The organism is Chitinimonas sp. JJ19 (assembly GCF_036961565.1).
Lineage (GTDB): Bacteria > Pseudomonadota > Gammaproteobacteria > Burkholderiales > Chitinimonadaceae > Chitinimonas.
Map to the genome: position 1 here is coordinate 57,496 of NZ_JBAMDD010000008.1, position 115,343 is coordinate 172,838.

The following is a 115,343-nucleotide window of genomic DNA, read 5'->3' on the forward strand; positions in this document are numbered from 1 at the left end:
GCAGCAATGCCCTCCACCTCGCGGAACTCCTCCACAAAGGCGGTCAGCCATTCATGCAGGCGTATATCCACCGGCTCAGCCCGGTCGCGCCGGTTCAGGTCCAGCACGGCGCGCACGATACCATCCAGCCGCCGGCTGTTTTCCACCATGATACGCGTCAGCCGCAAGCTGGCCGGGTCTTGCGCCTCCTCCGCCATCAATTGGGCAGCATGGCCTATGGCCGACAAGGGATTGCGTATCTCATGGGCAATATTCGCCGTCAGGCGGCCCAGCGCGGCCAGCTTCATCTGCTGCGCCTCGCGCCGCAGCCGCTCTATGTCTTCCAGAAACACCACCGTGCCGCCTTCGGCATTGCCCACCTTGATGGGCATGAAGCGGGGGCGTACCACCTGGCGGGTAATCTCCAGGTCTACCGGCAGCAAGCTGTGGCCGGCCTGCCAACTGGCCAGCGCGCCAGTCAGCAAGGGATTGAATTCGCTCAGCCGGGTCTTGCCGGCTGCCATGCCCGGCCCCAGCAGGCGCTCGGCCTGCTGGTTGAACTGCCGTATCACACCGGCCTCGTCCAGCACCAGCACCCCATCCGATACATCCTGCAAGATCAGGCGGTTGATCTGCGCCATATTGGCCAGTTCACTGCCGCGCCGTGCCGCCAGGCGCTCCGACTCGGTGGCATAGCTGGCCAGCCGGTGCGCCAGCCAGGCCGTGGCAAAGCAGGCAATGCTGAGCATGGCCGCCTGGAAGAAATCCGCGGTGCCCCCCTCGGTGGCGACATACTGCAAGGCCTGCTGCAGCAGCAGGGCGATACTGGCAAGCGCCGCATGGAACAAGGTGGTGCGGCCGCGGCTGATCAGCCCAGCACCGGCCAGATAGGGCAGCAGCATCAGTCCCATACCGGTCCGCAAGCCGCCGACGATATCCATGACCGCCACGATAAAGCCGATGTCACAGGCCACCTGCAGCGTCAGCAGCAGGCGGAAATTGGGCCAGCGCCGTTGCAGGCAGATGCCGAATACCACGGCCAGCAGCAGATAGACCAGCGACAGCCAGACCAGCGACACCCTGTCGCCCAGAGTCGGGAAGAAGGCATCGCTCAGGCGCCAGCTGACAAAAGCCAGGGCAATGGCAATCAGGGCGCGAAACCAGTTGAATATCCTGGCGGAACGCCAGAGGTCGCTCGAAATCAGGGTGCGTGTCTGTAGCATGGCGGAAGTTTATAAAGGTCTGGCGCCAAAAGCACCAGTGCGGCTGATGATAAGCTATGCCGCCGTGCCAACCGCAGCCTAGCCACCTGCCCTTCCCATGCTATCCACCTCCCGCCTGCTCCTGCCGTTCTGCCTTGCCGCCACCTGGGTTGTGTGGGGTTCCACCTACCTGGCCATCAAGTACGCGCTGCTGAGTTTTCCACCCTATGTCCTGTCTGGCACCCGCTATCTGTTTGCCGGCGGCCTGCTGCTGGCCTGGCTGAAATGGCGCGGCACGCCCTGGCCCACGCTACGCCAGCTAGGCAATACCAGCCTGATTGGCCTGCTGATGCTGACCCTGGGCAACGGCCTCACCTGCGTGGCCGAGCTGACCCTGCCCTCGGGCGCCACCGCCCTGATCGTGGCCGGCACCCCCTTGCTGACAGTCGGGCTGAGCCAGTTACTGGGTAGTCGCATACGTGGCCTGGAGTGGTGCGGTATCGGGCTAGGCCTGGCCGGCATGGTGGTCATGCACAATGATGCCAGCCTGGCTGGCGACCCCAGGGGCGTCGCCCTGATGGGCGCCGCGTGCCTGGCCTGGGCAGTAGCCTCGGTACTGATGCCCAGGCTGGATCTGCCGGCAGGGCCGATGTCGGCCGCCATGCAGATGCTGGCAGGCGGGCTGATCTCGCTGCCGGTGGCCCTGATCGCTGGCGAGCGCTTTCCCGTTGCCCCCAAGCTGGAGGCTATCGCCGCCCTGGCCTATCTGGTGGTGTTCGGCTCCATCATTGCCTACTCAGCCTTTGTCTGGCTGTTACGGCACGCCAGGCCAGCGTTGGCCACCAGTTCCAGCTACGTCAACCCCCTGGTGGCCTTGTCGCTGGGCTGGCTGTTTGCCGATGAGCAGGTCAGCCTCTCGCTGCTGCTGGGCATGGTCATCATCCTGGCCGGGGTGGGCCTGATAGGCTGGGCCACAGCCCGCAAGTAGCCTGCGGCAAGCGTGCATTGACGTCTGCGGCAACTCGCCCGGCAGGCCGAATCCTGTTAGCTTTCCAGGTTCCCTGCACCCGACACCCGCGCCGCCATGCCCGCTCAGGACTACCTAGAACGCATCCTCACCGCCCGCGTCTACGACGTGGCCATAGAAACCCCGCTGGATCCCATGCCCAACCTGGCAGAACGCCTGGGCAACCGGGTACTGATCAAGCGCGAGGACATGCAGCCTGTCTTTACCTACAAGCTGCGCGGTGCCTACAACAAGATGTCCAGGCTGAGCCCGGCAGCCCTGGCCTGCGGCGTGATCACCGCCTCGGCCGGCAACCATGCCCAAGGCGTCGCCATGTCGGCCCAGAAGCTCGGTTGCAAGGTCACCATCGTGATGCCGGCAACCACCCCCTCGATCAAGATCAACGGCGTCACCCGGCGCGGTGCCAAGGTGGTGCTGCATGGCGATTCCTACAGCGACGCCTACGCCCACGCCATGGAACTGGTCGCACAGACTGGCGCCACCTATGTCTCGCCCTTTGACGATCCAGATGTGATTGCCGGCCAGGGTACGGTGGGCATGGAAATCCTGCGCCAGCATCCCGATCCCATCCGCGCCATCTTCGTACCCATAGGCGGCGGCGGCCTGGCTGCCGGCCTGGGTGCCTATGTCAAACGCCTGCGGCCGGAGATACGCCTCATCGGTGTCGAACCAATAGACAGCGATGCCATGCGCCGCTCGATTGCAGCAGGCGAGCGCATTACCCTGGAACATGTGGGGCTGTTTGCCGATGGAGTGGCCGTCAAGCAAGTGGGCGAGGAAACCTTCCGCCTCTGCCGCGAGGTGCTCGACGAAATCATCCTGGTGGATACCGATGCCATGTGCGCGGCCATCAAGGATGTCTTCGAAGATACCCGTTCCATTCTGGAGCCCTCAGGCGCGCTGGCGCTGGCGGGGCTCAAGGCCTGGGCAGAGCGCGAAGGCGTGCAGGGCGAAACCCTGGTCGCTGTCGCCAGCGGCGCCAACATGAACTTCGACCGTCTGCGCCATGTCAGCGAGCGGGCCGAAATCGGCGAGGCGCGCGAAGCCATCCTGGCCGTCACCATACCCGAGCAACCAGGCAGCTTCCGGCATTTTTGCGAACTGCTGGGCAACCGCGCCATCACCGAATTCAACTACCGCGCGGCCGACCCTGCCGAGGCCCATATCTTTGTTGGCGTCAAGATCAATGCCCGCCAGGAAGCCGCCGAACTGGTCGCCAAGCTCAATGCCGCCGGGCTCAAGGCGCTGGATCTCACTGACAACGAAATGGCCAAGCTGCATATCCGCCACCTGGTTGGCGGTCGCGCGCCACAGGTCAGCCATGAGCTGGTCTATCGCTTCGAGTTCCCCGAGCGACCCGGCGCCCTGCTCAACTTCCTTACCCATATGGGCCGTGGCTGGAACATCAGCCTGTTCCACTATCGCAATCATGGTGCCGACTACGGCCGGGTGCTGGTAGGCATGCAGGTGCCGCCCGAGGATGAAGCCGCCCTGCAGTCCTTCCTGGCCGAGCTGGGCTACGACTACAGCGACGAGCGCAACAACCCGGCCTATCGCCTGTTCCTGGCCTGAACCTTAGAGCCTGTTCAAATTCTTTTCGCCGCGTCGTTCGCAACCTTGCCGGATGAAGGGCAAGGCGCAAGCCGCGCAGCGGTACCGGTACCGTCAGCGGCTTGCAACGCCGCCATTCGCCGGCAAGGCTGCGAACCCGGAGGGCTGAGCTGGAAAACGGCCATTCACTGCGTTGTGGCGCTTGGCAATAACTGGTTATTGCCTGCGCACCACGCCTTGTGCCTGGCCATTTTCCAGATCAGCGACGCGGCGAAAAGACTTTGAACAGGCTCTTAGCGACAAACGCGCGTCCAAACCGGACGAGGGGAGCCTTGCTTGCTTGGCAAGCAAGTACCCGCGTCCTATAGTGCCGCAACCACAGTTACCGATTGCTGCCATGACGTACCTGCGCCTACCGTGCTGCTGCCTGTTGGCCCTGCTGGGTTATGGCACAGCACATTCCGGCCCCGTCGATAGCCTGCGCGCCGGCAGCATTGCCGTGCTCCCGCTGAACCTGGAGCCACCCGCCGCGCATGAGCGCACACCGGCCTATGTGGTGTCGCCCATCTTCCGCACCTATGTCGAGCCCATGGCGCAAGGCCGGCCACTGCAGGACATCAACAGCAACGACCCCAACCTGGCCAATGAGCAACTGGTACGGTCGCTGGAGATACGGGCACTGGCCGCTGCCAGCAATAGCGAAGTCTGTCTCAACCGGCAAGGCGGCGATGCCACCGGTGGGGGCATACGCTGGTCACTCAACGACGGCTTCGGCTTCTACCTGCAGGGCAAGGGCTTCAAGCAACTGCAGCGCCTGCTCAAGCACAACAAGATCACCGGCATCTGCCCTCCGGGCGATCCCAGCCCGATGTGTAAGACTTTGCCCAAACAGGTGTGCGACTGACGTTGACGTAAACGTCACTGTTGCAAAACCCTGTTTTTACTGCGGTTTTCCTGTCTCAGCCAGGCAATACCGGGTCGCTTAAGCGTTCGATGCAATGCAACATTTCAGCTAGAATCGATCCTCCCGATCCCCGCCGAAATGGTTAGCCTCCCGATGGTCGCCGACGCCCCCCGCTTGCGCGAAATACCTTACAACTACACCTCATTCTCGGATCGCGAAATCGTGATCCGGCTACTGGGTGAAGATGCCTGGTCCGTGCTCGACATCCTGCGCAGCGAGCGCCGCACAGGCCGCTCCGCCCGCATGCTGTTCGAGGTACTGGGCGATATCTGGGTGGTGCAGCGCAACCCCTACCTGCAGGACGACCTGCTCGACAATCCCAAGCGCCTGACCGCCCTGACCGATGCCATGCGCCACCGCCTGCGCGAGATCGAAGCACGGCGCGGCGACAACCCCGGCGTGGGCGACCTACTGACCCGCGCCCAGGCCGCCGTACAGGCTTTCGAGGCCTCCTTCCCCGCCACGGCCGAACTGCGCCGCAAGGTGATGAAGCGCATGGCCGGGCTGACCCGCAAGGACAATATCTGCTTTGATGGCCTGGCCCGCGTCAGCCATGTGACCGACGCCACCGACTGGCGGGTGGAATACCCCTTCGTGGTGCTCAATCCCGACCACGAGGATGAAATGGCCGGCCTGGTCAAGGCCTGCATAGAGCTGGGCCTCACCATCATCCCGCGCGGGGGTGGCACCGGCTACACCGGCGGTGCCGTACCGCTGACGCCCATGTCGGCCGTGATCAACACCGAGAAGCTCGATCGCCACAATGGCGTGGAGTACCTGGACCTACCCGGCGTGGAAGGCAAGGTCGCCACCATCAACTGCGGCGCCGGCGTCGTCACCAAGCGGGTGATGGAAGCCGCCGAAGCCGAAGGCCTGGTGTTCGCCGTCGACCCCACCTCGGCCGAGGCCAGTTGCATAGGTGGCAACGTGGCCATGAATGCCGGCGGCAAGAAGGCCGTGCTCTGGGGTACGGCACTCGATAACCTGGCCTCCTGGAAGATGGTGGACCCCGACGGCAACTGGCTGTTAGTGGAGCGCATCAACCACAACCGGGGCAAGATCCATGACGCCGAGATGGTGCGTTTCAAGGTGCGCCGGCTGCAACCCGATGGCAAGACCCTGATCAGCGAAACCCTGCTCGATGTGCCCGGCCCGCAGTTCCGCAAGGTTGGCCTGGGCAAGGACGTCACCGACAAGTTCCTGGCCGGCCTGCCCGGCGTGCAGAAGGAAGGCACCGACGGCATCATCACCTCGGCCCGCTTCATCCTGCACAAGATGCCCGCGCACAGCCGCACCGTCTGCCTGGAGTTCTTCGGCACCGTAGCGCAGGCCACGCCGGCCATCGTCGAGATCAAGGATTACCTGGACGCCCATCCCAAGGCCATCCTGGCCGGCCTCGAGCATCTGGACTGGCGCTATGTGCGCGCCGTGGGCTACGCCACCAAGGCCAAGAGCCGAGGCCGGCCCAAGATGGTGCTGCTGGCCGATATCGTCTCGGACGACGAAAACGCCGTGGGCGAAGCCTCCAGCCATGTCGTACGACTGGCCAATGCCCGCCATGGCGAAGGGTTTGTGGCAGTCACCGCCGAGGCGCGCAAGAAGTTCTGGCTGGATCGCAGCCGCACCGCCGCCATCGCCCGCCATACCAATGCCTTCAAGATCAACGAGGATGTGGTCATCCCCCTGCCACGCCTGGGCGACTACTCTGACGGCATTGAGCGCATCAATATCGAGCTCAGCACCCAGAACAAGCTGCAGCTGTTATCGCGGCTCGATGATTTCTTCAGCCATGGCAAGCTTATCGTGGATGCCGGCGACACCGCCGTCAGCCATGAGGAATTGATAGCCGACCGGCGCGAAGCAGCGCTGAGCCTGATACGGGCCGTCCATGGCCGCTGGAACTGGCTGCTGCAACACCTGGACGACGCCTACGAGCAGTACACCAGCAACTATCCCGACGCACCGCTGGAGCCGGCCAGCGATATCGAGCCGCCGCAGTCGGTGTTCCACGCCCTGCGCGACTTTGCCTTGCGCATCTCCTGGAAGCGCGAACTGCTGGCCGACCTGGATGCCCTGTTCTCGGGTGCGGCCGACGCGCCCATCCGCGAAGCCATCCGCGCCATCCACAAGAAGACCCTGCACGGCCGCGTCTTCGTGGCCCTGCACATGCACGCCGGTGACGGCAATGTGCACACCAACCTGCCGGTGAACTCCGACGACTACGACATGCTGCAGACCGCCCACAAGGCCGTGGCCCGCATCATGGTGCTGGCCCGTCAGCTCAACGGCGTGATCTCAGGCGAACACGGCATAGGCATCACCAAGCTGGAATTCCTGACCGAAGAAGAAATCGGCCCCTTCCGCGCCTACAAGCAGCGGATAGATCCGCACGGCCGTTTCAACAAGGGCAAGCTGCTGGCTGGCGCCGACCTGCGCAACGCCTATACGCCCTCGTTCGGCCTGCTGGGCGCGGAGTCGCTGATACTGGAGCAATCCGACCTGGGCCATATCTCCGACATGGTCAAGGACTGCCTGCGCTGCGGCAAATGCAAGCCGGTCTGCGCCACCCATGTGCCGCGCGCCAACCTGCTGTATTCGCCCCGTAACAAGATACTGGGCGTAGGCCTGCTGACCGAAGCCTTCCTGTACGAAGAGCAGACCCGCCGTGGCGTCAGCTTCAAGCACTTCGAGGAATTGGGCGACGTGGCCGACCATTGCACGGTCTGCCACAAATGCGTCAACCCCTGCCCGGTCAAGATCGACTTCGGCGATGTCACCATCGCCATGCGCAACTTCCTGCGCAAGACCGGCAACCGCAAGTTCAACCCCGGCACGGCAGCGGCCATGGCCTTCCTCACGGCCAAGGACCCCACCACCATCAAGACCCTGCGCACCGGCATGATGGGCATGGGCTTCAAGCTGCAGCGCCTGGGCCATGATGTGCTCAAGGTGGCCGCCAAGGCACAGACGGCGGCACCGCCCGCCAGCGTAGGCAAGCCTTCGGTCAAGACCCAGATCATCCACTTCATCAACAAGAAGATGCCGGGCAACCTGCCCAAGAAAACCGCCCGCGCCCTGCTGGATGTGGAAGACAGCGATATCGTGCCGGTGATACGCAACCCCAAGCTAGCCGCCGAGGACAGCGAAGCGGTGTTCTACTTCCCTGGCTGCGGCTCGGAGCGGCTGTTCTCCCAGGTCGGCCTCGCCACCCAGGCCATGCTCTGGCACGTGGGCACCACCACGGTGCTGCCACCCGGCTACCTGTGCTGCGGCTATCCGCAGACCTCCTCCGGCTTTGCCGACAAGGGCGAGCAGATCACCACCGAGAACCGGGTGCTGTTCCACCGCCTGGCCAATACCCTCAACTATCTCGACATCAAGACCGTGATCGTCAGCTGCGGCACCTGCATGGACCAGCTGCAGAAGTACCAGTTCGAGCAGATATTCCCCGGCTGCCGCCTGCTGGATATCCACGAGTACCTGCTGGAGAAAGGCATCAAGCTGAGCGGCCTGACCGGTACCCGCTACATGTACCACGACCCCTGCCACACCCCCATCAAGACCATGAGCCCAATCAAACTGGCCAACGAACTGATGGGCACCGAAGTGGCATTGAACGAGCGCTGCTGCGGCGAGTCGGGCACCTTCGGCGCCTCCACCCCGCATATCGCCACCCAGGTGCGCTTCCGCAAGGAAGAAGAAATGCGCAAGGGCGCCGACAAGGCGCGGGCCGGTAGCGACGACAAGGTCAAGATACTGACCTCCTGCCCCAGCTGCCTGCAAGGCCTGTCCCGCTACAACGACGACGCCGGCACCGAGGCGGACTACATTGTGGTGGAGATGGCCAAGCATGTGCTGGGCGAGAACTGGATGCCAACCTATGTGGAAACCGCCCGCAACGGCGGTATCGAGCGGGTATTGCTCTAAACAACTGGATAATGAGGCGCATGGGAGCCACATGAGGGCCACCCATGCGGCCCTCATCGCATTGCATTCAGCCTAACGCCGGCTATGCTGATGACTGCTGAACTGGGCCCGACCGCACGCCGCCCGGAACCTGCCGCCGCAGCCACCGTGCTAGCCCCGGCACCATCAGGGCCCGCGTACCAGCCACCGACCTACGTCATATCCGTCAGCAGCACAAGCCGCTGGCCGTATTACCAGAACAGCCAAACGGTAGCCACCACACTTGAGTTCGTTGGCTTACGGCCGCACAATGCCAACGTAATAGAATTGGCATTTTTTGATATTAGGCAGCCATCATGACCGCATCCCCCTGCCCGCTGTGCGCCACCCCCGGCGGCGAATTGCTCTGGCAATCAGCCCTGTATCGCGTGGTACTGGTGGATGAACCCGGCTACCCTGGTTTTTGCCGTGTCATACTCAACCAGCACCTGGCCGAGATGACCGAACTTGCCAGCGAAGACCGGGTCGCAATCATGAATGCCGTCTGGGCCGTTGAAGAAGTCCTGCGTAGCGAACTGTCACCGGACAAGATCAACCTGGCCAGCCTGGGCAATGTCGTGCCCCATGTGCATTGGCATGTCATCCCGCGCTGGTTGGATGACAGACACTTCCCGGCCCCCATCTGGGCCCAGCCCATGCGCGAGGGCCATGACAAGGTTATCGACACCACCCGCCTCAAGGCCGCGCTGGCGTCCAGGCTGCTGATGCTAGAGTCGTTCAAGGAATAAACATGCACGCACTCGATCTACCGCCCTTCGATGCCTCCCTGCCCATGGAGTTTGCTGACGCGCGCGGCTTCCGGGACTGGTTAAAGCTGGTGCCCATGATCAATGTGCGGCAGGCCCACGGCGAGGTGTTGGACACGCTGGCCCGCCTCAACGTCAGCCCGGTGCTGCCGATAGAGCGGCTGAAGATGCTGGAGATGCTGCGAGAGCCGGTCGCCATGCTGCAGGAGGAAAACGCCAAGCGCTACTTCGGCAAGCCCTTCCCCCTGGCCCTCACCGAAGACAGTATCTGGCTGGCCAACAACCAACTCTGGCTGGCCATGAGTGCCGGCTACCGGCATTGCTGGCAAGCGGCCATCAAGGGCGATGTGATGGTGGCCGATCACAAGGCCCTGGCCGGCCAGCGCGCTCTGCGCTATGCCGCCCTGGCCATACGCGAGCACCACCTGGCCTACCGGGTCGTGCCGCAGGCCCGCTGGGATGATCTGTACGCGCTGTACCAGATCGCAACCGATGCCGATGTCGCCACCAAGATCGTCAAGGACAGCCTCAACAAGCAGACCGAGCTCTCGTCCTGCCATGCGGCCTTCCTGCAGGCCCTGCTGCTGGCAGCTGCCAACCCCAGCTCCATGCCGGTACGGCAGATCATCTGGACAGATCGCTTGCTGGATCGCTGGTCCAATCAGGCCGCCATGGCGAGCGTCTCCCCCGCAGACCAGGATAAAGGGGTACTGGCCTTCAATCTGGCAGCACCGGGGGAGCTCAAGCGGCACGACCCGCCGCCCAGCGGCGAAGGCTGGCGCTTCCTCGATATCGACCCCATAGGCAAGAGCATCAAGAAGCGCATCAAGTACCTGCGTGCCGGCGAATCGCCCGCCCAACTGGGCTTGGGCGAAGAATACGCCGCCACCACGGTAGAGAACCACCTGATCGGCCTCTACCAGGAATGGTGCGACCTGCCGATAGAGCGCGGCATGCCCCGCCGCCCTGCCAGGGATGACGCCCCCGAGGCCCAGGTAGGCCTGGGGCTGGTGGCTACCCACTTTGCCGTCGGCGGCGAGCGCTTTGGCCAGCCGGCCGAGCCCATGGAAGTCCGTGGCCGCGCCATCGCCGACTTCCAGCTGTTCGGTGGCCAGGCCCATCACCTGAGCGCCGCCAAGGTCAATCGCGATGCCGAGCCGGAACCCGAGATGGAGGCCTGGCGGGTACACAATGAGAGCGCGCTGGGCTTCAAGCTGGAGCGCAATGAGCCCGGCGGCCGATTGATGCATGGCCAATTGGTTGCCGTACGCCCCCGCCCAGGACAGGGATTCATGGTCGGCACCGTGCGCTGGCTGCTGGAAGGCAGCAACGGCGAGATCGCCATGGGCGTGCGCGCCCTGCCCGGCATGCCGCAAGCCGTGGCGGTGCGTGCCACCGGCCTCAACACCTTCTCCAATCGCTTCACCCAGGCCCTGCTACTACCAGGCATGCCCACCCTGCAGGCACTGCCCAGCCTGCTGCTGCCACCCACCTGGTTCAAGGCCGGCCGCATCATCGAAGTACATATCGAAGGTCAGATCAAGAAGGTCAGGCTGGATCAGTTGATAGAGCGTGGCCAAGATTTCGAGCGGGTCGCCTTCCAGGGCGAGATAGGCTAGCCCACATCCGCCACCAGGTCGGCGCCGCTACCAGGACAGGGTGCCGTTCCAAGACCTCTCGGCCTGCGGCGCCTCGTCGGCATCGCGCAGCACCTCACGCACCAGGGGCAAGGTCAAAGGGCGGCCACGGGCCAAGGCCGCCCGGTCCAGGCTATCGAGCAAGCGGGTCAGCTCGCCCAGGTCGCGGCTGCGATGCAGCACCAACCAGCGGCAAACCGCCTCATCCACCTCGCACCCCCGGGCACGGGCCCGATGGCGCAGCAGTGCGGCCTTGTCCTCATCGTCGGGCTCGCCTATCTCGAACACCAAGCCCCAGCCCAGGCGGGTCGTCAGGTCCTCGCGCAGCAACTGGCGGGCCGGCGGCTGCAGGCCGGCTGTCAAAATCACCCGTCCCGCTTCGCGCTGGGCGTTGATCAGACCAAACAGCACGATCTGCTCCTCCTCGCCCAAACCATCCACATGGTCCACCGCCAACAATTCGTAGCCATGTGCCGCCTCGGCCAGAGGCTGCCGGGCTGCATCCCAGTAATAGGCAAACAGGCCCTGGGCCATGGCCCGCTGGACGGTAGCGCGCAGTAGATGGCTCTTGCCGGTGCCGTGGGCACCCCACAGGTACACGCACCCCTCGCCCCCCTGGCCATCAGCCAGGTTCTGCAAGGCCATGAAGGCCTCCATATTGGGGCCGATGAGGAAGTCATCGAAACCAAAGGGCTCAGGTAGCTGTAGATCCAGCGGCAGCTGCTTCATCGCAGGTACAGGGGGCTATCCAGATATTGCTGCCTGACATGGCGCAGGCCCACCAGCAGGGCCGCCGCCAGCGGCAGCGCCAGCAACACGCCGACAAAGCCGAACAACTGACCAAATGCCATCAGGGCAAAGATCACGGCCACAGGATGCAGGCCGATGCGCTCGCCCACCAGCTTGGGGGTAATCACAAAGCCTTCCAGCAGTTGTCCCATCAGGAACACCCCCCACACCGGCAGCAAGCCGCCCAGCGACTGGAACTGCAGGCCAGCGGCCAAGGTTGCCAGCAGCACGCCGACTATCACCCCCAGGTAGGGGATGAACACCAGGATGCCGGCGATAATGCCGATGGGCAGGGCCGACTTCACGCCGCAGAGCCACAGGCCCAGGCTGTAGAACACCGCCATCAGCAGCATGACCGAGATCTGGCCACGCAGGAATTCCCCCAGCACATCGTCCACCTCGGCTACCAGGCCGGTGACGGTCGCCTGCAGGCGCACCGGTATCAAGGCCCTGACATGGCCTATCAGCACATGCCAGTCGCGCATGAAATAGAACAGCACCACCGGCAGCAGCACCAGATTGGCCAGCAGCCCCACGACCGCCAAACCGCCCGACGTCAGCGACGGCAGCACAGCCTTGAACGCCTGCCCGGCCTCGGCCCCATGGGCAGTCAGCCAGGTCTTGATGGATTCGGTATCCAGCGACAGCTCCAGGCCCAGCCGCTGCGACAGCAAGGGCGCCACCCGGTCACGCAGCCAGGCCAGCAGCTCCGGCACATAGCCATATAGCGCGCTCAGTTGCTGCACAAACAGCGGCACCACAATCAACACCAGCGCCACCAACGCCAGCAGGAGGCCCGCCAGCACCACACCCACCGCCATGCTGCGGTCCCAGCCCCGTGCAGCCAGCCTGCCCACCAGGGGTTCCAGGATGTAGGCCAGCACGGCAGCCGTGACAAAGGGCGCCAATACCGGTGCCAGCAGGTAGAGGACGACCAGTATGGCCAGCCCCAGGCCAAGCGGCCAGTAGCGGGTCCAGGTAGGTTTGAGCGGGCGGCGACGTTTCATTTCGGGTAAAATGCGCGCGAATTCCGGTGCTTACAGTGATAAGGCCTATAAATCTGGCATGGCTTGTTGCCGCCAGTGCTGCATTGTAACCGCACCACCGTCGCCAACGCGCCGGTTTTCGCGGCCTGATGGCCGCAACACAGACCCGCAACCCCGCCAGCGTGCGCAGCCCGCCTCCAGCTTGATGGAGGGCCAGGGCGCGAATGGCAGGGGCGGCCCAGATTCCAACGTTCACCGAGCCTACCATGAGCCAAGCCCCACAAAGCCTTTCCTATCGCGATGCCGGCGTCGATATCGATGCGGGTGACCAGCTGGTCGAGAACATCAAGCCCTTCGCCAAGCGCACCATGCGGCCGGAAGTCCTGTCCGGCATCGGTGGCTTCGGCGGCCTGGTCGAGATCAGCAAGAAGTTCAAGGAACCGGTGCTGGTATCGGGCACCGATGGCGTGGGCACCAAGCTCAAGCTGGCATTCGAGCTGAACCGCCACGACACCGTAGGCATAGACCTGGTGGCCATGAGCGTCAACGACATCCTGGTGCAAGGCGCCGAACCCCTGTTCTTCCTCGATTACTTCGCCTGCGGCAAGCTGGATGTCACCAGCGCCACCGAAGTCATCAAGGGCATAGCCAGCGGCTGCGAACAATCGGGCTGCGCCCTGATCGGTGGCGAAACCGCCGAGATGCCAGGCATGTACCCCCTGGGCGAGTACGACCTGGCCGGCTTCGCCGTCGGCGTGGTGGAAAAGAGCAAGATCATCACCGGCGAGCACATCGCCCCCGGTGATGTGGTGCTGGGCCTGGCCTCCAATGGCGCCCACTCCAATGGCTATTCGCTGATCCGCAAGATCCTGCATCTGACCGAAGCCGACTACAACGCCTCTTTCGACGGCGGGCGCTCGCTGGCCGATGTGGTGATGGCCCCTACCCGTCTCTACGTGAAGCCCATCCTCAAGCTGATGGAAAGCCTCACCGTGAAGGGCATGGCCCATATCACCGGCGGTGGCATCACCGAAAACGTGCCGCGCGTGCTGCCCGACAATACCGTGGCCCAGATCGACGCCAAGTCCTGGCAGTTGCCCAAGTTGTTCCAATGGCTGCAAGCCCAGGGCAATGTCGAAACGCAGGAAATGTACCGTACCTTCAACTGCGGCATCGGCATGGTGGTGATCGTCTCGGCGGCAGACGCCGAAGCCGCCAGCAAGCTGCTGGCCGCCGAAGGCGAGACCGTCTACCGCCTGGGCGCCATCCGTGCCCGCAACGGTGACGAGCACCAGACCCAGGTCGCCTGAGTCCCATCGGTCTATCCGGGCCTGGCCGGCACTGCCGGCACCGGCCCGGGGCTGACCCGCCCGTCCGATACGCCATCGCGGTGCCTGGCCAAGCAGCCAGGCCCGCAGGATTGCCGCTGCACCTATGAAAAACATCGTCATCCTGATCTCCGGCCGTGGCTCCAATATGCAGGCCATCGTCGAAGCCGCCATCCCCGGCGCGCACATTGCCGCCGTTATTGCCAACCGGCCCGATGCAGCCGGCCTGGCCTGGGCTGCTGAACGCGGCATTGCCACCGTCGCGCTCGATCACAAGCCATACGCCAGCCGCGAAGCCTTCGATACCGAACTGGCCACCCGCATAGACAGCTTCCAGCCCGATCTGGTGGTGCTGGCCGGCTTTATGCGCATACTGACGCCCGCCTTCACCCAGCATTACGCAGGCCGGATGTTCAATATCCACCCCTCCCTGCTACCGGCCTTCCCCGGCCTGCATACCCACCAGCGCGCCATCGATGCCGGCTGCAAACTGGCGGGCTGTACCGTCCACTTCGTCACGGCCGAGCTTGATCATGGCCCCATCGTGTTCCAGGCGGCTGTGCCGGTACTGGACGACGATACCGAGACCAGCCTGGCACAGCGGGTGCTGGCAGAGGAACACCGGCTCTACCCCGCCGCCGTGCAGGCGTTTGTCGAAGGCCGGCTGGCAGTGGACGGGCTGCGTGTCCGTCACCTCGGATAGGTCTATGCGAGCCAGGCTGTCGCCGCTCTTCCTCATCGCCCTGCTCGCCTCCCTGCTGCTGCACCTCACTGCCAGCCTGGGCGATACCCTGTGGCTGTGGTGGCAGCACGACTCACTGACCGATACCCCGCTGATCCAGCCCTCGCAGCGCACGCTGCAGGGCAGGCAGTTGGCAGACCAGGCCAGCCGCCGATTGCTGGCAGGCATCAAGCCGCTCGATGCCCTGCAGGTACAGCTAGGCCTGCCGGCCGAGACTAGCAGCCCGGCTCCGGTCCAGGCAGAGGCCGCAGCACCGGCTGCGCCCGCGGCACCGGAACCACCCGTGTCACCGCCGCAACCCACCGCGCCGCCCCCCAAGCCGGCAGCCCGCCCACCCAAACCCAGCACACCCGCGCCCCAAGCCCCGGTGTCGCCACTCCAGGTGGCCGCCACAGCCGAACCAACCCCAGCCGCCGCCACCGCTGCGCCAGTGACGCCCGCCGAGCCCACCGCCGTCATCGAGTCTGCTGCCGCCACCGCCAGCGCACGCCCGGTGCTGGATGGACCCTTTCCCCGCCAGATCGACGTCAGCTACCTGATCAAAGGCGTGGCACTGGCCAAGCTCAAATGGCGCCAGGATGGCGACGAGTACGAGATAGACCTGCTGGGTAGCTTCCTGGGCCAGACCTACGAATGGAAAAGCGAGGGCGAGGTCGGCCCCCATGGCCTACGGCCCAAACGCTTTACCGAGTGGCGCAACCGCAAGCCCGCCCCCCGCTATCTGGTGGAGTTCGACTGGCCAGCGCAGCAGGTCAGCTTTGGCGAGCCCGCCAAGCGCCAGACTGCGCCACTGCAGGAAGGCGCCCAGGACATGTTCTCCGCCCCCTACCAGTTCGCCTTGCAGGGCAGCAGGCTGCCCGACTTCACCATGCAGGTGGTCAGCGGCCGCAAGACCTATACTGTGCCATTCAAGCTGATAGGCGAAACGACGCTGACCCTGTCCGGCATCAAGGTGCCCACCCTGGTCCTGTCCGGCAGCCATGAGAAGCGCAGATTCGAGTTTTACCTGGCGCCCGACTGGCACAATCTGCCCGTGCGCATACGCAGCGATGATGGCGAAACCGTGCAGGACATGATCGCCGTCGAGGCCGCTTTTGACGGCAATACCGTGCTGGCACGCGCCGCACCCCGCGAGAGAGACCGTTGATTCAGCAGGAGGTCAGCCGCCAGCCACTACGCTGGTCGCCATCCCCAACGCTCAAGGCACGCATCATGATTGCACGTACCCTGCTTTTGACCTTCAGCCTCCTGGCCGCCACCGCGCCCCAGGCCGCCGACCTGCCACGCCAGGCCCGCATCACCTACGAAGCAAGGCTGAGCGGCCTGCCGGTGGGCGAGGCCGTACAACGCTGGCAGCGGGAAGGCGACAAGTACACGCTGGATACCGAGATCACCCCCATACTGGGTTCCCGCATCCGCTATCACAGCGAAGGCGAGCTGACGTCCGCCGGATTGCGCCCCAGCAGCTACGGCGAGTTCCGAGGCAGCAGCAGCACCCCGCGCCAGCAGGCACAGTTTGACTGGCGCACCCGGCAAGTCAGCTATGGCCCGGCAGACGCCTTGCAAAGCGCCCCACTGGACAGCGGTGCACAGGACCTCAACACCCTGCCCTTCCAGCTCGCCTGGCTGGGCAGCAAGGCCACCATCAATCTGCAGATCATCACCGGCCGCAAGCTGCGTGATGACGCCTTTACCGCCAGCACCGGCAGCCCGTTCGCCCTCATGGGCAAGCACACGGCCACCCGTGTCTGGCGCGCCCCGGACGGTGACAAGCGCACCGAGTTCTGGCTAGCCACCGATTACGCCAACCTGCCCGTCAAGATCGTCCGCCACGACGACAAGGGCGAGCTGCAGCTGATCGCCAAACACATCGAATACCAACTGGAATAACCATGCCCCCACTGAATCAAGAACAATTCCACGCCGCCCTGGATGCCTTGCGCAATGCCCTGTCCTTCGCCGCACCGGCCGATGCCGTACTGTCGCGCTACTTCCGCGAGAACCCCAAGCTGGGTAGCCAGAACCGGCACTTCATCGCCGAAGCGGTATTTGGCGTCATGCGGCAGAAGTTCGCACTGGACCGTATCTGCGGCGAAGACAACAGCCCCCGCCGGCTGCTGCTGGCCTGGCTGATACGCGGTGGCCGCAACCTGCGCGAATTCGAGCCCATCGTCTCCCGCGAGGACGAGCGCGCCTTCCTGGCCGGCGTCAAAGCCTTCAAGCTGGAAACCCTGACCCTGGCCGAGCGGGCCGAATTACCCGAGTGGGTAGGCAGCGAGCTGCAGGCCAGCGGCATGAGCGACGACGACATCCTCAGCCTAGGCCGCGCCCTGTCCCAGCCCGCCCCGCTGGATCTGCGCGTCAACACCCTCAAGATGAAGCGCGAGGCTGTCCAGGCCGAGCTGGAAGCCCTGGGCTACGAGCACAGCCCCACGCCCTACTCGCCTTTCGGCCTGCGGCTGGCAGGCAAGCCCGCCATCAACCGCCACACCCTGTTCACCGAAGGCGCCATCGAAGTGCAGGACGAAGGCAGCCAGTTGCTGGGCCTGTTAGTCGGCCCCAAGCGCGGTGAGATGGTGGCCGACTTCTGTGCCGGCGCCGGCGGCAAGACGCTGCTGCTGGGCATGCTGATGGCCTCCAGCGGCCGCCTGTATGCGTTTGATGTCTCCGAAAAGCGGCTGGCCAACCTCAAGCCGCGCTTGGCTCGGTCCGGCCTGTCCAATGTCCAGCCACAACGCATAGAGAGCGAGAACGACAGCCGCATCAAGCGCCTAGCCGGCAAGCTGGACCGCGTGCTGGTCGACGCCCCCTGCTCAGGCATGGGCACCCTGCGCCGCAACCCCGATCTCAAGTTCCGCCAGAGCGCCACCAGCGTGGACGAACTGAACCAGAAGCAGACCGCCATCCTGGCCTCCGCCGCCCGCCTGGTAAAAGTCGGTGGCCGCTTGGTCTACGCCACCTGCAGCATACTGCCGCGCGAGAACCAGGGCATAGTCGAAGCCTTCCTGGCCGCCCACCCCGGTTTCGAGCTGATTCCCGCCAACCAGGTATTGAAGGAACAACGGGTAGACCTCGACACCGGCAACTACCTGCAGCTGCACCCGCAGATACACGGCTGCGACGGCTTCTTCGCCGCCGTGATGACGCGCAAGGCCTGATATTGCGATCATGGGCAGCACGCACGGCAGGCGCGGGCCGTCCTGGTCACCCAGCGCCCGCCGCGCGCCCATCACAGGCTTGCAAGGGGTAAAGCACAGATATCTGCGGCGCCGGGCGGCCTCGCGGCCCTGGGTAGTGGTTTGAGTCGGCTTCGACTTTTCGTGGCTGAAGTTCATAAATCACGCCGAACCGCCAGGAAATGTTGGCTATGCTGCTCATGTAGCCAATATATTCTTGTGTGCCCGGAAGCCCATGCGCCTACTGTCCAGAAGCAGTCTGACCCAGCGCCTGCTGCTGCCCATATTGCTGGTGGGCGCCGCCGTAGCGCTGGCCTGCATCGCCCTCACCATGCAATTGCGCGAACAGATGGTGCGCACCGCCGGCATCAAGGCCGCCCAGACCTTGGCCCAGCAGACCACCGTACTGCGCGCCTTCTATACCAGCGAGATCTCCACCCGGGCGGGTGCCGCAGGCATGCATTTTGGCGCCAACTTCCGCGAGCAGCCCAATACCCTGCCCCTGCCCGCCACCCTGGTCAAAGCCCTGGGCACTGCCCTCAGCAAGGACTACCCCGGCACCGCCATCCGCCTCTACAGCCGCCACCCCTTCCCCAACCGGGTGGCCACTGAAAGCTATGATGCCTTCGAGCTGGCCAGCATCGCCGCGCTGGAACGCAATCCCGACATCCCCCAGCAAACCCTGCAGCGGGTGGGCGACCGCCTGTACGCCCGCTATGCCGTTGCAGACCGCATGCAGCAGGCCTGCGTCAGCTGCCATAACAGCCACCCCGACTCCCCCAAGCGCGACTGGAAGGTGGGCGATGTACGCGGCGTGGTGGCAGTGACGGTGCCGGTAGAGGATGTTGCCGCCCAGGTCAGCCACGGCATGGCCAGCCTGGGCCTGCTGGTGCTGGCCGGCTTCTGCCTGATCACCGGCGTAGCACTGTGGCTGACTCGCCAGGTGCTCAGGCAGGTAGGTGGCGAGCCCGAATACGCGGCCGATATCGCCAGGCGGGTGGCAGAGGGCGATCTGTCGGTTGCCGTGCAAACACACCGCGACGACAGCAACAGCCAGTTGCATGCCATGCAGCATATGGTAGCCAGCCTGCGCCAGGTCGTGACCGAGCTGCATGCCGCCACCGCCGTGACCGTCTCGGCCTCCGGCCACGTGGCCGCAGCGTCGCAGGCGCTCAGCGCCACTACCTCGGAACAAGCCGCCAATGTGGAAGAAGCCAGCGCCGCCCTGACCCAGATGAGCGCCAGTGTCAGCCTCAACGCCAACCATGCCCAGGCCACCGATGCCATTGCCTGGCAGGCGGCAGACGCGGCCAGCCAGGCCAGGGTATCGGCGCAGCAGACCGTACAGGCCATGCGCGAAATCGCCCGCAAGGTGGCCTTGATAGACGATATCGCCTTCCAGACCAATATGCTGGCCCTGAATGCCGCCATAGAGGCCGCCCGCGCCGGGCAAAGCGGCAAGGGCTTTGGCGTGGTCGCCAGCGAGGTACGCAAGCTGGCCGAACGCAGCCGCACCGCCGCCGAGGAGATAGGCCAGCTGTCCCTGAACAGCGTGGACCAGGCCGAACAGGCCGGCCACCTGCTGGACCAGGTCGAACCGTCCATACGCCGAACCGCCGAACTGGTACAACAGATCGCCGCCGCCAGCCGCGAGCAACGCAATGGACTGGAACAGATAGCCCTGTCCGCCAGCCGCCTGTCCGCCACCACTCAGACCAATGCCGCAGCCTCCGAAGAGCTGTCCGCTACGTCCGAGCGCTTGAATGAACAGTCCCAGCAATTGCAGGACATTGCCCATCGCTTCCGGCTACCACCCGACGGGCTGGCATAGCAAGAACGGCCCTACCGTGCTGCTCTCAGCACAATCTGCCTGGCTGAAAAACAAAAAACACGCCATCGGCGTGTTTTTTGCGCAGCAGTACCGGCCTACTTCACCACGCGTAGATGACCACGCCCTGCGGGCGGTGCGGCGGGTGGTGGTTCCTCATCGTCCGCTGGCGGGGCCTCCTTGGCCTCCTCCTTCAGCACCACGGCTTCCGGCACGCTGGGCGACACCGGTCGCAATGCGCTAACGCGCTCCTCGCCTTGCTCCTCCTCGCCCGCTTCGGCGAACTCCGGCTCCCAGGCCATGCCCTCGCCCGTCTCGCGGGCAAACAGGGATACCACGGCGCCTATGGGCACAGCGATATCGCGGGACACGCCATTGAAGCGCGCCGAGAAGTGCACATAGTCGTCACCCAGCTGCATATTGCGGGTGGCGTTATAGCTCACATTGAGGGTGATCTCGCCATTCTTCACGAACTCCATGGGCACCTGCATCTTGCCGCGCACGGCGACCACCAGATAAGGCGTGTAGCCGTGGTCGGAGCACCATTCGTGGATGGCGCGCATCAGGTAAGGCTTGATCGGGACTGGTTTCATGCGCTTCGCGTAGGGGGGAGGAAGGAGTCGGTACAAGGCAACAGGCCCGACACAGCATTGCCGGCCGGGCCCATCACGCCTTACATCATTTGCGCATGGCTTTTTCGTTAGGCGTCATCGAGTCGATAAACGCCTGACGGCCGAACAGGCGCTCGGCGTACTTGAGGATAGGTGCCATCGGCTTGGACACTTCCACGCCGTAGTGCTCAAGGCGCCACAGCAGGGGTGCAATGGCCACGTCCAGCATGGAGAACTCTTCGCCCAGCATGAACTTCTGCTTGGCAAACAGGGGGGCGATCTGGCCCAGGTTGTCACGTATGGTGGTACGGGCCTTTTCCAGGTCCTTCTTGCTGGACGCGCTGTTCTCCAGGGTGCGCACATGGACAAACAGTTCGCGCTCGAAGTTGAACAGCATCAGGCGGGCACGGCCACGCATGATGGGATCGGCCGGCATCAGCTGCGGATGCGGGAAGCGCTCATCAATGTATTCGTTGATGATGTTGGATTCATACAGGCACAGGTCGCGCTCGACCAGCACAGGCACTTCGTTGTACGGGTTCATCACAGCCAGGTCTTCCGGCTTGTTGTGTATGTCCACGTCAACGATCTGGAAGTCCATGCCCTTTTCGAACAGGACAATACGGCAGCGGTGGCTGAAAGGGCAGGAAGTGCCGGAGTACAGGGTCATCATAAGCGGGGGATCTCCATCAACGGCAATAGTCGTAAACGATCGAGTTTAGCATTTTGCCTGGGCAAATAGCCAGAAAAGCAACATAAGCAACTGATTCAAAAAAGAAAACGGGAGGAATCACCTCCCGTTTCCGACTGCAGGACCACACAGCTGCGGAGCAGGCTTAGTGCAGGTCGCTCCAGTACTCGCGCTTCAGGATATAGGTCATGGGCACCAGCAGGAAGATCAGGAACAACAACACGCCGTAGCCTATGCTCTCGCGCTTCACCTGGGCCGGTTCGCTCATCCACACCATGTAGTTGGTCAGGTCGGTCATACGCTCGTCAAAATCGAGCATATTGGCCTTGCCGTCTTCCAGGCGGGTCAGTTCACCCGCCTTGGTCAGCACCAGTTGATGGGTGGTGATCTTGTCCTTGCCGTTCACATGCTCCACCGTCTCCCAGGAGCGCGCCACCGGGCCCTTGGCCTCAGCCTTGCCCTCTACGGTGCGCAGTTCCAGGTCACCCTGCAGCTGCCACAGCACGTGCGGCATGCCGACCTTGTCGAACACCGCGTTGTTCCAGCCGGTGGGACGGCTGCTGTCGCGGTAGAAGCTGCGCAGATAGGTGTAGAGCCAATCGGCACCGCGCGAGCGGGCAATCAGGGTCAGATCGGGCGGGGTGGCGCCAAACCAGGCCTTGCCGTCCTTGGCCTGCATGGCCACGCGCATCGGGTCACCCACCTTGTCGGTGGCGAACATCAGGTTGTCCTTGATCTGCTGCTCGCTCAGCCCCAGGTCGGTCAGGCGGTTATAGCGCATGGAGCTGGCGCCATGGCACGACAGACAGTAGTTCACGAACACCTTGGCACCGCGCTGCACCGACTCGGCATTGGCAACACGCAGCTCAACCTTGTCCAGCGCGACGCCGCCAGAGGCCGCCAGAGCGGTCAGCGGGGCCAGCAAGGCACAGGCGGCGATAATCCGGGCAATCTTGTTTTTCATCTTATTCGTCTCCCTCGATCAAACCAGCTTGGCGAACACAAACGAACCAAGGATGGCGATACCCACATACATCAGGAATGCCAGCTGGCGCGAGGTATTGGTTTCGGTAACGCGTGCCGGCACCGGCTCGGTACCTGGGTCGTTCTTGGTATAGAACGGCATGGCCAGGAAGAAGCCGAAGTAGATGACACTGAAGATCTGCGACAGGATGGTGCGCAGCTCAGTCGGTGCCTTGGCACCCAGGATACCCAGGCCGATAAAGGAGATCAGGAACAGCACCAGGGCCGTCTTGAACTTCTTGCCACGATAGCGGATGGACTTGACCGGGCTGCGATCCAGCCAAGGCAGGAAGGCAATGATCACCACGGCAGCACCCATGCCTATCACACCCCACACCTGGGTACCCAGGAAGGACGGAATGGCGCGCAGGATGGCGTAGTAAGGCGTGAAGTACCAGACCGGCGCAATATGCGGCGGGGTCTTCAAGGGGTCAGCCGGGTCGAAGTTGGGGTGCTCCAGGAAGAAGCCACCCATCTCCGGCGCGAAGAACACCACATAGCTGAAGATCACCAGGAACACCGCCACACCAAAGATATCCTTGATGGTGTAGTAGGGGTGCATGGGGATGCCATCCAGCGGAATGCCAGTCTTGGGATCCTTGTTCTTCTTGATCTCGACGCCATCGGGGTTGTTCGAACCCACTTCGTGCAGCGCCACCAGGTGAGCCACCACCAGGCCCAGCAGGACCAGCGGCACGGCAATCACGTGCAGGGCAAAGAAGCGGTTCAGGGTCGCATCGGACACCACGAAGTCACCGCGTATCCACACCGACAGGTCAGGCCCGATCACCGGGATGGAAGCAAACAGGTTGACGATCACCTGCGCACCCCAGAACGACATCTGGCCCCATGGCAGCAGATAGCCCAGGAAGGCTTCGGCCATCAGGCACAGGAAGATCAGCATGCCGAAGATCCAGATCAGTTCGCGTGGCTGCTTGTAGGAGCCATAGACCAGACCACGGAACATATGCAGATACACCACCACGAAGAACATGGAGGCGCCGGTGGAGTGCATGTAGCGGATGATCCAGCCCCCCGCCACGTCACGCATGATGTATTCGACCGAATTGAAGGCGACCGACACATTGGTGCCGGGGATCAGCGACCCATCCGGCTTGTAGTTCATCGTCAGGAAGATACCGGTGACGATCTGTATCACCAGCACCAACAGGGCCAGCGAACCGAAGTAGTACCAGAAGTTGAAGTTCTTGGGCGCATAGTACTCGGACATATGCGCTTTCCATGATGCCGTCACCGGGAACCGGTCATCTACCCAGTTCACCACGGTATTCGTCAGGGCTTGCAGCTTGCTCATTTCAGGCCTTCCCTCTTATTTGTCTTCGCCGACCAGCAACACCGCATCATTCAGGTACTTGTAGGGCGGTATGTCGAGGTTCTTGGGAGCGGGCACGCCGGAATAGACGCGGCCTGCCAGGTCGAACTTGGAGCCGTGGCAAGGGCAGTAGAAACCACCCATCCAGTCCGCACCGAGATCAGCCGGGGCCAGATCGGGACGGAAAGTCGGCGAGCAGCCCAGGTGGGTACATACCCCCAGGGCCACCAGGATATTGGCCTTGTCGGCACGGGCACGCGTCTTGTTCTTGGCGTACTCCGGCTGATCGCTGCCGTTCGAGTCGGGGTCGGTCAGCTTGCTTTCGATCTTGGCAAGGCTATCCACCATTTCCTTGGTGCGATTCACCACCCACACCGGCTTGCCGCGCCACTCGACGTCTATCTTCTGGCCTGGCTCGAGCTTGCTGATGTCCACCTCTACCGGCGCACCGGCAGCCTTGGCACGCTCAGACGGGAAGAAGCTGGCAATGAAGGGCGTGGCGACCCCGACCACGGCGACGCCACCCACGGCGCCGGTCGCGAGCGTCAGGAAGCGCCGCTTGCTGTTGTCCACTTGATTCGTCATACCCAGTCCCTGACTTTCTGACTTTTTTGAAATGTGTAAACCCAGGATGCCGGCAGCAGGTCTGCTTACCGAGACCGACGGCACTGAGAGCTGCCGACAAGACCCAGCACTGCAACACCGGCCATGCGCGCAAGAGCAGGCTGTACCTGGGGTACGGCAAGCTTGCGCCACAACACCGGAGGGGTTTTGTCAGCGGCTCTTAGGCTCTGTTGTCATCTGCCTCAGGCAGAAGCACATCACAACAGAACCTAAACTAGGTGATTTTAACCGATTCCCCCAGCTTGGATAAGCCTTTGCCGCAAAGGGGTTATTGAAAGCCCCCCTGGCACTGTACTTTCGGCGCCACAGCAACACCCAAACAAGCCCCCACGGCAACCCGCCGTGGCTAGGCCGTATCAGATCGGGTTGGCCAATTCCACATAGTGGGTATCCAGCCCAAACTGGCCGGCCAGATGGGCCGCCAGCGCCTGCACGCCATAGCGCTCTGTGGCATGGTGGCCCGCCGCGACAAAGGCCACACCATGCTCCAGCGCGGCATGGTAGTTATGCTCGGACGCCTCGCCGGTCAGAAAAACATCGCAGCCTGCCGCAATGGCCCCGGCAAAGTAGCCCTGCGCCCCACCGGTACACCAACCCACCCGCCGTACCGGCCGGTCGCCCTCACCTATCACCAGGGGCCGTCGCCCCAGGCTGGCCTCAACCCGCTGGGCAAATCCCGCCAGGTTGCACGCCTGCTGCGGCACGCCCAGCCAGCCCAGCTCCTGCTCGCCAAAGCGGCCATCCGCCACCAGGCCCAACAACACCCCCAGGCTGGCGTTATTACCCAGCTCCGGATGGGCATCCAGCGGCAGATGGTAGGCCAGCAGGCTGATATTATGCTGCAGCAGCTTGCCCAGGCGGCGGCGCTTGCTGCCCACCACCCGGGCATCCTCGCCTTTCCAGAAATAGCCGTGATGCACCAGGATGGCATCCGCTTCCCAGGCGATGGCAGCATCGATCAAGGCTTCGCTGGCCGTCACGCCACACAGCAGACGCTGCACCTGGGCACGCCCCTCGACTTGCACACCATTGGGGGCATAGTCTTTGTAACGGTCTTGCTGGAGCAGTTGTCCGGTATAATTTTCCAACTCACGCAATAACATAGCGGCCGCCGTTCGCAAATCACATGAAAAAACTCTGGCTGATTTTCGCACAAACCACCACCGTGGGTCTGGCGGTCTGGTTTTTGCTCACCCTGCTCAAGCCGGGCTGGATACCCAAGCAGATGGCTGACGTGGTCACACTGCGCGAAGCCCCCGCAGTGGAAGCCCCCGTGCACCTGCCGGGCAATATCAGCTACCGCGAAGCGGTACGCCATGCCATGCCCAGCGTGGTAAACATCTATACCAGCAAGGAAATCAAGAAGCGGCGCCACCCGCTGCTGGACGACCCGCTGTTCCGCCGCTTCTTCGGCGACCGCTTCGAGAACAGCGAAAGCCAGCGCACCTCCAGCCTGGGCTCCGGCGTTATCGTGTCGGAGCAGGGCTATATCGTTACCAACAACCATGTGGTGGCCTCGGCCGACGAAATCCAGGTGGCGCTGTCTGACGGCCGCACCACCACCGCCATCGTGGTGGGCGCTGATCCCGAGACCGACCTGGCTGTCATCAAGATCGACCTGCCCAACCTGCCCGCCATTACCTTCGGCCAGGTCGAAAAGCTCAATGTCGGCGATGTGGTACTGGCCATAGGCAACCCCTTTGGCGTGGGCCAGACCGTCACCATGGGCATCGTCTCGGCCTTGGGCCGCACCAATCTGGGCATCAATCCCTTTGAGAACTTCATCCAGACCGATGCCGCCATCAACCCCGGCAACTCCGGCGGCGCACTGGTCGATAACGCTGGCAACCTAGTGGGCATCAACAGCGCCATTTACTCGCAAACCGGCAGCGCCGTGGGCATAGGCTTCGCCATTCCCGCCAGCACGGTAAAGAGCGTGATGGAACAGATCATCAAGGACGGTGCCGTCACCCGTGGCTGGATAGGGGTGGATACCCAGGACCTGACGCCCGAGCTGGCGGCCAGCTTCAACCTGGCCGAGGGCACCGAAGGCGTACTGATCAATGGCGTGGTCAGAGGCGGCCCGGCCGACCGTGGCGGCGTCAAGCCTGGCGATGTGCTGGTTGCCGTCAACGGCGAAGCCATCCATGACTTCAACGGCATGCTGAACCTGGTGGCCAACCAGAAGCCCGGCCAGGAAGCCAGCATCAAGGTACTGCGCGGCGGCAAGCCACAGGAGTACAAGGTCAAGATAGGCAAGCGCCCACCGCTGGCCAGCGACCCGGGCGAGGAGTAAGAGCCTGTTCAAAGTCTTTTCGCCGCGTCGTTCGCAACCTTGCCGGATGAAGGGCAAGGCGCAAGCCGCGCAGCGGTACCGGTTCCGGTACCGGTACCGTCAGCGGCTTGCAACGCCGCCCTTCGCCGGCAAGGCTGCGAACCCGAAGGGCTGAGCTGGAAAACGGCCATTCACTGCGTTGTGGCGCTTGGCAATAACTGGTTATTGCCTGCGCACCACGCCTTGTGCCTGGCCATTTTCCAGATCAGCGACGCGGCGAAAAGACGTTGAACAGGCTCTAAGCGCCGCCAGCCGGCTTCGCTGTGCGCCAGCGCTCACACGCCCGGCAAGAATCGCAACCCAGGGTTTTGTTGGCGACTCCCACCCCCGCCTGATGAAAAACACCCCAAGGCCTGGACACAGATCCAGGCTGTTGGGGTGTTTTTCATGGTGAACCCAGCGCGGCATATCGACCAGCGCCGCGCCCTGCAAGCCCGCCTAGCCCGAAGCCTCGGTATTCTCCGCCTGCTTGGGTACCATCAGCCAGGCCGCCAGCACCACGCCCAGCTCGAACAGCAACCACAGCGGCACTGCCAGCATGACCTGGGACAACACATCAGGCGGTGTCACCACAGCCGCAATCACAAAGGCGCCCACAATCACATAGGGCCGGGCCTCGCGCAGCTTGGCTACGGTCACGATGCCCATGCGTACCAGCACCATCACGATCACCGGCGTCTCAAATGTGGCGCCGAAAGCCAGGAACATACCCAGCACAAAGCTCAGGTATTTATCGATGTCCGTCATCATGGCCACCCCCTCTGGCGTGACGCCGGTCATAAAACCAAACACCACGGGGAACACCAGGAAATAGGCGAAGGCCATGCCGACCAGGAACAGCACCAGGCTGGAGATGATCAAAGGCAGTATCAGGCGCTTCTCATGCTGGTACAGCCCAGGCGCCACAAAGGCCCAGGCCTGGTACAGGGTATGCGGCAAGGTCAGCAGAAAAGCCACCATGCCCGCCACCTTCATGGGCACGAAGAAACTGGAGGTCACATCGGTGGCTATCATCTGGCTGCCCACCTTCATGGCCTTGAGCATGGGCATGGCCAGCAGGTGATAGAGATCGCCGGCCCAATTGAACAGCAGGCAAAATGCCACCACCATCAGCAGCACGGCGCGCACCAACCGGCTGCGTAGCTCGATCAGGTGCTCGATCAGGGGTTGGAGGTCTTGTTGCATGACTATCCTGTCGCTCAGCGACGGTCACGCACAGCACTGGACTGTGCGGCAGGCTCGGGCAGGGGGCTGATAGGCGCTATCTCAAGCGGCGGCGTGGTAGTAGTCGGTGGGGCAAACAGGTCGAACTGCGGCGCATCGGGTGCACCGGCCGCCAACGCAGCCTGGTCTGCCGCAGAATGCGCTAGTGGATCCGCCGTAGCATCACGCGCCTCGCCCAGCACCCCCTGCAGATCCTGGTTTACCTCTTTCAGCTCGCCATTCAGCTGCTGGTGCATCTTGCGCCCAGCCTCATTCATCTCGGCTTCCATCTGGCGCAGGCTATCGAGGTCTATCTCACGCTGGATATCGGCCTTCACGCCGGCCACATAGCGTTGCAGACGCCCCACCATGCTGCCCAGCGTGCGGGCGACCTTGGGCAAGCGCTCCGGGCCAATGACCACCAGGGCCACTACCCCCACCACCAAGAGCTCGCCAAAACTGATATCAAACACGGCTTAGCGCTTGTCCTTGCTGGCTTCGTTCTCGAACACCCGGGCGCCTTCCACCGGTTTCTCGGCGATCTTGGGCTTGTCATCATCCGACTTCATGCCTTCCTTGAAGCCCTTGATGGCCGAACCCAGATCCTTGCCCACGCCGCCCAGCTTCTTGGTGCCAAATACCAGCACCACGATAACCAGCACGAGCAGCCAATGCCAAATACTGAAGGAACCCATTTTACTACCTCTCCCAACGTTGCCGCCGTGCGCCAGCACGGCGTTGTTTACTGTACCAGTTGCGCCATCATGGTCTCGGCCTTGCCACCACCGCCGAACACATGCAGATGCAGGTGGAAAACCGATTGGCCGCCCTTGGCACCCGTATTGATCATGGTGCGGAAGCCCTCACCCAGACCCTGCTCGCGCGCCAGTTGCGGCGCCAGTGCCAGCACCTTGCCCAGCAAGGCCTGGTCATCCGGCACAAGCGTCAACAGCGATTCGATATGGCGCTTAGGCACGATCAGGAAGTGAACGTTCGCAATCGGGTGTATATCGTGGAAGGCGATCACATCGTCGTCCTCGTACACCTTGTTCGACGGTATCTGCCCCTGCGCTATCTTGCAGAAAATGCAGTTATCACTCATTGCCTACTCCTTGCCCGCCGTGCGCGCATTTTTTTCATCTATGCCCGAAATCCCCTCGCGCCGGGCCAGTTCGGCCAGCACATCATTCGGGCCCAGGCCCTGGTGCGACAACAGCACCAGGGTGTGAAACCACAGGTCGGCCACCTCACACACCAGGTGCAGGCGATCGCCATCCTTGGCCGCCATCACGGTCTCCACCGCCTCCTCGCCCACCTTCTTCAGGATGGCATCCAGGCCCTTGTCCATCAGCTTGGCGGTATAGGAAGACGCCGGATCAGCGCCCTTGCGGTCTTCCAGGGTCTGGGCGATGCGATAGAGTATGTCGGGGTTGATCATATGGGCGGCTCAACAAGACGGGCGATTATAGGCGGGGAAAAAGACAGTTGGGTGACAAGTCTGCGCGTATGCGCATGGCGCGCAACACTGGCGCGGTAAAAAAAGCCGCGGCCGCCAGCAGACCGTTGCAAATGCGCCTATCAGGCGCAAGCCCGGCCCCTTCTGTGGAGCAGCTTTTGGGGAGCGGGGTACGTCAGCTGCTAGTGGCTAGCGTGGCCACCATAGATGGCACCAGGGTCTTTCAGTACCGCATCCGTCACAACCCACTGCTCATCCACCAATTTGCGGTACAGGCAACTCTCGCGGCCAGTATGGCAGGCAATGCCGCCTGCCTGGACAATCTGCATCACGATCACATCGCCATCACAGTCCAGCCGCAACTCACTGACGGTTTGCAGGTGCCCGGATTCCTCGCCTTTTTTCCACAGCCGCTGGCGCGAGCGGGAAAAATAATGGGCGATACCAGTCTGCGCCGTCAGTTGCAGTGACTCCCGGTTCATATAGGCCACCATCAGTATCCGCTGGCTGTGCGCATCCTGCGCAATGGCCGTCACCAGGCCCTGGGCATCCCAGCGCACCTCATCCAGCCAACTGCTCATAGCCTTACCTCTATACCCTGCTGGCGCATCAGCTGCTTGGCCTCGCCCACGGTATGATCACCAAAATGGAAGATGCTGGCAGCCAGCACCGCATCGGCACGCCCCAGCTTGATGCCATCGGCCAGGTCCTGCAGCTTGCCCACACCACCCGAGGCAATCACCGGTATGGTCAGCGCATCGCTGACTGCACGGGTCAGTGCCAGATCAAAACCCGAGCGCGTGCCATCGCGATCCATGCTGGTCAGCAGTATCTCGCCAGCGCCACGGCGCTGCATCTCCAGCGCCCACGCCACCGCATCCAGCCCGGTGGCATTGCGCCCGCCGTGGGTATAGACCTCCCAGCGCGGCGCCGCATCGGGCGCGCTGACCCGCTTGGCGTCGATGGCCACCACAATGGCTTGCGAGCCAAAATAGCCGGCCGCCTCCTCCACCACCTCCGGCCGGGTCACCGCCGTGGTGTTGATACCCACCTTGTCGGCACCGGCATTGAGCAGGCGCCGCACGTCCTCGACCTTGCGCACACCACCACCCACCGTCAGCGGGATAAACACCTGCTCGGCCACAGCCTCGATGATATGCAGTATCAGGTCGCGGTTATCGGAGCTGGCCGTGATATCCAGAAAGGTCAGCTCATCGGCGCCCTGCTGGTCGTAACGGCGGGCAATCTCCACCGGGTCGCCGGCATCGCGCAGGCCCACAAAATTCACGCCCTTGACCACGCGGCCATCGGTAACGTCCAGACAGGGAATGATGCGTTTGGCGAGCATGGCGGGCCTGTGCAGCGAGATCGACAATAAGAAAGAAACAGGGCAGCCGGCTCAGGTCAGGCCACGCCGCCCCGGCAAGCGATTCAGCCACCCAGCTCGTCAGCCAGTTGCTGGGCAGCGGCAAAGTCCAGCGTTCCCTGGTAGATGGAGCGGCCGGCAATCACCCCGCTGACGCCCTCGCCTTCAACCGCGCAGAGCTTTTGCACATCATCCAGATTGGTCAGCCCACCTGAGGCAATGACCGGTATGGTCAGGCTCTGGGCCAGCTTGACCGTCGCCTCGATATTCACGCCACTGAGCATGCCATCGCGGCCTATGTCGGTGTAGATCACCGATTCCACGCCGTAATCCTCGAAACGCTTGGCCAGATCGACCACATCATGGCCGGTGATCTTGCTCCAGCCATCAATGGCCACCTTGCCGTCCTTGGCATCCAGGCCCACGATTACCGAACCGGGAAACGCATCGCAAGCCTCATGCAGAAAGCCCGGCGTTTTGACTGCCGCCGTGCCGATGATGACGTAGCGCAGGCCGGCCTCCAGGTATTTCTCTATGGTCTCCAGGTCGCGTATGCCCCCGCCCAGCTGTACCGGTATCTCGCTACCCACTACTTCCAGGATGGCGCGCACGGCCTCCAGGTTCTTGGGCTTGCCGGCAAAGGCGCCGTTGAGATCCACCAGATGCAGGCGGCGGGCACCCGCATCCAGCCAGCGCTGCGCCATCTCGGCCGGGTCTCCAAAGACGTCGGCGGAGTCCATTTCGCCTTGTTTCAGGCGCACGCACTGACCGTCTTTCAGGTCGATTGCGGGAATAATGAGCATGATGTTCTTTGGCTTATTGAGCAGGTTGAACCGTGCCGTCCCAGGCTACGAAGTTTTTCAGCAATTGCAGGCCGGCAGCATGGCTTTTCTCGGGGTGGAACTGGGTGGCAAAGATATTAGCGCGGGCCACGGCAACGGTGAAGGAAAACGGATAGTCGCTACGCCCCACTGGCAGTGCCGCATCGGGCGTATCCATATAGTAGCTGTGGACAAAATAGAAGCGTGAGCCGTCTGCAATACCCTGCCACAAGGGATGCGGCCGGGTTTGCCATACCTCGTTCCAGCCCATGTGCGGCACCTTCAGCCTGCTGCCATCGGCCGCCACCATGCGCTCGGCCTCAAAGCGCCTGACCTGCCCCGGGAACAAGCCCAGCGCTGGCGTGTTACCGCCTTCCTCGCTCAGCTCGAACAACAGCTGCGCCCCTACGCATATCCCCAGAAAAGGCTTGCTGGCAGCCGCCGCCAGCACGGCCGGGCGCAGATCGCGGGCCAGCAGCTCACGCATGCAGTCGCGCATGGCCCCCTGGCCGGGGAACACGACCTTGTCGGCCGCGGCAATCACCGCCGGATCACTGCTCAGCTGTATTTCCGCCTCTGGCGCCACATGCTCCAGCGCATGGGTCACCGAGCGCAGATTACCCATACCGTAATCAATCACGGCTATCTTCATGGACATGCTCTCACGCAATGCCAACCGCCTCAGGCGGTCAGCGTTCCCTTGGTCGAGGGCATGCTGCCCGCCGCCCGCTCATCCACCTCTACCGCCATGCGCAACGCACGGCCAAAGGCCTTGAAGATGGTCTCGGCCTGGTGATGGGCGTTCTTGCCCTTCAGGTTGTCGATATGCAGGGTCACCATGCCGTGATTGACGAAGCCATGGAAGAACTCGCTGAACAGGTCCACATCGAACTGGCCTATGCTGGCGCGCGTGTACTCCACGCCATAGTCCAGCCCCGGCCTGCCCGACAGGTCTATCACCACCCGGCTCAAGGCCTCGTCCAGCGGCACATAGGCATGGCCGTAGCGGCGTATGCCCTTCTTGTCACCCAAGGCCTTGGCCAAGGCCTGGCCCACGGTGATGCCGATATCCTCGACCGTATGGTGGGCGTCGATATGCAGGTCACCCTGCGCCACAATATCGAGATCCACCAGGCCATGCCGTGCCACCTGGTCCAGCATGTGCTCAAGAAACGGCACGCCGGTATCGAAGCGGCTCTGGCCCGTGCCATCCAGGTTCAGGGTCACGGTAATCTGGGTTTCCAGGGTGTTGCGGCTGACGGTAGCAGTTCTCATGGCTAAGGCTCTGAAGGGTTTCCTGGCAGAAGGGAATGCTGCAGGCTTGCCTGCGCAGATATCGGGCACTCGCTACAGGCACGCCGGCAGGCTGGACAATACCCGGCTGTTCTCGTCCGGGGTACCCACGGTAAAACGCAGGCAGTGTTGCAGCAATGGATGGGCGCCATGCAGGTTCTTGATCAGTATGCCGGCCGCCTTGAGTGCCGCAAAGCAACGCGGCGCATCGGGCACCCGCGCCAACACGAAGTTGGCTTCGGAGGGAAACACCGTCACCCCGGCCATGGCAGCCAGCCCCTCGGCCAGCCTGGCCCGCTCCTGCCGCAGCAACAGCGCCTGCTGGTCGAACACCGCCTTGTGCTTCAGGGCAAATACAGCCGCCACCTGGGTCAGCACATTCACGTTATACGGCGGCCTCACCTTGTCGAGCTGGTCTATCCACTGTGGCTGGGCCGCCGCATAGCCCAACCGTATGCCCGCCAGGCCCAGCTTGGAGAGCGTACGCATCACCAGCAGGCGCGGATGCTCGCCTGCCAGGGCCATCAGGCTGTCATCGGCAAAGGCAGTATAGGCTTCATCGACTACCACCAGCCCTGGCGCCTGCGCCAGGATCGCCTCCACCTCGGCGCGGGCATAGCGCGGCCCGGTCGGGTTGTTGGGGTAGGCCAGGAACACCACGGCAGGCTGGTGCAGGGCGATGGCAGCCAGCATGGCGGGCAGGTCCAGCGCAAAATCCGGCCGCAGGGGTACGCCCACGTAATCCAGCCGGCTGAATACCGCGTTCATGCGATACATCACAAAAGACGGCTCGGCCGCCAACAGCTTGGCGCCCGGCCGAGCCAGCGCCTGGCAGATCAAGGTAATGATTTCGTCCGAACCATTGCCCAGCAGCACACCAGCCGTTGCCGGAATGGCAAACGCCTCGCGCAAGCGTTCTTTCAGCCCACCGCCATGCGGGTCTGGATAACGATTGAGCGCCGCCACGGCCAGGCGCCGGCCCAGCTCGGCCTGCAGATCAGGCGGCAGGCCAAAGGGGTTCTCCATGGCGTCGAGCTTGATCAAGCCGGTAGCATCGGCCACATGGTAGGCCGACAGCGCCGCAATCTCGGGGCGCACATAATCCAGTGCCGATGTCATCAGCAGCCCTCCTGCAGGCGATACTCCGCCGACAGGGCGTGCGCCTGCAGCCCCTCGCCATGGGCCAGGGTGCTGGCAATCCGCCCCAGCGTCTGGGCGCCGGCTTCCGACACATAGATCAGACTGCTGCGCTTCTGGAAGTCGTACACCCCCAGGGGGCTGGCAAACCGCGCCGTGCGCGAGGTCGGCAGTACATGGTTGGGGCCGGCACAATAGTCGCCCAGCGCCTCCGATGCATAGCGTCCCAGAAAGATGGCTCCGGCATGGCGTATCTGCGCCTGCAAAGCCCAGGGGTCGGCTACCGACAGTTCCAGGTGCTCAGGCGCAATCTGGTTGGCGATTTCGGCCGCCTCGGCCAGGTCGCGTACCTGTATCAAGGCGCCCCGGTTGGCCAGGCTGGCGCGGATAATGTCCTGCCTCGGCATGCCAGGCAGCAGGCGCGCCATGCTCTCGGCCACCTGCGTCAGGTAGGTCGCGTCAGGGCACAGCAGTATGCTCTGGGCTATCTCGTCATGCTCGGCCTGGCTGAACAGATCCATGGCCACCCAGTCAGGGTCGGTCTGGCCGTCGCAGATCACCAGTATCTCGGACGGCCCGGCCACCATATCGATGCCCACCACGCCGAACACCGCCCGCTTGGCAGCAGCCACATACTGGTTGCCCGGCCCGGTGATCTTGTCGACCTGCGGTATGGTGGCCGTACCGTAGGCCAATGCCGCCACGGCCTGGGCGCCGCCCAGGGTGTATACCCGGTCCACCCCGGCTATATGCGCGGCAGCCAGCACCAAGTCGTTACGCTCACCCCTGGGGGTGGGTACCACCATGATGATCTCGGCCACCCCGGCCACCTTGGCGGGAATGGCATTCATCAGTACCGACGAGGGATAGCTGGCCTTGCCGCCGGGCACATAGAGCCCGACCCGGTCCAGCGGCGTCACCGCCTGGCCCAGCACCGTACCGTCCTCCTCGGTGTACTGCCAACTGGCCTGCAACTGCCGCTGGTGATAGCGCCGCACCCTGTCGGCAGCCGCCTCCAGCGCCTCGCGCTGGGCGGGTGTCAGGCGCTGGTAGGCGGCCAGCAACTCGGCCGGCTGCAGCGTCAGCGCGGCCATGTCAGCGGCCTCCAGGCCATCAAAGCGACGGGTGTATTCCACCACCGCGTCATCGCCACGCTGGCGGACCGCCTGCAGTATGGCCGCGACATCGGCGTCCACCTGCGGATTTTGGGCCGTCTCAAAGGCCAGCAGGGCAGCAAGCTGGGGCTGGAAATCGATCTGGGTGGTGCTGAGGCGTTTCATCATGGAGAGGCTCTGCTTCACTGTTCGGGCCGCGCCCGACGTTGTTATAGACGTAGCGGGCGGATGCGACAGCGATCCGCTTCAGGCGTGATGATGCGCATTCGCCTGGGCGAATGCGTCGATGATGGGCTGTACACCCATGCGCTTGAGCTTGAGCGAAGCCTGGTTCACCACCAGGCGGGAACTGACATCCTGCACATGCTCCACCGCCACCAACTGGTTGGCGCGCAAGGTGCCACCAGTGCTGACCAGGTCGACGATGGCATCTGCCAGCCCCACCAGGGGCGCCAGCTCCATCGAGCCATACAGCTTGATCAGGTCGACGTGCACGCCCTTGCGGGCAAAGTGCTCGCGGGCCGACTCGACATACTTGGTCGCCACCCGCAGGCGGGCACCCTGCTTGACCGCCCCGAAGTAATCAAAGCCCTCGCGCACGGCCACCATCAGCTTGCACTGGGCTATCTCCAGGTCCAGCGGCTGATACAGCCCCGCACCACCATGCTCCAGCAGCACGTCATAACCGGCTATGCCCAGGTCGGCCGCGCCATATTGCACATAGGTGGGTACATCGGTAGCCCGTACGATCACCAGCCGCACATCCGCGCGGTTGGTACCCAGTATCAGCTTGCGCGACGACTCCGGGTCCTCGCTCGGCACGATGCCCGCGGCGGCAAGCAGCGGTACGGTTTCTTCGAAGATGCGTCCTTTGGACAGGGCGATGGTGATCATGGCAAGGCAAAAAACGGCAGAAGGCGGATTATGCCGGTGCGCGGCAAGACTGGCGAGCAATAGTTGTCTACCATCATCATAATGAAATGTTATTTACACCTCAGTCGCTTAGACAAGCAACAAAACAACTTGTCTAGATGAATTCGCCCGATATCTGCCTCCCGCACCGCCCACCTGCACCCATAAAAAACCCCGCTCACAGCGGGGTTCTCTCAGGCAGCCAGGCCAGCCTCAATGGGCCGCCGTACCGACCCGCTTGATATCGGCACCCACACCACCGAGCTTGGCCTCGATGTGCTCGTAGCCACGGTCCAGATGGTAGATGCGATCCACAATGGTCTCACCCTCGGCCGCCAGTCCCGCAATCACCAGCGAGGCAGACGCACGCAGATCGGTCGCCATCACGGTAGCGCCCGACAGCTTGTCCACGCCCTTCACCACGGCGGTATGGCCATCGATATGGATATCCGCCCCCATCCGCGCCAGCTCGGAGACATGCATGAAGCGGTTCTCGAAGATGGTTTCGGTAATGACGCTGGTACCGGTAGCCAGGGTATTCATGGCCATGAACTGGGCCTGCATATCGGTGGGGAAGGCAGGATACGGCAGGGTGCGGATGCTGACGGCCTTGGCCCGCTCCCGCATTTCGATGGCAATCCAGCCGTCGCCAGCCTCGATATAAGCACCGGCTTCGCGCAGCTTGTCCAACACCGAATCCAGAATATCGGCACGGGTATTGCGCAGCACCACCCGGCCACGGGCCATCATCACGGCGCAGAGGAAAGTACCAGTCTCGATCCGGTCCGGCATCACGGCATGCTCGGCGCCATGCAGCCGCTCCACCCCTTCGATGCGTATGGTATCGGTGCCGTGGCCGGTAATCCTGGCGCCCATCTTGATCAGGCACTCAGCCAGGTCCACCACCTCGGGCTCCCGTGCGGCATTCTCTATGGTGCTCACACCATCGGCCAGCACAGCCGCCATCAGCAGGTTCTCGGTACCGGTCACCGTCACCATGTCGGTGATGATGCGGGCACCCTTGAGCCGCTTGGCGCGGGCATGGATATAGCCATGCTCGATATTGATCTCGGCCCCCATGGCCTGCAGACCCTTGATGTGCTCACCCACTGGCCGGCTACCTATGGCGCAACCACCGGGCAGCGATACACGGGCCTCGCCGAAGCGCGCCAGCGTGGGGCCCAGCACCAGGATGGAAGCCCGCATGGTCTTCACCAGCTCATACGGCGCTTCCAGCTTGTCCACGCTGGCACCGGTCAGCTCGAACTCGTGCACATTGTCGGTCATCACCCGCATGCCCATGCCCTGCAGCAGCTTCTGGGTGGTCATCACATCACGCAGTTGCGGCACATTGGTCAGCCGCAGGGTGTCGGCCGTCAGCAGCGAGGCGCACAGTATGGGCAAGGCCGCGTTCTTGGCGCCCGAGATGGTGATCTCGCCGCTGAGGGGGTTGCCGCCGGTAATACTCAGTTTGTCCATGTCTTGCTCTCAAGGCGGCAACAGGCCGCCAGCTAAGGTTCGCAACCGGGTCAGACTGCCAGCCACCAGATCAGCAGCAACAGCAACCACGGCAGATTGATCAACACCAGTCCCAGCCGGTCGCTTAAGGGCCGACGCTTGGGCTCGGGCTGTTTCAGGGCTGGTTTTTCCATTCGTGCGGACTATAGGTCTTCATCGACAGCGCGTGTATCTCTTCACGCATGCGCTCGCCCAGCGCCTGATAGACCAGCTGATGCTGGCGCACCCGCGGCAGGCCATCGAAGGCGCGTGCCACGATGACGGCCTCGAAGTGATGGCCGTCACCGCTGACCTCTAGCACTTCGCAGGCCAGGCCGGCGGCGATGTATTGTTTGACTTGTTCAGGAGTAACCATGACGTTTCTGTTTTCTGGAATCCCGGCGGACGGTAGCCGCCAGCTTGTCAGTGTTTGAGCTTGTAGCCCGTACGCAGGAGTTGCAAGGTAAATGCAGCCAGCACTACCACCGTGCCCGAGACCACGGCCAGGCTCAACCAGGGCGATACATCAGATGCCCCAAAGAAACCATAGCGGAAGCCATCGATCATGTAGAACACCGGATTGAGGTGCGATACGCCCAGCCAGAAGGCCGGCAGCGAGTGAATGGAATAGAACACACCGCTGAGAAAGGTCAGCGGCACAATGATGAAATTCTGGAAAGCGGCCAGCTGGTCGAACTTCTCCGCCCAGATACCGGCAATCAGGCCCAGGATGGCCATCACCGACGAACCTAGCAAGGCAAAGGCCAGTATCCACAGGGGATACTTGAACTCCGGCCAAGCCAACCACATGGTCACCGCCAGCACCCCCGAGCCCACCACCAGGCCACGGACCACCGCAGCCAGCACATAGGCCAGGAAGAACTCCAGGTGCGACAGCGGCGGCAGCAGGATATAGACGATATTGCCGGTGATCTTGGACTGGATCAGGCTGCTTGAGGTATTGGCGAAGGCATTCTGCAGCATGGACATCATGGCCAGGCCCGGTATCAGGAAGGCGGTATAGCGCACCCCCGGATAGGCCTCCACATGCGACTCCAGCACATGCGAGAAGATCAGCAGATACAGCACCGCCGTCAGGACGGGCGCAGCCACGGTCTGGAAGCTGACCTTCCAGAAGCGCAGGATTTCCTTGTAGAACAGGGTACTGAAGCCTTGCATGCCGTATGGAGCAGAACCAGGGCGCTATGCGCGCACCGGCCTACCCGCGTTTCCTTCCCATCACGTCGAGGAATACCGATTCCAGATCGGGCTTGAGTATTTCCATGTCCTGCACAGCCACCCCCGCTTCACGCAGGGTGGCCAGCATGCCCTCCAGCGTACCGCAGTCATCTAGCTTGAGCTGATAGGCCCCGCCCTCCTGGCTGACCAGCAAAGGCTGCAGGGCTGCCGGCAGCACATCGGGGAACAGGCGCAGCGACAGTACCCGCGCCGAATGGGAGGCCATCAAGGCCGCCTTGTCGTCCAGCGCCACCAACTCGCCCTGCTTGAGCATGGCAATCCGGTTGCACAGCGTCTCGGCCTCCTCCAGATAATGGGTGGTCAGCACGATGGTGTGGCCTTCGCCATTGAGCCGCTGGATAAACGCCCACAGGGTCTGGCGCAAGGCGACATCCACGCCGGCCGTAGGCTCGTCCAGCACAATGACCGGCGGCTTGTGCACCAGCGCCTGGGCCACCATCACCCGCCGCTTCATGCCACCAGAGAGCGCCCGCATATTGGCGTCCGCCTTGCTGGCCAGGCCAAGCTGCTCCAGCAGCTCATCTATCCAGGCCTGGTTGCGGCGCAGGCCAAAATAGCCGGACTGGAACTGCAAGGTCTCGCGCACGGTAAAGAAAGGGTCGAAGGTCAGCTCCTGCGGCACGATGCCGACCTTGCGGCGCGCCGCCCTGTAGTCGCGCTGCACATCGCTGCCCAGCACCTCGGCCGTGCCGCTGTCGGCCTGGGTCAGGCCGCCCAACACCGAAATTAGGGTGGTCTTGCCGGCACCATTGGGGCCCAGCAGGGCAAAGAACTCGCCCTCGCGCACCTCAAGGTCTATCCCCTTGAGGGCTTCAAGCTCCCCAAAGCGCTTCTTGACGGCGGAAAAGCGGATAGCTACGGACATGGCGATAAAAGGCGGAAAACGTGAATTCTACCCGAGCCGGGCGAGGAGCAAACCAAGATTACGCAGGACGGCCCCAGGCCGCCTGCGACAGGCGCACTCAGGGGGTGGGCAGCAAGGGGGCAGCCTCAGGTTCGGTAGCGGCTGGCTCGGTGGCCTGTGGTTCTGCCATGGCCGCAGGCGTCGGCGCAGGCGCCGGCACGGTCTCAGCCGGCTGTTGCTGTGGCGCTGCAGGTGCAGCGGGAGTGGCAGGTGCCGGCTCAGCCGGTTCAGTCTCTTCCGCCTCAACCTCACCCAGGGGCAAGGGCTGGGCCGGTGCACCATCCCAGACCAGGTTGTAGCGGCGCTGCAGATAGCTGTCGCGCACAAAACCGTACTCGTCACCAAACGAGGCCGATTCAATCAGCGCATCAGCCGGCAGCAGGGTGGCGCGGGTATCCACCAGCTTGAGCAGGTTCAGCCCCAGGCTGGTGTCGTCATCATGCAGGGCGCGCATGGGGTTGAGGGCATAGCTGCCCACCCAGTCACTGCTGTCGCGCAAGGTCTTGGGCCCCAGGAACGGCATCACGATATAGGGGCCGGACGGCACGCCCCAGGCACCCAGCACCTGGCCAAAGTCTTCATCATGCTTGGGCAGGCCAGCTGGCGTGGCGATATCAATCAGGCCAAACAGGCCCAGGGTGGAGTTGAACACCACCCGGCCACCGTCACTGACCGCCTCGCGCCATTTGCCCTGCAGCAGGTTGGACGCGCCGATATAGATGTCTTCCAGATTACCGAAGAAATTACTCACCCCCGCCCGCACCGGCTTGGGCGTGATCGCCACATAGCCCTGCGCCACCGGCTTGAGCACCGCCTTGTCTACGGCACTATTGAAGGCATAAACCTTACGGTTCACCGGCTCCAGCGGGTCGTAATGATTGGCGGGCGTAGCACAGGCCACCAGCAGCAGCGGGCTGAGCAGCAAGGTGTAGGGGTGGCGCATAAAAACTCCGTAGCCGTTTAGACTGAAGCATAGAGCCTGTCCCGAACAATTTCGCGGGCGAAACGGTTCACGGACAGGCTCCAGGCAATCAGCAACGGCGCCCGCAGGCGCCGATGCTGTTGGGGTGACACTAGGACATCATCCCTGCACGCTGGGCAGGAACGCCTCAACACCATACAAGGCGGCAAGGCTGGTAAGGTTGGCAGGTGGCTGCGACAAGGCAATCCGCCGCCCCTGCGCCAGCGCATCACGCTGCCAGTGCAGCAGCAGGCTGACAGCGGTGGAATCAATCTCGCTGACCTCAGACAGATCAATCAGCAATTCCGGCGCCGACAAGCTGCCGGCCACCTCCGCCTGCACCCGGCAGATCGAATCCAGCGTCAGCGCACCGCTGAGCTTGACGGTCTCAGCCATGATTACTTGGCCGGTGCCTTGGCCGACTGGGCCGCATTGCGGTCAGCCAGTGCCTTTACCAGGCCATCGATGCCATCCTTCTGGATGGTCTGGGTGAAGCTGGTGCGGTAGTTGGTCACCAGGCTCACGCCTTCAACGGTCACGTCATAGACCTTCCAGTCGCTGCCGGTCTTGCCCAGACGGTAATCGATGGGGAAAGGCTGGCCGCTGGCAGCAGATACTTCAGTACGCACAATCACATCGGTGTCGGTATCGGCCATCTTGACCGGCTTCACTTCAATACCTTGCAGCTTGTTCACACCGATGGCGGTGGAGTAGGTACGCACCAGCAGGGTACGGAACTCGCGCGACAGGGCGGCCTGCTGCTCGGGGGTAGCCTGTTTCCAGTATTTGCCCACGGCCAGCGAGGTCAGCCGGTTAAAGTCGAAGCTGGGCAGCACCTTGGCTTCCACCAGCTCGCGGAAGCGCTTGTCGGCCGGTGTCAGGTTTTCCTTCTTGATCACCTCCAGCACATCCTTGCTGGTGGTGCGCACCAGTTGCTCGGGCGCGGGGACATCGGCGGTAGCGGTCAGGCCGGCCACCAGCATCATGAAAGCAAAAAATTTACGCATTATCGTCGTGTCCTGTTATGGGGCGGGTTGTGCCTGAGAGGGATTCTCCGCAGCCTTGCTGAACATGAACTGACTGATCAGTTTCTCCAGCACGACAGCAGACGAAGTCAGTGTGATTCGATCGCCAGACTTCAACATGGTTTCATCTCCGCCAGCTTCAAGCCCTATGTACTGATCACCCAGTATGCCCGAGGTCAGGATTTCGGCCGAAGTATCGCGGCTGAACTGATAGCCCTGCTCGATATCGAGGTCCACCACGGCACGGTAGGTGGCGGAATCCAGATGGATGCCGGCCACCCGGCCCACCAGCACACCCGCACTCTTGATGGGTGCGCGGGCCTTCAGGCCACCGATATTGTCGAAGGCAGCCGTCACCCGATAGGTAGGCTTGGTGCCCCCGTTGGAAACGTTGCTGACACGCAACGCCAGGAAGGCCAGCGCGGCCACGCCCAGTATTACAAACAGGCCGACCCAGAAATCATAAACGCGGCGATTCATCAAATACCCCTAAACATGAATGCGGTCAGGATGAAATCCAGACCCAGAATAACCAGCGAAGAAGTCACCACCGTGCGAGTGGTCGCACCGGACACCCCTTCCGCAGTGGGCGGGGCATCAAAGCCCTCGAACACCGCAATAATCGAAACAGCCACGCCAAACACCACGCTCTTGACGAGGCCATTGCCCACATCGTTGAACAGATCAACCTGGGCCTGCATCTGCGACCAGAACGTACCGGCATCGACGCCGATCAGCACCACGCCGACCACGTAACCGCCCAGAATGCCCATGGCTGAGAACAACGCCGCCAGGATGGGCATGGACAGCACGCCCGCCCAGAAACGCGGCGCCACCACCCGGGCCACCGGGTTCACGGCCATCATCTCCATGGCAGCCAGTTGCTCGGTTGCCTTCATCATGCCGATTTCGGCCGTAATGGCAGAACCCGCCCGGCTGGCAAACAACAGACCTGCCACCACCGGCCCGAGTTCACGCAACAGGCTCAGCGACACCAGCACGCCCAGCGCCTCCGATGCACCAAAGCGCACCAGGGTGTCGTAGCCCTGCAGGCCCAGCACCATGCCCACAAACAGGCCCGATACCAGAATGATGACCAGCGACAGCACGCCGGTAAAAAACACTTCGCGGATAACCAGCCCAGGTCGGCGGAAGGAGGTGCCGGAATGCCACAGCACCGCCATCAGGAAACGAAAACCGAATCCCAGCTTCTCCATCGTATTGACGACAGGCTCACCCAGGCGGCGCACCCGCTTTTCCAGCCAATCAAGCACGGCGCACTCCCATCAGTTCATCGGTATACGGCTTGGCCGGGTATTGGAAAGGCACAGGGCCATCAGGCAGGCCATCGACAAACTGATGCACATAGGGCTCAGCCGAAGCCGTGATCTCAGCCGGCGTACCCTCGGCCACGATCTTGCCCTCGGACACAAAATAGACATAGTCGACTATGCGCAGCGACTCCTGCACCGAGTGCGTCACCATGATGGAGGTGGCGCCCAGTGCATCATTGAGATCACGTATCAGCTTGCCTATCACCCCCAGCGAAATGGGGTCCAGGCCGGCAAACGGCTCGTCATACAGCATCAGCACCGGGTCCAGCGCAATGGCACGAGCCAGCGCCACCCGGCGGGCCATGCCGCCAGACAGCTCTGACGGCATCAGCTTGGCAGCGCCACGCAGGCCCACCGCATTGAGCTTCATCAGCACCAGGTCGCGTATCATCGACTCGGGCAGCTCGGTATGCTCGCGCATCTGGAAAGCCACATTGTCGAACACCGACATATCGGTGAACAGGGCGCCGAACTGGAACAGCATGCCCATCTTGCGGCGCAAGTGGTACAGCCCATCGCTGTCGAGCTCATGGACCACGCGACCAGCGACACGGACCTCGCCCTTGGAAGGCTTGATCTGGCCGCCGATAAGGCGCAGCAGGGTGGTCTTGCCGCAGCCGGAACCACCCATGATGGCGACCACCTTCCCCTTGGGTATCGTGAGGCTGATACCTTTGAGTATGGTACGGCGGTCGTAGGAAAATGTTACGTTGTCGATGTCGACAAGCGAGTCGGCGGGCACGTCGGGGGAGCTCAAGGGCATTGGGGGATTCGTAATTCTAAAGTAAGCCAGCCTCAGACAACAATTTTCATGCCGGGTTCATGTTGCAATGCAACAACATGGCCTTTCGTGGCAGGCACCAAACAGGTGCGCCCAATCCGCCATGAAATACTTCAACAGCCCCACGGCCGGGTGCTAGGATTGTCGAAACTTCGACGCCCCTGCGCGCATTGGGAACGCTGAATGGATATTGCCAAGCCCGGCCTCCTGCTGGTGGACGATGACCCGCTGATACGCGACACCCTGGGCTTTGTGCTCGGCGAAGCCTTCGAGGTCCGCAGCGCTGCCAGCCGGCCAGAAGCCGTCGCGCTCGCCAGTTCGGTCGAATTCCGTCCTGCCATCGCCCTGGTCGATCTGGGTCTGCCGCCCTCCCCCCACCAGCCCGACGAAGGCTTCCGCCTGATCGTCGAACTGGCCGCCCTGGTGCCGGCCATCAAGATACTGGCACTCAGCGGCCAGACCAGCGAACACAACGCCCGCCATGCCCGCACCCTGGGCGCCATCGATTTCATTGCCAAGCCCGCCAGCCCGGACCATATCCTGGCCGCCCTGACCCGCGCCCTGAACTGGCGTGCCGCCGAAGTCACACTGGCACCACAACTGCAGGTTGCCGGACTGATAGGCCAGAGCCCCTCCATGGAGCGGCTCAAGCGGCAGATACACCAGTTTGCCAACTCGCCCTTCCCGGTACTGGTCACCGGCGAGTCCGGCTCCGGCAAGGAAGGCGTGGCGCGGGCACTGCATGCCGCCTCCCGCCGTAACGAGCAACCCTATTTGGCCCTCAACTGTGCCGCCCTGGCCGAGAATCTGATCGAAGCCACCCTGTTCGGCCATGCCAAGGGCGCTTACACCGGCGCCACCACGGCCCGTGCAGGCTATTTCGAGGAAGTCGGCGAGGGCACCCTGTTCCTGGACGAGATAGGCGAGCTGCCCCTGGGCCTGCAGGCCAAACTGCTGCGCGTATTGGAGAACGGCGAGTTCCAACGCCTGGGCGAAACCCAGACCCGCGTCAGCCAAGCCAGGGTGGTAGCGGCCACCAATCGCGATCTGCGCAAGCAGTCGCGCAGCGGCGAATTCCGCGCCGACCTTTATCACCGGCTGTCGGTGCTGGCCATAGACACACCGCCACTGCGGGAACTGGGCGACGATCGCAGCCTGCTGCTGGAGCACTTCCTGCGCCTCTACGCCCAGCAACTGGCCGTCGCCCCCTTCCAGCTCGACGCCGAGGCCAGACAGGCCTGGCTGCGCTACCGCTTTCCCGGCAATGTACGGGAACTGCGCAACATCACCATCCGGCTGCTGGCCAAGCACCCTGGCGGGCAGATAGACAAGGCCACGCTGGCCGACGAGTTCGACAGCGAACAGATGGACACCGAGGCAGCGACCACGCAACCCGACCTGGACGCCGCCATCCAGCTGCTACGCAGCCAGCCCGACTTCAACCTGGATGACTGGCTGGCCGCCTGGGAGCAAAGCTGCATCGCCGCCGCCCTGCAACTGGCAGACGGCAATATGAGCCAGGCCGCCCGCCTGCTGGGCGTCAACCGAACCACCCTGTATAGCCGGCTCGATAGCCAGCGGAAGGTAAGCTAGCCATGTACCTGGAGCACTACGGCCTGACCGAGCCACCATTCCGCATCACTCCCCACACCGAATTCTTCTACAAGGGCGCCAACCGGGGTGCCACGCTGGAGGCCCTGCAATATGCCATTCTGCATGGCGAGGGCCTGGTCAAGGTCACCGGCGAGGTCGGTGCCGGCAAAACCATGCTATGCCGGGTGCTGATGGAGCGACTGCCGGCCAATATCGACACCGTCTACCTGGCCAACCCCAGCCTGAGCAAGGACGAGATTCTGCTGGCCATCGCCGACGACCTGCACCTGGACCTGGGCACCGCCCGCGCCAAGGTCTTGATACGCGCCCTGCAGGAAGCCCTGATTGCCCGCTATGCCGAAGGCCGCCAGGTGGTGGTGCTGATAGACGAGGCCCACGCCATGCCCGAGGAAAGCCTGGAAGAAGTCAGGTTGCTGTCCAACCTGGAGCACGGCCACCACAAGCTGATGCAGATCGTCCTGTTTGGCCAGCCCGAGCTGAACGACAAACTGGCCGCCCAGCATATGCGCCAGCTGCGCGAGCGCATCACCCACGGCTTCGAGCTGGCCCCCTTGCGCCAGACCGATGTCGGCGATTACCTCATGTTCCGGCTACGCGCCGCCGGCTACAAAGGCCCGGACATCTTCACTGCCAAGGCGGTGCAACTGATCTCGGCCGAATCCGAAGGCCTGACCCGCCGCATCAACATCCTGGCAGACAAGGCCCTGATTGCCTCGTTTGCCGCTGGCCGCCACCAGGTAGACCAGGCCGAAGCCCGCGCCGCCATCAAGGACAGCGGCTTCCGCCACCGCCGACCCCTGCGCCTGGGCTGGCCCCTGGCCAGCACCGGCCTGGTCAGCCTGGGCCTGATCGCCGGCGCTACCGGCGGCCATTGGCTCACCCCCCAGGCTGCGCCTCCCGCCCGCACAGCCGCCCCGGCCGCCCAGATTCACCCCGCGCCAGCCATCACACCGCCCGCAGCAGCCCCTGCCCCCCCACCGGCCAACCCGCCAGCGACAGCGGATGCGCTGTTCGACACCCGCCTGGCACAAAGCCGCAGCGTACTGAACCAGCAAGCAGCAGGCAGCTACACCATCCTGCTGTCGGTCACCCCCCGGCAGCGCCGGGCCGAGCTGGCCGATTTCCTGGGGCAGGCTGCACGCAAGCTGCCGGCAGACAGCCTGTATCTCTACCCCACCACCACCCGCGAAGGCACGCCGCACTATGGCCTGGCCTACGGCCTGTTTACCGACCAGCGCGCAGCCGCCCAGGCGCTGGCGCAGCTACCGCCCAACCTGCAGCGCAACCAACCGATACTGCGCACCGTAGGTGGCATACGCGAAGAAATGTGGAAACAGCAATAAATCTTATAAATCAGCCATTTCCAAGCTAAAGCTAAAGTACAGGTATAGAATCAGAGCAAATGCCCTACCACGCCATGAGCCGCCACCGCCTACTCCTACTCGCCCCGCTGCTTGCTGCTGGCTGCGCCACCCAACCCATGCAGGTGGAACAGGGCCGCCATGTCGCCGCCCCCGCCGCCACACCCGCCGGCCTGCCGCAGCTGGTGGAGCGCCCGGCCTTCCTGCCCAAGCCCAGCGCCCAGAACCGCAGCGACACCTACAGTGTGGTGGTGAACAATGTCCCGGTACGCGACCTGATGTTCGCCCTGGCCCGCGACGCCAAGCTCAATGTGGACGTGCATCCGCTGATCACCGGCACGGTTACCGTCAACGCGCTGAACCAGACCCTGCCGCAGATACTGGACCGCATCTCGCGCCAGATAGACATGCGCTACACCCTGGAAAACGGCGTGCTGTCGGTGGTGCCGGACCGTCCCTACGTCAAGACCTACACGGTGGACTACGTCAACACCGCCCGTACAGCCACCGGCAAGGTCGTCATTGCCACCTCGGTCGCCTCAACCGGCGGAGCATCTGGCGGGGGCGGCAGCAATAGCTCCAGCACCGAAATCACCAATCTGTCCGAGAACAAGTTCTGGGAGCGGCTGGAAGCCAATATCCGCAGCCTGCTGACCTCCACTCGGCGGGTCACCGACGCCGAGAAATCCGAACGCGAGGCCCTGGCCAGCAAAGACGAATCGCTGCGCGAACGCGAGCTGAGCCAGCAGCGCAAGGCCGCCGAGCGGAACGAGAAGCTCGAGGCCGCCAAGATCGCCGTGCAGGCCGGCCCCGGTGCCGGCGAAGTATTGGAAAAGCTGACTGCATCACCCGCCGCCCCCTCGCCCGGTGGCAGCGACGATAGCGCGGACGACGTCTTCATCCACCCCGAAACCGGTGTCATCACCGTCAACGCCAGTAGCCGCGAGCATGCCAAGGTGCAGGAATACCTGGACCGCGTCACCGCCGGTGCCCGCCGGCAGGTGCTGATCGAAGCCACTATCGTCGAGGTGACCCTGGGCGACCAATACCAGGCCGGCATAGACTGGAGTGTGCTGAAGAATCAGGAGAACCGGCTCAACTTCAACCAGAACCTGACCGGCTCCAACCCGCTGACCTCGGCCTACGACAAGGTCAAGTCCATCACCGGCCCGCTGTCCATCCTGTCCTATACCAATACCGCCAGCAGCCTGTTCAAAGGGGCGGACTTCAACGTCACCATCAAGGCGCTGGAGCAGTTCGGCAAGACCAAGGTACTCTCCAGCCCCAAGATCATGGCCCTGAACAACCAGACAGCCGTGCTCAAGGTGGTGGACGAAAAAGTCTACTTCCAGCTGACCTACACCCCGTCCCAGACCAACGAAAACGGCACCACCACCGCCGCCACCTATACCAGCGATGTCAAGACCGTACCGGTGGGCATGGTCATGAGCGTCACGCCGCAGATCTCGGCGCAGGACATGGTCTCGCTCAATGTGCGGCCCACCATCTCCCGCATCACCGGCTACAAACCCGACCCGGCCGTGCGCATACTGGGCTCGCCCATAGACAGCATGATCCCCGAGATACAGGTCAGGGAGCTGGAATCCACCCTGACCCTGGCCGATGGCCAGGTCGCCGTGCTGGGTGGCCTGATCCAGGACAATGTCCAGACCAGCCGCAACGGCCTGCCCGGCCTGTCACGCCTGCCCTGGGGCGTGGGCGACCTGTTCAGCTCGCGCGACGACGTCGCCGGCAAGAGCGAACTGGTCATCTTCATGCGGCCCATCGTGGTACGTGACCCCAGCCTCAATGGCGATCTGTCGGCCTATCGCCAGTACCTGCCGGATGACAAGTTCTTCCAGAACGCCAAGGACGAGATGTCCGTCTTCAACAGTGGCCTGACGGCGCACTGAGGAGGCCGCATGAGTTTATTGCTCGACGCGCTGAAGAAAGCGGAGGCGGCCAAGCGCCGCAAGCAAGAGGGGACAAGCGCCAGCCCCCTGCCTACCACCACATCGCCCGCCAGTACCGAGACCGTGGCCGAGTCCGCCCCAGCGCCTGATCTACCGGCGCCCACCGAGACCGCCACGCCCGACTACCCCAGCCTTAGCCTGGAGGATGTCGTCGACGAAACCGCCACGGCCCAGCCTGAGGCACCGGCCAACCCGGCCCCGGAACCGGAACCGGAACCGGAACCGGAGCCAGAACCGGGACCGGGACCGGAACCCACCGCCCCCCCGGCCAAGGCAGATCTGCCCGAGCTTCGCTTTGAACTCCTGCCACAGCCGTCCGCAGAGCCGGTTGACGCCCCACCAGCCGCACACACTGACAGCCCTCTGCTGACGCTGGATGCCGAATACGCAAGCAGCCACGATAGCGCAGCGGCTACCCCGACAAGCGATGATCCCGCCACGGCCATCACGCAAGCCATCGCAGAGCCCATGGTGGTCGCCCCCACCGCCGCATCGGCAAGTCCGCCGCCAACCGAACCCGCCAGACCGAGCGAACCCGTGCTGGCAGCCCCCGCACCGACACCCGCCGCCCCGTTGATGCCTCCTGCTGCGCGCAGCGAGGCCCCTCCCGCACAGCTTTCGCCCGAAGCCGCGCGGCAGCTGTTCGATAGCAAGCAGAAAACCCAGCGCAGCGCCCCCTCCCCTGGGCAGCGCCTGGCCCTGATTGCGGGTGTGGGTGTCGTGGGCCTGCTGGCAGCAGGTGGCTGGCTATGGTGGCAAACCCGTGATGTCGGCAGCTTCAGCCCCGCTGCCGCCGTCCTGCCCGCACCAGCCGAACTGACAGACCCCACCACCGCAGCCATACCAGCGGCGGGCGAGTCAGCCGCCCCTACCGGCACCGAGGCAGTTGATGCTGCGGCAGCCGTTGCTGCGCCAGCCGCCGCTGCGGCAGACACCCCTCAGCCACCCGCCGCAGCGCCTCCCAGCAGCGGCCCACAGTCGGTGCTGCCTGCAGCCCCGCTGCAGCCCTTGCCAGCCGCATCGGCATCCACCGGCCAGCCCACACCAACCCAATCGGAAGTCCAAGCCGCATTGCCCGTCACCCCCAAGCCCGGCGACCGCGCCCAGGTGGTCGAGCTGCCCGCCGGCCTCGCCGCACCCGATGTCCGCTTTGTCCGCGATAACCCGCCACCCAGCATCGCCCGCAATGTGGCGCAGGGCTTCGAGGCCTTTCAGCAAGGCGATTATGGCCGCGCCGCCGAGCTGTACCGCGCCCAGTTGCAACAAGACAGCCGCAACCGCGACGCCCTGCTGGGCCTCGCCGCCGTGGCCGTCAAACGCAACCAGCTTGATGAGGCACGCAATCTATATCGCCGCCTGCTGGCCAACGACCCCAAGGACGCGCTGGCGGCCACTGCCCTGCTGAGCCTCAGCAACGACGGCGACACCGATGGCAACGAGGGCCGGCTCAAGGCTGCCGAGGCCAGCCAGCCCAGCGCCGAGGCCGCCACCGCCGTAGCAGGGCTGTTGGCCCGGCAGGGCCGCTGGCGTGAGGCACAGGAGTATTACTTCAAGGCCCATGCAACCGCCCCGGCCGAGCCCGACTACGCCTACAACCTGGCCGTTGCACTGGATGCGTTGGGCGAGGCCAGGCTGGCCAGCCAGTATTACGGCACCGCCCTCAAGCTGCGCGGCAGCAAGCCAGGCAGCTTCAACCCTGATGTGGTACGGCAGCGCCTGCAGACGCTGGAGGCGCACTAGTGGCCGAGATGCGCAAGAAACTGCCGCTGGGGGAGCTGCTGGTCCACAAGGGCGTGATCAGCCCCGACCAGTTGCGCATCGCCCTCACCGAACAGAAAAAGACCGGCACGCCACTGGGCAAGGAACTGGTCAGGCTGGGTTTCGTCTCCGACGCCACCCTGCGCGAAGCCCTGTCCGAGAACCTGGGCCAGGATTCAGTCGACCTCGCCACCATCATCCCGACCGCCAGCGCCATCAGCCTGATACCCAAGGATGTGGCCAAGCGCAACCTGATGCTGCCCATGTCGCTGGACCCCGAGACGCGCAAGCTGACCGTGGCCATGGCCAACCCCAACAACCTGGTGGCGCAGGATCAGGTACGGGCACTGCTGCGCAATGCCTACGAGATCGAAGCCATGCTGGCGGCGGAAGCCGACATCATTCGCGCCATCGATCAGTACTACGGCTTCGAGCTGTCCATAGACGGCATCCTGCATGAAATCGAAACCGGCCAGATCGACTACGCCAGCCTGTCCAACGCCGACGCCGAATACAGCCAGCCGGTAGTGCGGCTGATCGACGCCCTGCTGGCCGACGCTGTCCACCAGGGCGCCTCCGACGTCCACTTCGAGCCTGAGCCGCAATTCGTCCGCATCCGCTACCGTATCGACGGCGTGCTGCGGCAGATACGCTCGCTGCACAAGACCTACTGGCCCGCCATGGTGGTCCGGCTCAAAGTCATGAGCCATATGAACATCGCCGAGACCCGCGCACCGCAGGACGGCCGCATCTCACTGACCATCTCCGGCCGCCAGCTGGATTTCCGGGTCGCCGCCCAGCCCACCGTCTATGGCGAAAACGTGGTGCTGCGCATACTGGACAAACAAAAAGGCCTGGTCCCGCTGGATCAGCTGGGCCTGCCCGAGGACAACCTCAACCTGCTCAAGCTGATGATCGCCCGGCCCGAGGGCATCATCCTGGTCACCGGCCCCACCGGCTCCGGCAAGACCACCACGCTGTATTCCATCCTCAGCCATATCAATGAGGAAGGGGTCAACATCATGACCCTGGAAGACCCGGTGGAATACCCGCTGCCCATGATCCGGCAGACCAGCGTGACCGACAAGATAGACTTCGCCTCCGGCATCCGCTCCATGATGCGGCAGGATCCGGACATCATCCTGGTCGGCGAAATCCGCGACCGGGACACCGCCGAGATGGGCCTGCGCGCCGCCATGACCGGCCACCAGGTGTATTCCACCCTGCACAGCAACTCCGCCATCGGCGCCATTCCCCGGCTGCTGGATATCGGCGTGCAGCCCGACATCATGGCCGGCAACATCATCGGCATCGTGGCCCAGCGGCTGGTACGCAAGCTCTGCCTGCGCTGCCGCACCCCCTACGAGCCCGATCCCTTCGAGCGGATGATACTGGGGCTGGACAGCAGCGCCCCACTTACCCTCTACCGCGCCCAGGGGTGCGAGCATTGCAACAACCAGGGCTACAAGGGCCGCATCTCCGTGCTGGAAATCCTCAAGCTCGACGCCGAACTGGACGAGATGATCGCCCGTCGCGCCACCGCCCGTGAACTGCGCCTGGCCGCGCTGGCCAAGGGTTTCCGGCCGCTGGCGGATGACGCCATCCGGCGGGTGGCCGAGGGGGTGACCTCGCTGGACGAGATCTCCCGCGTAGTCGACCTCACGGACCGTATCTGAGAGGCCCGCCGTGCTTTTCAAGTACCGCGCCATCGACCAGGAAGGGCTCACCGTCCGCGGCAAGCTGGAGGCCAGCAATGTGGTCGATCTCGAGGCCCGGCTGGTCAAGCTGGGCCTGTTCCTTATCCAGGAGCAGGCACTGTCCGACCGCCCCAGCCTGTTCACCAGCAAAAAGGTAGGGCGCAAGGAGCTGATCACCTTCTGCTTCCATATGGAGCAGATGACACGTGCCGGCGTGCCCCTGCTGGAAGGCCTGACCGACCTGCGCGACACCCTGGAGCACCCGCGCTTTCGCGACGTGATCGCCAACGTCATCGAAGACATCGAGGGCGGCCTGCAGATGTCGCAGGCCATGGCCAACCACCCAGCCGTCTTCGCCCCCGTCTTCGTCAACCTGATACAGGCCGGTGAAGCCACCGGCAGGCTGCCCGACGTACTGAAAAACCTGGTGGACACTATCAAGTGGCAGGACGAGCTGGCCGCCCAGACCAAGAAACTGCTGATGTACCCCCTGTTTGTCGGCAGCGTGGTCGGTGGCGTGGTGATCTTCCTGATGACCTGGCTAGTGCCGCAGCTGGTCAAGTTCATCCAGAGCATGCAGCAGGAACTGCCCTGGAACACCCGGCTGCTGATCGCCATCTCCGACTTCATGGTGCACCAGTGGTGGGTGATCGTGCTGGCCATGGTCGGTACGGTAGCCGCCTGGGCCCTGTGGAAGGTCAGCGATCCGCGCTACCAGTTCAAGGTCGACAAGCTCAAGCTCAAGCTGCCCTTCATCGGCGCCGTGCTGGAGAAAATCATGCTGGCCCGCTTCGCCAACTATTTCGCCCTGATGTACGACGCCGGCATCGCCATCCTCGACAGCCTCAAGATCCTGGAAGGCGTCGTCGGCAACAAGGTCATCGAACAAGGCCTCAAGGATGTGCGCGCCCAGATAGGTGAAGGCCAGGGCGTGGCCGCCAGCTTCGAGCGGGTGCGGCTCTTCCCGCCGCTGGTCATACGCATGCTGCGGGTGGGCGAAAGCACGGGCGCGCTGGATAAATCGCTGCAGAACGTCAGCTACTTCTATAACCGCGACGTCAAGGAATCGATAGAGAAGGTGCAAGCCCTGATCGAACCCGCCATGACCGTGCTGCTGGGCTTTATCCTGGGCTCGGTCATGCTGTCCGTGCTCGGCCCCATTTACGACCTGCTGACCAAGATCAAAACCTGATGGCCATCACGCGCTATTACCTGTTCGTCACCGATACTGGCCTCACGCTGTGGCAAGGCGATGCCGCCCACCTGGCCGAAGCCGTGCGCTTCGAGGCCCATCCTGCCGGCGTGGCCGAGTTCGAATTGCTGGTCGCCAGCCAACCCAAGGCGCAGTGGCATGTGGTGCTCGACCTGCAGGAAGAAGACTACCGGATCGAGACCGTACCCCACGTCAACGCGCGGGATCGCGCCATGGTCATGCGCCGCCGGCTGGATCAGCTCTACCGGGAATCGCACTACCGCAGCGCCACCCTGCAAGGCCGCGAGCCCGACGGCCGGCGCGACGACAGGGTACTGTTCGCCGCCCTGACCAACCGCCTGCCGCTGGACATGTGGCTGCAGCCCCTGGTCAAGCGCGACGCCCAACTGGTCGGCGTCTACTCCATCGCCCTCCTCACCGCCCGCCACCTGCGCAAGGTAACGCACATTCCCCCGCGCGCCCTGGTGGTCAGCCGCCAGGCAGGTAGCGGCCTGCGCCAAAGCTACCTGGCCGAGGGCGGGCTGCGTTTCTCCCGCCTTACCGTGCTGGAAGGCGACGACCACGAAGCCCTGGCCAACCAGTTGGCCGCCGAAGCCGCCCGCGCCCGCCAGTTCCTGGCCAGCCTGCGGGCCGTAGACCGTACCGAAGCCCTGCAGGTAGTCATGCTGTGCAGCACCACCGAGCAAGCCGCCCTGCGCGCCGCCTGCCCCGATACCGAGCTGCTGCACTATCACTTCATGCCAGTGCATCAGGTCGCCCATGCCCTGGGCATCACCGTCGCACCCGAGCAGGCCACAGCCGAACCCTTCTGGCTACGCTTCGTCGCCAGCAAGCGCCCCGGCAACCAGTACGCCACTGCCGATCAGCGCAAGCCCCATACCGCCTGGCAGATAGGCCGCGCCCTACGCTACCTGTCCGTCGCCATCCTGGTGGGCACGCTGGCCGCCGGCGCCGTCATCACCCGCCAGACCAGCGCACTGGAGCAGCAAAGCCAGGTCAACGAACAGCGGCGCCAGGCTGCCGAGCGCCTGTTCGCCGCCAATGTGCCCAATCTCAAAGAGGGCGAGCTTACCCCCAGCGGCATGAAAAACGCCGTCAATGCCTATCGCACGCTGGTAGAGCAATGGCCCGCCCTGGAAGGCGCCATGCGTGATGTCGCCACCGTCATGGCCCGCTTCCCCATGGCCGAGCTGGACGAAATGGGCTGGCTGGTCGGCAGCAACCCGGCCGAACTGCCCCAGGGTTTCGCCACGCCCGGCCAGACGCCCGCACCCGTACCCGCCGCCGACCCCAACGCCGTTGACGTCAATGGCATGCCGCTCGCCCCACCACCAGGCAAGCGCTATGTCATCGTCGCCATCAAGGCCAGGCTGCTGGGCTACGAAGACCGCTACCGCGAGGCCCTGGCCCTGGTAGACCAGATAGCCGCCGCCTTCGTCCTGCGCCCCGACGTAGTCGTCGAGAAAATCACCCTGCCCATCGACATCCGCCCCGAAGCCAGCGTCAAACTGGGGGGCGACAGCGCCGAGCAAGTGCTGGGTGCCCCCTTCAGTCTCAAGTTTGTCATCCCGCTTACCCCACCCACGCCTGCCGAGGCCACCTCATGAGCTGGCAGACCCGAGACCTGCGCCGCATCCGCCTGCCCCTGATCTACACCGGCCTGTCATTGGCCTTCTGCGGCCTGGTGGTAGGCGGCGCCTGGTGGCTACGGCAAGCCGCCCTAGAACAACAGATGCAAAGCGATGCCGTAGCCATTGAGGCCGAAACCCGCGCCGCCGCCGCAGTGGCAGACAGCCAGGACATCGCCACCTACCGGGCCGCCTACACCAGCCTGCAGCAACGCGCCGTCATCGGCCCGGAGCAGCGCCTGCCCTGGGTGGAGTACTACACCGCCCTGAGCCGCGCCGGCAACCCGGCCGACCTGAGCCTGGAGATCGCACCACGGCGGCCGCTGGAAGACCCACCCGATGCCACCACGCTGGAAAACCTGCAGTTCTACGCCAGCAAGCTCACCCTGGACACCAAGCTGCTGCACGAAGTCGACGCCCTGCGCATGCTGGACAGGTTGCGCACCGTGCAAGGCGCCGCCATCGTCCGTCAATGCGCGCTCAAGCGCAGCGATGGCACCGGCTCCGCCCGCCCCTTCCTGCTGACCATGATCTGCGAGGGCGACATCATCACCCTGGACACGCCACCCGCAGAGGCCATCCCGCAATGAAGCTGCCCGCCACCCTCCTAGCCCTCTGCACCTGCCTGCCGCCCGCCCAGGCCGCCACCCCGGGGGATGGTCTGGGCCGCCTGTTCTTCAGCCCCGCCGAGCGCATGGAGCTGGACCGCATACGGGTCGGCATACAAGACAGCGCCGACGCCTCCCGCACCGTCAGGCTGGACGGCATCGTCCAGCAGAACAACCAGCCCCCCGTCCTCTGGATCAACGGCACCCGCTACCAGGGCCGCGATATTGCTGGCGCCAGCATCGCCAACCGCAACCTTAGCGCCAGCACCCTGGTGGTCAGCATGCCCCCGCCCCAGGCCCGTGACATGGTGTTGAAGGTAGGCCAGACGCTGGACCCCGCCGGCGGCAACCTGCGCGAGGTCTATCAACGCCCCCCGCAAGAACTCAATCAACTGCTGCAGCTGCTGTCCCGCCGCAGCGGCACAAGCCAACCTCAAGCCACTGAAGCAAAAGACAAAAAACCCGCCAAGCCGGGCCAAACGAAGCAACCCTGAGCCTCGCCACATAAAAACTTTGCACACAGACGCTTGACGCCCTGCCGGCTTTCCTGTTTAATGCGGCCTCTCAACGCAGGCCAGTTAGCTCAGTTGGTAGAGCAGCGGATTGAAAATCCGCGTGTCCGTGGTTCGATTCCGCGACTGGCCACCAAACACCCCAGACGGCCTTCAACACTGAAGGCCGTTTGTCCTCCAAGGCCTGATACGCACCGCCCGGTGCCGATCACATCCAGATGGAAGCCCATGTAGCTCAGGGGTAGAGCACTCCCTTGGTAAGGGAGAGGTCGGCAGTTCGAATCTGCCCATGGGCACCAACTAAACAGCCATGGCCAACCACACCGAACGGGCTTATGCCGCTTCGTAGTGTTTGTACTTCATGCCCACCCGCTCCCGCTAGAGCGGGTTTTTTGCATTTGATAATGCATCATTGAACCAAGCGCCCCATATCGTTACCGCCAGCGCACCGCCTGACCATACCTATCATGACATTACGATTCCTTATCATCGCCTTCCTATTCAGCCTCTCAATCTGCCTGCCCGCCTGGTCGGCAAAGCCTGCGGCCGCCAGTTATAGCATTGCCTCTCCCATGCCCGCCTGGGTGCAACCATTGGCCGATATCCCCGATACCCAGCGCACCGAACCTGTCGTGGTCCGGCTGGCTGAAACTCAGGTTCATGTCGATACGGTCACCAGCGTCCTCGTGAACCGCGCAGTACAGGTCAACGACCGCAGTGCCCTCAAGCAGATAGGCCAGTACGGCATTAGCTACAACCCCGCCTACCAGAAATTGCAGCTGCACCGGGTCGCCCTGCTACGCGACGGTCAGCTTCAGGATCGCACCAACAGTGTCAATGTTCGCCTGCTGCAGCGCGAGGAAAAGCTCGAAAGCAACATCTATGGTGGCGAAGCCACCTTGCAACTGCTGCTCGAAGACGTCCGCCTGGGCGACACGCTCTGGTTAACCTACAGCACCCTGGGTGAGAACCCGGTTTTCAGTCCACGCTGGTCCGACATCTACTCATGGGATATCGACCAGCCCATTGCGCTGCGCCGCCTCACCGTGCTGCATCCCATCCAGCGCAACATCCAATGGCAGCAGCTGGGTGATTTCCACGAAGCCCGCCTCACGCCGCACATTGATCAGATCGGCACCTACAAGCGCCTGCGGTTTGAGGGCAGAGATCTGGAGCCCGTTGCCTATGAGCCCAATACACCAACCGACTATCTCGGCATCCGCCTGCTGGCCTTCACCGAGTATCAAAACTGGCAGCAGGTTGCCCTCTGGGCCCATCAACTCTTTCCCAAGGCCCGCCCCAGCCCCGCTCTGGTCAGCCTGGCCAAGCGATTCGACAAAACCAGCCCACCCGCCGAGCGGGCCGCCGCAGCGCTACGCTGGGTGCAGAATGAAATACGCTACTTCAGCGTTTCACTAGGCCAGAATTCCCATCGCCCGCAGGCACCTGAAATCGTGCTGCGCCGTCGCTATGGCGACTGCAAGGACAAAAGCCAACTGCTCATCGCCCTGCTTGGCGAACTCGGCATTGCCGCCCGCCCCGTGCTGCTGTCCGCCCAAGCCCCCAAGCTACCGGGCAAGGTGCTGCCGTCACCACAATGGTTTGACCACGCCATCGTCGAAATTCAGCTGCCCGGTCGCAATTACTATGTTGATCCAACCCGCACCGGCCAGGCCTCACCGATAGATCTGATACCCACAGCCATACCCGGCGCCATGGCACTGATCGTAGACCGCGATAGCACCGGTCTTACGACCCTCCCCGAACTAACACCAGTCGGGCCGCTGTACGAGCACATTGACACCCTGATTCTGACCAAGCCCGAAGCCGATGCCAGCCTAGAAGCCCGTCTGATCTACCGCAGCGGCCATGCCGATTGGGCACGCGCGACCTTCCCGGTCATGTCGGCGGGCGAGCTCAAGAAATCCCTGCTCTCCCTGTATGAGAAAACCTATCCCGGCATCCAGCAGCAATCCACACCCACGCTGCAGGATCACCCTGCGCAGAATCGCTTTGAAATTACGGCGCGTTACACCATCCCCAAGCCAACCACCAACAAGGATGGTCGCTACTACGTCGCGTACAACACCCAGATCATCAAGGACAGCCTGGTCATACCTGCCAAGCTGGTACGCAACTTCCCGCTGGCAATCAGGATGGCGAACCACCACACCCGCTATCGATTCAACCTGCAGTGGCCCGATACCATACGCACCAACGGCCAGCCGGCAATCCGGGTGGCGAACAATCCTTATTTTGAAGTGCGCGAGGAGTTCCTGCAGCAGGGCAACCTGGTGAGCTACCTGCTCGATTACCAAGGCAAGGCAGATACTGTGGCCGCGCACAGCGTGCCAGACTTGCAAGCACAGGCAGATCGGCTGGATGAATTCGGCACCGGCGCCTTCGGCATGGCCACCGATGACTTCCAACCCAGCCCCTTTGCCAACGACAGCTATCGCGAACTGGATCTCGCGCGCAACTTGGTGCGGCTAGGCCAGACCCTAGCGACCATCAAGCAGGATGATGGCAATGCCGCCAGCTATGCAAAGCGCTGCGACGATCTGATACTGTTCGTGCAATTGAGCGACTACCATCTGGACGGCGCCGCCAGTGTGGGTCGCGCATTTCGAGATGAGTTACGCAAGGCCCAACAGAGCCCTGATATCCAACACTGCCTGGCCCGCCTCGCCTTCGCCCTGGGCACACACCCCGAGAGTCGTGATCTCTTCCTGGCCAGCGGCACACAGCCGGACGAGAATATCGCCACACGCGAACTGGCATGGTCTTATTACTATGCCGGCGATATTGCCCAGGCCCTTGCCACCATCTCACGCTATCGGCAGGGCCGGACCGAAGCCAAGCAAGGTGCATGGCAAGCCCACGCCCTGCTCGACACCATTGCGCTTTACCAGCGGAGCAATCACCCCCTGCCAGCCGAGGCACTGCAACAGGCCAGCAGCATCCCCGACGGTCCCTGGCCCCGCCCCATCCTGGCCATGCAGGTCGGCATACTGACGCCCGACGACCTGCTCAAGCTCGCCAGCAAGCTACCCGCTGACGCACGTGCAATAGCACTGACCGAATCGTATTACTATATCGGCCAGCACCACCTGGCCGCCAACCAAACCGAACAGGCCAGAGCCGCCCTGCTGCGCATAGGCGTAGAAGGCATACGCAGCTCAGCTATTTATCAGCAGGCCAAGGTCGAGCTTGATCGCCTCACAGCTACCAGCACAGCATTCCAGGCCGCCACGTCTGCACTTAAAGACAAACATTACGACCAAGCCCTACCCATACTGCGCAAAGAGGCCGGGGCCGGCCTGGCAAGGGCCCAACTGGCACTAGGCGCCCTGCACCACTACGGTATTGGCGTCCCCAAGGATCAAACCGAAGCCGTCCGCTGGTACCAGATGGCGGCCGCCCAAAATGTCGCCGAGGCGCAGAATCGATTGGCATTCGCCTACGAATCCGGAGCAGGCATCGCTCAGGATGAGGTCAAGGCAATCGAGTGGCTGCAGCGTGCTGCACAGCTCGGCGATCCTCATGCACAGTACAACCTGGCGTATCGCCACAGTTACGGCGACGGTATTGCACAAAACCAGGAACAGGCGCTGCATTGGTATCGGCAAGCCGCAGAGCAAGGGCTCGCAGCAGCACAGGCCGCCCTAGGCTATCGTTACCGCGAGGGGCAAGGCCTGCCTAAAGATAGTCGGCTTGCCCTGCAATGGAGCCAACGCGCCAGCAGCGGCGGCGACCCGGGTGGCAAGTACCTACTGGGCTACCACTACTTTCATGGCCTCAACGTCGACACCGATTTAGCCAAGGCGCTCCAGCTCTATCGCGCCTCAGCCGAGTTAGGCTATGGCGATGCACAGTTCGACCTCGCCCGCTCACTTGAAATGGGCCTGGGCATCAAACCCAATCAGGTCGAAGCATTGAAGTGGTATGAGACCGCAGCCAAGAACAACGTTGTCGGTGCACATTCCGCCATCGTCCGCGTGCGCCTCCTCTACGGCATAGGCAGCAAGCAAGAAGTGATAGCCGCCATCCAGTTGCTGGAGCAGCAAGCCGAAAAAGGCGAAAGCGTGGCCCAATTCAGCCTTGCCGATATGTTGGAGCAAGGCCATGGCGTGAAACCCAACCAAGCCCTGGCCAACACCTACTACCAGCGCGCTGCGGACCAGGGATACAACCTGGCCATGCGACGCATGGCCCACGCCTATCATGATGGCAAAGGCCTCAGCAAAGACATGACGAAGGCCATGGTCTGGTTCAAGAAGGTGGCAGAGCAAGGCCTACCAGCAGATCAATTCAAATTGGCTGAGCACTATCACTTATGCAAAGAGCACACGCCCGACTATGCACTAGCCGCTCAGTGGTACCAAAAAGCCGCAGACCAAGGCTATCCGCGGGCGCAAAACAACCTGGGAGACCTCTACGAAAAAGGCCTGGGCGTCGCACAAGACCCCGCCAAGGCACGAGCGCTCTATCTGAAATCGGCCAGGCAGTATCAAGCCCTCGCCTTTCTAAGCCTCGGCAACCTATATGAACAAGGCCTGCTAGGGCAGCCCGATCTGGTCCTGGCGTGGGCCTACTACCGCATAGAGGAAAAGATCCGCGCCCCCCAAGACCCACCACCGAAAGATGGTCACACGGCTCGGTTAACACCTCGCCTCAGCGCCACAGAACTGGCCGCAGCCCAGCAGCTCGCCAACTGGCAGCCTGGTCAACCCTTGCCCGGCGAGGTGGCACCCAAGGTCACAGCCCAATAAGCCAAGCGAGTTGCGCCACATGGCCTGCCATCACCCTGCCACCACAAGGCAACAGGAATCCACGCAACCGCCAGTCCGGAGGTGAGCAGCTAACCTATCGCAGCCCCCTCCCCGCCAGCGTGTCGAACAGGCGCCGTCACATACCGCCGCAGTAGCGCCAAGTAGCTATACTTCATGCGTGCGGATAAATCATCCATGGCGTATGTGGCCATCAACGATATAGCCACAAATCCTGAGGTTGCGAGGAGGCAGCATGGTTACGTTACGTCATTGCCTGTTGCTGATACTGGCCATGCCCACCATGGCCGCAGAAGTGGTGAATGCCTACAACACCTACTTGTCACAACCTTTCGTCTTGGACAAGGGCGGGATGGCCGCCGACGTGGTCGCCTATCTGAATAGCAAGCTGAAAGGCCGTTACCTCTTTGTGCTGCAGTCCATGCCGCGCGAAAGGCTGAATACGACCATCATCCATCAGCCAGACTTCAAGGGCATCGTGCTATTCATGAGCCCGCGCTTTGTAAACGACATCAACATGTCGCGCTATAGATGGTCCATCCCCTTGATGGAAGATGCGAACGCCGTACTGTCCCACCCCGCTCGAAAGATCGAATACACCGGCCCGGACTCACTGAAGGGCAAATTGTTCGCCGGGGTATTGGGCCATCGGTATGTGGACTTGGACGACCGGTTCGGCAAGGACATACACCGCGAGGACGTCGCCTCGGAACTGGCCAACCTGAACAAAGTCGCCGCAGGGCGCTGCGATGTCACCATCGCCCCTCAGACCATCTACCGCTACTTGATCAACAAGCATGGGCTACAGAACCGCTTGTATGTTTCCACCCGCCCCCACATCAGCTTCAGCCGCCATATCCTGGCCGCCAGGCATGAAGAGGAACTGGTCGCTGCGCTTGATGAGGTCTTGGTAGCAAGCAAAGCAGACCCTGCCTGGCAGGCCATCCTGGCTAGATACAGCCTTCAATAGCATTGCCATATCTGCCCACCACCTGGATGCCATAAGGGTGCCAGGGGGTTTGTACTCCATGCAGCGAAGTGCAGCGGCTGGCACCCTGCGAGAGCAGACACGCACCGCAGACAGCCCATGGCTAGGGCAAACTCCTGCAACTGCGCCAACTGGGTTTGCTTGGCAGCGCGAAAAGCAAAAAGCCCGGCGCAACTACGCCGGGCTCTGCACATCGGGCCAAGCTCTCGCTCAAGCGCCGCCTATCTTGAAGAAGCGCGCCAACGGCACCGAAGTCTCCGGCCCGAACCAGCGCTGGAAGATACGGGCGGCCTCGCCGCTTTGCTCGGCCTCGATCAAGGCCTCGTTCACCAGCTTGATCATGCGCGGCTCGCCTTTACGCACCGCCATGCCATAGGCCTCGGTGGAGAGCGAGAACACCGATATCTCGTACTGCTGGCGATTCGGCAACTTGGCCAGCAAGCCCCCCAAGGCCGGCTCATCGGCCGTTACGCCATCAATCTTGCCGCCCTGCAAAAACCCCACCGCAGCATTGGTGTCATCCATGGAGACCAAGGTAGCCTTGGGGAACAGCTGCTTGAACTGCGCTTCCGAGGTCGTCCCCCGCGCCACGCCTATGCTGCCCGTCTCCAGTGCCTTCAGGTCGGCGAAACGGCCCTTGCGTGCCAGCACCTTCTGGCCGGTGACAAAATAGCCATAAGAGAAATCCACCTGCCGCTCCCGCTCCACCGTCTTGGTCAGCATGGCGGCGATCAGGTCCACCTTCTTGCCGCGCAGCAGCTCTATCCGCTGTGCCGGGTCGAGGTTCTGTACCACAAACTTCACTCCCAGCTTCTTGGCGACCAGGGCAGCCATATCCACGTCGTAACCAGAGATGGTCTTGTCGCGATTCTGAAAACCGAATGGCGGTGCATCGGCATTGGTACCCACCACCAACTGGCCACGGGCGCGGATGTCATCCACCAGGTCAGCCTGGGCCGTCAGCGACAGGGTCGCAATTACAAGATAAGAGATAAGGCTTCGAGTCATCATGGCTATTCCGTCTAACAATCCAAATAAAAAAACGGCCGCAAGACAATGTCCGCGCAAGCCGCTTATCCCATTAGCATGCCATTATCCGCTTGGCATGTATGCTGCGGTTTACCCTGCCCTCAAGGCGAAATTTTTCCAGCAACACCTGCTGGTGACGGAAGAAGGCTTATCGCCCCCCCCCAAAAAATCGGTGTTGCTTCGTATGCCACTATAGGCAGAAATCGATCTATCGCCGCCCAGATCCCACCCAGATCAGAAATCGCGCAAGCGTCAGATCAACGAACGCCCTGGCGACCAGGCAACAAAGCACCCGCCTTCCAAGGGGCCGTTATGTCCTTGAATCATAGAATATTGCTGCCCATTCTAATGAGGACAGGCATTAGTGATACCACCGCCACGCTCCAGGCAATATGGGCTTCCAACGCAGCGACGAGGACAGGGTAGAGGTGGATGCCATCAGGGAAAGCCTACTACTTAAGGCTGCAGGGGTCTCCCCTGCGCCTATTCAGGCACTTCCGATCATTGATGATTTGGCTTCATAACAGGCGCCGAGGCCTGCTGGGCGAGCCAGGCAGTCATCCCCTCGCCACCCCACCCAGATGGAATAGCTACTAGGCAAAAGGGGAATACTGCCAAGCTGCGCGGCTGCCATTTGCAGCAGCACTGGCGCAAAATGCCTCAGCGACGGCAGCTACCGTAGTGTCCCTTAGCCCACTCCCCCGCAAGGCAAAAAAAACGGCCGCCAAACTTCGGCGGCCAGAGGAGGAGGAAGGCTTCATTATCCCCCATTTGAGGGATAACGGAAGTGACAACGGCATAGTTTCCGACAATCGGTCATTTCAGCCGCTCCCCCCACTGTGGCTAGCCCGCCGCAACTTTTGGGCAATCCCTGCACCGGCCGGTACCCGTTCTATACCACGCCCACCTGCCACCCAAATCCCGCCTCGCACCCCTCGCAAAACGCCAGAGGCCATGCCAGGCAAGGCAGTCACCACCCATGCCGTCGGCCAGCCAGCACGCCGCCCGTCCACAACACCAGCCCGCGCCTCTCCCACGCCAGCTTGATTGCCCATATTGCCAGCCCGGCAGGCTGGTAGCCCCTAGCAGAACGTGTTAGAAAAGCAGTGCGGTGACAGCGCGCCAACTTATCGAATGGATGCACAACACCATGCCGAAAAAACCCGCCAGTCCCAAGGCTCCCGCCAACGACTCCCTCGCCGCCATGATGACCCTGCCTTTGGTCAGCGCCGAGGGCTACCTCAAGGAAATGGTGCGCCGGCGCGATGTCCGCAGGAAGATAGAAGACCTGCGCGACAAGGCCAGCGTGGCCAAGGAACTCTGGTAGCGACCACTCACCCGTCCCGGCCGCTATTCCGGCCGGGATCTGTCCTGGCTGCAGCGGCCCATGCAGCGTCCAAACTCGCGCGCCCTGCGCCAGCCGGTAACCCGGCTTTGCGGTGCAGCCCAAGGGCGCTGCCGCATCATGCAGTTGCAACACACTGGTCAAGCCGGTCCCTTCCATAGCACCATGGCGCTTTCCCGTCTCAAGTACCGGCTCCCCCATGCGTTCTACCTGGTTCTATGCCCTACCCTTGCTGTGCAGCCTCTCGCTAGCCGCCCAGGCATGCGATAGCGGTAAGCTCTACCTGATGCGCCACGCCGAAAAATCCGCCCAGGGCGGCAGCGACCCGGCCTTGTCGCCTCAGGGCGAAGCGCGTGCCCAGGCGCTGGTAGAGAAATTCAGCCAACAGGCCATCGCCGCCGTCTTCAGCACCGATTACCAGCGCACCCGCGCCACGGCCACACCCTTGGCCCAAGCCAGGCAGCTTGATGTCATCCTCTACAACCCCGATCAACCCGCCCAGCTATTACAGCGACTGGCGCAGGATTACTGCGGCAAGAATGTCGTCATCGTCGGCCATAGCAACACGGTACCCGAGCTGATCAAGCTGGCAGGCATCACCCAGCCTGTGGTCATTGCCGAAACCGCCTTTGGCGACATCTACCAACTGCAACGCAGTGCCAGCGGCAACAGCCTCAGCCATTTCAATTAAGAGCCATGACCAGCGCTACTCACACTCTCCCGGAGACCTTGCTACAAGCCTTGCGGCAGGCCCGGCATGTGGTGGTTTTCAGCGGCGCCGGCATATCGGCAGAAAGCGGCGTACCCACGTTCCGCGATGCCCAGACCGGGCTCTGGAGCCAGTTCCGGGCCGAGGATCTGGCTACCGCCGAAGCCTACCGGCGCGACAAGCTGCTGGTCTGGCGCTGGTACCAATGGCGCCGGCAGTTGCTGGCACAGGCCCAGCCCAATGCCGGCCACCACGCCATCGCCGCGCTGGAACAGCTTGTCCCGCAGGTGACGGTGATCACCCAGAACGTCGATGATCTGCACCAGCAGTCCGGCAGCACTCGTGTACTGGCCCTGCATGGCAATCTGCGTGAGAGCATCTGCTTTGCCTGCCACAGGCCGGGTCTGTCCAGCCCCGACGACGACACTCCACCACGCTGCCTGCACTGCGGCGGCAGCTTGCGCCCCAATGTCGTCTGGTTTGGTGAGCAGTTGCCTACCGCCATCTACCGCGCGGCCGAGCAAGCCGCAGCAGATTGCGACCTGTTCCTGATCATCGGCACTTCCGGCCTGGTCATGCCCGCCGCCAGCCTGCCCCAACTGGCGCAGCGCAAGGGCGCCACCATCGCCCTCATCAATACCGAGGCCACCGCCCACCAGGATCTGGCCCAACACATACTGCAAGGTCCATCCGGCACCTGGCTCCCCGCCCTGCTAGCCCAGGCTTGGCCGGCACGCACACAAACCACCGCCAACCCGGCCCTGTAGCGATACCCTTATGGCCAGCTATTCATTAGAATCATTGCCAGCAGACGGCTATTCAAGTTAACGAAGATCACCGGCAAGGGCAGGGAGAAGGTGGAAGCCATCAAGGGAGCGCCTACGTGTTCAGGCTGCACCTAGCCTTAACGCCAGGGTTGCCCTGACGCCCGCTCAGCCCATCATCAGCACGCAATGGCCTGAATTCATAACAGGCGCTCAACGTCGCCAATCCTCCAGGCCATACTTGGCCAGTATGCGCGCCAGTTCACCCGATTGCCGCAGGGCCTGTACCCCGCTGTCAAACATGGCTACCAACTGCTTGGCCTGGGGGTTGCCTGGCGGCACTGAGATATACACCTCACCACTATCCAGGCAGCCAGCCAGCCGAAACTCCTGCTGCCGACCCGACTGCTTGAGCCAGTCCCGAATCACATACTCATCTTCCAGCGTGGCCTCCACCTGACCACGGGCCACCGCCTCCATCTGGCGCGGAAAGTAATCGCTGCCCGTACCAAAAAAGATATACAGCCGGTTCAGCGGGTCGTTGACCGCCTTGTCCACCGGGTCGCCAAAGGTCTGGTCCTTGTTTACCGCCAGCCGCAGGCGCTTGAGGCTGCGCTCACCCCGGTACTGCCAGTTCGACAAGCTGCGCGTGACAAAGCAGCTACGGCTATGGCCAAAAGCCTGTTTGCCAAAAACAAAATCCGGCGTATCCGTCTTCAGCGTCCCCGCCAGCGCGGCCTGCTGGCCGGCGCGGGTGGTGATGATGGCCCGCCGCCAGGGTTGCTCCACATACTCCACCGCAAAACCCTGCTTGGCCGCAATGGCGAACAACATATCGAACATAAAACCGCGCCGCTCGGGGTTGTTGTCGATCATGCAGTTGTAGGGGCACCAAACCGCCCCAGCCACCCGTAAGGTCGGTGGCTCTTCCGCCTTGGTGGTCAACGCCAGCGCCGCCAGCATCAGGCTGGCCACGACGCGCACAAAAAAGCCCGGCGCAGACAAGCCGGGCTGTATGAGGCGGCGTAAATCACGCATAGATCGAAATACCCGATAGTCCCAGCGCAGCTGCACCCGCCCCAATTTCGCGCCGCACCAGGTTATCCACCACATTGGATGACAAGCCGCTCAAGCCAGGATTCGCCGTGGTGATACCCGTCTTGATGCTGTCCAGCAGGCTAAGCTGCTGCGCCAGCAAACCATTGGCCGGATTGGTATTGGCCGCATCGGTATAACCCGCACTGGTCCCCTTCAAGGCCGAAACCGCTTGCGCCAGCAAGGACAGCGTCCCGCTGGTATCGCTATTGAGCGCAGCCTGCAGCGTCGTGGTATTCAGCGTCAGGGGGCTGGTGGCATCGCCATTGCTCAGGCTGAACCCCAGCTGGCTCAGGCTGGTCAGGCTGGATGGCGCATTGACATAGGTAGCCGTGGCCTGGCTGCGCAAATCGGTCGCCAGCTGGTTGGCCGTACCGGCATTGGTATTCACCGCCCCACCCGTACCGGTAGCCTGCTTGATGCTGCCTTGCAGGGCGTTGTAGGCACTGGTCAGATTCTGCGCCAGGGTGGTGGCATCCACAGTAGCCAGGGTAGTCGTTCCCACCGCCTTCAAGGTGGCATTGATCCCGGTGTCCACCTGCACATTATTGGTCGTGCCGCTCTGCACACTCCCGCCGTTGACCGTATAGCTGGAATTGGTTGCCGCCTGGGTCTGGGCAAAATTCAGTATGTTGAAATTGGCGGTGTAATTGACAAAAGGGTCCGAGGTATTGGTCTGCAGCTGAAAGCTATTGCCCGCGCCAATCTGGTTCCCGGTAATTTTCAGGCGATAGCCATAGGCATCATTCTCTACCGCAGCGGTCACCCCCGCACCACTCTGATTGATGGCGGCCGCCAGGCCAGTCAGCGAACCATCGGTCACCGTCACCGTCTTGGCCTCGCTGCTATCTGCCGTAAACGCGCCCACCCCATCCACCGTACCGGTCTGGATGGTAAAGCTGCCCACGCTGACCACGCCCTCGGACGATGACGCAAAGTAAGCGCTCGCCACGCTACGGCCCTTGGCCAGTTCAGTCACATTCAGGCTATATGCTGCAGCGGCGGCAGAGGCATCATAGCTGGCCGTCGCCACACTGCTGCTGGTGCTGTTGGCATCGCGGGTACCGCTGAAGCTGCCGGCACCGGCCGCCAAGGTATCGTTGAAGCGGGAGGCGGCCGACAGCAACTGACCATAGCCCGATAATTCCACCAGCTTGCTGGGATCCGGCGCATAGACATCACCCGAACTGGCTGTGCCACCGGCACCAGCCGTGGGTAAAGCCTGCAAGCCAGCTTGGCTCAGACGATTGGAAAGTACGGCATCAACCAATGAAAGTTGCATGGCTCCTGCTCCCAGAATATCCAGCAAGGTATTAATTTTAAGCAATTTTTCAGTATATTGCTGGGTAATTGATCACATCCCGCCCAGCATCACGCCCTACACCGGGCTACTCCCACTATAGCCCCTCAGCACACTTTGTGTAGTGTCCCAGCCCCGCCAACAACAATCCGTACAAGCTTACTGGACAAGCGGGCTTGCAGTTGCCAAGCTGCTAGAACACCTCAGCCCTCAACGAGCCATGCTCCCTAACGCACTACGCCTCTGCCTGTGTCTCCTACTGGCCAGCCTCACAGCCCACGCTGGCGGCACCCTGCGGGTGCTGGCCTGGCCCGGCTACGCCGACCCCGATCTGGTGCAAGCCTTCGAGCGGCAACACGATGCCCGGGTCGAAGTCACCTTCGTCACCACCGACGACGACCTCTGGGATCGCGCCAGCGCCCAGGGCGGTGAATCCTTCGACGTACTGGCCGTCAACCTTGCCGAACTTCAGCGTCTGGTCAATCGCGGTCTGGTCGTCCCCATCAAGCCCGACGGCATCCCCAACACCCGCCACCAGCTCAAGCGTTTCCGCGATCCCGCCACGCTGCCCGCCCTGCAGCGCGATGGCAAGCTCTATGCCGTACCCTACACCTACGCCGAGATGGGCCTGATCTACAACCGCAAGCTGGTCAAGACCACCCCCACCTCCATGGCAGCGCTATGGGAGCCCCGCTATCGCGGCCGCATCCTGCTCTATGAGGGCAGCAGTCACAACTTCAGCATGGCCGCCCTGCTGGCCGGCATCAGCAATCCCTTCCAGCTGTCCGACGCCAACTTCAATAAGACCGTCAAGCAACTGATCGCCCTGCGCGCCAACCGCCCACTGCTATACAGCTCACCCGAGGACGTCGTGAAACTGTTCCGCACCAAGCCCGTCGCCCTGGCCTTCGGCAACTACGGCGGCCAGCAGATCAAGGCCCTGCGCGCCAGCGGCCAGGATGTCGGCTACATCATCCCCAGTGAAGGCGCACTGGCCTGGCTGGATTGCTGGGCCGTGCTGATGGGCGGCCGCGACAATCCGCTGGCCAGCGCCTGGATCAACTACACCCTCAACCGTGATGTCAGCCGCCAGCTCACCCTGCGGCACGGCCTCTCCAATACCATCGAGCCCTCTGCCGACAGCACCGAAGAAGACAAACTGGTCTGGCTGCAGCCGGTCGAAGACCCGGAGCGCCGCGCCCAGTTCTGGCAGCGCATCCTGTCAGGCTACCGCCGCGGCATGTTCTGACCCCACCTGCATGGCCGGCGGCACCGTCCCCTGCGTTACAATGCTGCCTTCCCCCTTCAGCGATCTCCCCGTGCCGCCCAGCAGCCGCCAACTCTACCTGCGCATACTGCGCCATACCCTGGCCTACAAATGGCCCCTGCTCGCCTCCATGGTGTCGCTGGCCCTGGTCGCCGCCACCGAAGCCAGCTTCGGCTGGCTGCTGCAGCCGCTGATCGACCACAACTTCGGCCAGCAGGGCGGCGCCATGCCCGCCCTGGGCAAGCTGCTGCCAGACAACCTCACCGCCGCCTGGCCACTGTGGGGCGTGCCGGTCGCCCTGGTCATCGTCGGTCTCATCCGCTTCATCGCCACCTACGTCAACGCCTACGCCGCCTCCTGGCTGGCCTCGCGGGTGCAGCACGATGTACGCAAACTCATGTTCAACCGGCTGATGCGGCTGCCCGTCGCCGCCTTCGACCGCGAATCGGCCGGCGTGCTGCTGTCACGCGTCACCTACGACGTCAGCATCATCACCCAGGCCAATACCCAGGTACTCACCGTCCTGTTCAAGGACAGCCTCACCGTGGTCTTCCTGCTGGGCTCGTTACTGCTGATAGACTGGCAACTCACCCTGTTCTGCTTTGCCGTCATCCCCGCCATCGCCATCTGCGTCACCGTCATGGGGCGCCGCCTGCGCCGTCTCAGCCTGCTCAACCAAAGCACCATGGGCGAGCTGACCCGCATACTCGACGAAGCCCTGGGTGGCCAGCGTATCGTCAAGGTCTTCGGCGGCCAGCGCTACGAAGAAGCCCGCTTCGACCAAGCCGCCAAGCAAGTGCGCCAAGCCATGGTCAAGCTGGACAGCAGCTCAGCCCTCAACTCCGGCGTGGTGATGCTCATCGTCGCCATCGTGCTGGCCACCATCATCTATTTCGCCAGCCTGCGCAGCCAGGCGCATGTCCTCAGCGCCGGCGACTTCATCGCCTTCATGGTGTGGATGCTGCAATTGCAACAGCCCATCAAGAACCTCACCAAAATGAACGAACAGCTGCAGCGCGGCCTCGCCGCCGCCCAGACTGCGTTCGGCCTGATAGACCAGCCCATCGAGCCCGATACCGGCAAGCAGGAGCTGACCCAAACCCAGGGCGCCATCCGCTTCCAGCAGGTACGCTTCCGCTACAGCGACGAAGCCGCCTGGGCACTTGATGGCGTTGACCTCGACATCGCCCCCGGCGAAGTGATCGCCCTGGTGGGCGGCTCAGGCGGCGGCAAGACCACCATCGCCACCCTGCTGCCCCGCTTCTACGACCCCATCGAAGGTGCCGTCCTGCTGGACGGACACGACCTGCGCGACTACACCCTGGCCAGCCTGCGCCGGCAGATCGCCCTGGTCAGCCAGGATGTCATCCTGTTCAACGACAGCATCGCCGCCAATATCGCCTACGGCGCAGAACAGCTCGACCAGCCCCGCATCGAGGCCGCCGCCCGTGCCGCCTACGCCCACGACTTCATCAGCGCCATGCCCAAGGGCTACGACACCCAGATAGGCGAGAACGGTACCCGCCTTTCCGGCGGCCAGCGCCAACGCCTTGCCATCGCGCGCGCGCTCTACAAGAACGCCCCCATCCTGATACTGGACGAAGCCACCAGCGCACTCGATACTGAATCCGAACGCCAGGTACAGGCGGCCCTCGACGTCCTCATGCAAGGCCGCACCACCCTGGTCATCGCCCACCGCCTCAGCACCATAGAAAAAGCCGACCGCATTGTCGCCATGCAGGGCGGCCGCATTGCCGAAGTCGGCAGCCACGATGAACTGCTGCTGCAAAACGGCGTCTATGCCAACCTGTACCGGCAGCAGCGCAGCGATGCCCCCTGATCCACACCCGGCCGGGCATAGTCACCCAGCGCGCGCACCCTAGGCCACACCTGCCGCATCCATTACACTCTCCCATCCATTCCAGCCCCGCTCCGGCAATGACTCCAGACCCCCACTCCGTAGGCATCGTCAGCGCACAATGCGCCGAATTCGATGAACCGCTCGTACTCCAGGGCGGCGCCGTCATTCCCCGCTATCAGCTGATGTACGAAACCTATGGCACGCTGAACGCCGAGCGCTCCAACGCCATCCTGATCTGCCACGCGCTGTCCGGCAGCCATCACGTTGCGGGCCGCTACCAGCCCGACGACAAATACCCCGGCTGGTGGGACACCATGATAGGCCCCGGCAAGCCCATCGATACCAACCGCTTCTTCGTGGTCGGCGTCAACAACCTGGGCGGCTGCCACGGCTCCACCGGCCCCAGCAGCATCAACCCCGCCACCGGCCAGCCCTGGGGCTCCGGTTTCCCGGTGGTGGTGGTCAACGACTGGGTACACGCCCAGGCCCGCCTGGCCGATCGCCTCGGCATCGAGCGCTGGGCCGCCGTCATCGGCGGCAGCCTGGGCGGCATGCAGGCACTGCGCTGGACGGTCACCTTCCCCCACCGGGTAAGGCACTGCCTCAGCATCGCCTCCGCCCCCAAGCTCACCGCCCAGAACATCGCCTTCAACGATGTCGCCCGCAACGCCATCCTCACCGATCCCGAATTCCACGGCGGCGACTACTACCAGCATGGTGTCTGGCCCAAGCGCGGCCTCAAGCTCGCCCGCATGCTGGGGCACATTACTTATCTGTCCGACGAGGGCCTGGGCGGCAAATTCGGCCGCCAACTGCTGGCTGAAGGCTACCAGTTCGGCTACGGCACCGAATTCGAGATCGAAAGCTACCTGCGCTACCAGGGCGACCGCTTTGCCGACGTATTCGACGCCAACTCCTACCTGCTGATGACCAAGGCGCTCGATTACTTCGACCCGGCCCGCCACTACGGCGGCAGCCTGCCCGCCGCCCTGGCCGCCTCACCTGCCAAATACCTGATCGTCGCCTTCACCACCGACTGGCGCTTCTCGCCAGAACGCTCCAAAGAGACGGTCAAAGCCCTGCTGGACGCCAAGAAACCCGTGGTCTACGCCGAAATCGAATCGGTCCACGGCCACGATGCCTTCCTGATGACAGATGAACCCTATATGCGCCTGATGGATGCCTACCTCAAACGCGTCGCCGAAGAGGTGGGCGCATGAGCGAACTACGTCCCGACCTGGCCCGCATCGCCGGCTGGATCGCCCCCGAAAGCCGCGTACTCGATCTCGGCTGCGGCGATGGCGAACTGCTGGCCCACCTGCGCGACCACAAGCAGGTCAGCGGCTACGGCATAGAAATCGACATGGACAGCGTCATTGGCGCCGTCGGCCGTGGCGTCAACGTCATCCAGCGCGATCTTGAGTCCGGCCTCGCCGGTTTCGAAGCCAGCAGCTTTGACTATGTCGTGCTATCGCTGACTATCCAGTCCATGCGCCATGTCGAGGCCATCATCGACGAAATGCTGCGGGTAGGCCGCACCGGCATCGTCACCTTCCCCAACTTCGGCTACTGGGAAAACCGCTGGCAGCTGGCCCTGGGCCGCATGCCGGTGTCCGAGACCATACCCTACCAGTGGTACAACACCCCCAATATCCACCTCTGCACGCTGAATGATTTCGACGCCCTGCTGGTATCGCACGGCGCCCGCATCACCAGCCAGATCGTCATGCACCAGGGCCGCCGCATCACCTTCCTGCCCAACCTGCTGGGCAGCCTGGCCCTGGTCCGCTTCGAGAAGGATTGAGCATGTACACCCTCTATGGTTGCAAAGGCTGCGGCTCCGCCGCCATTGAAGCCGCCCTCACCCTGGTCGGCGCCCCCTACCAGTACATCGAGGCCGAACCATGGAGCGGCGGCCCCGCCGTCGACGAACTGCGCCGACTCAACCCACTGGCCCAGGTCCCCACCCTGCTCACCCAGGACGGCACCGTCCTCACCGAAAGCGTCGCCATCCTGATCTGGCTGGCAGAGCAATATCCCGCCAGCCACCTGCTGCCCACCGATGCCACAACCAGGGCCACCGTGTTGCGCTGGCTGGTCTACCTCACCGCCAACGCCTATGCCGCCATCGGCATCGGCGATTTCCCCGAACGCTGGATCGCTGGTGAAGCCGAACAAGGCTCCCTCAAAGCCTTCGCCCGCGCTCGCCTGGAAGATTACTGGCGCACGCTAGAACGCCAACTGGACGATACCCCCTACCTGTTCACCCACGAGCTGACCGCACTGGATCTCCTGGCCACTACCATGAGCCACTGGCGCCCCGGTCGCGACTGGTTCCAGCAGGAATGCCCCAAACTCACCGCAGCGCTGCAAAGCACCCTCAGCCACGCCACGCTCGCCCCCATCTGGATACGCAATTTCAACGCATGACTGATTTTGAAGCACAACTGCCCGCGCTGATCGACGCGCTGGCCCATACCGGCTGGGTAGTCTGCGACGACTTCCTCAGCCAGGATCAAGCCACCGCCTTGCGGGCCGAAGGCCTGCGCCGCCAACAGCAGGGCGAATTCCACCGCGCCGCCGTAGGCCGCGCCGACGCCCGCTCTCAGCGCGATGAAATCCGTGGCGACGACGTCCGCTGGCTCGACCCCCTACAGCCTTCCGACCCCGAACACGCCTACTGGCAGCGCATCAACGCCTTGCAAAGCGGGCTCAACCGCGAACTATTCCTGGGCATACGCGAAGGTGAGTTCCACTACGCCCACTACCCCGTAGGCAGCTTCTACAAACGCCATCTCGACCGCTTCCGCGACGACGATGCCCGCGTGGTATCCGTGGTCTGCTACCTCAACAGCGGCTGGCAGGCCCACGATGGCGGCCAGCTCAGGCTATGGCACGACCCCGACCAGGCCGACCACTACACCGACATCGCCCCACAGGCAGGCCGGCTGGTCCTGTTCCTGTCCGAGCGTTACTGGCACGAAGTCCTGCCCGCACAACAACCGCGCTGGTCCATCACCGGCTGGATGAGACGCTGACATGGCCCATCCCATGCAAGCCCCCGCCATCACACTCAGCCAGGTCAGCAAGCACTACGACCTCCACGCCAACCCGGCAGACCGCCTGCGCAAGCTGCTGCTGGGCCGTTTCTACCGCAGCGCCCCACCCTTTGTCGCGCTCGACAACATCACGCTCGACATCGCCCAAGGCGACGTCATCGGCCTGGTCGGACGCAATGGCGCCGGCAAATCCACCCTGCTGCAACTGGTATCCGGCACCGTCACCCCTTCCACCGGTAGCTGCGTGGTGCGTGGCCGAGTCGCCGCCCTGCTGGAGCTGGGTGCCGGCTTCAACCCCGACTTCAGCGGCCGCGAAAACGTCCTGCTCAACGCCGCCATCCTCGGTCTGTCGCAAGAAGAAACCCTGGCCCGCTTCGACGAAATCGTCGCCTTCTCCGGCATAGGCGATTTCATCGACCGCCCGGTCAAGACCTACTCCAGCGGCATGTATGTCCGGCTCGCCTTCTCGGTCGCCATCCATGTCGATCCGCAGATACTGATCATCGACGAAGCCCTGTCGGTCGGCGACGGCATGTTCGCCCGCAAATCCTTCGAGCGCATCATGCAGCTCAAGGCGGCCGGCACCACCATCCTGTTCTGCTCCCACTCCATGTATCAGGTCGAAGCCCTCTGCAACAAAGTGGTCTGGCTGGAGAAAGGCAAGGTCATGGCCGCCGGCGATCCCGCCAGCGTCGTCACCGCCTATACCGGCTTCCTGCGCAGCCAGGAGGCCGCCGAACAGAACGACACCCCGTTCCAGCCCACCCAGGCCACGGAACCCACCGCTTCCGTCCGCGACAATACCGACACGCCCTGCCGCATCCTAGACGTCAAGGCCATCGCCCATGACGGCGAAGCCGTTACCGAGATCGAAGCCACCACTGGCGTCACCGACCTCACCCTGCGCATCCGCTTCGAATGCGCCCCCGGCCTGCCAGCCCCCTCCGTCGCCATCGGCATACACACAGAGGACCGCCGCATCGTCTGCTCCAGCGGCACCCACAACGACAACATCAACCTCAGGCTCAACTCCCAAGGCCAGGGCGAGGTACAGCTCACCTACCCCACCCTGCCCCTGCTCAAAGGCCACTATCTGGTCGATGTCTGGCTGCTTGATGAGAACGCCATCCAACCCTACGATACGGTAGAAGCCGCCGTCAGCCTCCGGGTCTATCAAAAAGGCCTGGAAATCGGCGTCGTCACCCTGCCCCACAGCTGGCAGGTTGGCGAAAGCGCCCGATGAACCGCCCCTATATCGCCGCCGCCAGGCCCACCGGGACACCCGCCAGGGCTTGGCCGCATCCCCTACACTGAACCGGCCCAGGCGCCGCCATCCCCTATGCAAACCCTCGCCACACTGACCCTAGAAGCCCGCCAGTTTCCGTTTCCGCTGAATGTCTATGCCGAACTCCTGCAACTGCAGACCGGCCATATCGACTCACTGCACTACGGCCTGTTCGAATCCGCCGACGAACCCGTCACCGCCGCCCAGGCTCGCTCCACCACCTGGCTGTTCCAGCAGCTCCCCCCCGCCCCCCTCAAGCTGCTCGAAGTCGGCATCGGCCTTAGCACCACCCTGGGCAAGCTGGCCCAGGCAGGCTACCAGGTCACCGGACTCACGCCCGACCCCGCCCAGGTACGCATCGCAGCCGAGCGCTGCCCCGGCACCCAGGTCGTACACTCCACCTTCGAGCAATACCAGACCGACGAACAATACGACCTCATCCTGTTCCAGGAATCCAGCCAGTACATCCCCACCGCCGAGCTATGGCAACAGGTAGATCGCCTGCTCGCTCCCCAGGGCCGGGTACTGGTGCTCGATGAATTCGCCCGCGATGCCACCATCGCCGGCCTGCACGCCCTGACCACCTTCCTCGACACCGCAGCCGCGCACGGCTACAGCCTGATCAAGAACCACGATCACTCCAGCGCTGCCGCCCACACCGTCAGCTACCTGCAACGCACCGTCGCCCAATTGCGCCCGCAACTCCTGGCCACCCTGCCCATCGACGACGCCATGCTCGATCATCTGCAGACTGCCAACCAGCGCTACCAGCACCACTACGCCCAGGGCGAATACCAATACCGCTACCTGGAATTCATCCGCCCCAGCCCGACCCCAGCCGCCTGACCCCGCCATGACCGACGCCGCCACCCTGCGCCTGCTCACCGAAGCCGATGCAAGCGCCATGAACGAGCTGTTCAGTGTCGCCTTCGGCAGCGCCATGCCCCCGGCCCTCTGGCACTGGAAGTATGGCGAAGGACGCGGCCTGGCCATGGGGCTATGGCAGGCCGATGGCCACCTGACCGCCCACTATGGCGCCATGCCGCGCCCCGTGCTCGACGCCGGCAAACCCTGCCTGGCCGTGCAGATAGGCGACGTCATGGTCAGGCAGCAGGATCGCAGCTCGCTCAGCCGCAAAGGCCCCTTCTTCGAAGTCGCCTCCACCTTCCTCGACCGCTACATCGGCCACGGCCGCCCCTATCTGCATGGCTTCGGCTTCCCCAACCGCCGCGCCATGCAGGTCGCCCAGCGGCTGGGCCTGTACCAACCCACCGGCGAAGTGATCGAACTGCACTGGCTCACCGCCCAGGTCGCCCCCCTCCCCTGGTCGCAACAAGCCGAACGCCTGCAACAGCTGCAACCGCACAGCCGCGAGCTGGCCCAACTCTGGCAGGCCATGCACACCGCCCTGCCACACGACATCCTGGGCCTGCGCGACGCCGCCCGCCTGCAGCAGCGCTATCTCAACCACCCCACCGTAGACTACCAACTCTGGCTACTGCGCCATCGCCTCAGCCGCCAGGCCATCGGCCTGGTCGTACTGCGGCGCCACGCCAGCAGCATGGAACTGCTCGACCTGGTCGCCGCCCCCCGAGACTGGGACACCTGCGCCCAGGCCGCCGCCCAGATCGCCCGCCAACAGGATGCCCCCCTGCTCACCATGTGGCTCAGCCAGGCACACGCACGCTACTTCCAAAGCCGCCCCAAGCAGATCGACATCGACGTCCTCATCCCCTGCAACGCCTGGTCCCCCGGCCCCAGCCCCGACGCCGTCGCCAACCGCTGGCTGCTCACTGCTGGCGATACCGACTTCCGGTGAGAGCCTGCTATGGACGCAGGTTACTGATGGGTGAAGACAGACGGTGCAGACGCCAGGGCGACCCTGGCGCTAAACGGCAGCGCAGCCTGAAGCAGCAGGCTCTACCCTGATCTAGCCCCACCCCTACCCCCGCCCGCCGGGGGGGAACCTCGCTGACGCTCGTCATCCTATTGAATATAGGATGGGCTTCAGTACCTGCTTTGGACGCAGGTCACTGATGGGTGAAGGCAGACGGTGCAGACGCCAGGGCAACCCTGGCGCTAAACGGTAGCGCAGCCTGAGGCAGCAGGCTCTACCCTGATCCAGCCCCACCCCCGCCCGCCGGCGGGGAACCTCGCTGACGCTCGTCATCATATTGAATGGGCTTCAGCACCTGCTTTGGACGCAGGTCAATGATGGGTGAAGGCAGACGGTGCAGGCGAGATGAATTTCTACAGCCCGCGAACTCCCCCCAGCAGCCCCCTGTCCCAGCACTCCCTCCCAACAGGAAGCCTTTCATGCACCTGCCCGGTATCCACCCCATCTCCACCCTGCTGACCTGCCTGCTGATCGGAAGCCTACAGGCCCATGCCGATGGCCTGGCCGACCTCAAGGCCGCCTTGTCCCGCCTGCAGGGGCAAATGCCACTGAAAGCTGCTCTGGAGATCAAGACCAGCAGCCGTCAGGGTGACGGCAAGGATGCAGAAGACCGCCAGGGCCAGGCCAGCCTCACTCTGGAGGACAGCAGCCGTGGCCTGCAACTGCTGTACGGCAAGGACGTACTGATGCGGGCCGAGAATGAGCAACGCGCCAATAGCAAGGACAAAAACAGCAAGACCCCCACCCTGTACGCCCTGCGCGCGCTGGACTTCACCGAACTGCGCAGCATGACCTCCGCCGCCGCCACGCTGGTGCGCGAGATTGAAGACAGCACCTACAAAGGCGAAGCCGCCGACAGCTACAACGGCAAACCTGCCCGCAAGCTGACCTTCGAGAAAACCATAGACAAGCTGGCCGAACGCGACCGGAAATACGTCAAGGACTTTGAAGGACGTCTAACTATCTGGATCGCCGCAGACGGCACACCGCTCGCCAGCACCCACCGCGTCAACCTCTCCGGCCGCGCCTTCATCGTCGTCAGTTTCGAGCAGCATAGCGACGAAGACCGCAGCTACAGCGTAGTCGGCGACCGCCTGGTCCTGACGCGCAAGGAAGAAAAGAACCGCTCATCCGGCGCCGGTGAACGCCAGGAAAACAAGTCCAGCATGGTGCTGCAACCAATCACCTGAGCCCGCACGCAGGTGCAGCTAAACTACAAGGCCAGGCCACGTCAGGAGCACACCATGCGCCCGCTTCGCTACTCCATCAATATCACACTGGATGGCTGCTGCGATCACACCATGATGCCCTCAGACGAAGCGCTGCATCGTCACGCCATCGAAAATCTCAAGCAAGCCGATGCCCTCCTCTTTGGCCGGGTGACTTACCAAATGATGGAGGCCGCGTTTCGGTCGCCAGCCCAAACAGGAGCAAGACCCGACTGGATGGCGCCCTGGATGGAACCCTTCGCCCGGACAATAGACGCAGCAAAGAAGTACGTGGTGTCCAGCACCCTGAAACAGGTCGACTGGAACGCAGAACTCTTGCGCGGAAACCTGGGCAGCGCTGTGCAGCAGCTCAAGCAGCAACCCGGCAAAGGGCTGTTCGTCGGCGGCGTGCAGCTCCCGTTGGCCTTGGCTGAGCTGGGCCTGATAGATGAGTACGAGTTCGTGATACATCCCAGCCTGGTAGGCTATGGCCCAACCTTGTTCGCGGGATTGTCAAAGCCGCTCGATCTGCAGTTCGTCAGCCGGCTGGATTTCGGTTCGGGCGCGGTAGCGATGCGGTATGAACCTAGAAGATAGCCATCACCAGCGAAATAGCCCCCCAGGAAATGCCATGCCTAGGGGGCAACAGCCATCCACGAGCCTTGGTGGCGGCATTGCAATCGCACCAGTCGGTGGCCCAGCTCTCACCGACCACCAACACCACCACACACCCACACCACATTAACTACCGCCCAAGCCTACGCCCGCCCCGGCAACCAAGCCCGCATGCGCCGCAAACCCAGCAGCACCACCTGCCGCCGTGCATACAACCAGCGCAGCCCCGGCCAAGTCTGGCACATATGGCGTAGCGACGACTTGGTGATATAGACCACCGTCTGGCTGCGGTTGAAATCCCCCACCAGCGCCAATATCTCCTGCGGCGTCATGGTCAGCTTCATCTCGGCCTGCTTGGCCAGCGCATACTGGTAGGCCTCGTCCAGCTTGCCCTGCCGCGCCTGCTGCACCTCGGCATTGGCCGGCACACGGTATTTGGAGGTGGTTTTCTCCACCATCACAAAGTCATCATGCAGGGTATAGCGGGTCCACAGGTTCCAGTCTTCCAGCTGGTCCATCTCGGTGGCAAAGCCGCCATGCCGCTCAAACAGGCTGCGATGAAACAGCACCGCCTGGATGGGCAGGTAGTTGTGGTGCCACATGGTCAAGCGCGAAAACGGCTGCCTGTGCACCGTGGCATGGTTCAGCTCGCGGTAGCGGAAAGGGCTATAGGAGTCGATCTCGGTCGCCACCTCCCAGGCCAGGCCATAGGCGCCGCGCTTGCCCTGGGTCAGGGCCGTTTCCAGCAACACTTCCACATGGTCGGCAAACAGCTGGTCGTCGTCGTCCAGAAAATTCATCCATTCGCCCTGGGCCGCAGCCATGGCGCGGTTACCGGCTTCCGAGCGCCCCACCTTCTCGCCGGTGGCGAAATAACGCACATTCATGCGCCCGGCAAACTCGGCCTCCACCATGGCCTGGGCCGTGGGTGCGCCATCCTCCACCACCATCACTTCCAGCCGTGGGTAGGTCTGGTTCGCCAATGATTGCAATGCCTCACGCAGCACATCCGGGCGGGCGTGCGTACGCACGATCACCGACACCAAGGGCAGCTCGGCCACGTCCACACCTACGCGGGATTTGAACACCTCGAAGGCGCCATCGCGGTGCATGGCATAGTTCCAGAACAGGAACTGCGACTGCCCCTTGCCGCGCCACTCCCGGCCACTGCGCCAGAAATACGGAAAACGCAGCCAGAAGCGGAAGAACAGCTTGATCAGCCCCCAGCGCCGCCCAGGAAAACTGGACGGCATCATGATCTCGGTGCCCAGCATGGCCAGGCCGCGCGCCACATTGCTCCAGTTGCCAAAGCGGGCCCGCAGGCACAGATTGGTCAGCGTGCCTTCCAGCGCCTGCAAGGGCTTGACCTCATGGGCATAGCGATAGGTATGGTGCACCACCGCCGCCTGCGGCAGGTAGCAGGTACGCCAACCCTTGGCCTGTAGGCGCCAGGCCAGGTCGACGTCTTCGCCATACATGAAGATGCGTGGCTCGAATCCCCCCACCTGCAGCATGGCCGTACGCCGTATCAGAAAGGCCGCACCGCTAAACCAGGGCGTGTCCAGGCTGCTGGGGTCATATACCTTGGGATGCTCATAGGGCAACTGGCGCATCTCCCACACCGCCACATCCGCGGCACTGCCGGCGCGTTGCTGCAACTGGCCCAGCGCATCCGGCTCCAGCGTCAGGTCCTGGTTAAGCAGCAGTAGCCAATCGGCCTTCGCATGGGCCAGCAAGGCGTTATGGCCGCCGCCAAAACCCAGATTGCCGCCATCACGCCATACCTGTGCTGCAAACGCGGCCGGCGCAGCAGCCACCCACTGGTTCACCCGTTCGCGCGCATCCTCGCTGATCGAGTTGTCCCACACCAGCAACCGCAACGACACCCCGCTGCGCAGCCTTTCCCTGTCCAGGCTCTGCAGCAGCTCATCCAGGCCTTCCCGTGCTGGTTGATAACAGACAACCAGCACATCTATTTCTTTGACCAAATCCGACATGGCTTCCAAACACTTCAATACGTTGCGGCGGGCGCTGATGATAAAGGCATGCGGCTCAACGAGCCAGCAAACTTGTCAGCCAGCGCAAGGGTCGGGTCCAACGCCAGGATCGGCTGGCCTCATACTGTTGGGCCTGCCAGCGCAACGCGTCAACCTGTGCAAGCTGGGCCTGCGCCTGCTGCTCGGCCAGCCTTTGCGCCATCTCCAGGCGCAACTGCTCGACCTGTGCCTGCGCTTGCTGCAGTTGCAGCTGTACCTGCGCCACAGCCACCCGCTCTGCCCCCAGGCCCCGCTCCAGCGCCACCTGCTGCGCCAGCAACTGGCCGTTGGCCGCCAGTTGGGTAGCCAGCTCATGCCGCTCTGCCGCAATCGTGGCACGCAGGCTCGCCATATCCCCCAATAGATGCGCGAGCTCCGCATCCCGTGCGGCCAATGCCGCCTCCCGCTGCGCCAGGCTGGTATCCCGCTCGGCCAGGCTGCGCCGCAAGCTGACTACGGCAGGCGCATATTGCTCCAGCGAAGTCAGCAACGCCGTCTCTCGGGCCAGTTGCACCGCCCCGATCTGGCTCACCACCCCCAGTAACTCGCGTATCGTCTCCGCACCCACGGTACGCCCAAACCGCGCCAGGATATCGGCCACCCCTTGGCAATCAGGTACTGGCAGGCGCTCAAGCAGGTGCACAGTGGGTTGTGGCAGGCATAGCACACGCCCATATTTGGCCGTGGCCAGTGCATGCACCCAATCCGACTGAGCAGCACCCGCATCAGGGCAGACCACCCCGTCCAGCCTGAAAAAATAGGCTGCCGCAGGCAACATGGGCGCCAGGGGCCACCAAGCCGCAGCACTGCCTGCTGGCGGCAACATGCCCTCCTGCGCATGCGCCAGGTGGGCATCGGCAGCGCAGGCCGCCACGGCCAGCACGGCGCCATCGTCGTCCTGCAGGCTGGCTAGCAGCTTGGCCAGATGGTCGGGCAGCAACCTCACACCGCCCCGTAGCACCATGCCAAAGTGGCCGCTGGCAGCGCCCCACAGCCCACCGGGATGCGCCTCTGCCACCCCAACCAGCGACAGCGCCTCGCTCAAGCCTGCCGGCAGCACTGCCGCCGCCAACACATCGCGGTCCACCAGCACCTCTACCGCAGCATGGGTCTGGTGCGCCAGATCGGCCAGCAGCGAGGGCAGCAAGGCAGGCGTTGCCTCTGGCAGGCACACACTCACCGTCGCCGGCCGGCTAGCGGCCAGCTTGTGCTGGATAACGCGGCGGTACCCGGCAATCCCTTGCAGGCTGTCCGGCAGGCCATGGCGGCAATCTTCCACCTCCGTCACATGGAAAGCCTCCACCGCCTCAGCCGCACCCAGCGTATAGCTGCGAAACCGGTTCAGCCCGCTGATCTGCCTGTCGTAGCGCTGCACGCCCAACTGGCTGGCAAACACCGCCATGGCGGCTTCCTTGGCCGCAAACATGGTGGTGATGTCAAACAGGGCGTCCGGCTGCAGCGCCGATCCCACCTCATAGCCCAGCAAGCGGGCTGTCGGCGCCGCCCAGCGTCGAAACGCCTCCAGGGCCGCCAGGGCCGTATTCACATGGTCGGGGTGGACCTCCCACACCGAGGGGGCAAACACCAGTTCAGGCGCAAACTCGGTCATCAGGGCCAGCATGCGGCCCACCAGTGCCTCGTCGCACACCACCCCCCGGTCCGGCAAGCCCCAGAACACCGGCGTGGCATAACCGAGCAGGCTGGCTGCCTGGGCGCTTTCATTTCGCCTGGCCTCCGGGTCTTTGCCGAACTCTCCATGATCTCCACTGGTCAATACCACCACCTGGATTGCCGCCCCGGCGGCGGCATGCAGGGCCAGAGTGCCGCCACAGCCGAACACCTCGTCATCAGGATGCGGCGCAAAGACCAGCAGGCGGCCAGCGGTCACGGGTTCAGCCGTAAAAGGAACCAGGTTCTCTTCGCGTAGGGTGTGGGTGTCCGGCATGGTTATCCAATGTCTGTAGCGCGTCGGCAGCATTTTACTCCTGCATCTGCCCCAGGGTGCGGCGGCATGGCAGGGTGGTTGCCCTGCGCCAAGCGTGCGCTGCAGCAGGCAATCGCGCTGCGCAGACTATGCTGTTCGGCCAGTATGATAAGATTTTCTCAGGCTGACGGATCATTCCAGGTTCTCGGAACCGCTTCCTCCCTATACATAGATTGGCCAGCCCCCTCCAGAGACGACACGCAAACGATGCCAAGCAAAATCAGCAAGCCCACGCCCCGCCTTCCGGACTGCACCCGGAACATCGTTCTGACACTGGCACTGACCACAGCCCTGGCCGAAGAAACTCCGCCGCCGCCTACCCCCGCCGCCGCCCCCACGCTGCTGGATGCCATACGGCAGATGCAGCGCAACCTGCCGCCCGGCGTGCAGCCACCACCGGCCCAGCCTGCCACACCCACCGCCGCCGCGCCCGCCGCGACCACGCCGCCGGCTGCGCAGCCCATGACCAAGCCATTGCCAGCCGAGACACGGGTCAAACCCGCCAGCACCACGGCTGCCAAGCCCGCAGCGGCCACCCCGGCAGCAGCCCCCCCCGCCCCGGCAGCCACCGCTACCACTACCTCCCCCGCCACGCAGGTGGTCGCCGCCATCGAGCCCATCGCCCCGCGCGACAGGGTACTGACACAGCAGCCGCAATTGGTAGGCGCGGGCGGCGTCACCCTGCGGTTCGACAATGCCGATGTCTACGAGGTGGTACAGACCATCATGGGCGATATCCTGCAGCTCAACTACATCGTCGATCCGGGCATCACGGGCAAGGTCAACATCAACGGCCTCAGCCCAGTCAGCTCGGAAGACCTGCTGGGCGTGCTGCAAAGCGTGCTGGCGCTCAACAACATCTCCATCATCCGCGATGGCAATCTATACAAGGTGGTGCGTGACAACCTGGCCGCCCGCGATTCCGTCTCCAGCACGGCCGTGGGCGACAACGGCAGCGTGGTGCAGATCTTCGCCCCCCGCCATGTGCAGCCCTCAGCCCTAATCGCCACCCTGCGCAACTTCATCGGCCCGCAGGCCACACTGGTCAACGACCCCACCGATCACTACCTGATCGTGGTAGACCGCGCCCGCAACGTCAAAAAGCTACAGGAACTGGTGCAGTCGCTGGACATCGACTATCTGGCCAAGGTCCAGACCGAGATGGTGCAGATAGAAAACGGCGATGCCACCGAAGTGGCGCGCGAGATGGAAACCCTGTTCAAGACCTCACAGATGTACAACTGGCGGGGCACCGAAGCCAACAAGGTGTTCTTCATGCCGATCAAGCGCATGAATGCCATCCTGGTGGCAGCCTCCAACCGCGACGTGCTGGAAGCCGCCCGCAAGCAGATACGCGAAGTCGATATCGCTCCCAAGGAAGGCCTCAACTCCCGCATCAACATCTACACCGTCAAGAACAGCACGGCCGCCTACCTGGCCGGCCTGATCAGCCAGATCTACGGCGGCGCCGCACCGGCCAGCAGCAGCGGGGCCACCAAGGTGGTGCAAAAAGGCAACGTCCCCACCACCAGCGCCTCGGGCACCGGCCTGTCGGGCGAGGTACAGATCATCCCCAACGAAAAGTCCAATTCGCTGATCATCAAGGCCAGCCGGCAAGACTACCTGCAGATACTGCAATTGCTGGAGCAGCTCGACACCGTCTCCCGCCAGGTGCTGATACAGGCCAATGTGATCGAGGTAGGCCTGAGCAAGCAGAACCGCCTGGGCATAGAGTGGACCCTGTTGCACGAGAAACTGAGCATAGACGGCCAGATCTACAAGGCCGCCGCCAAACTGGGCGGCACCATAGACGCCAAGGCAGGTGGTCTGCTCTATAGCGTCACCGACAGCGTGGGCACGGCCATGGGCGCCATCCAGGCCGTGGCCAACGACGACGACATCACCATCCTCGCCTCGCCCCGCATCGTCGCCAGCGATGGCAAGGAAGCCAAGATAGAAATCGGCCAGGAAGTCCCGGTACGGACCCAGCAGATCAGCAACGCCAACACTGGCACCACCGGCTCCACCATCGCCGAAAGCTTCACCTACCGCACCGTCGGCATCATCCTGCAGGTCAAGCCTAGCATCAATGAATCGGGTCTGGTCAACCTGGAAATCAACCAGGAAGTCAGCACCGTGGCCAACGATACCAATGGCGCCACCACTCTGCCCCGCTTCACCAAGCGCAGTGTGCAGACCGAGGTCAGCCTGCAGGAAGGCAAGACCCTGGTCATAGGCGGGCTGATCCAGGACAACGGCAGCGTCAACGAGACGGGTGTGCCCTATCTGAAGGACATCCCCGTCCTGGGTAATCTGTTCCGGGCACAGACCAAGAAAACAGAACGGACCGAATTGCTGCTGACCCTGACCCCCTACGTCATCAACAACCAGAGCGATGCCGACCGGCTGAACCGCCAGTTGGACGACGCCATGGAGGAAGTCCGCGAACTGCTGAACACCGCCAGGCGCCAGAAAGCCGGCCTACCGCCCACCCTGGCCATAGACGCGGCCAAACCATGAGAAAGCTGCGTTCACTGCTGTATCTGGTAGGCCAGTTGTCGCGGCGCGAGATCGCCGCCCGCTACCGGGGCACCACCCTGGGATGGCTCTGGACCGTGCTGACGCCCCTGCTCACGCTGGCGGTCTACACCTGGGTGTTCAGCGAGGTATTCAAGGCACGCTGGGTAGGCGATGCGGCCAACGATAAAACCGCCTTTGCCCTCAATGTCTTTGCCGGCATGCTGTTCCTGCAGTTCTTCGCCGAAAGCCTGGGGCGGGCGCCTGGCCTGTTGCAGGCCAACGCCAACTACGTCAAGAAAGTCATCTTCCCCCTGCCGGCCCTGCCGCTGGTCACCATCACCACCGCCGGCTTCAACTGGCTGATAGGCGTACTGGTGTGGTCAGTGCTCTATACCGTGGTTCATCACAGCCTGCCGCTGGGCCTGCTGTGGCTGCCGCTGGTCATGCTGCCGCTGGCCCTGATGACCCTGGGCCTGTGCTGGCTGGTCTCGGCCTTCGGCGTCTATCTACGCGATCTGGCTCCGGTGGTCGCTTTCATCCTGACCCTGCTGTCCTTCCTCAGCCCGATTTTCTATCCGGTCGAGATACTCCCCGACTGGATAGCCCGGCTGTTGATCATCAACCCACTGACCCTACCGATCGAGTTCTCCCGCAGCTGGCTGCTGGGCGCCGCGCAACCTGCAGGCGAGCTGCTGCTGGCCTACTGGCTGGTGGCCGGCCTGGTCGCGCTGCTGGGCCTGTCGGCCTTCCGCTTGCTGCGCAAGGGCTTTGCCGACGTGCTGTGATCGCACCATGCCCCAACCCCGCCGCCGCCAACAGGGTTTCACGCTGATCGAGCTATTGATCGCCATGCTGCTGGCGGCCACCATAGGCATTGCCCTGTCCAGCGCCTTCCGCATGGGCCTGCAGCACACCCAACGAACCCGCGCCTTCTATAGCGAACTACAAGAAATGCAGGCCGTGGCCAGCTATCTGCGCCTGCGCTTTGCCCCCGGCCAAGCCATTGCCAAGGGTAGCGATACCGAGCTATGGGTAGGCAGGAAGGACGCCGTGCAGCAGGGCCTGCGCTGCCAGCAGGACGAAGAGCAAACCTGGCGGCTGGAGCTGATCAGTACCGAGCTCCCCAAGACCGACAAGGCCGTCGCGGCCAGCGACGGAGAACCTGCCATCCAGGCCGAGACCCTGCTGGACCAACTGACGCAATGTCGCTTCGAATACCTGTTGGCTGATCCAGACAGCCCCGCCCCCGCTACCGCCCAGGGAGACAGCGAGCGCCAGCCTACCGCCTACCGCTGGCTGGACAGCAGCGCAGGCACACCGCCCGTGGCCTTCCGGCTCCTCATAGGGGGCAGCTATTTCGCACTCCCGCCACTGGTCTTCAGCCGTGGCTAGCCCATTGCGTACACCTGCCCATGCCCGGCCTGCTGCCGGCCAGTCAGGCTATGTCCTGCTGTACGTCATGGCCGTGCTGATCGCCCTGGCCAGCCTGGCCCTGACCGTGGCTTACCGCGAACGGCTAGGCATGCAACTGGTGATCAACCAGGTCAGCGGCACCCAGGACGAGCACACCCTGCAGGCTGCCCATTCCCTGCTGCTGGCCCAGCTTGATCTGGCACAGCAACTGGCAGCCCCCGCAAATGCCAGCGACCCGGTATTGGGCAAGCTGCCGCGCTGGGGCGCCGGAGACGAGCAGGAAGTCGCGGTAGGCGAGCAGCAGGTCCGCATCACCCTGGAAGACCGCGCCGCCCAGCCCGACTTCAACCTGCTGGACGAAAAGGAATACACCCGCTTGTTGCTGGAGCTGGGCATAGCACCCGAAGCCGCCGCACAGTACGCCGGCCTCATCGTTGCCGCCCGGCCCGATACCGGCTTTACCGACCGCAGCAGTTTCCGTGACATCGCCGGCCTGCCCCCCGTCTTGCTGCAAGCCAGCGAATCAGGTAGCGACAGCCCCGGCTTTTATGACCTCATCACCCTGGGCAGCGGCGGCAAATGGGTAGACCCCGAAACCACACCCCTGCCTGTGGTCGCCGCCCTGACAGGCTACACTGCGGAACAACTGGCAACGCTCAAACGCTTGCGCTCTGACGGCAAGGTCGATAGAAAGCTATGGCTGGACACTTTCGGTGGCGATAGCGGCCGCTTTCTCTCCCCTGGCACAGCCTTGCTGGCACGGCTCAAGCTGGATGGCAGTCCGCTGTATGCCGAAGTGCAGTTGCTCAGGCGCGACAGCGGCTGGCACAGCCAAGCCCTGATACTGCTCACCGAAACCGAAGATAGCCGCAGCAATACAACGAGCCCGCCGTGAAACTGGTCATAGTCCTGAATGCCGCTCATCTCGAGGTCAGTCTTTTCCGCCGTGACTGGCGCGGCTGGTATCGTGCCGAGCACGCCACCCTGCCCTGGCGGCTGGACAGCGGCGAAGCCCCCTTGCTGGAACAACTGCCCGGCACCCTGCGCCCCTGCCTGCTGGCATGGGGTGTCCCCCCAGGCTGCCGGGTACTGGCCGTGCCCGACGCCGCCAGTGGCGGGCTGCTGCAGGCACCGCGCAGCAAAACCCTGGCCCCCCAGGAGCAGGAGGCCGAACTACTGGCGAGCCAGCTACCCTACCCAGCCGCCTCGCTGGCCATCTGCAGCCAGGCCGGCCCGGCCGACGAGCTCAGGCTGTGCTGGATCGCCGCCAGCGAGCTGCAGAACCTGCGTACCACACTCGACAAGCTGGGCATGCGCTTGCAGGAGTGCTACCCAGCGGCGCAATTGCTGGCCCAGGCCAGCCAAGCCACCCGCAATGCCTACTGGCTCTGGTGCCAGGCCAGTCAGTTGATCGTCTGGCGTTGCGATGGTGCCGGCATACCCATCACCGTCGCCTCCCTCAGCACCGCCCAGACTGGCTGGCCGCAACGGCTGTCACTGCTGCTGGCCAGCCTGGGGCACGGCGAAGGCACGCCCGTGCTGCATTCCGGCTTCCCTGCCGAGCAACAGGCCCAGCTGGAAGCCACGCTGAGCAGCCGCCATGTACTCAGCCCGCAGGCCACGCCCGATCTGTCCCAACAGGTATTCAGCCATTGGCTGGCCGGCGCCAGGGGCTGGTGGCAGCCGCCCTCGCGCGACTGGCTGGTCTCACGCTTTACACCCTGGGTCGCAGCGGTCGGCCTGCTGCTGGTTGCCGGCATGGGTGGCCTGCATTGGCAGCAGCAGAAACTCCGGGCCGACACCGAGAAGCTCAACGATGCCACAGACAAGCTGCAGCCCGCCCACAAGCGCCTGCAGGCCAAGCGCCGCGAACTCTTGACGCTGCGCGAGCAATTGCTGGCTGCCGAGAGTTTTGCCCGCGGACCTGCCCTGCTTGATGCGCTGGCCCAGTCCACCCCCCTGCTGCCCGACGGCAGCTGGCTCACCCGCTATCGCCATGATGGCAAGCAGGTGTTGATCGCCGGTGAAGGTGCCAGCCAGGCCGACATGCAGAAACGGCTGAAGCCGCTGGGCCTGGTGCAGTTGGATACTGGCAAACCGGCCCCCACCATAGACCCACCCAAACAGTTCAGTCTGGAATTCCATGTCCGCAAGCCTGCCCAAGCCTCCTGAGCCCATGCGGCTGCCCCGGCTATCACCCTGGCCCCGCTGGCGCCGCAACCTTGAGCGGCTGTACCGGCTGCTGGGCTTCAAGGTGCTGGGCGTGCTGGCCATCGTGCTGCTGGGCTGCCTGCTGTGGCTGGATGGCACACTGGCCGAGCTGGCCGGACAGCGCAAGCTGCATGGCCGCGCTGCCGCAGACCTGGCCGAGATCAAGACCCTGGCCGAGCAGAAAAAACGCATAGAACAAGGCCTGCGCGATAGCCAGCCCGAGCATGCCGCCATGCTGCAGAACGCCCTGCAGGGCGCCACTGCCGAAGCTGCCCAGGCTTCCTGGCAACAGGAATGGCTGAGCCAGCTAAGCAGCCAGGGCATCAGCGACGCCACTGCCCAGCCCGGCAGCATCAGCCGCGGCCAGCCCAGCCAGCTAGGTCTAACCCTCACTTTCTCGGCCATACCGCAGCAGCTGCTAACCATCCACCAGTTGGTGAACAGCAGCGGCCGCCTGCAGCGCATGACACGTATCGACATCAATGCCGCCGACGGTGTGGCGCGCCAGCAGTTCCGGGTGCAGCTGGAGCTGGCCGCACTTTATTTTCCGCCCAAGGTGGATAATCGCCCCGGCAAGCCACTCAAAGCAGCATTGCCCGCAGGGAGCAAGATGCCATGATGATCGCCCTACTGTTTGCCGGCTCGCTGGCCCAAGCCACCCCCCCGGCCCCACCAGTCCAGGCCCAACCCGCCAAGCCCAGCCTGGAACGCATCGTCACTAGCAACCCCTTCGACCCCAAGCGGCAAAGCTGGCAGCCGCCGGTCCCACCGCCACCGCCGCCGCCGGCACTGACCGAGTCCGAGGTCAGGGTTCGGGGCATCATCCTGGCGGGCAGCACCCGTAAGGCCCTGCTGGAGGTGCTGTCGCCCAAGCTGCAGGCACCGCCGCAGGCCGGTAAGCCGGCCCGGCCCTTGCGGCTGGTCGGCGTGGGCGACAACCTGGGTGAATACCGCATCAGCCAGATCAATGCCAGCGAGGTGGTACTGGATGCCGGCAGCGGCACCACTACCCTGCCCTACCAGATCGTCAAGGGCCGGCCGGCCGTCGGCACGGCCCTGCCACCGCCCGACCAGGTCGCCATCGTACTGGCCGCCCCCGTGCCCACCATCGTCAACGACAATGGCGAGGCTAGCCCAGCTGCCCCGGCCGAAATCCAGCCACTGCCAGCCCCCGTCATCGCCGCCCCGCCGGTACAGGACCCTCCTGCCAGCAACCCGGCAGCGCCGCAACCCGGCCAGCAGCCCGAGACCAACCAGCCTGCCACGCCCGCCCCCACCGGCATGACCCTGTTGGAAGCCATACAGCTGGCCAGGCGCAATCAGCAGAATCAACAAAACCAGCAGAACAACCCGCCCAAGTAGATGATCGCCACGCCCCCACTCCCGCCGCTGGATCTGGCAGCGGCAGCCCGGCAACTGGGACTGCCCCTGCTGGGCGCCGACGCACTGGACCCGCCACCCCTGCCCATGCAGGGCGTGCCCAGCACCTTTCTGGCCGCCAACAGCCTACTGCCGCTGGGTTTCGATGGCGAAACCCTGAAGGTCGCCTGCAGCTACCCCCTCAACTGGACAGCGCTGGAAGCACTCAGGCAGTTTGCCGGCCAGCGCGAGCTGCACCTGGCCCTGGCATCCCCCGAGCTGATTGCCCAGGGCCTTGCCCTATTGGCAGGCCAGCAGGACGGCCGCAGCATGGCCAATACCCCCGAAGACGCCCAAACCGGCGACGAGGACGATCTGGAAAGCCTGCGCAGCCAGGCCGAAGACGCACCGGTGGTCAGGCTAGCCCAATACCTGATACAGACAGCGGCCGAACGCGGCGCCTCCGATATCCATCTGGAGATCTACCAGGACGTCTTCAAGGTCCGCTACCGGCTCGATGGTGTGCTGCACGATGTGGAATCACCCCCCCGGCGCATGTTCCTGCCTACCATCTCGCACCTCAAGCTCAGGGCAAGAATGAACATCGCCGAGCGACGCCTGCCGCAGGACGGCCGCATCAAGATGGCGCTGGGCGAGCGCGAGATCGATATGCGGGTGTCCACCCTGCCCACGGTCTACGGCGAGAGCATGGCCATCCGCCTGCTGGACCAGCGTGATGCCAGTCTGTCGCTGGCACGGCTGGGCTTCGAACCCGACACCCTGGCAGCCTTTCGCCATGCCATCGCCCAACCCCACGGCATGATCCTGGTGACCGGCCCCACCGGCTCGGGCAAGACCACCTCGCTCTACGCAGCCCTGTCCGAGATCAACCGCCCCGACGTCAAGGTCATCACGGTGGAAGACCCGGTGGAGTACCAGATACACGGCATCAACCAGGTCCAGGTCAAGCCGCAGATAGACCTGACCTTTGCCCGCGCCTTGCGCGCCATTGTGCGGCAAGACCCGGACATCATCATGATCGGTGAAATCCGCGACCCCGAGACCGTGGACATCGCCATCCAATCCGCCCTGACCGGCCACTTGGTGCTATCCACCCTGCACACCAACGACAGCTTCAGCGCCCCCCATCGGCTGCAGGACATGGGAGCGGAGAGCTATCTGATCGCCAGTAGCCTCATCATGGTGCTGGCCCAGCGTCTGGTCAGGCTGATCTGTCCGCACTGCCGCGAGCCCCGCCCCGCCGACACAGCCGACCGCCTGTTCCTGGCGCAGGAGGGCTACCAGGCCGACGCGGCCACCACGCTGTGGCATGGTCGCGGCTGCGGCCACTGCAGCCATACCGGCTACAGCGGCAGGCAGAGCATCTACGAGATCATGCCGGTCACCGAGGCCATCAAATCTGCCATCCTGCGCAAGGCACCCAGCACCGAGCTGCGCAGCATCGCCCTGTCGGAAGGGGTACGCACCATGCGCCAGGCCGGCATACTCAAGGCCCTGGCAGGCGAGACCACCCTGGAAGAACTGGGCCGCGTCACGCGGGAGGACGGTTAGTGCAGTTCAACTACCGCATCCGCCTGGCCAACACCGACCGCGAGGTCAGCGGCCGCCTTGAGGCCAGTGACCTGGCACAAGCCGAAGCCGCCTTGCGGGCAGATGGCTTCCAGATACTCTCCATCAAGCCCCGTGTCAGCCTGAGCCAGTTGCTGACCCAGCGGCCAGCGGCACGCCTCAGCCGCAGCCAGGTACTGGAGCTGACTGAACAACTGGGCAGCCTGCTGGATGCCGGTCTGCCCATAGACAGGGCGCTCAAGCTGCTGCGCGGCACCCTGCCCGGCGAGTCTGCACGCCATATTGTCGGCGAGCTGCTGCTCGACATCGAGCGCGGCAGTACCCTGGCCGCCGCATTCGAGCGCCATGGTGCAACCTTTCCCGGGCTGTACGTCAATATGGTACGGGCGGGTGAAGAGGGCGGCATCCTGCCGCTGACCTTGCGACGTCTGATCGAGTTCTACGAACGCAGCATCGAGTTCCGCAACTTCCTCATCTCCTCCTCCATCTACCCCATCACCCTGTTGCTGTTTGGCATTTCTGCCATCGCCGTACTGACGCTGGCCGTCATTCCCAAGTTTGCCGATGTCTTCGACAGCATGGGGCAGGAGCTGCCCGGCAGCGCCGCCTTCCTCATCGGTGCCTCCAGCCTGCTAAGCCAGCATGGCCTGGAACTACTAGCCGCCGGACTAATACTGGGCCTCACCGCCTGGGCCTATGGCCGCACCCGCCCTGGCCAGCTATGGTGGCACGGCCTGGTGCTGCGCCTGCCGTTACTGGGCTCCCTGCTGCTTAAGGCCAACCTCAGTCGCGCCTGTCGGACCATGGGAACCCTTTTGCAGGCCGGCGTACCCATACTCAAGGCCTTGCACATCGTTTCGCGGCTATCCGAAAATATCCACGTCAACCAGGCACTCGGCCGGCTGGAACGCGGCATACGCGACGGCGAAGGGCTGGCGGCACCGATGCGCAACGACCCGTTCTTTCCGCCCCTGCTGTCCAATCTGGTCAGCGTGGGAGAGGAGACCGGCGATGTCGGCGCCATGCTGATCAAAGTGGCCGAGCAATACGACGCCGATGTACGCAAGGCGGCCAAGCGCCTGATCGCATTGTTCGAGCCCACCATGATCATCATCATGGGTGGCTTGATCGGCGCCATTGTTTTGTCCATGCTATCGGCCATCTTTTCCATCAACGACATGGGCCTGTAAGGCATTCACGCGCTAGTCCGCTGCAAAACCCGCTACCATCCAGGCATACAGCTCGCCATCCGCGCAATACCAGGAAATCTATGCACAAACCACACGCCCGCCGCGCACTCGGCTTTACCCTGATCGAACTCCTGATCGTGATGGTCATACTGGGCCTCCTGGCCTCCATCGTGGTACCCAAGTTGTTCGGCAAGGTGGATGGCGCCAAGCTCGACGCCACCCGTACCCAGCTCACTGCGCTGGAGACGGCACTGGATGCGTTCCGCCTCGATATCGGCCGCTATCCCACTACCGAGGAAGGCCTGCTGCTGTTGCAGACCGCCCCGGCAGAAGACACCCCCGGCGCCAATCGCTGGCGTGGCCCCTATCTCAAGAAAACGCCCAGGGATGCCTGGGGCAATGTATTCCAGTACCGCGCCCCCGGTGAACACGGCGATTTCGATCTATGGTCCAACGGTGCCGACAACAAGGAGGGTGGCGAGGGCAACGACGCCGACCTGACGAATTGGGAAGCCGGCAGTGACACGGACAAGGCCCAGTAGCCACGCCCATCGGCATGGCTTTACCCTGCTGGAGCTGATGGTAGTGATGGCCTTGCTGGCCATCGCCGCCAGCCTCACCGGCCCCCGCCTGTGGGCCATGCTGCAGCCCTCGCCGGAACGGGATCTACCCCGGCAGTTGGTGGAACAGATAGATCGCCTGCGCAGCGATGCCGTGTTCCGCCGCAAGACCCAGGCTGCCGATATCGATATCGACGCCAACGTCCTGCACACCCCGCGTGGCGACTGGCGCCCTCCCGAGGGCTGGCAGTTTGTCGCGCTACCAGAGGTAGCGGCCACGGCCGATCCAGCGACAGCCCCGGCGGACCCACCGGCAATACTGAGCCTGGAATTCCTGGCTGACGGCAGCGCCAGCAGCCTGCGTTTTGCCCTGCAAGGCCCATCCCACTCCGGCTGGCAGTTTCATATCTCCCCCCATACCGGCCGCCTGAGCATCCAGCCCCTCGCCAGCGAGACACCCGATGTCTAGACAGACCCAGGGACAGCGCGGCTTCACCCTGCTGGAAGTCCTGGTAGCCCTGACCATACTGGGCCTCGGGTTGGCCAGCCTTCTGATCGCCTACAGCGGCTCGCTGCGCCTCACCCAGCGCGCACAGGACCAAGCGGTTGCCGCCACGCTGGCCCGCAGCAAGCTGGACGAAACCCTGGCCAGCAAGAACGCCGACATCAAGGGCGATGAGGCGGAGGAAATCTACAACGGCACCCGCTACACCTACCGTATCACCAGCACCCCCTACCCCCTGCTGGACGAAGGCCTATACAAGCGCCTACCCGATGCCCCCCGGCTGGAGGTCATACAGGTGGACGTATATTGGGGCAGCGAAGCGCGCCCGCAGCACTACCAGTTGCTCAACTACCACCGCATCCCCCGCCGTCCCGCTGCCGCCAGCGGCGCAGCACCGCCACCTGCCAACCCGGCTACCTGAGCGCCGCGCGCCCCGCAGCACTGCGGTCCTGACCAAGCCAAGCAGCAGATGGCGTGGATAAGGCAAACTCGCACCACACTGCCGGCCGTGTTTTGTTAGCGGCGCCAATGGCCGCTCCTCACTATGGTCGGCGCACGATGGAAATGGCAGGAGCAGGTCCGGTGCCAGCCGCTAACTAGGCCGAGCACCCTGCTCACCGCAGCGGTAGGTACACAGCGTCGGCCAAGCTCGTATACTGCCAACATAGCCTCGTCGCATCCGTTGCATGGAGACCATCATGTTTCACGCTTGCAGCCGCCGTTCCCTGGTAGCCATCAGTCTGGCCAACGCTTGCTGGGCCGCCGAGCCGCCCGCGCCCATCCTCGATCCGGCACGCATGGTGCACCCACCCCAGGCGGCTAGGTTGCCCGCCGCCGCCAGCCCCGTCACCCCCAAGGGCGTGCTGCTCTATGACATGCCCGCCCGCTGGGCCAATGGCCAGGTAACCTGGTATTACAACCCCAGCGGCCGGCCAAGCGATGTCAGCGATAACGAGATCATCAACTTCTTCAAGAATGCGTTTGCCGACTGGGAGAACGTCTGCCAAGTCACCGGCACCTATGGCGGCGTCACCTCGGTAGATGTCAACAATGCCAACGAAATCGTGGTGGTCGGCTACAAGGACATAGGTGATTTTGCCTTCATGGATGCCGGCCCCCGATTTGGTAGCCGCATGCCCTACCCCTACTTCTCAGGCGGCGCCATACGCATCAACATCAACAGCACCCAGTCCTCATTGCGTAGCCGCCTGGATAATGGCGGCATCCGTGCCGCCCGGCACGAGCTGGGTCATCTGCTGAACTTCCATCATAGCGACGACCCCTACTCCATACTCTACGCCGCCCCCTACCTCAGTGAGATAGAGGATCTCACCGGCGACGACATCGCCATCTGCGCCGAGCTCTACGGCGGGCGTGGCATGATCACCCTGCCCGACCACAGCAACGCCTTGCTGGAGCCCGGCAGCAGCGGCATGCGCATATTGATCGCCGACCGCTTCGACAACGGCGGCACCCCGCCTCCCGCACTACAGACGCTGGACGTCTCCACCAACGCCTACTTCTACTTCAACCTGGCCTGGAACAGCCTCACCATCGGCGATGCCATCGCCTGGCGCTTCATCACACCGGCTGGCACCACCTGGGAAACCTACGACACCACAGCCCGCAGCAGCGCAGGTGGCACGGCGCTACCGCGCAAGAACTTCCCTTTTAACGGAAAATGGCAGATACAAGCCGTAGTAAAAGGCAAAGTCGCCGCCAAACAAGAGTTCACCGTCCAGGGCGGCAGCCTCGCCCCACTAAACCGGATCGAATACGCGCTTATCGCCGAACAGGCCAGCAACGGCAATATCACCCCAAGACTGGACAACTACTCCAGCATCGGTGCCAAGCGCATCGAGTTCTACCCCAACGGCAGCACCGGCCCCCTGGTCACAGGCGCCCCTTTTGTACCACTGGCAAGCACCCAGAACCAAGTCGAGCTCTGGCTACAATCCGACCAGCCACGCTACCCCTACGATCCCAATAAATACTATGGCGGAAACGATAGTGATAGCGCAAACAATATACGCCGCCTGAACTTCACCACCAACGCCCAAGGCCGCATAGACCGCGACCTCATCAATTATGACCATACCGGCAGCCAGTTCAGCTATTTCGGCACTGCACACATCCAGATCGCCCAAACCGGCCCCATGAAAATCTACCAAGCCGCACTGGTAGGAACAAAGTGGTACTACCGCACCCGCCAAGGCTGGAGTGACATACCGGCCGAACTCAGCACCCTCACCGCCCCCGGCGCCATCACCTTCAGCGCCCTCACCGCCATGGACATCCGCTGGCTCCCCGCCGGCACCACGCTCTACGTCGGCTACGGCACCTCGCTAGAAGACGTCGTCAACCGCGGCCAATACAAACTGGTACAGTCCTTCTGAAATCCACCTCGATCAACACCATTGCGGGGATACTGGAGCCGACAACGTACTGATGTCCCGTCAGCAAAGGTATCTCTGCGCGCCATGACCAGCGTCGAACAAGGCATCGCCATAAGCTAACCTGCTGATTTTGCATAGCAAATGTAAAGGCATTGAAAAGTGCGCATCTATAAGACCATCCTCTACTAAGCCACAACCACAAGCAGCTTTCACCCCCTCACCCTCGAGAAAGCAACGTCCCCAGATAGTCGGGCACGCAATACGCTGGCAGTGGGTAGACGCGACCCGATGACGCTGCGAGGCCCCAGCAATCGCTACCCTGCAGGGCATACTCAGCATCTTGTTACGGCAATAAAAAACGGGGGCCGAAGCCCCCGTTTTCAGATTTCAACTAACGTCAAATATTACTGACGGGTGTTGAAGTCGTGGGTGTGCAGCTGGGTCACAGTGCCATTCGGTGCGAAGGAGAATTGCACGACATCCATCGTCGGGAATTCGCCGGTCACGCGCACGTAGTGGAAGTCTTGGTTGCCAGCTTGAGCGTCGAAGTTACAGGCCTCAACCACCTTGTTACCGGCCAGCACGGTCGACTGGTAAGCACCCAGCAGGTTCAGCAGGGTAGCAGTCTTCACAACGCTGTCCACTTCAGGCGTACCGCCGTCGAACTCGTAACCCTTACCCTTGTTGCGGAAGCACTGGATGGTCACGCGGCCAGCAGTGGCCGAAGTGTTCTGGATACGAACGAAGGTCTGGTAGCCAGCAGCAATGGTGTCGGTCTTGTAGACCAGCGGCACAGCCAGGGTGGTACCGTTGTTGACCAGCGGAGCCAGTGTTTCGTGCTCAACATTGCGCTTGATGTAACGCGGGTTGAACCAGTTGACTTCGTACGAAGGCTTCCAGCCCAGTTCCTTCACTTCTTCCACAGCGTCAGTACCGTTGGAACGGATACAGACATTGTAGGTAGCCGTAGCTTGGGTGGTGTTGGAAGCAACCGAACCCGAGTTGATGGCAACAGTGATGGTACCAGCGGTGTCATTCACCGCAGCCAGGTAACGCAGGCCAGCAGCCGACGCGGTCGGAGCCGAGTCACCAGCTTCGCACTCAAGCGGGTCAGCCGACAACCAGATGCCAGCGCCAGTTGCTGCAGCACCCACGAAGGCCTTCAGCTTGCCAGCTTCAGCACCGCTCAAGGTCAGCTTGATGTCATCCGAACCGTTGAAGTCGTAAGCAACGCCGTCTTCCTTGTTCACGCCAGCAACCAGGTTCAGCGACACTTGGCCGATCACAGCAGTACGGTTGGCATCGGTGAACGAAGCCGGGGTTTGGGTGAAGGACTTACGCTGATCGCCAACCTGGATGTACAGGGGAGTGCTAGGCGTAGCAAAGTTGTCAGCACCGTTGGTGGTTGCATCGATCTTGGCATTGCCAACAACGGTCGCGGACAGCGCTTCCTTGGATTCCAGCATAGGAACAGCTGTAGTCGTTTGGATGCCGTTCACGGTAGCAGTAGTAGCGCGGAATTCCTGACCCAGCGAAACCTTGGTACCCGCGGTAGCAAAACCAGCTTCCTTCAGCTTCTTGATCTTGATCGCGCCGAACTTGAAGTCCGACTCGGTCACGCCCAGCGTACCAACGACGTTAGCCGATTGCAGCTCCAGCTGGATGATCACGGTGTTGTCACCGATCTCGCCACCGGACAACTTGACGGGATTGGTGAACTTGGCGCCGTCGTAGATGAAGAAGGTCTGACCGCCAACGGGGGTACTGAACACCAGAGCGGTAGAAGCGACACCGAAGGCATTGTTGGTAGCGCTAACTGCCGAGTCAGTACCGTTGTCGTTGGTACCATTGGCTTCAGCAGCGCTAACACGCACAGCCTCACCGAACACGGCGCCCTTGTCCAGGGTGTACTTGACGGTAACCAGTTGGCCCATCGCAACGGTAACCGGATCCAGGTTAAGGTTGGTGTTGCTCAGTTGGATCAGGGTTTCGTCGGAGTTGGTGCCGAACATGTGGGTAGCGACCTTGACGGTTGCGCCAGTGGTCGCAGTCAGGCTACCAGTCGAGCTGGTAACTGCGAAGGCAGAGGCAGCAACGCCAGCGAAGGCGAGAGCTACAGCAGCCTTAATCATTTGATTCTTTGTTTTCACAGTGATCTTCCTTCCAGATTGATCGGCGTGGGACTAATAACTAGGTAATGTCTTTCGAAAGACAGGCGCAGTATAGCAAAGGGGAGAAGGGTGTCAACGCCATAACTCCCAGCAGCGGCGCGGCTTTCGGGGCTTCTGTCTGGCAATATGACACATCAGCTCAAAAACCCGAAAAGCAGCAGCATAATCATGGGCTTACATAGCTTTTCAAAGAAAACCACGACCATGTAGCAGATACCCAAGCCACACTCCCGCCCATGACAGCTGCAACATTTACACCACAGCCACCATACTATTCACTACTTGCCCTGCCCTTTGGCCGCCCGCAGTATTTCATCCAGCAAAGCCTTATCAGTCACCACCGTTTCTCTCGGCGCCCCGGCTTTAGGTGCTGCCGCCTTGGGTGTTGCAGGCAGGGAGGCTGCAGGCGCAGCTACGGGACGAGCCGCTTCATTGATACCCGCTGTCTCTTGCATCGGTACGGGCGCATCTGCCCTGGGTGTTTCAACAGCAGTCGCCTCACCTGCCTTATTACCATCACTCAAGCTGGTCACTGGCGCAGGCTCAATGGGCTCAGCCACAACCGATGTTAGGGGCGGAGCAGATGGCGCCGTGGCCTGCGGCGCTTCCAGAGCAGGCGCGGCTACGGGCCGTTTGGGCATAACAGACAAGCCATCGGCTGTCGCGCGCCCCCAGCCATCCTTGGTTTGGGCCCTTAGCGCATCGCTAATCGCTTCGGTTTCATAGTCATCATTCAGAATGTAGGGGGTGATCAGCACCAGCAACTCGGTACGGTCTTCGTCCTTCTGGGTACGGCCAAACAGTTGCCCCACCAAGGGCAGGTCTTTCAGGAAGGGGACGCCCGCATTGTTATCGGTGCCGCGCTGCTCAATCAGCCCCCCTATCAGCACGGTAGCGCCATCCCGTATCGATAGCTTGGTGTCCACTCGCTTGGTACTGAAGGTTGGGCTGCTGCTCACACCGGTATCGGTCGCAGTCGGGCTGCTAACCTCCTGGCTGATTTCCAGCTCTACCCTGCCACCAGCGTGAATCACGGGGCGTACCTTAAGCACGACGCCAGAGGTACGGTACTGCACCGTCTGCAAGGGGCCGCCATTATTGGTATTGGTATTGGAATCACTCTGCTGGCTGGTAATAATGGGTACTTCCTGACCCACCTGTATCGTTGCCGACTCCCCATTGCGGGCCATGATTCGTGGGGTAAATAACAAGGTCGCCCGATTGGCACTGGCCAATGCACTGAGATTCCCTTTCAGCCGCGCCAGATCCGTTACAAAATTGGCCGTCACGCCCGAGGACTTTGCGGTGGCGTTGATTAGCGCAGTGCCTGTGATACCTTTCACCGCATCGGCAGGCGCGCGCGACCACTCCCACTCCACCCCCAGGCTGAACTTATCCGCCAGCTTCACTTCTGCGACAGTGACCTCGATCAGCGCCGTTTTCACGGGCCTGTCCAGGTCTTTCAGCAGATTCAACCACTGCGTGTATTCCTCGGCGCTGCCTTGCAGTATCAAGCTGTTGGTAGGCGCACTGACCACCACGCGCGCACCAGCAGTCTTGCCACCAGCTGCAGCGGCACCACCGGCGATAATGGACTGCAAAGTCTGCGCAATCGCCTGCGCATCGGCATGCTTGACGTTGTAAATGAAGTAGCCCGCACCGCTACGGCTGTTTTGCGATGAATCCAGATAGGCCGCCCATTTGGCAACATGCTCCAAGGTCTTGGCATCGCTACCAAATACCAGCAACGACCCAATGCCATTGATGGGCAGAATGGAAATCGGCGTGGAGGTCGACACCCCGATACCCACGCCGTAGCCCTCATTCTGCAGCACCTCGGACAGGCGCTTGGCGAAATCATCCACCGCCCAGAACTCGGGCGATATCTTGATGCTGTTGCGGCCCTTCATGGTGGGCTGATCCAGGATACGTATCACCTCCAGCGCAGCGGACACATCCTCGGATTGCCCGCTCAGCATGATGGCATTGCGCGGCGCATCCTCGTTGATCTGCAGGCGGCTGCCGTATAGCGTGCGCAGCCAGGACATGATCTCGCCGCCCCGCACCGTGGACATTTCCACCCAATAGAACACGGGCCGCAGGGGCAGCGGTGTATCGGGCAATGCACGGCCACGGCGTATTTGCGGCAGATAGGCATTCTGGTTGCTATCAGGTGCGATTCGCAGGAAACCGCCTCCCATATCGTTCACCGCTACACCATAGCCCTTGAGCACCAGGCGTGCCGTGTCTGCGACTTCCGATGGGGTCTGCGGCTTGGAGGTGCGCAAGGTCACCAGATCCTGGCGCGATGCAATCTGGGGGTCCATGCTGAAATTGGACTTCAGGATGGACCCATATACCGCCTGGACAAACGTGGGCAGCGGCATCTGATCGAAGGTCAGGCTGATGTCGGCCTTTTCGTCAACCTTGGGCTTGGCAGGGCCACCTTTCTGATTGCTTGTCGGGCTATCAGGCAGGGCCTTGGGGGTATCGCGCGCGATAGTCGGCTTTTTAGCCGCAGCGGCCAGTGATGCAGCGCTGGCCTCACTGCCGTCACGCACAATGACTGCCGAAGCCGGCACCATGGGGGGAGGCGTAGCACAGCCCGCAAGCAAGGTAGCGATAACCGCGTAAGACAGGCTAGGTTTCAAAACAGCACTCATTCTCTAAAAATCCTCAAAGCGCGGGCATGACGCCCAACCTGGACGCCAATCCGATCCGACTCGATCGCAATGATTTGGTGCCCACCGGGCAACACATCCCCAACACGAAGCGTTTCCACCGGCCTGCCATCTATGCGTAGATACAGCACCCACTCACCCGACACATTCGACACCCCCACGATCCGCCAATTTGGGGGCGTCAGTGGCGCAGCCTCTGCCGTAACCTCTCCCTCGCCAAGCAGGCGGCTATCCTTCAGGCTCTTGGCCTGCGCCTCTACATCAGGTAGTGCGGGGATAACCGGGAGTGCAGGCGGCACCTGCGTGTGCAAGGCAGGCGGTGGCGGCAACTTGACAGGCTGCTTCCAAACCCAGGCAGTCCAGCCGACGAGTAGCGCGATCGTCAACAACGCGATGCGATACTTCATTTAGGTATTCTTTCCATTTTCTTGAGCGGCAGGCGCTTTACGTACCAAGGTATTCACTACCAGCGTGACCTTGCTATTGCCGCGTTGAATGGTCAACCCATCGATCACCAGCATGGGCTTACCCATGGAGAGGCGAGCCAGCGCCTGCTGCAGGGTGTCCACCGTGAACTTGAACTCCACCTTGGCGCCCACCCGCCAGTAGCCTGGCACTTCGTTGTCCCGGCTCTGGTCCTCGGCCATGACGATATTCAGCCCCGAGACTCCGGCCGCCAGCATCTGCTTCTCAAGCCAGTCCTGCATATGGGCCTCTGCCAGGGCATAAGATGCGTCCTGCCAGGTGCGCGCCTCGACTTCCAGATTGAGCGCATTCAGGGCGCGCTCCTGATTCACCCAGGGGCCCACTTCTGCGCCAGCAGAAAGGCTCTTGACCTTGAGCATCGTTTTTTTGTAGTCGACCAGCGCAGCTCGCTCCTTGTCGAGCAGATCCAACACCTGCGACAGCGCAAGTATGCCTATGATCAGCGCCAGTGCCATGCGATCGCGCCGGTTTTCACGCAGGCGTCGGAGCAAGAGATCAAGATTCAAGCTCATCCTCCTTCACAACAGCACCCTTCACATCCAGCGACAAGGTCAACCCCCTGGCATTGGCATCCGCCACACTGCGAATATTTTCAAACAAGCCCAGGTTCTCTATGCGCTGCAACACATCTTCCGTAGGGAATCGTGTCTCCTTGCTGGATAGCACCATGCGCAACTTGCCAGCCTGATAGTCCCAGTCGATCAAGGTGACGCTATCGGTCGGTAAAGCCTTGCCCAGCGCATTCATCAACGCAAGATTGGAGGGCTTGGCCCACTCTCGTGCCACGCGTTCCATATCGGCATGCATCACCCGCATGGCCTCCAGGTCCACGCTTTTGCTCCCAGCCTTCTGGCTCTGGGCAATGCGCTGCTTCAATATCTTGGTCTGCGCCTCAATGCCGGAGATGCGCGCCTGATACCAGACGGCTGCACCGAGCAGCAGAAGGGCGGAGCCCGCATAAGCCACGGTCTCCAGCAGATCGTAAGTGCCAAGCAATGGATCAATCGCAGAAGGCTCACCCCAGACTGCGCTGTCCAGCGTCGTCTTGATCAGCGCAGGCGGCGCGGCAACGGGTGCTGCGCCGTTGTCACGCAGGAACAGATTCCAGGCCGACAAGGCCGGTGATTCCGGCCACCAGCGAGAGGACAGCAGGGCGCCGCTCACCCAAAACTGCCCCTCCACTCCCTCCTGGCGCTGCAGCAGGACGGCGCCATCGGCTGACACCACCCCGAACAAGGACTCCGGATAGACAGTGGCATTGCGCAGCAAGGGCCGCTCGGCACAAAGCCCCTCCATCCAAGCCGCGTCCCAATACCAGACCAAGGCGCGATCCCCTTGCCAGACAATGGCAAAACCAGCCTGGGCATAAGGATTGAACTGATCCAGCCGCAATTTCAAAGCCGCAGAATGGCGGCGGCGAGGGATATCTTTCAGGTCAAAACAGTGAAAACGACAGGCCGCACGAGAAACCACCGCAGCTGGCTTGGCCCATCTCAAACCTGCTCGGACGACCTCACAACCCGCTCTCTGACAGCGGATTAACGGGGACGAGCGCCGCTGCAGCGGGCCTCGGCGGAAGCGGAGGAAACTTGGTTTCATTTATCAACACATGTCCAGGTGGAAGCGGCAAGCGCATGTAGTTTCGCAACTGCCACGGCATCAACCGCCCGTTCGGCGTCAACCTTACATTGTACCTTACAATCCAGGATGCACCGGGCACATGCAGATTGACGGCGACTTCATCGGCGGGAAGGTAGATCAGTTTGAACAGCAACTGTTCCTCAGGGACACCGGTGATAGCGGAAAAATCCCCGCCATGGGCAATCGGCTGCATTTCGCGCCGGGTGATCACCGCCTTCGCCGCCTCCTCAGTCACGCCTGGCAACGTAGCCAGCACTTCCCAAGGTGCCGTATTGGGATTGAGCGCCACCTGGTCGCTGGTGGACAAGAGCTCGATAAAGCGCCCATCCTCCCACAGCGCCGTATAAGCAGACCAGCCCAGCACGCTCTTGAGTTCATAAGGATTGCGCAGCTCGCGGTTAGGCGGCCCAGGCAAACCAGCCGCCTTGTATTCCGGCAGCTCGGCCCCATTCAGATGCCGGTATTCGTCCGCATCCTTATAGTCCGCCAGCCTATCCAGCAGAATATTCCTGTCGCGCGACGGCACCCCGAATACACCCAGCAAACGCGAAAACTGCTCTCGCTCCAATCGATTGAGGCGCAGCAATCCCCGCTCATCCTGCAAGGCAATCTGCACCCCACTGCCCTGGTAATAGCGGGAATCCATGGCCATCAGATCCGCCCCCTCACCCAAGCCATGCCCCGTGATGCGCGCCACCCCTAGCCGGAACATGATGTCTGCCTCGGCATCCATCAGCACTATGCGTTCGCGATTGTTCTGCTCGGCCGCCTCCAGCAACAGCCTGGCCTCATCGACACTGCGAGCAAAATAAGCGGCGGCGATCATAAAGGCCGCCATCATCCATAGGGTCAATACCAGAATGTAGCCGCGCTGCCGACGCCGCAGGTATCGCATCAGACACCTCCAAAGGGCAGCGTAGGCTTTTGCTCATCCTGCAAATCGCCTCGGGGTACCGCAGCCCAGCTAATGGCATCCTCGCCAACCGACTGTATGGTGATGGCGCTTGGCAGCTGCGCCGGCTTCAATGCACTCACAGGCGGCCAACTGTCATATTCCGAACCATCCACATCCTGATAGCGAAATGTCGCCTTCAACGCAGGCCAGCGATACACCTCGAAATCCCCATTACTCTCCTCCGCCCTGTACACCAGCGTCATCTCCCCGCCATCAGGCCGCAAGACCAGCGAGAAGGCCTGAGGCGCACCATAGCGTGGCGACAATGGCATGGTGGTCAGGCCAGACAAGCGCATGGCACCGCCAGTAAACTTGTCTTTGCCGTCGTTGTAATCCGGCACGAGGCCCCCCACCAATTGGCGATACCACTCCGCCCGCACGCCCCCCCGCCCCATTTCTGCCAACTGCGCATCGAAACCCTGCTGTGCCCGATTGATCATGGCCATGGATTGAAACAGCAGGCCCGTCACCAGCGAGGTGATCACCATCACCACCAGTATCTCGACCAGGGTAAAGCCCCGCTGGCTCAACGAGCCAAGCGCTACGTGCGGATACGGAGCAGCCGGGCGAGCCGGTGACAGCACAAGGTAAAGGTCAGCCATTGCCTTGGAATGCCTCCGTGTAATCCTTGGTTCGCTTGTAACCCACCTGATTTACCGTAAAGGTGAACCAAGGCTGCCTGGCATCCCGATAAACCGTGACGTCCACCTTGTGCACAGAAATCGCGAACGAACTGGAACCTCGCGGATAGGAACTCCCATCCAGCGGCCCGGCAATCGGCTTGGACTCCCACTCCAGCCTGAACGCCCTCAAGGGAGCCTTGCCAAAGGGGCGAATTGCCGGATTGATGGAGCGGGTAAACTCGATGGCATCCGCCATGGCGACCTGCTTGCGATACTGCTCCTTGAGACGAAACTGCGCATCAAAGCTACTGTTGATCCAGGCGATGGCCAGCATCCCCACAGTAGAAACAATCACCAGCGCGACGATGGCCTCCAGCAGGGAGAAACCCTGCTGCCCGACCAGGCGACTCATTCCACCACCTCGGCGCGGCAATCAGGCGCCTTCAGCCGTATCTGCGAAACCGTACCGTCCGGTGCCGTCAGTTGCAGGCTGCCGCCACCACAAAGGCCATTGAACTCCATGATCACCGGGGTAAGAATCGTCAGCTGCCAATCCGGCGGCAAAGCCAGCACGGGTGCACCATCCTTGTAGAGCATCTCAGCTGACTCCGGCGTTGCCAGCTTGATACCGGCACCGGCCCGATAAACGCGCTCAGACAAAGAATCCAGGCCATGCAGCACCCTGGCCCGATCAAAGCGAAAAGCCAACCCTTCGGAATAGCGCTTGATATTGGGGAACACCATACCGCTGAGCAAGCCCACCACGCACAGGACCACAAGCAGTTCCACCAGGGTAAAGCCCAGCCCAGCCCGCAGTGCAGGCCGAGCCGGCACACGGCAAACACCACCAGCAGGAATCCGGCTAAAGCAATGGCCCATTCGCGCCACCCGCTTATGCACGCAGTGGGTCAATCACGGCAACATGCCGATATCGGCGTCGCCACCTTCGCCGCCAGGCACACCATCGGCACCGAACGAGTACAAGGCATAAGGCCGACCCGCCGAGCCGGGCAGCGAATACTGGTAAGCATTGCCCCATGGATCCAGCGGCACGGTCACTTCATCCAGATAAGGGCCGCGCCATTTGTTGCGCAATTTCTCATCGGTAGGTGCCGTCACCAGCAGCTCTATACCCTCGCTGGCATTGGGAAAGCGATTGATATCGAGCCGCATGGTTTCCAGCGAGCCCTTGAGCATCTTGACCTGGGCCTCTGCTGTCGTGACCTTGGAGGTGTCGACATGTCCCAGCACCCTGGGGCCGATCAAACCCGCCAGCAAACCGATGATGACCAGCACCACCAACAGTTCCACCAGGGTGAAACCCTGCATTTTTTTCCTGTGCTTCATTTACTCACCCGATTCAAATGCGGCTCACCTGCCCAGCAAACAGGGATGCCGCCATAAAGACTATCTTGCAAAATTAGACATGCTGGTGATCGCAAGCATGATGGCCACCATGATGAAGCCGATAACCGCACCAATGACCAGGATGGTGATGGGCTCCAGTAGGATGACAAAGCGTTTCATGCGGGCCCGGCTACTGGTTTCGTACAGTCCCGCCAGGGTGCGCAGCATGGCCGGCAGTTCGCCCGACAATTCCCCCACCCTGATCAGGTTCAAGCCCATAGGATTGACTGCCTGGTGGCTGGCCAGCGCATCGGCCAGCTTCTTGCCCGCACGCAGATCTCGAACGGCCAATTCCAGCTTGTGCCGCAAGGAACTCAGCGCCACACCGCTCTCGGCCAGTTCCATGGCACGGACTATGGGCACACGATTTTCCAGCAACACCCCCAGCATGGACGACCAGCGGCCGATCTCACCATCAACCAGCCAGCCCCCCATCAACGGCAGCCCCGCCGCAAACTCGAATAACTTACGCCGGCGCTCAGGACTGGACAAGGCCACCCAGCCCGCAAAGAACAGGACGGCCGCCAACAGACCCACCCAGCTCAGATTGGTTTTGACGAACAGGCCCGCCTTCAGCACCCATAGCGATATCTCGGGGATATCGGCCTTGGTGTTGCGCAGCATGCCGGCAAACTTGGGCACCACAATAATGAAGATCAACAAGGTCGCGGCAATACCGGAGAACACCAGCACCGCAGGATAGATCAAGGCATTGCGTATCTCCTGCCGCAAACCTTCCTCATACTCCATCTGGTTGGCAGCCGCCGTCAGGCTGGCTGCCAGCCGCCCGGTCAATTCGCCGGCCGCCACCAACTGATAAAGATAACCGGGTAGTTCCAGCTTGACGCTGGCCATGGCAACCGACAAGGCATCGCCCGCCCGCAAGCGGGTATGCATGGCCTTGAAGATATCGCCAAAGAAATCTTCGGCATGGGCATCCGCCATGGACTGCACCGCCTCAGCCAGCGGCACCCCGGCACCCAGCAGAGTCGCCAGCTCACGCACCACCACCGCCTTGTCGCGGGTACTGGGCGATCGGGAGAAACGGATCTGGCGCTTACCCGAGGCCACCACACCGGTAGACGACAGTGCCTTGAGCTCTACAGGCTGCATGCCCTGCGACACCAGCAAGCGGTAGGCGTCGCTCTCCAGGGCCGCATCCAGCTCGCCCTTGATCACCTTGCCCTCCTTGTTGATGGCCTCGTACTTGAAGCGCATCAAACCTCTCCCTCGCCGGAGAGACCTGTCACCCGCATCACCTCATCCACGCTGGTCTGCCCGCGCCATGCCTTCACCAGGCCATCCTCGCGCAGATTGCGGTAGCCGTCTTCGCGCGCCATGGCGACCAGCTCATGGGCCGGCAGGCGCTGCATGATGGCGCTCTGGATGCGCGGCGAAACCTCCACAAACTCGTAGATGCCTACCCGGCCACGGTAGCCCGTATGGCCACAATGGCTGCAACCCTGGGCTTCACGGAAATTGGGGGCGGTCTGGAACAGGGCCGGGAACTGCTGCTTCAGGCTGGCCAGCAGATCGGCCAAGGCGGCGGGTGGCGCTGCAGGCGTGGAGCACTTCTCGCACAGCCGCCTAACCAGCCGTTGTGCCTCTACCGCACGGACCGACGAGGCGACCAGGAATGGCTCCACCCCCATATCGGTCAAGCGGGTAAACGTCGAGATCGCATCATTGGTGTGCAGTGTGGAGAACACCATATGGCCGGTCAGCGCCGACTGCACGGCAATCTGCGCCGTTTCCAGGTCGCGGATTTCACCAATCATGATGATGTCGGGGTCATGCCGCAAAATGGCACGCAACGCTTGGCCAAAGGTATAGCCAATCTCGGCATGGGTCTGTATCTGAGTAATGCCCGGCATATTGTATTCAACCGGGTCTTCCACCGTAATGATCTTGCTATGGCGATCATTGGCCACCGCCAGCGCGGCATACAGGCTGGTTGACTTACCCGAGCCCGTGGGGCCGGTCACCAGCACAATGCCATGCGGCTCCTTGGCCCAGCGCTCAAAGGCCTGCAGATGGTCAGCCTCCATGCCCAGCTTGGCCAGGTTGAAATCCTTGCGCTCCTTGGGCAGCAGACGCATCACGATGGACTCGCCATGTACCTGCGGTATCACCGACACCCGCACATCCATCTCGACACCGGCCGCACGCACCGTGATACGGCCATCCTGCGGCAACCGGCGCTCACCGATATCCAGACCGGAGATCAGCTTGATACGGGATGCCACTGCGTCAAAACGCTCGCGTGGGAACTCGGCCCGTGTCTGCAAAACCCCGTCGATACGGTAGCGCACCAGAAAGGCGTGCTCCTCGGGCTCGACGTGGATATCCGAAGCCCGTTCATCCGCAGCGCCGGCCAGCAGATTATTAACCAGCTCAATGACCGGCGCCTCTTCTGCCAGCTCGCGCAGGTGGGCGACATCGTCGGAATAGCCCGTATCGTCGGGCGAGGCATAAAGCTTGCAGAGCCGCTCGACATCACGGCTGCGGGCAAAATGCCAGCTCAGCGCCCGCCCCGGCAGGGCAACGGCCACCAACTCCTGCAAGTTGGTGTCGATAGGGTTGCGGCTCGCACAGTGGAACACACCTTCCGCCCCCTCCCACAGCAAGACCCCGTTGTCGGCAAACCAAGGCACGCTCAGGCCGGTCTGCTCGATGGCATTGCGGTAATCGGCGGCACGCGCAGGCAACGCCTCTTCACCCAGCAGCGGCAGGCAAAGTTGCTCAGCCAGCACCGGCAGCAGCATATCCTCGGAGATCGCCCCCAGACGCACCAGCGTGGAACCAATTCGGGTGCCCATGCGTCCCTGTAGGGAGAGTGCCCGCTCCAGATCGGCCGCAGTGACCAATTCACGTTCGAGCAATAGCTGCCCCAGGGGCGCCAGTAGCGGGACACAATTAAGCTGATTCATCTAAAAGAGTTCACCCACATTTAAACTGTGATAATTTCCAAGAGGCATACGTAGACTACGAACGCCTCGAGTAATATCCCGCCCCATGGAAAAAAAAGTAACACGACGCAACCTTGTTCGCGGCCTTGTCGCTATGCCTATCGCCTGGGCTGCGCTGGCACTGAAGCCCATCAAAGCCATGGCCGGAGAATGGCCGCAGGCACTGTTCAACGCCCCCACCAGCCAGGCAGCGCTAGGTGTGCTGCAGGCCAGCACAGCCTTACCCGGACCTCGCATTTTGCTGGATGTGGCAGAAATCGTCGAGGACGGTGATCGGGTGCTCGTCAGGGTGATGTCCACCTTGCCCTCAACCGACCAGATCACCCTGCTGGCAGACACCGAATTAAGGCCAGTGCTGGCGCAATTCAATGTCTCGCCAGATCTGGAGCCCGATATCACCACCCACATCAAGCTGTCTGGCACCGGCACACTACGCGCCGTGGTGCGGGCTGGCGGCAAGATATATAGCGTCACCAAGGAAGTGAAGGTAGCTGAAATGCCATGGGCCGGCTCTACACCCCGCAGCAAGCGCAAAAAGGCCGACCCATCATGAGTATTCGTATTGCGGCCAAGCTGCTGAAGGATATAACGGAAATCGAAGTGCGCGCCACCGGCCCCAGCGAGGACGGCCAGCGTGCCGACCCCAAGACCGGCAAACTGATACCGGTCAACTACCTGCAGCAATTGCTGGTCAAGGTCGATGGCCGCTTGTTGACCGAAGCCCACCTGGGTGGCGGCCTGTCGGCCAACAATGTCTTCCTGTTCAAAGCCCGTAGCTTGCGCCCTGGCGCCACCATCACGGTTGAGTGGACGCGCACGGAAGAAACGCGCGGCAAGGACGGCCGCCCTTCGACCGCGCAAAAGACCGGCAGCGAAACCCTCATCCTGGGCAAGTAAACGCTGGGGCGCAGCCCTTGCGCGCCAATAAGCACCGCCAACAAAACCCTGCGTAGCGGTACTGGCTAGGCGTGCGTGCGCTGGCGCGCGCAGCAGACAGTACGCGGCTATGGCAAGCTCGCACAACAGCGCCTGAGGGGTTTTGTTAGTGGCGCCAAGCGCAATTGAACGCGGCCCGTGCCATATGGCATGTCCCATGCACCGTCAGTCACTTACCGTTCGGAAGACTGGCTTGATCTAGGCTATAAACAATCTACGAACCTGTTCGAGGATTGCCCATGATGCACCGAGTTCAATTGCGCCCCGCATCCCTATTGAAGTCGGCTCTCAAGCTGGTCTTGCTTGCGCTTTTCCCTGCCCTTGCGTTCGCGGCGGCCACCGTCACCGGTGTCAGCGCTACCACAGGCCGCTATGGCCTCAGCCAGAATCTCAGCATTACCGTCACCTTCAACGAGGCTGTCAATGTCGTTGGCGCCCCCGAACTGGCGCTGAATGCCACCGGCTCACCCGTGGCCATCTGCGCCACCGCGAGCAATAGCGTCACCATGACCTGCACCTACACGATTGCTGCAGGCCAGACCGCCGCCACGCTGGACTACACCGCCACCACAGCGCTGACCCTGCCACTCGGCTCCACCATTACCACCGTATCGGACAGCAATGCCGCGACTCTGACACTGGCCACACCGGGGGCCGCAGGCTCGCTAGCCACCAGCAATGTCGTGATCGACACCACGGCACCGACCTTGCCGGCCGCCAACATCGCGGTCAACAACAGTGCCCGGCCCAATACCATCGCGCTGACTTTCAGCGAGGACATGACCAACAACGCCGCACTGACCACGGCCAGCAATTACACCGTCAGCAATAACAGCAGCAGTGTCACCTACAGCATTGCCAGCGCGGCACGCACCTCGGCCACCGTGGTGACGCTCACCCTGGCAACCGCCAACCCTGCCAATACCGCCACCTATATCACCAACGCCGACATCACCGGCCATATCAAGGTTACCCTGGCTAGCGGCCTGACCGACCTGGCCGGCAATGCCCTGGCCGCCACTACGGTAACCGAGGCCGGCGCCACGGCCACCACCGACAGTACCGCCCCCACCCTGCCCGCCGCTGGTATACGCGCCGTCAACAGCAGCCAGCCCCATACCGTGGTCCTGACCTTCATTGAGCCCCTGGCGGCTACGGCAGCGGTGACCGATACCAGCAAGTACATCCTGACCAATAACGCCGGTAGCATCACCTACACCCTGGCCAGCGCCAGCCAGGCCTCGGCGGGTGTGGTCACGCTGACCCTGGCCACTGCCGATCCCGCCAGCACAGCAAGCTATCTCACCAACAGCGATATCACCGGCCACCTGAAAGTCGCGCTGGCCAGTGGCTTTACCGACCTGGCCGGCAATACCCTGGCCGCCACTACCATCACCGAGGCCTCGGCCAGCCCCGCACCCAGTACCGATACCACCCGCCCCACTCTCAGTAGCACGCTCGCCCTGGTGGACGCCACCCACGTCAGGCTCAGCTTCAATGAAAAGCTGACCAAGACCCAGGCCGAAACTGCCAGCAACTACACCCTAACCGGCACCGGCGCCATCTCTGCCATCACCGGCGCCCCCAGCGCTGCCGTACTGGCCAGCAATGGCCTGGACGTCACGCTGACGGTGCCCTCGCTGGCTGCCATGGCCACGGGCAACACCCTCACCGTGGCCGCCAATACCAATCTGCGCGACTTGGCCGGCAATACCATGCTGAGTTCGGCCAATGCCGTCTTCACCGCCACCAACTCGCCCAGTAGCCTGGCCTTCGACGCGGTCACCAACGCCTTGCTGAACACCAAGGTGGAATCGAATGCCGTCACCATCATCGGGCTCAGCCTGTCAGCCACCGTCAGTGTCATCAGCGGCTCGGATGCCACGCTGCAATGCGCCATCGCCCCTGCCGCCACCGGCACCTTTCCGGCCTTCAGCACCTGTGCCCCAGGCACGCCGCTGTCGGTCAGCAATGGCGATCAGATCAAGGTGCAACTGACCAGTGCCACCACCGCCAATACAGCCGTCAGCGGTGGTATCCGCATAGGGGGTGTCGATGCCAATTTCAGTGTGACCACCGCCCCCCTGGCGCCGGTACCCAGCGGCATCACAGTCGCCAGCCTGACCAATCTGGCTGCGGCCTTTGCCACCCCCGACCCAGCCATCACCCTCAGCGCCAACGGCGTCGCCATCATCCCCAGCTCAGTCACCGGCCAGATTGCCGTCAAACCCAGCGTACCAGCCAACAGCGGCTTGCTGGTCAAGAACGGTGGCACCGCACAGTTCCTGTTCGGTGGCATCAGCGTCTCGGTCAAGCCGGTCAACAGCGACGTACTGCTGGTCACCAAGTCCTACACCATCGACACCATACCCAGCAACCCACTGTTCGAGATCGCGACTGGCGAGGCTACCCTCAGCTACTCAGGCATACCGGCCGCCGTAGCCAGCGTGCAGCTGGGTCTGGGCAGCACCGCCAAGCAATTGCTGCTGACCTCAACCAGCACCAGCGCCCTCAACGTCACCATACGCAAGAACCAGGATGGTACGGCCCTCCTGGCAGTCAGCAGCGGGCGCATGACGACAAGGCTCGCCTCTGGCGCATCCACCATCGCCACCTCCGATGTCGCCAGCACAGTGTACAAAAACGAAGTGGCTACCATGAATGTGCTGGGCCAGTTCACCAACCTCCGCATCGGCTCCCTCACCGGAACCCAGACCGGCATCGTGGGGGATGCCATGGCACTGTCGCTACCCGTCAACACCACCTCGCGCGGCAAGGTGCCCTATCTGGGGCAACCTTCAGAACGGGCCGACCCGAACAAGAACCTGATGGTGGCACTGTTCGACTTCATTGGCTCGCGCACCACCATGAGCCAGAACATACAGGGCGGCTTCGGCCAACTCCCCCTGATACTGGACAATGCCCCGCTCCATGTCATGCCCTATGGCGATGTGCTAGTCGACCCCAGCCGCCCCGATGGCATCACCCTGGCCGATGATGGGCATTTCGAGGTCAGCCGCAACGGTGTTTACGTCAAGGTAAGCCGCACCATCAGCAACCTGAGCCAGTTCTCCCAGGCCATACAGACAGCCTACAACGGCACCGTCGTGCTGACCGAGGACGCCTCGCTGGAAGTCAACAACGGCGGCCGCACCGTACTGATGAAACCCAACCTGGTCACAACGCCCAACGGCAGCACCTCGGTAGGGCTGGATCAGTTGCCCGACGGCGTACTGATCTTCCGTACACCCGGTGCCGACCAGCTGCTATTCCCACACTTTTTCAACCTGTCGCAACTGGCCGTCACCTTCAAGGATCTCGACCCAGCGATGACCCTGATCGACAACCTCAACGGCACCGTCACCGCCAAACTGGCGGGCACCAGCTATCTGCTGATTCCCTCCTACGAGGTACTTAGCCCCATAGGCGGCATCCCACCCGAGCACCGGAACGACCCCTGGTGGAATGGCCCTGATGGCTTGATCTACTTCAAGTACCCCACAGGCGGTGCACAGGGCTTCCGGATACAGTAAGCCGGCAGACTAGGCACAGTCGCAGTACAAGAAAACAGGGGGCAATGCCCCCTGTACTTTGTCTACCTTGCCGCGCCGTCAACACAACTGCGAGCGATGTTGCATCGTCAGTGCTTACCCTGCATCAGCTTGTCGGTCCAGGCCATCACCAGCGCAGATAGCAGGAAGGTGCAGTGTATGATGACCTGCCACATCACCCCCTGCTCCGAGACCGTGCTGGTCGGCGCACCCATATCAGAAGCACTGATAAAGGTCTTGAGCAGGTGTATCGACGAGATACTGATCAATGCCAGTGCCAGCTTGGTCTTGAGCACCCCGGCGTTTACATGGGACAGCCACTCGGGCCGGTCTTCATGCGACACGAGACCATCAATCTTGGATACAAAAGTCTCGTAGCCACCGATCACCACCATGATCAGCAGGTTGGCGATCATCACCACATCGATCAGGCCCAGCACGATCAGCATGATCTGGGTTTCGGTCATGGTGGGCGCATCGGCCACCAGATGGATCAGTTCACGGACGAACTTGTAGACATAAACGCCCTGCGCCACGATCAGGCCCAGATAAAGCGGCGCCTGCAACCAGCGGCTGGCGAAGATGAAAGACTCCATGCGGGAGACAAGCGGTTTCATGGTCTTCCTTGTGATATCAACAACGGGATGCGTAAGTATCCATATGTAGCGGGGGATGGCAAGCCTGGGGCAGACAAGGCTTAGCCCGGATCGGCGGCCTTGATCGGCGGCCTTGAGCGCCAGATTGATGCGGCGAACTCCCAAGCGACCTTCATCGCTGCCAAGCCGGGCGGCCTGCTGGTACAACGCCTTGGCGGCGGCAAGATCCTGAGCTACGCCCAGGCCCGACTCGTACAGCATGCCGAGGTAGTAGGTACCGTCGGGGTGCTGGGCATCGTTGGCCTGGGTGAGCAGCCGCAGGGCTTCACCCATTCATACCAGCACGTGCCGCGTTTCCTTGAAGAACAGGAAAATCTCCTGCGC

At 62.8% G+C, this 115,343-nt stretch carries 107 protein-coding genes and 2 tRNA genes (2 of these 109 only partly in view); 57 read left to right on the forward strand and 52 right to left on the reverse strand.

The window, feature by feature from the left end; all coding sequences use genetic code 11:
- Window positions 1–1,202 carry the 5' portion of a two-component system sensor histidine kinase NtrB gene (locus tag V7714_RS11590; protein ID WP_335709862.1) on the reverse strand. It extends 382 nt beyond the left edge of the window, so 1,202 of the gene's 1,584 nt are visible here — the first part of the coding sequence; the start codon lies at window positions 1,200–1,202; its stop codon lies beyond the left edge, outside the window.
- A 97-nt stretch (window positions 1,203–1,299) separates the two neighbouring features.
- On the opposite strand from V7714_RS11590, the gene yedA reads away from it, so the two are divergent.
- The 6 genes from yedA (at window position 1,300) to V7714_RS11620 (ending at window position 11,054) form a co-directional block, all read left to right on the forward strand.
- Window positions 1,300–2,169 (forward strand): drug/metabolite exporter YedA, encoded by an 870-nt coding sequence (yedA, locus tag V7714_RS11595; RefSeq protein WP_335709863.1) that lies wholly within the window; start codon window positions 1,300–1,302, stop codon window positions 2,167–2,169.
- A 96-nt stretch (window positions 2,170–2,265) separates the two neighbouring features.
- Window positions 2,266–3,780, forward strand: a complete 1,515-nt coding sequence (ilvA, locus tag V7714_RS11600) for a threonine ammonia-lyase, biosynthetic (protein WP_335709864.1) — start codon at window positions 2,266–2,268, stop codon at window positions 3,778–3,780.
- A gap of 376 nt (window positions 3,781–4,156) precedes the next feature.
- Window positions 4,157–4,663, forward strand: coding sequence for a hypothetical protein (locus tag V7714_RS11605; protein ID WP_335709865.1), 507 nt, complete (start codon window positions 4,157–4,159; stop codon window positions 4,661–4,663).
- A gap of 138 nt (window positions 4,664–4,801) precedes the next feature.
- Complete coding sequence (locus tag V7714_RS11610) at window positions 4,802–8,650, forward strand: DUF3683 domain-containing protein (RefSeq protein WP_442891003.1); 3,849 nt, start codon at window positions 4,802–4,804, stop codon at window positions 8,648–8,650.
- 335 nt (window positions 8,651–8,985) lie between these two features.
- Complete coding sequence (locus V7714_RS11615; RefSeq protein ID WP_335709867.1) at window positions 8,986–9,417, forward strand: HIT family protein; 432 nt, start codon at window positions 8,986–8,988, stop codon at window positions 9,415–9,417.
- Between the two features lie 2 nt (window positions 9,418–9,419).
- Window positions 9,420–11,054 carry a hypothetical protein gene (locus V7714_RS11620; protein WP_335709868.1) on the forward strand — a complete coding sequence of 545 codons (1,635 nt, stop codon included), beginning with the start codon at window positions 9,420–9,422 and terminating at the stop codon, window positions 11,052–11,054.
- A 27-nt stretch (window positions 11,055–11,081) separates the two neighbouring features.
- Here the strand turns inward: V7714_RS11620 and hda are convergent, their stop codons facing one another.
- Together hda and V7714_RS11630 are read right to left on the reverse strand one after the other, a co-directional pair.
- On the reverse strand, window positions 11,082–11,801 hold the full coding sequence (hda, locus tag V7714_RS11625) for a DnaA regulatory inactivator Hda (protein ID WP_335709869.1): 720 nt from the start codon (window positions 11,799–11,801) through the stop codon (window positions 11,082–11,084).
- Entirely contained in the window at window positions 11,798–12,868 is a 1,071-nt protein-coding gene (locus tag V7714_RS11630) for an AI-2E family transporter (protein ID WP_335709870.1), read from the reverse strand. The genes hda and V7714_RS11630 overlap by 4 nt, the downstream gene beginning before the upstream one ends.
- A gap of 245 nt (window positions 12,869–13,113) precedes the next feature.
- Between V7714_RS11630 and purM the strand changes: the two genes are divergently transcribed.
- The 6 genes from purM to V7714_RS11660 all read left to right on the forward strand — a co-directional run bounded on the left by purM (window position 13,114) and on the right by V7714_RS11660 (window position 19,924).
- Window positions 13,114–14,157, forward strand: coding sequence for a phosphoribosylformylglycinamidine cyclo-ligase (gene purM / locus V7714_RS11635; protein WP_335709871.1), 1,044 nt, complete (start codon window positions 13,114–13,116; stop codon window positions 14,155–14,157).
- Between the two features lie 124 nt (window positions 14,158–14,281).
- Entirely contained in the window at window positions 14,282–14,878 is a 597-nt protein-coding gene (gene purN / locus V7714_RS11640) for a phosphoribosylglycinamide formyltransferase (protein ID WP_335709872.1), read from the forward strand.
- 4 nt (window positions 14,879–14,882) lie between these two features.
- Window positions 14,883–16,064, forward strand: coding sequence for a DUF3108 domain-containing protein (locus tag V7714_RS11645; RefSeq protein WP_335709873.1), 1,182 nt, complete (start codon window positions 14,883–14,885; stop codon window positions 16,062–16,064).
- Between the two features lie 65 nt (window positions 16,065–16,129).
- Window positions 16,130–16,807, forward strand: coding sequence for a DUF3108 domain-containing protein (locus tag V7714_RS11650; RefSeq protein WP_335709874.1), 678 nt, complete (start codon window positions 16,130–16,132; stop codon window positions 16,805–16,807).
- Window positions 16,808–16,818: 11 nt separating this feature from the next.
- Window positions 16,819–18,075 (forward strand): RsmB/NOP family class I SAM-dependent RNA methyltransferase, encoded by a 1,257-nt coding sequence (locus V7714_RS11655; RefSeq protein ID WP_442891063.1) that lies wholly within the window; start codon window positions 16,819–16,821, stop codon window positions 18,073–18,075.
- 253 nt (window positions 18,076–18,328) lie between these two features.
- On the forward strand, window positions 18,329–19,924 hold the full coding sequence (locus V7714_RS11660; RefSeq protein WP_335709876.1) for a methyl-accepting chemotaxis protein: 1,596 nt from the start codon (window positions 18,329–18,331) through the stop codon (window positions 19,922–19,924).
- Between the two features lie 95 nt (window positions 19,925–20,019).
- Here V7714_RS11660 and V7714_RS11665 read toward each other — a convergent pair whose 3' ends face one another.
- The 6 genes from V7714_RS11665 to V7714_RS11690 form a co-directional block, all read right to left on the reverse strand.
- Window positions 20,020–20,514, reverse strand: coding sequence for a ClpXP protease specificity-enhancing factor (locus tag V7714_RS11665; protein WP_335709877.1), 495 nt, complete (start codon window positions 20,512–20,514; stop codon window positions 20,020–20,022).
- Window positions 20,515–20,599: 85 nt separating this feature from the next.
- Window positions 20,600–21,205 carry a glutathione S-transferase N-terminal domain-containing protein gene (locus V7714_RS11670; RefSeq protein WP_284195012.1) on the reverse strand — a complete coding sequence of 202 codons (606 nt, stop codon included), beginning with the start codon at window positions 21,203–21,205 and terminating at the stop codon, window positions 20,600–20,602.
- Between the two features lie 163 nt (window positions 21,206–21,368).
- Entirely contained in the window at window positions 21,369–22,187 is an 819-nt protein-coding gene (locus V7714_RS11675) for a cytochrome c1 (protein WP_335709878.1), read from the reverse strand.
- Window positions 22,188–22,205: 18 nt separating this feature from the next.
- A complete protein-coding gene (locus tag V7714_RS11680) occupies window positions 22,206–23,561 on the reverse strand; it encodes a cytochrome b (RefSeq protein WP_308447571.1) in 1,356 nt (451 codons plus the stop codon).
- Window positions 23,562–23,576: 15 nt separating this feature from the next.
- Entirely contained in the window at window positions 23,577–24,164 is a 588-nt protein-coding gene (gene petA, locus V7714_RS11685; RefSeq protein WP_284195015.1) for a ubiquinol-cytochrome c reductase iron-sulfur subunit, read from the reverse strand.
- A gap of 395 nt (window positions 24,165–24,559) precedes the next feature.
- Window positions 24,560–25,306: a Nif3-like dinuclear metal center hexameric protein gene (locus V7714_RS11690; protein ID WP_335709879.1), complete on the reverse strand. Its 747-nt coding sequence runs from the start codon at window positions 25,304–25,306 to the stop codon at window positions 24,560–24,562.
- 23 nt (window positions 25,307–25,329) lie between these two features.
- Here V7714_RS11690 and V7714_RS11695 point away from each other — a divergent pair, with 23 nt between their 5' ends.
- The gene (locus V7714_RS11695) at window positions 25,330–26,499 is read left to right on the forward strand and encodes a Do family serine endopeptidase (protein WP_335709880.1); all 1,170 of its coding nucleotides are present in this window, start codon (window positions 25,330–25,332) and stop codon (window positions 26,497–26,499) included.
- A gap of 477 nt (window positions 26,500–26,976) precedes the next feature.
- Here the strand turns inward: V7714_RS11695 and tatC are convergent, their stop codons facing one another.
- From tatC to V7714_RS11815, 24 genes are all read right to left on the reverse strand, one after another.
- A complete protein-coding gene (tatC, locus tag V7714_RS11700) occupies window positions 26,977–27,723 on the reverse strand; it encodes a twin-arginine translocase subunit TatC (protein WP_335709881.1) in 747 nt (248 codons plus the stop codon).
- A gap of 14 nt (window positions 27,724–27,737) precedes the next feature.
- Complete coding sequence (gene tatB, locus V7714_RS11705) at window positions 27,738–28,214, reverse strand: Sec-independent protein translocase protein TatB (RefSeq protein ID WP_335709882.1); 477 nt, start codon at window positions 28,212–28,214, stop codon at window positions 27,738–27,740.
- A gap of 3 nt (window positions 28,215–28,217) precedes the next feature.
- Complete coding sequence (gene tatA / locus V7714_RS11710; RefSeq protein ID WP_284195020.1) at window positions 28,218–28,436, reverse strand: Sec-independent protein translocase subunit TatA; 219 nt, start codon at window positions 28,434–28,436, stop codon at window positions 28,218–28,220.
- A 47-nt stretch (window positions 28,437–28,483) separates the two neighbouring features.
- On the reverse strand, window positions 28,484–28,843 hold the full coding sequence (locus tag V7714_RS11715) for a histidine triad nucleotide-binding protein (protein ID WP_284195021.1): 360 nt from the start codon (window positions 28,841–28,843) through the stop codon (window positions 28,484–28,486).
- 3 nt (window positions 28,844–28,846) lie between these two features.
- Window positions 28,847–29,179: a phosphoribosyl-ATP diphosphatase gene (locus V7714_RS11720; RefSeq protein ID WP_442891013.1), complete on the reverse strand. Its 333-nt coding sequence runs from the start codon at window positions 29,177–29,179 to the stop codon at window positions 28,847–28,849.
- Between the two features lie 200 nt (window positions 29,180–29,379).
- On the reverse strand, window positions 29,380–29,778 hold the full coding sequence (gene hisI / locus V7714_RS11725) for a phosphoribosyl-AMP cyclohydrolase (protein WP_335709883.1): 399 nt from the start codon (window positions 29,776–29,778) through the stop codon (window positions 29,380–29,382).
- The gene (gene hisF, locus V7714_RS11730; RefSeq protein WP_284195024.1) at window positions 29,775–30,545 is read right to left on the reverse strand and encodes an imidazole glycerol phosphate synthase subunit HisF; all 771 of its coding nucleotides are present in this window, start codon (window positions 30,543–30,545) and stop codon (window positions 29,775–29,777) included. The genes hisI and hisF overlap by 4 nt, the downstream gene beginning before the upstream one ends.
- 83 nt (window positions 30,546–30,628) lie before the next feature.
- Complete coding sequence (hisA, locus tag V7714_RS11735) at window positions 30,629–31,366, reverse strand: 1-(5-phosphoribosyl)-5-[(5-phosphoribosylamino)methylideneamino]imidazole-4-carboxamide isomerase (protein WP_284195025.1); 738 nt, start codon at window positions 31,364–31,366, stop codon at window positions 30,629–30,631.
- A 13-nt stretch (window positions 31,367–31,379) separates the two neighbouring features.
- A complete protein-coding gene (hisH, locus tag V7714_RS11740; RefSeq protein WP_335710008.1) occupies window positions 31,380–32,036 on the reverse strand; it encodes an imidazole glycerol phosphate synthase subunit HisH in 657 nt (218 codons plus the stop codon).
- Between the two features lie 29 nt (window positions 32,037–32,065).
- Window positions 32,066–32,659: an imidazoleglycerol-phosphate dehydratase HisB gene (gene hisB / locus V7714_RS11745; protein WP_335709884.1), complete on the reverse strand. Its 594-nt coding sequence runs from the start codon at window positions 32,657–32,659 to the stop codon at window positions 32,066–32,068.
- A gap of 72 nt (window positions 32,660–32,731) precedes the next feature.
- Window positions 32,732–33,796, reverse strand: a complete 1,065-nt coding sequence (hisC, locus tag V7714_RS11750) for a histidinol-phosphate transaminase (protein ID WP_335709885.1) — start codon at window positions 33,794–33,796, stop codon at window positions 32,732–32,734.
- Window positions 33,796–35,094 carry a histidinol dehydrogenase gene (gene hisD, locus V7714_RS11755; RefSeq protein ID WP_335710009.1) on the reverse strand — a complete coding sequence of 433 codons (1,299 nt, stop codon included), beginning with the start codon at window positions 35,092–35,094 and terminating at the stop codon, window positions 33,796–33,798. Before hisD ends, hisC begins: the two co-directional genes overlap by 1 nt.
- Window positions 35,095–35,175: 81 nt before the next feature.
- On the reverse strand, window positions 35,176–35,823 hold the full coding sequence (gene hisG / locus V7714_RS11760; protein ID WP_335709886.1) for an ATP phosphoribosyltransferase: 648 nt from the start codon (window positions 35,821–35,823) through the stop codon (window positions 35,176–35,178).
- Window positions 35,824–36,054: 231 nt separating this feature from the next.
- Window positions 36,055–37,320, reverse strand: a complete 1,266-nt coding sequence (gene murA, locus V7714_RS11765; RefSeq protein ID WP_284195031.1) for a UDP-N-acetylglucosamine 1-carboxyvinyltransferase — start codon at window positions 37,318–37,320, stop codon at window positions 36,055–36,057.
- Window positions 37,321–37,370: 50 nt separating this feature from the next.
- Window positions 37,371–37,493, reverse strand: coding sequence for a hypothetical protein (locus tag V7714_RS11770; RefSeq protein ID WP_284195032.1), 123 nt, complete (start codon window positions 37,491–37,493; stop codon window positions 37,371–37,373).
- On the reverse strand, window positions 37,475–37,714 hold the full coding sequence (locus V7714_RS11775) for a BolA family protein (RefSeq protein WP_284195033.1): 240 nt from the start codon (window positions 37,712–37,714) through the stop codon (window positions 37,475–37,477). The genes V7714_RS11770 and V7714_RS11775 overlap by 19 nt, the downstream gene beginning before the upstream one ends.
- A gap of 47 nt (window positions 37,715–37,761) precedes the next feature.
- Window positions 37,762–38,517: an ABC transporter permease gene (locus V7714_RS11780; protein WP_284195034.1), complete on the reverse strand. Its 756-nt coding sequence runs from the start codon at window positions 38,515–38,517 to the stop codon at window positions 37,762–37,764.
- A 40-nt stretch (window positions 38,518–38,557) separates the two neighbouring features.
- Window positions 38,558–39,463, reverse strand: a complete 906-nt coding sequence (locus V7714_RS11785; RefSeq protein WP_335709887.1) for an ABC transporter ATP-binding protein — start codon at window positions 39,461–39,463, stop codon at window positions 38,558–38,560.
- Window positions 39,464–39,560: 97 nt separating this feature from the next.
- Window positions 39,561–40,445 (reverse strand): MlaA family lipoprotein, encoded by an 885-nt coding sequence (locus tag V7714_RS11790; protein ID WP_335709888.1) that lies wholly within the window; start codon window positions 40,443–40,445, stop codon window positions 39,561–39,563.
- Between the two features lie 138 nt (window positions 40,446–40,583).
- Complete coding sequence (locus V7714_RS11795; RefSeq protein ID WP_335709889.1) at window positions 40,584–40,859, reverse strand: STAS domain-containing protein; 276 nt, start codon at window positions 40,857–40,859, stop codon at window positions 40,584–40,586.
- A gap of 2 nt (window positions 40,860–40,861) precedes the next feature.
- Entirely contained in the window at window positions 40,862–41,470 is a 609-nt protein-coding gene (locus tag V7714_RS11800) for an MlaC/ttg2D family ABC transporter substrate-binding protein (RefSeq protein ID WP_284195038.1), read from the reverse strand.
- 15 nt (window positions 41,471–41,485) lie between these two features.
- The gene (gene mlaD, locus V7714_RS11805) at window positions 41,486–41,968 is read right to left on the reverse strand and encodes an outer membrane lipid asymmetry maintenance protein MlaD (RefSeq protein WP_335709890.1); all 483 of its coding nucleotides are present in this window, start codon (window positions 41,966–41,968) and stop codon (window positions 41,486–41,488) included.
- Complete coding sequence (gene mlaE, locus V7714_RS11810) at window positions 41,968–42,705, reverse strand: lipid asymmetry maintenance ABC transporter permease subunit MlaE (RefSeq protein ID WP_308447586.1); 738 nt, start codon at window positions 42,703–42,705, stop codon at window positions 41,968–41,970. The genes mlaD and mlaE overlap by 1 nt, the downstream gene beginning before the upstream one ends.
- A gap of 49 nt (window positions 42,706–42,754) precedes the next feature.
- Window positions 42,755–43,585 (reverse strand): ABC transporter ATP-binding protein, encoded by an 831-nt coding sequence (locus tag V7714_RS11815; protein ID WP_335709891.1) that lies wholly within the window; start codon window positions 43,583–43,585, stop codon window positions 42,755–42,757.
- A gap of 201 nt (window positions 43,586–43,786) precedes the next feature.
- Here V7714_RS11815 and V7714_RS11820 point away from each other — a divergent pair, with 201 nt between their 5' ends.
- The 13 genes from V7714_RS11820 (at window position 43,787) to V7714_RS11880 (ending at window position 61,727) form a co-directional block, all read left to right on the forward strand.
- Window positions 43,787–45,196: a sigma-54-dependent transcriptional regulator gene (locus V7714_RS11820; protein WP_335709892.1), complete on the forward strand. Its 1,410-nt coding sequence runs from the start codon at window positions 43,787–43,789 to the stop codon at window positions 45,194–45,196.
- Between the two features lie 2 nt (window positions 45,197–45,198).
- Entirely contained in the window at window positions 45,199–46,560 is a 1,362-nt protein-coding gene (locus tag V7714_RS11825) for an ExeA family protein (protein ID WP_335709893.1), read from the forward strand.
- A gap of 59 nt (window positions 46,561–46,619) precedes the next feature.
- Complete coding sequence (mshL, locus tag V7714_RS11830) at window positions 46,620–48,491, forward strand: pilus (MSHA type) biogenesis protein MshL (protein WP_335709894.1); 1,872 nt, start codon at window positions 46,620–46,622, stop codon at window positions 48,489–48,491.
- Window positions 48,492–48,500: 9 nt separating this feature from the next.
- On the forward strand, window positions 48,501–50,291 hold the full coding sequence (locus V7714_RS11835; protein WP_335709895.1) for a tetratricopeptide repeat protein: 1,791 nt from the start codon (window positions 48,501–48,503) through the stop codon (window positions 50,289–50,291).
- 8 nt (window positions 50,292–50,299) lie between these two features.
- On the forward strand, window positions 50,300–51,985 hold the full coding sequence (locus V7714_RS11840) for a GspE/PulE family protein (protein ID WP_335709896.1): 1,686 nt from the start codon (window positions 50,300–50,302) through the stop codon (window positions 51,983–51,985).
- A 10-nt stretch (window positions 51,986–51,995) separates the two neighbouring features.
- A complete protein-coding gene (locus V7714_RS11845) occupies window positions 51,996–53,198 on the forward strand; it encodes a type II secretion system F family protein (protein ID WP_335709897.1) in 1,203 nt (400 codons plus the stop codon).
- Window positions 53,198–54,826 (forward strand): hypothetical protein, encoded by a 1,629-nt coding sequence (locus tag V7714_RS11850; RefSeq protein WP_335709898.1) that lies wholly within the window; start codon window positions 53,198–53,200, stop codon window positions 54,824–54,826. Before V7714_RS11845 ends, V7714_RS11850 begins: the two co-directional genes overlap by 1 nt.
- A complete protein-coding gene (locus tag V7714_RS11855; RefSeq protein WP_335709899.1) occupies window positions 54,823–55,437 on the forward strand; it encodes a hypothetical protein in 615 nt (204 codons plus the stop codon). The genes V7714_RS11850 and V7714_RS11855 overlap by 4 nt, the downstream gene beginning before the upstream one ends.
- Window positions 55,434–55,949, forward strand: a complete 516-nt coding sequence (locus tag V7714_RS11860) for a hypothetical protein (RefSeq protein ID WP_335709900.1) — start codon at window positions 55,434–55,436, stop codon at window positions 55,947–55,949. Before V7714_RS11855 ends, V7714_RS11860 begins: the two co-directional genes overlap by 4 nt.
- Before the next feature lie 78 nt (window positions 55,950–56,027).
- Window positions 56,028–56,103 (forward strand) — tRNA-Phe (locus tag V7714_RS11865).
- Between the two features lie 88 nt (window positions 56,104–56,191).
- A tRNA-Thr gene (locus V7714_RS11870) sits at window positions 56,192–56,266 on the forward strand.
- Between the two features lie 168 nt (window positions 56,267–56,434).
- The gene (locus tag V7714_RS11875) at window positions 56,435–60,739 is read left to right on the forward strand and encodes a DUF3857 domain-containing protein (protein WP_335709901.1); all 4,305 of its coding nucleotides are present in this window, start codon (window positions 56,435–56,437) and stop codon (window positions 60,737–60,739) included.
- Between the two features lie 253 nt (window positions 60,740–60,992).
- Window positions 60,993–61,727: a substrate-binding periplasmic protein gene (locus V7714_RS11880; RefSeq protein ID WP_335709902.1), complete on the forward strand. Its 735-nt coding sequence runs from the start codon at window positions 60,993–60,995 to the stop codon at window positions 61,725–61,727.
- Window positions 61,728–61,955: 228 nt separating this feature from the next.
- On the opposite strand, the gene V7714_RS11885 is transcribed toward V7714_RS11880, so the two are convergent.
- Window positions 61,956–62,756: a transporter substrate-binding domain-containing protein gene (locus V7714_RS11885; RefSeq protein ID WP_335709903.1), complete on the reverse strand. Its 801-nt coding sequence runs from the start codon at window positions 62,754–62,756 to the stop codon at window positions 61,956–61,958.
- Here V7714_RS11885 and V7714_RS11890 point away from each other — a divergent pair.
- The 4 genes from V7714_RS11890 (at window position 62,755) to V7714_RS11905 (ending at window position 65,595) form a co-directional block, all read left to right on the forward strand.
- A complete protein-coding gene (locus V7714_RS11890; protein ID WP_335709904.1) occupies window positions 62,755–62,970 on the forward strand; it encodes a hypothetical protein in 216 nt (71 codons plus the stop codon). The two genes, V7714_RS11885 and V7714_RS11890, sit on opposite strands and share 2 nt — an antisense overlap.
- Before the next feature lie 954 nt (window positions 62,971–63,924).
- On the forward strand, window positions 63,925–64,101 hold the full coding sequence (locus V7714_RS11895; RefSeq protein ID WP_284195055.1) for a hypothetical protein: 177 nt from the start codon (window positions 63,925–63,927) through the stop codon (window positions 64,099–64,101).
- A 217-nt stretch (window positions 64,102–64,318) separates the two neighbouring features.
- Complete coding sequence (locus tag V7714_RS11900; RefSeq protein ID WP_335709905.1) at window positions 64,319–64,810, forward strand: phosphoglycerate mutase family protein; 492 nt, start codon at window positions 64,319–64,321, stop codon at window positions 64,808–64,810.
- Between the two features lie 5 nt (window positions 64,811–64,815).
- Complete coding sequence (locus tag V7714_RS11905; protein ID WP_335709906.1) at window positions 64,816–65,595, forward strand: SIR2 family NAD-dependent protein deacylase; 780 nt, start codon at window positions 64,816–64,818, stop codon at window positions 65,593–65,595.
- Between the two features lie 210 nt (window positions 65,596–65,805).
- Here the strand turns inward: V7714_RS11905 and V7714_RS11910 are convergent, their stop codons facing one another.
- Both V7714_RS11910 and V7714_RS11915 read right to left on the reverse strand, forming a co-directional pair.
- The gene (locus V7714_RS11910; RefSeq protein ID WP_335709907.1) at window positions 65,806–66,630 is read right to left on the reverse strand and encodes a substrate-binding periplasmic protein; all 825 of its coding nucleotides are present in this window, start codon (window positions 66,628–66,630) and stop codon (window positions 65,806–65,808) included.
- Window positions 66,623–67,969, reverse strand: coding sequence for a flagellar cap protein FliD N-terminal domain-containing protein (locus V7714_RS11915; protein ID WP_335709908.1), 1,347 nt, complete (start codon window positions 67,967–67,969; stop codon window positions 66,623–66,625). Before V7714_RS11915 ends, V7714_RS11910 begins: the two co-directional genes overlap by 8 nt.
- A 238-nt stretch (window positions 67,970–68,207) precedes the next feature.
- Between V7714_RS11915 and V7714_RS11920 the strand changes: the two genes are divergently transcribed.
- The 11 genes from V7714_RS11920 to V7714_RS11970 all read left to right on the forward strand — a co-directional run bounded on the left by V7714_RS11920 (window position 68,208) and on the right by V7714_RS11970 (window position 79,161).
- Complete coding sequence (locus V7714_RS11920) at window positions 68,208–69,236, forward strand: extracellular solute-binding protein (RefSeq protein WP_335709909.1); 1,029 nt, start codon at window positions 68,208–68,210, stop codon at window positions 69,234–69,236.
- Window positions 69,237–69,276: 40 nt separating this feature from the next.
- A complete protein-coding gene (gene msbA / locus V7714_RS11925; protein ID WP_335709910.1) occupies window positions 69,277–71,094 on the forward strand; it encodes a lipid A export permease/ATP-binding protein MsbA in 1,818 nt (605 codons plus the stop codon).
- Window positions 71,095–71,192: 98 nt separating this feature from the next.
- The gene (metX, locus tag V7714_RS11930; RefSeq protein ID WP_335709911.1) at window positions 71,193–72,335 is read left to right on the forward strand and encodes a homoserine O-succinyltransferase MetX; all 1,143 of its coding nucleotides are present in this window, start codon (window positions 71,193–71,195) and stop codon (window positions 72,333–72,335) included.
- Window positions 72,332–72,919 carry a methionine biosynthesis protein MetW gene (metW, locus tag V7714_RS11935; protein ID WP_284195063.1) on the forward strand — a complete coding sequence of 196 codons (588 nt, stop codon included), beginning with the start codon at window positions 72,332–72,334 and terminating at the stop codon, window positions 72,917–72,919. Before metX ends, metW begins: the two co-directional genes overlap by 4 nt.
- A gap of 2 nt (window positions 72,920–72,921) precedes the next feature.
- Entirely contained in the window at window positions 72,922–73,545 is a 624-nt protein-coding gene (locus V7714_RS11940; RefSeq protein WP_335709912.1) for a glutathione S-transferase family protein, read from the forward strand.
- Window positions 73,542–74,153 carry a 2OG-Fe(II) oxygenase gene (locus tag V7714_RS11945; protein ID WP_335709913.1) on the forward strand — a complete coding sequence of 204 codons (612 nt, stop codon included), beginning with the start codon at window positions 73,542–73,544 and terminating at the stop codon, window positions 74,151–74,153. The genes V7714_RS11940 and V7714_RS11945 overlap by 4 nt, the downstream gene beginning before the upstream one ends.
- Window position 74,154: 1 nt before the next feature.
- Entirely contained in the window at window positions 74,155–75,417 is a 1,263-nt protein-coding gene (locus V7714_RS11950; protein WP_335709914.1) for an ABC transporter ATP-binding protein, read from the forward strand.
- Between the two features lie 96 nt (window positions 75,418–75,513).
- Window positions 75,514–76,305 (forward strand): class I SAM-dependent methyltransferase, encoded by a 792-nt coding sequence (locus tag V7714_RS11955; protein WP_335709915.1) that lies wholly within the window; start codon window positions 75,514–75,516, stop codon window positions 76,303–76,305.
- 7 nt (window positions 76,306–76,312) lie between these two features.
- Complete coding sequence (locus tag V7714_RS11960; protein WP_335709916.1) at window positions 76,313–77,278, forward strand: GNAT family N-acetyltransferase; 966 nt, start codon at window positions 76,313–76,315, stop codon at window positions 77,276–77,278.
- Between the two features lie 497 nt (window positions 77,279–77,775).
- Window positions 77,776–78,546: a hypothetical protein gene (locus V7714_RS11965; protein ID WP_335709917.1), complete on the forward strand. Its 771-nt coding sequence runs from the start codon at window positions 77,776–77,778 to the stop codon at window positions 78,544–78,546.
- 54 nt (window positions 78,547–78,600) lie between these two features.
- Window positions 78,601–79,161 (forward strand): dihydrofolate reductase family protein, encoded by a 561-nt coding sequence (locus tag V7714_RS11970; protein ID WP_335709918.1) that lies wholly within the window; start codon window positions 78,601–78,603, stop codon window positions 79,159–79,161.
- A 161-nt stretch (window positions 79,162–79,322) separates the two neighbouring features.
- Here V7714_RS11970 and V7714_RS11975 read toward each other — a convergent pair whose 3' ends face one another.
- Both V7714_RS11975 and V7714_RS11980 read right to left on the reverse strand, forming a co-directional pair.
- Window positions 79,323–81,176 carry a glycosyltransferase family 2 protein gene (locus V7714_RS11975; protein ID WP_335709919.1) on the reverse strand — a complete coding sequence of 618 codons (1,854 nt, stop codon included), beginning with the start codon at window positions 81,174–81,176 and terminating at the stop codon, window positions 79,323–79,325.
- A 55-nt stretch (window positions 81,177–81,231) separates the two neighbouring features.
- Window positions 81,232–83,160, reverse strand: a complete 1,929-nt coding sequence (locus V7714_RS11980) for a PIG-L family deacetylase (protein WP_335709920.1) — start codon at window positions 83,158–83,160, stop codon at window positions 81,232–81,234.
- A gap of 246 nt (window positions 83,161–83,406) precedes the next feature.
- On the opposite strand from V7714_RS11980, the gene gspD reads away from it, so the two are divergent.
- The 13 genes from gspD (at window position 83,407) to V7714_RS12045 (ending at window position 96,943) form a co-directional block, all read left to right on the forward strand.
- On the forward strand, window positions 83,407–85,719 hold the full coding sequence (gene gspD / locus V7714_RS11985) for a type II secretion system secretin GspD (protein WP_335709921.1): 2,313 nt from the start codon (window positions 83,407–83,409) through the stop codon (window positions 85,717–85,719).
- A complete protein-coding gene (locus tag V7714_RS11990) occupies window positions 85,716–86,504 on the forward strand; it encodes an ABC transporter permease (RefSeq protein WP_335709922.1) in 789 nt (262 codons plus the stop codon). The genes gspD and V7714_RS11990 overlap by 4 nt, the downstream gene beginning before the upstream one ends.
- A 7-nt stretch (window positions 86,505–86,511) precedes the next feature.
- Complete coding sequence (locus V7714_RS11995; protein ID WP_335709923.1) at window positions 86,512–87,111, forward strand: prepilin-type N-terminal cleavage/methylation domain-containing protein; 600 nt, start codon at window positions 86,512–86,514, stop codon at window positions 87,109–87,111.
- On the forward strand, window positions 87,104–88,027 hold the full coding sequence (locus V7714_RS12000) for a hypothetical protein (RefSeq protein ID WP_335709924.1): 924 nt from the start codon (window positions 87,104–87,106) through the stop codon (window positions 88,025–88,027). The genes V7714_RS11995 and V7714_RS12000 overlap by 8 nt, the downstream gene beginning before the upstream one ends.
- On the forward strand, window positions 88,024–89,304 hold the full coding sequence (locus V7714_RS12005) for a PilN domain-containing protein (RefSeq protein ID WP_335709925.1): 1,281 nt from the start codon (window positions 88,024–88,026) through the stop codon (window positions 89,302–89,304). Before V7714_RS12000 ends, V7714_RS12005 begins: the two co-directional genes overlap by 4 nt.
- Window positions 89,276–89,962: a hypothetical protein gene (locus V7714_RS12010; RefSeq protein WP_335709926.1), complete on the forward strand. Its 687-nt coding sequence runs from the start codon at window positions 89,276–89,278 to the stop codon at window positions 89,960–89,962. Before V7714_RS12005 ends, V7714_RS12010 begins: the two co-directional genes overlap by 29 nt.
- Entirely contained in the window at window positions 89,959–90,705 is a 747-nt protein-coding gene (locus V7714_RS12015) for a hypothetical protein (RefSeq protein WP_335709927.1), read from the forward strand. The genes V7714_RS12010 and V7714_RS12015 overlap by 4 nt, the downstream gene beginning before the upstream one ends.
- Window positions 90,706–92,274, forward strand: coding sequence for a GspE/PulE family protein (locus tag V7714_RS12020; protein WP_335709928.1), 1,569 nt, complete (start codon window positions 90,706–90,708; stop codon window positions 92,272–92,274). It abuts the gene before it with no gap.
- The gene (locus V7714_RS12025) at window positions 92,274–93,482 is read left to right on the forward strand and encodes a type II secretion system F family protein (RefSeq protein ID WP_335709929.1); all 1,209 of its coding nucleotides are present in this window, start codon (window positions 92,274–92,276) and stop codon (window positions 93,480–93,482) included. Before V7714_RS12020 ends, V7714_RS12025 begins: the two co-directional genes overlap by 1 nt.
- Before the next feature lie 80 nt (window positions 93,483–93,562).
- The gene (gene gspG / locus V7714_RS12030) at window positions 93,563–94,024 is read left to right on the forward strand and encodes a type II secretion system major pseudopilin GspG (RefSeq protein ID WP_335709930.1); all 462 of its coding nucleotides are present in this window, start codon (window positions 93,563–93,565) and stop codon (window positions 94,022–94,024) included.
- Entirely contained in the window at window positions 94,002–94,511 is a 510-nt protein-coding gene (locus V7714_RS12035) for a prepilin-type N-terminal cleavage/methylation domain-containing protein (protein ID WP_335709931.1), read from the forward strand. Before gspG (V7714_RS12030) ends, V7714_RS12035 begins: the two co-directional genes overlap by 23 nt.
- Window positions 94,504–94,968 (forward strand): type IV pilus modification PilV family protein, encoded by a 465-nt coding sequence (locus V7714_RS12040; protein WP_335709932.1) that lies wholly within the window; start codon window positions 94,504–94,506, stop codon window positions 94,966–94,968. Before V7714_RS12035 ends, V7714_RS12040 begins: the two co-directional genes overlap by 8 nt.
- Window positions 94,969–95,245: 277 nt before the next feature.
- Entirely contained in the window at window positions 95,246–96,943 is a 1,698-nt protein-coding gene (locus V7714_RS12045; RefSeq protein ID WP_335709933.1) for a matrixin family metalloprotease, read from the forward strand.
- Window positions 96,944–97,347: 404 nt separating this feature from the next.
- Here V7714_RS12045 and V7714_RS12050 read toward each other — a convergent pair whose 3' ends face one another.
- From V7714_RS12050 to V7714_RS12105, 12 genes are all read right to left on the reverse strand, one after another.
- The gene (locus tag V7714_RS12050; protein WP_335709934.1) at window positions 97,348–98,955 is read right to left on the reverse strand and encodes a hypothetical protein; all 1,608 of its coding nucleotides are present in this window, start codon (window positions 98,953–98,955) and stop codon (window positions 97,348–97,350) included.
- Window positions 98,956–99,392: 437 nt separating this feature from the next.
- Window positions 99,393–101,777 carry a secretin N-terminal domain-containing protein gene (locus tag V7714_RS12055; protein ID WP_335709935.1) on the reverse strand — a complete coding sequence of 795 codons (2,385 nt, stop codon included), beginning with the start codon at window positions 101,775–101,777 and terminating at the stop codon, window positions 99,393–99,395.
- Window positions 101,774–102,202 (reverse strand): hypothetical protein, encoded by a 429-nt coding sequence (locus V7714_RS12060; RefSeq protein ID WP_335709936.1) that lies wholly within the window; start codon window positions 102,200–102,202, stop codon window positions 101,774–101,776. The genes V7714_RS12055 and V7714_RS12060 overlap by 4 nt, the downstream gene beginning before the upstream one ends.
- Window positions 102,203–102,787 carry a GspMb/PilO family protein gene (locus tag V7714_RS12065; RefSeq protein WP_335709937.1) on the reverse strand — a complete coding sequence of 195 codons (585 nt, stop codon included), beginning with the start codon at window positions 102,785–102,787 and terminating at the stop codon, window positions 102,203–102,205. It lies immediately after the preceding gene.
- A complete protein-coding gene (locus V7714_RS12070) occupies window positions 102,777–103,673 on the reverse strand; it encodes a hypothetical protein (RefSeq protein ID WP_335709938.1) in 897 nt (298 codons plus the stop codon). The genes V7714_RS12065 and V7714_RS12070 overlap by 11 nt, the downstream gene beginning before the upstream one ends.
- A 121-nt stretch (window positions 103,674–103,794) precedes the next feature.
- The gene (locus V7714_RS12075; protein WP_335709939.1) at window positions 103,795–104,817 is read right to left on the reverse strand and encodes a general secretion pathway protein GspK; all 1,023 of its coding nucleotides are present in this window, start codon (window positions 104,815–104,817) and stop codon (window positions 103,795–103,797) included.
- The gene (locus V7714_RS12080; RefSeq protein WP_335709940.1) at window positions 104,817–105,479 is read right to left on the reverse strand and encodes a PulJ/GspJ family protein; all 663 of its coding nucleotides are present in this window, start codon (window positions 105,477–105,479) and stop codon (window positions 104,817–104,819) included. Before V7714_RS12080 ends, V7714_RS12075 begins: the two co-directional genes overlap by 1 nt.
- A complete protein-coding gene (locus V7714_RS12085) occupies window positions 105,472–105,912 on the reverse strand; it encodes a PulJ/GspJ family protein (RefSeq protein ID WP_335709941.1) in 441 nt (146 codons plus the stop codon). The genes V7714_RS12080 and V7714_RS12085 overlap by 8 nt, the downstream gene beginning before the upstream one ends.
- Window positions 105,909–106,334 carry a prepilin-type N-terminal cleavage/methylation domain-containing protein gene (locus V7714_RS12090; protein ID WP_335709942.1) on the reverse strand — a complete coding sequence of 142 codons (426 nt, stop codon included), beginning with the start codon at window positions 106,332–106,334 and terminating at the stop codon, window positions 105,909–105,911. Before V7714_RS12090 ends, V7714_RS12085 begins: the two co-directional genes overlap by 4 nt.
- Before the next feature lie 78 nt (window positions 106,335–106,412).
- Window positions 106,413–106,847: a type II secretion system major pseudopilin GspG gene (gene gspG, locus V7714_RS12095; RefSeq protein ID WP_335709943.1), complete on the reverse strand. Its 435-nt coding sequence runs from the start codon at window positions 106,845–106,847 to the stop codon at window positions 106,413–106,415.
- A gap of 60 nt (window positions 106,848–106,907) precedes the next feature.
- Entirely contained in the window at window positions 106,908–108,125 is a 1,218-nt protein-coding gene (locus V7714_RS12100) for a type II secretion system F family protein (RefSeq protein ID WP_335709944.1), read from the reverse strand.
- Window positions 108,125–109,837, reverse strand: a complete 1,713-nt coding sequence (locus tag V7714_RS12105) for a GspE/PulE family protein (protein ID WP_335709945.1) — start codon at window positions 109,835–109,837, stop codon at window positions 108,125–108,127. Before V7714_RS12105 ends, V7714_RS12100 begins: the two co-directional genes overlap by 1 nt.
- Before the next feature lie 133 nt (window positions 109,838–109,970).
- On the opposite strand from V7714_RS12105, the gene V7714_RS12110 reads away from it, so the two are divergent.
- The 3 genes from V7714_RS12110 to V7714_RS12120 all read left to right on the forward strand — a co-directional run bounded on the left by V7714_RS12110 (window position 109,971) and on the right by V7714_RS12120 (window position 114,345).
- Complete coding sequence (locus V7714_RS12110; protein WP_335709946.1) at window positions 109,971–110,429, forward strand: thiosulfate oxidation carrier protein SoxY; 459 nt, start codon at window positions 109,971–109,973, stop codon at window positions 110,427–110,429.
- Window positions 110,426–110,773, forward strand: a complete 348-nt coding sequence (locus tag V7714_RS12115; RefSeq protein WP_335709947.1) for a thiosulfate oxidation carrier complex protein SoxZ — start codon at window positions 110,426–110,428, stop codon at window positions 110,771–110,773. Before V7714_RS12110 ends, V7714_RS12115 begins: the two co-directional genes overlap by 4 nt.
- 278 nt (window positions 110,774–111,051) lie before the next feature.
- Entirely contained in the window at window positions 111,052–114,345 is a 3,294-nt protein-coding gene (locus tag V7714_RS12120; protein ID WP_335709948.1) for a beta strand repeat-containing protein, read from the forward strand.
- Between the two features lie 107 nt (window positions 114,346–114,452).
- Here V7714_RS12120 and V7714_RS12125 read toward each other — a convergent pair whose 3' ends face one another.
- Window positions 114,453–115,292, reverse strand: a complete 840-nt coding sequence (locus tag V7714_RS12125; RefSeq protein ID WP_335709949.1) for a TIGR00645 family protein — start codon at window positions 115,290–115,292, stop codon at window positions 114,453–114,455.
- Window positions 115,293–115,343 carry the end of a YkgJ family cysteine cluster protein gene (locus tag V7714_RS12130; protein WP_335709950.1) on the reverse strand. 303 nt of this gene lie beyond the right edge of the window, so only the last 51 of its 354 coding nucleotides appear in the window; its start codon lies off the right edge, out of view; it ends in the stop codon at window positions 115,293–115,295.

Coding starts and splice junctions, on each gene's coding strand:
- yedA (WP_335709863.1), top strand. CDS start 1,300: ATGCTATCCACCTCCCGCCTGCTCCTGCCGTTCTGCCTTGCCGCCACC.
- ilvA (WP_335709864.1), top strand. CDS start 2,266: ATGCCCGCTCAGGACTACCTAGAACGCATCCTCACCGCCCGCGTCTAC.
- V7714_RS11605 (WP_335709865.1), top strand. CDS start 4,157: ATGACGTACCTGCGCCTACCGTGCTGCTGCCTGTTGGCCCTGCTGGGT.
- V7714_RS11610 (WP_442891003.1), top strand. CDS start 4,802: ATGGTTAGCCTCCCGATGGTCGCCGACGCCCCCCGCTTGCGCGAAATA.
- V7714_RS11615 (WP_335709867.1), top strand. CDS start 8,986: ATGACCGCATCCCCCTGCCCGCTGTGCGCCACCCCCGGCGGCGAATTG.
- V7714_RS11620 (WP_335709868.1), top strand. CDS start 9,420: ATGCACGCACTCGATCTACCGCCCTTCGATGCCTCCCTGCCCATGGAG.
- hda (WP_335709869.1), bottom strand. CDS start 11,801: ATGAAGCAGCTGCCGCTGGATCTACAGCTACCTGAGCCCTTTGGTTTC.
- V7714_RS11630 (WP_335709870.1), bottom strand. CDS start 12,868: ATGAAACGTCGCCGCCCGCTCAAACCTACCTGGACCCGCTACTGGCCG.
- purM (WP_335709871.1), top strand. CDS start 13,114: ATGAGCCAAGCCCCACAAAGCCTTTCCTATCGCGATGCCGGCGTCGAT.
- purN (WP_335709872.1), top strand. CDS start 14,282: ATGAAAAACATCGTCATCCTGATCTCCGGCCGTGGCTCCAATATGCAG.
- V7714_RS11645 (WP_335709873.1), top strand. CDS start 14,883: ATGCGAGCCAGGCTGTCGCCGCTCTTCCTCATCGCCCTGCTCGCCTCC.
- V7714_RS11650 (WP_335709874.1), top strand. CDS start 16,130: ATGATTGCACGTACCCTGCTTTTGACCTTCAGCCTCCTGGCCGCCACC.
- V7714_RS11660 (WP_335709876.1), top strand. CDS start 18,329: ATGCGCCTACTGTCCAGAAGCAGTCTGACCCAGCGCCTGCTGCTGCCC.
- V7714_RS11665 (WP_335709877.1), bottom strand. CDS start 20,514: ATGAAACCAGTCCCGATCAAGCCTTACCTGATGCGCGCCATCCACGAA.
- V7714_RS11670 (WP_284195012.1), bottom strand. CDS start 21,205: ATGATGACCCTGTACTCCGGCACTTCCTGCCCTTTCAGCCACCGCTGC.
- V7714_RS11675 (WP_335709878.1), bottom strand. CDS start 22,187: ATGAAAAACAAGATTGCCCGGATTATCGCCGCCTGTGCCTTGCTGGCC.
- V7714_RS11680 (WP_308447571.1), bottom strand. CDS start 23,561: ATGAGCAAGCTGCAAGCCCTGACGAATACCGTGGTGAACTGGGTAGAT.
- petA (WP_284195015.1), bottom strand. CDS start 24,164: ATGACGAATCAAGTGGACAACAGCAAGCGGCGCTTCCTGACGCTCGCG.
- V7714_RS11690 (WP_335709879.1), bottom strand. CDS start 25,306: ATGTTATTGCGTGAGTTGGAAAATTATACCGGACAACTGCTCCAGCAA.
- V7714_RS11695 (WP_335709880.1), top strand. CDS start 25,330: ATGAAAAAACTCTGGCTGATTTTCGCACAAACCACCACCGTGGGTCTG.
- tatC (WP_335709881.1), bottom strand. CDS start 27,723: ATGCAACAAGACCTCCAACCCCTGATCGAGCACCTGATCGAGCTACGC.
- tatA (WP_284195020.1), bottom strand. CDS start 28,436: ATGGGTTCCTTCAGTATTTGGCATTGGCTGCTCGTGCTGGTTATCGTG.
- V7714_RS11715 (WP_284195021.1), bottom strand. CDS start 28,843: ATGAGTGATAACTGCATTTTCTGCAAGATAGCGCAGGGGCAGATACCG.
- V7714_RS11720 (WP_442891013.1), bottom strand. CDS start 29,179: ATGATCAACCCCGACATACTCTATCGCATCGCCCAGACCCTGGAAGAC.
- hisI (WP_335709883.1), bottom strand. CDS start 29,778: ATGAGCAGTTGGCTGGATGAGGTGCGCTGGGATGCCCAGGGCCTGGTG.
- hisF (WP_284195024.1), bottom strand. CDS start 30,545: ATGCTCGCCAAACGCATCATTCCCTGTCTGGACGTTACCGATGGCCGC.
- hisA (WP_284195025.1), bottom strand. CDS start 31,366: ATGCTCATTATTCCCGCAATCGACCTGAAAGACGGTCAGTGCGTGCGC.
- hisH (WP_335710008.1), bottom strand. CDS start 32,036: ATGAAGATAGCCGTGATTGATTACGGTATGGGTAATCTGCGCTCGGTG.
- hisB (WP_335709884.1), bottom strand. CDS start 32,659: ATGAGAACTGCTACCGTCAGCCGCAACACCCTGGAAACCCAGATTACC.
- hisC (WP_335709885.1), bottom strand. CDS start 33,796: ATGACATCGGCACTGGATTATGTGCGCCCCGAGATTGCGGCGCTGTCG.
- hisD (WP_335710009.1), bottom strand. CDS start 35,094: ATGAAACGCCTCAGCACCACCCAGATCGATTTCCAGCCCCAGCTTGCT.
- hisG (WP_335709886.1), bottom strand. CDS start 35,823: ATGATCACCATCGCCCTGTCCAAAGGACGCATCTTCGAAGAAACCGTA.
- murA (WP_284195031.1), bottom strand. CDS start 37,320: ATGGACAAACTGAGTATTACCGGCGGCAACCCCCTCAGCGGCGAGATC.
- V7714_RS11770 (WP_284195032.1), bottom strand. CDS start 37,493: ATGGAAAAACCAGCCCTGAAACAGCCCGAGCCCAAGCGTCGGCCCTTA.
- V7714_RS11775 (WP_284195033.1), bottom strand. CDS start 37,714: ATGGTTACTCCTGAACAAGTCAAACAATACATCGCCGCCGGCCTGGCC.
- V7714_RS11780 (WP_284195034.1), bottom strand. CDS start 38,517: ATGCAAGGCTTCAGTACCCTGTTCTACAAGGAAATCCTGCGCTTCTGG.
- V7714_RS11785 (WP_335709887.1), bottom strand. CDS start 39,463: ATGTCCGTAGCTATCCGCTTTTCCGCCGTCAAGAAGCGCTTTGGGGAG.
- V7714_RS11790 (WP_335709888.1), bottom strand. CDS start 40,445: ATGCGCCACCCCTACACCTTGCTGCTCAGCCCGCTGCTGCTGGTGGCC.
- V7714_RS11795 (WP_335709889.1), bottom strand. CDS start 40,859: ATGGCTGAGACCGTCAAGCTCAGCGGTGCGCTGACGCTGGATTCGATC.
- V7714_RS11800 (WP_284195038.1), bottom strand. CDS start 41,470: ATGCGTAAATTTTTTGCTTTCATGATGCTGGTGGCCGGCCTGACCGCT.
- mlaD (WP_335709890.1), bottom strand. CDS start 41,968: ATGAATCGCCGCGTTTATGATTTCTGGGTCGGCCTGTTTGTAATACTG.
- mlaE (WP_308447586.1), bottom strand. CDS start 42,705: ATGGAGAAGCTGGGATTCGGTTTTCGTTTCCTGATGGCGGTGCTGTGG.
- V7714_RS11815 (WP_335709891.1), bottom strand. CDS start 43,585: ATGCCCTTGAGCTCCCCCGACGTGCCCGCCGACTCGCTTGTCGACATC.
- V7714_RS11820 (WP_335709892.1), top strand. CDS start 43,787: ATGGATATTGCCAAGCCCGGCCTCCTGCTGGTGGACGATGACCCGCTG.
- V7714_RS11825 (WP_335709893.1), top strand. CDS start 45,199: ATGTACCTGGAGCACTACGGCCTGACCGAGCCACCATTCCGCATCACT.
- mshL (WP_335709894.1), top strand. CDS start 46,620: ATGCCCTACCACGCCATGAGCCGCCACCGCCTACTCCTACTCGCCCCG.
- V7714_RS11835 (WP_335709895.1), top strand. CDS start 48,501: ATGAGTTTATTGCTCGACGCGCTGAAGAAAGCGGAGGCGGCCAAGCGC.
- V7714_RS11840 (WP_335709896.1), top strand. CDS start 50,300: ATGCGCAAGAAACTGCCGCTGGGGGAGCTGCTGGTCCACAAGGGCGTG.
- V7714_RS11850 (WP_335709898.1), top strand. CDS start 53,198: ATGGCCATCACGCGCTATTACCTGTTCGTCACCGATACTGGCCTCACG.
- V7714_RS11855 (WP_335709899.1), top strand. CDS start 54,823: ATGAGCTGGCAGACCCGAGACCTGCGCCGCATCCGCCTGCCCCTGATC.
- V7714_RS11860 (WP_335709900.1), top strand. CDS start 55,434: ATGAAGCTGCCCGCCACCCTCCTAGCCCTCTGCACCTGCCTGCCGCCC.
- V7714_RS11875 (WP_335709901.1), top strand. CDS start 56,435: ATGACATTACGATTCCTTATCATCGCCTTCCTATTCAGCCTCTCAATC.
- V7714_RS11880 (WP_335709902.1), top strand. CDS start 60,993: ATGGTTACGTTACGTCATTGCCTGTTGCTGATACTGGCCATGCCCACC.
- V7714_RS11890 (WP_335709904.1), top strand. CDS start 62,755: ATGGCTATTCCGTCTAACAATCCAAATAAAAAAACGGCCGCAAGACAA.
- V7714_RS11885 (WP_335709903.1), bottom strand. CDS start 62,756: ATGATGACTCGAAGCCTTATCTCTTATCTTGTAATTGCGACCCTGTCG.
- V7714_RS11895 (WP_284195055.1), top strand. CDS start 63,925: ATGCCGAAAAAACCCGCCAGTCCCAAGGCTCCCGCCAACGACTCCCTC.
- V7714_RS11900 (WP_335709905.1), top strand. CDS start 64,319: ATGCGTTCTACCTGGTTCTATGCCCTACCCTTGCTGTGCAGCCTCTCG.
- V7714_RS11905 (WP_335709906.1), top strand. CDS start 64,816: ATGACCAGCGCTACTCACACTCTCCCGGAGACCTTGCTACAAGCCTTG.
- V7714_RS11910 (WP_335709907.1), bottom strand. CDS start 66,630: ATGCGTGATTTACGCCGCCTCATACAGCCCGGCTTGTCTGCGCCGGGC.
- V7714_RS11915 (WP_335709908.1), bottom strand. CDS start 67,969: ATGCAACTTTCATTGGTTGATGCCGTACTTTCCAATCGTCTGAGCCAA.
- V7714_RS11920 (WP_335709909.1), top strand. CDS start 68,208: ATGCTCCCTAACGCACTACGCCTCTGCCTGTGTCTCCTACTGGCCAGC.
- msbA (WP_335709910.1), top strand. CDS start 69,277: ATGCTGCCTTCCCCCTTCAGCGATCTCCCCGTGCCGCCCAGCAGCCGC.
- metX (WP_335709911.1), top strand. CDS start 71,193: ATGACTCCAGACCCCCACTCCGTAGGCATCGTCAGCGCACAATGCGCC.
- metW (WP_284195063.1), top strand. CDS start 72,332: ATGAGCGAACTACGTCCCGACCTGGCCCGCATCGCCGGCTGGATCGCC.
- V7714_RS11940 (WP_335709912.1), top strand. CDS start 72,922: ATGTACACCCTCTATGGTTGCAAAGGCTGCGGCTCCGCCGCCATTGAA.
- V7714_RS11945 (WP_335709913.1), top strand. CDS start 73,542: ATGACTGATTTTGAAGCACAACTGCCCGCGCTGATCGACGCGCTGGCC.
- V7714_RS11950 (WP_335709914.1), top strand. CDS start 74,155: ATGGCCCATCCCATGCAAGCCCCCGCCATCACACTCAGCCAGGTCAGC.
- V7714_RS11955 (WP_335709915.1), top strand. CDS start 75,514: ATGCAAACCCTCGCCACACTGACCCTAGAAGCCCGCCAGTTTCCGTTT.
- V7714_RS11960 (WP_335709916.1), top strand. CDS start 76,313: ATGACCGACGCCGCCACCCTGCGCCTGCTCACCGAAGCCGATGCAAGC.
- V7714_RS11965 (WP_335709917.1), top strand. CDS start 77,776: ATGCACCTGCCCGGTATCCACCCCATCTCCACCCTGCTGACCTGCCTG.
- V7714_RS11970 (WP_335709918.1), top strand. CDS start 78,601: ATGCGCCCGCTTCGCTACTCCATCAATATCACACTGGATGGCTGCTGC.
- V7714_RS11975 (WP_335709919.1), bottom strand. CDS start 81,176: ATGTCGGATTTGGTCAAAGAAATAGATGTGCTGGTTGTCTGTTATCAA.
- V7714_RS11980 (WP_335709920.1), bottom strand. CDS start 83,160: ATGCCGGACACCCACACCCTACGCGAAGAGAACCTGGTTCCTTTTACG.
- gspD (WP_335709921.1), top strand. CDS start 83,407: ATGCCAAGCAAAATCAGCAAGCCCACGCCCCGCCTTCCGGACTGCACC.
- V7714_RS11990 (WP_335709922.1), top strand. CDS start 85,716: ATGAGAAAGCTGCGTTCACTGCTGTATCTGGTAGGCCAGTTGTCGCGG.
- V7714_RS11995 (WP_335709923.1), top strand. CDS start 86,512: ATGCCCCAACCCCGCCGCCGCCAACAGGGTTTCACGCTGATCGAGCTA.
- V7714_RS12010 (WP_335709926.1), top strand. CDS start 89,276: ATGTCCGCAAGCCTGCCCAAGCCTCCTGAGCCCATGCGGCTGCCCCGG.
- V7714_RS12015 (WP_335709927.1), top strand. CDS start 89,959: ATGATGATCGCCCTACTGTTTGCCGGCTCGCTGGCCCAAGCCACCCCC.
- V7714_RS12020 (WP_335709928.1), top strand. CDS start 90,706: ATGATCGCCACGCCCCCACTCCCGCCGCTGGATCTGGCAGCGGCAGCC.
- gspG (WP_335709930.1), top strand. CDS start 93,563: ATGCACAAACCACACGCCCGCCGCGCACTCGGCTTTACCCTGATCGAA.
- V7714_RS12040 (WP_335709932.1), top strand. CDS start 94,504: ATGTCTAGACAGACCCAGGGACAGCGCGGCTTCACCCTGCTGGAAGTC.
- V7714_RS12045 (WP_335709933.1), top strand. CDS start 95,246: ATGTTTCACGCTTGCAGCCGCCGTTCCCTGGTAGCCATCAGTCTGGCC.
- V7714_RS12050 (WP_335709934.1), bottom strand. CDS start 98,955: ATGTTCGGCACCAACTCCGACGAAACCCTGATCCAACTGAGCAACACC.
- V7714_RS12055 (WP_335709935.1), bottom strand. CDS start 101,777: ATGAGTGCTGTTTTGAAACCTAGCCTGTCTTACGCGGTTATCGCTACC.
- V7714_RS12060 (WP_335709936.1), bottom strand. CDS start 102,202: ATGAAGTATCGCATCGCGTTGTTGACGATCGCGCTACTCGTCGGCTGG.
- V7714_RS12075 (WP_335709939.1), bottom strand. CDS start 104,817: ATGCGATACCTGCGGCGTCGGCAGCGCGGCTACATTCTGGTATTGACC.
- V7714_RS12080 (WP_335709940.1), bottom strand. CDS start 105,479: ATGGCTGACCTTTACCTTGTGCTGTCACCGGCTCGCCCGGCTGCTCCG.
- V7714_RS12085 (WP_335709941.1), bottom strand. CDS start 105,912: ATGAGTCGCCTGGTCGGGCAGCAGGGTTTCTCCCTGCTGGAGGCCATC.
- gspG (WP_335709943.1), bottom strand. CDS start 106,847: ATGAAGCACAGGAAAAAAATGCAGGGTTTCACCCTGGTGGAACTGTTG.
- V7714_RS12100 (WP_335709944.1), bottom strand. CDS start 108,125: ATGCGCTTCAAGTACGAGGCCATCAACAAGGAGGGCAAGGTGATCAAG.
- V7714_RS12105 (WP_335709945.1), bottom strand. CDS start 109,837: ATGAATCAGCTTAATTGTGTCCCGCTACTGGCGCCCCTGGGGCAGCTA.
- V7714_RS12110 (WP_335709946.1), top strand. CDS start 109,971: ATGCCTATCGCCTGGGCTGCGCTGGCACTGAAGCCCATCAAAGCCATG.
- V7714_RS12115 (WP_335709947.1), top strand. CDS start 110,426: ATGAGTATTCGTATTGCGGCCAAGCTGCTGAAGGATATAACGGAAATC.
- V7714_RS12120 (WP_335709948.1), top strand. CDS start 111,052: ATGATGCACCGAGTTCAATTGCGCCCCGCATCCCTATTGAAGTCGGCT.
- V7714_RS12125 (WP_335709949.1), bottom strand. CDS start 115,292: ATGGGTGAAGCCCTGCGGCTGCTCACCCAGGCCAACGATGCCCAGCAC.